Source organism: Micromonospora chersina (assembly GCF_900091475.1).
Taxonomy (GTDB): domain Bacteria; phylum Actinomycetota; class Actinomycetes; order Mycobacteriales; family Micromonosporaceae; genus Micromonospora; species Micromonospora chersina.
Map to the genome: position 1 here is coordinate 4,117,590 of NZ_FMIB01000002.1, position 111,791 is coordinate 4,229,380.

Annotated in this window: 107 protein-coding genes, 2 tRNA genes and 1 riboswitch (2 of these 110 cut by a window edge); of the genes, 50 read left to right on the forward strand and 59 right to left on the reverse strand. The window is 73.4% G+C overall.

The window, feature by feature from the left end; translation table 11 throughout:
* Positions 1–169 carry the beginning of a hypothetical protein gene (locus GA0070603_RS19125; protein ID WP_139131897.1) on the reverse strand. It extends 935 nt beyond the left edge of the window, so only the first 169 of its 1,104 coding nucleotides appear in the window; the start codon lies at positions 167–169; its stop codon lies beyond the left edge, outside the window.
* 32 nt (positions 170–201) lie between these two features.
* Between GA0070603_RS19125 and GA0070603_RS19130 the strand changes: the two genes are divergently transcribed.
* From GA0070603_RS19130 to GA0070603_RS19140, 3 genes are all read left to right on the forward strand, one after another.
* Positions 202–702: a cation:proton antiporter regulatory subunit gene (locus tag GA0070603_RS19130; protein ID WP_091315936.1), complete on the forward strand. Its 501-nt coding sequence runs from the start codon at positions 202–204 to the stop codon at positions 700–702.
* 7 nt (positions 703–709) lie between these two features.
* Complete coding sequence (locus GA0070603_RS19135) at positions 710–1,918, forward strand: cation:proton antiporter (RefSeq protein WP_091315940.1); 1,209 nt, start codon at positions 710–712, stop codon at positions 1,916–1,918.
* 170 nt (positions 1,919–2,088) lie between these two features.
* Entirely contained in the window at positions 2,089–2,517 is a 429-nt protein-coding gene (locus tag GA0070603_RS19140) for a hypothetical protein (protein ID WP_091315943.1), read from the forward strand.
* Between the two features lie 75 nt (positions 2,518–2,592).
* On the opposite strand, the gene GA0070603_RS19145 is transcribed toward GA0070603_RS19140, so the two are convergent.
* The 5 genes from GA0070603_RS19145 to dnaK all read right to left on the reverse strand — a co-directional run bounded on the left by GA0070603_RS19145 (position 2,593) and on the right by dnaK (position 7,398).
* A complete protein-coding gene (locus tag GA0070603_RS19145; RefSeq protein WP_091315946.1) occupies positions 2,593–2,802 on the reverse strand; it encodes a hypothetical protein in 210 nt (69 codons plus the stop codon).
* A gap of 178 nt (positions 2,803–2,980) precedes the next feature.
* Complete coding sequence (locus GA0070603_RS19150) at positions 2,981–3,421, reverse strand: heat shock protein transcriptional repressor HspR (protein ID WP_091315949.1); 441 nt, start codon at positions 3,419–3,421, stop codon at positions 2,981–2,983.
* Positions 3,422–3,452: 31 nt separating this feature from the next.
* Positions 3,453–4,637 (reverse strand): molecular chaperone DnaJ, encoded by a 1,185-nt coding sequence (dnaJ, locus tag GA0070603_RS19155; RefSeq protein ID WP_091315954.1) that lies wholly within the window; start codon positions 4,635–4,637, stop codon positions 3,453–3,455.
* A gap of 79 nt (positions 4,638–4,716) precedes the next feature.
* Positions 4,717–5,493 carry a nucleotide exchange factor GrpE gene (gene grpE / locus GA0070603_RS19160; RefSeq protein WP_091315957.1) on the reverse strand — a complete coding sequence of 259 codons (777 nt, stop codon included), beginning with the start codon at positions 5,491–5,493 and terminating at the stop codon, positions 4,717–4,719.
* A 45-nt stretch (positions 5,494–5,538) separates the two neighbouring features.
* Positions 5,539–7,398, reverse strand: coding sequence for a molecular chaperone DnaK (dnaK, locus tag GA0070603_RS19165; protein ID WP_091315960.1), 1,860 nt, complete (start codon positions 7,396–7,398; stop codon positions 5,539–5,541).
* Between the two features lie 208 nt (positions 7,399–7,606).
* Between dnaK and GA0070603_RS19170 the strand changes: the two genes are divergently transcribed.
* The 9 genes from GA0070603_RS19170 to GA0070603_RS19205 all read left to right on the forward strand — a co-directional run bounded on the left by GA0070603_RS19170 (position 7,607) and on the right by GA0070603_RS19205 (position 20,949).
* Complete coding sequence (locus GA0070603_RS19170; protein ID WP_091315964.1) at positions 7,607–9,442, forward strand: GTPase domain-containing protein; 1,836 nt, start codon at positions 7,607–7,609, stop codon at positions 9,440–9,442.
* Positions 9,443–9,459: 17 nt separating this feature from the next.
* Positions 9,460–11,118 (forward strand): GTPase, encoded by a 1,659-nt coding sequence (locus GA0070603_RS19175; protein ID WP_091322099.1) that lies wholly within the window; start codon positions 9,460–9,462, stop codon positions 11,116–11,118.
* A gap of 67 nt (positions 11,119–11,185) precedes the next feature.
* The gene (locus GA0070603_RS19180; RefSeq protein ID WP_091315967.1) at positions 11,186–12,409 is read left to right on the forward strand and encodes a hypothetical protein; all 1,224 of its coding nucleotides are present in this window, start codon (positions 11,186–11,188) and stop codon (positions 12,407–12,409) included.
* A 30-nt stretch (positions 12,410–12,439) separates the two neighbouring features.
* Positions 12,440–13,069, forward strand: coding sequence for a hypothetical protein (locus tag GA0070603_RS31285; protein WP_139131898.1), 630 nt, complete (start codon positions 12,440–12,442; stop codon positions 13,067–13,069).
* Between the two features lie 614 nt (positions 13,070–13,683).
* The gene (pdhA, locus tag GA0070603_RS19190) at positions 13,684–14,862 is read left to right on the forward strand and encodes a pyruvate dehydrogenase (acetyl-transferring) E1 component subunit alpha (RefSeq protein ID WP_091315973.1); all 1,179 of its coding nucleotides are present in this window, start codon (positions 13,684–13,686) and stop codon (positions 14,860–14,862) included.
* Positions 14,862–15,851 (forward strand): alpha-ketoacid dehydrogenase subunit beta, encoded by a 990-nt coding sequence (locus GA0070603_RS19195; protein ID WP_091315981.1) that lies wholly within the window; start codon positions 14,862–14,864, stop codon positions 15,849–15,851. The genes pdhA and GA0070603_RS19195 overlap by 1 nt, the downstream gene beginning before the upstream one ends.
* A gap of 5 nt (positions 15,852–15,856) precedes the next feature.
* Positions 15,857–17,332, forward strand: coding sequence for a dihydrolipoamide acetyltransferase family protein (locus tag GA0070603_RS19200; protein WP_091315986.1), 1,476 nt, complete (start codon positions 15,857–15,859; stop codon positions 17,330–17,332).
* A gap of 223 nt (positions 17,333–17,555) precedes the next feature.
* On the forward strand, positions 17,556–17,693 hold the full coding sequence (locus GA0070603_RS31540; RefSeq protein ID WP_165823299.1) for a hypothetical protein: 138 nt from the start codon (positions 17,556–17,558) through the stop codon (positions 17,691–17,693).
* 352 nt (positions 17,694–18,045) lie between these two features.
* A complete protein-coding gene (locus GA0070603_RS19205) occupies positions 18,046–20,949 on the forward strand; it encodes an LppU/SCO3897 family protein (protein WP_091315989.1) in 2,904 nt (967 codons plus the stop codon).
* A gap of 66 nt (positions 20,950–21,015) precedes the next feature.
* Here the strand turns inward: GA0070603_RS19205 and GA0070603_RS19210 are convergent, their stop codons facing one another.
* Positions 21,016–21,594 carry a TIGR03086 family metal-binding protein gene (locus GA0070603_RS19210; protein ID WP_091315993.1) on the reverse strand — a complete coding sequence of 193 codons (579 nt, stop codon included), beginning with the start codon at positions 21,592–21,594 and terminating at the stop codon, positions 21,016–21,018.
* Positions 21,595–21,772: 178 nt separating this feature from the next.
* Here GA0070603_RS19210 and GA0070603_RS19215 point away from each other — a divergent pair, with 178 nt between their 5' ends.
* Complete coding sequence (locus GA0070603_RS19215; protein WP_091315997.1) at positions 21,773–23,605, forward strand: NHL domain-containing thioredoxin family protein; 1,833 nt, start codon at positions 21,773–21,775, stop codon at positions 23,603–23,605.
* Between the two features lie 16 nt (positions 23,606–23,621).
* Here the strand turns inward: GA0070603_RS19215 and GA0070603_RS19220 are convergent, their stop codons facing one another.
* From GA0070603_RS19220 to GA0070603_RS19230, 3 genes are read right to left on the reverse strand one after another with little or no spacing between them, the layout of a single operon-like run.
* Positions 23,622–24,371, reverse strand: coding sequence for a LamB/YcsF family protein (locus GA0070603_RS19220; RefSeq protein ID WP_091316000.1), 750 nt, complete (start codon positions 24,369–24,371; stop codon positions 23,622–23,624).
* The gene (locus GA0070603_RS19225; RefSeq protein ID WP_425270512.1) at positions 24,355–25,377 is read right to left on the reverse strand and encodes a 5-oxoprolinase subunit C family protein; all 1,023 of its coding nucleotides are present in this window, start codon (positions 25,375–25,377) and stop codon (positions 24,355–24,357) included. The genes GA0070603_RS19220 and GA0070603_RS19225 overlap by 17 nt, the downstream gene beginning before the upstream one ends.
* Complete coding sequence (locus GA0070603_RS19230; RefSeq protein ID WP_091316005.1) at positions 25,275–25,889, reverse strand: 5-oxoprolinase subunit B family protein; 615 nt, start codon at positions 25,887–25,889, stop codon at positions 25,275–25,277. Before GA0070603_RS19230 ends, GA0070603_RS19225 begins: the two co-directional genes overlap by 103 nt.
* Before the next feature lie 76 nt (positions 25,890–25,965).
* On the opposite strand from GA0070603_RS19230, the gene trhA reads away from it, so the two are divergent.
* On the forward strand, positions 25,966–26,643 hold the full coding sequence (gene trhA / locus GA0070603_RS19235) for a PAQR family membrane homeostasis protein TrhA (RefSeq protein WP_091322101.1): 678 nt from the start codon (positions 25,966–25,968) through the stop codon (positions 26,641–26,643).
* A gap of 64 nt (positions 26,644–26,707) precedes the next feature.
* On the opposite strand, the gene GA0070603_RS19240 is transcribed toward trhA, so the two are convergent.
* Complete coding sequence (locus GA0070603_RS19240) at positions 26,708–26,998, reverse strand: DUF6458 family protein (RefSeq protein ID WP_091316008.1); 291 nt, start codon at positions 26,996–26,998, stop codon at positions 26,708–26,710.
* 116 nt (positions 26,999–27,114) lie between these two features.
* Here GA0070603_RS19240 and GA0070603_RS19245 point away from each other — a divergent pair, with 116 nt between their 5' ends.
* Positions 27,115–27,651 carry a SixA phosphatase family protein gene (locus GA0070603_RS19245; protein ID WP_091316011.1) on the forward strand — a complete coding sequence of 179 codons (537 nt, stop codon included), beginning with the start codon at positions 27,115–27,117 and terminating at the stop codon, positions 27,649–27,651.
* Positions 27,652–27,679: 28 nt separating this feature from the next.
* Here GA0070603_RS19245 and GA0070603_RS19250 read toward each other — a convergent pair whose 3' ends face one another.
* The 4 genes from GA0070603_RS19250 to GA0070603_RS19265 form a co-directional block, all read right to left on the reverse strand.
* Positions 27,680–27,949 (reverse strand): DUF6458 family protein, encoded by a 270-nt coding sequence (locus GA0070603_RS19250; RefSeq protein ID WP_013283345.1) that lies wholly within the window; start codon positions 27,947–27,949, stop codon positions 27,680–27,682.
* Between the two features lie 174 nt (positions 27,950–28,123).
* Positions 28,124–29,980 carry an acyl-CoA dehydrogenase gene (locus tag GA0070603_RS19255; RefSeq protein ID WP_091316014.1) on the reverse strand — a complete coding sequence of 619 codons (1,857 nt, stop codon included), beginning with the start codon at positions 29,978–29,980 and terminating at the stop codon, positions 28,124–28,126.
* Positions 29,981–30,120: 140 nt separating this feature from the next.
* A complete protein-coding gene (locus GA0070603_RS19260) occupies positions 30,121–31,248 on the reverse strand; it encodes a PP2C family protein-serine/threonine phosphatase (RefSeq protein ID WP_091316017.1) in 1,128 nt (375 codons plus the stop codon).
* Between the two features lie 100 nt (positions 31,249–31,348).
* Complete coding sequence (locus tag GA0070603_RS19265; RefSeq protein ID WP_091316018.1) at positions 31,349–31,966, reverse strand: septal ring lytic transglycosylase RlpA family protein; 618 nt, start codon at positions 31,964–31,966, stop codon at positions 31,349–31,351.
* Positions 31,967–32,162: 196 nt separating this feature from the next.
* On the opposite strand from GA0070603_RS19265, the gene GA0070603_RS19270 reads away from it, so the two are divergent.
* From GA0070603_RS19270 to GA0070603_RS19280, 3 genes are all read left to right on the forward strand, one after another.
* Positions 32,163–32,711, forward strand: coding sequence for a phosphoribosyltransferase (locus GA0070603_RS19270; protein WP_208862913.1), 549 nt, complete (start codon positions 32,163–32,165; stop codon positions 32,709–32,711).
* A gap of 40 nt (positions 32,712–32,751) precedes the next feature.
* Complete coding sequence (locus GA0070603_RS19275; protein WP_091316024.1) at positions 32,752–33,771, forward strand: questin oxidase family protein; 1,020 nt, start codon at positions 32,752–32,754, stop codon at positions 33,769–33,771.
* Positions 33,772–33,864: 93 nt separating this feature from the next.
* Complete coding sequence (locus tag GA0070603_RS19280) at positions 33,865–34,299, forward strand: ASCH domain-containing protein (RefSeq protein ID WP_091316028.1); 435 nt, start codon at positions 33,865–33,867, stop codon at positions 34,297–34,299.
* Between the two features lie 3 nt (positions 34,300–34,302).
* On the opposite strand, the gene GA0070603_RS19285 is transcribed toward GA0070603_RS19280, so the two are convergent.
* Positions 34,303–35,181, reverse strand: a complete 879-nt coding sequence (locus tag GA0070603_RS19285) for an LLM class flavin-dependent oxidoreductase (RefSeq protein ID WP_091322103.1) — start codon at positions 35,179–35,181, stop codon at positions 34,303–34,305.
* Between the two features lie 49 nt (positions 35,182–35,230).
* Entirely contained in the window at positions 35,231–36,283 is a 1,053-nt protein-coding gene (locus tag GA0070603_RS19290) for a MerR family transcriptional regulator (protein ID WP_091316032.1), read from the reverse strand.
* Positions 36,284–36,424: 141 nt separating this feature from the next.
* Between GA0070603_RS19290 and GA0070603_RS19295 the strand changes: the two genes are divergently transcribed.
* Positions 36,425–36,745 (forward strand): PadR family transcriptional regulator, encoded by a 321-nt coding sequence (locus GA0070603_RS19295; protein ID WP_091322105.1) that lies wholly within the window; start codon positions 36,425–36,427, stop codon positions 36,743–36,745.
* 38 nt (positions 36,746–36,783) lie between these two features.
* On the forward strand, positions 36,784–37,857 hold the full coding sequence (locus GA0070603_RS19300; RefSeq protein WP_091316034.1) for a hypothetical protein: 1,074 nt from the start codon (positions 36,784–36,786) through the stop codon (positions 37,855–37,857).
* On the opposite strand, the gene GA0070603_RS19305 is transcribed toward GA0070603_RS19300, so the two are convergent.
* Together GA0070603_RS19305 and GA0070603_RS19310 are read right to left on the reverse strand one after the other, a co-directional pair.
* A complete protein-coding gene (locus GA0070603_RS19305) occupies positions 37,844–38,404 on the reverse strand; it encodes an NUDIX hydrolase (protein ID WP_091316037.1) in 561 nt (186 codons plus the stop codon). The two genes, GA0070603_RS19300 and GA0070603_RS19305, sit on opposite strands and share 14 nt — an antisense overlap.
* Positions 38,405–38,435: 31 nt before the next feature.
* Positions 38,436–39,329 (reverse strand): LysR family transcriptional regulator, encoded by an 894-nt coding sequence (locus GA0070603_RS19310; protein ID WP_091316040.1) that lies wholly within the window; start codon positions 39,327–39,329, stop codon positions 38,436–38,438.
* Positions 39,330–39,442: 113 nt separating this feature from the next.
* On the opposite strand from GA0070603_RS19310, the gene GA0070603_RS19315 reads away from it, so the two are divergent.
* The 8 genes from GA0070603_RS19315 to GA0070603_RS19350 all read left to right on the forward strand — a co-directional run bounded on the left by GA0070603_RS19315 (position 39,443) and on the right by GA0070603_RS19350 (position 44,747).
* A complete protein-coding gene (locus GA0070603_RS19315) occupies positions 39,443–39,799 on the forward strand; it encodes a DUF1801 domain-containing protein (protein ID WP_091316044.1) in 357 nt (118 codons plus the stop codon).
* Positions 39,796–40,182 (forward strand): VOC family protein, encoded by a 387-nt coding sequence (locus GA0070603_RS19320; protein WP_091316049.1) that lies wholly within the window; start codon positions 39,796–39,798, stop codon positions 40,180–40,182. The genes GA0070603_RS19315 and GA0070603_RS19320 overlap by 4 nt, the downstream gene beginning before the upstream one ends.
* Before the next feature lie 67 nt (positions 40,183–40,249).
* Positions 40,250–41,248 (forward strand): aldo/keto reductase, encoded by a 999-nt coding sequence (locus tag GA0070603_RS19325; RefSeq protein ID WP_091316052.1) that lies wholly within the window; start codon positions 40,250–40,252, stop codon positions 41,246–41,248.
* Positions 41,248–41,736 carry a GNAT family N-acetyltransferase gene (locus GA0070603_RS19330; protein ID WP_091316055.1) on the forward strand — a complete coding sequence of 163 codons (489 nt, stop codon included), beginning with the start codon at positions 41,248–41,250 and terminating at the stop codon, positions 41,734–41,736. The genes GA0070603_RS19325 and GA0070603_RS19330 overlap by 1 nt, the downstream gene beginning before the upstream one ends.
* Before the next feature lie 69 nt (positions 41,737–41,805).
* Positions 41,806–42,537: a DUF899 family protein gene (locus GA0070603_RS19335; protein WP_091316059.1), complete on the forward strand. Its 732-nt coding sequence runs from the start codon at positions 41,806–41,808 to the stop codon at positions 42,535–42,537.
* 20 nt (positions 42,538–42,557) lie between these two features.
* Positions 42,558–43,334: a DUF4111 domain-containing protein gene (locus tag GA0070603_RS19340; RefSeq protein ID WP_091316063.1), complete on the forward strand. Its 777-nt coding sequence runs from the start codon at positions 42,558–42,560 to the stop codon at positions 43,332–43,334.
* A gap of 91 nt (positions 43,335–43,425) precedes the next feature.
* Positions 43,426–43,806: a VOC family protein gene (locus tag GA0070603_RS19345; RefSeq protein ID WP_091316066.1), complete on the forward strand. Its 381-nt coding sequence runs from the start codon at positions 43,426–43,428 to the stop codon at positions 43,804–43,806.
* A 98-nt stretch (positions 43,807–43,904) separates the two neighbouring features.
* A complete protein-coding gene (locus tag GA0070603_RS19350) occupies positions 43,905–44,747 on the forward strand; it encodes a hypothetical protein (protein WP_091316070.1) in 843 nt (280 codons plus the stop codon).
* A gap of 6 nt (positions 44,748–44,753) precedes the next feature.
* Here GA0070603_RS19350 and GA0070603_RS19355 read toward each other — a convergent pair whose 3' ends face one another.
* Both GA0070603_RS19355 and GA0070603_RS19360 read right to left on the reverse strand, forming a co-directional pair.
* Positions 44,754–45,401, reverse strand: a complete 648-nt coding sequence (locus tag GA0070603_RS19355; RefSeq protein WP_091316073.1) for an MOSC domain-containing protein — start codon at positions 45,399–45,401, stop codon at positions 44,754–44,756.
* 236 nt (positions 45,402–45,637) lie between these two features.
* Positions 45,638–46,156, reverse strand: a complete 519-nt coding sequence (locus GA0070603_RS19360; protein WP_091316076.1) for a WapI family immunity protein — start codon at positions 46,154–46,156, stop codon at positions 45,638–45,640.
* A 559-nt stretch (positions 46,157–46,715) separates the two neighbouring features.
* Here GA0070603_RS19360 and GA0070603_RS31545 point away from each other — a divergent pair.
* Complete coding sequence (locus tag GA0070603_RS31545) at positions 46,716–46,886, forward strand: hypothetical protein (protein ID WP_167544564.1); 171 nt, start codon at positions 46,716–46,718, stop codon at positions 46,884–46,886.
* Positions 46,887–47,116: 230 nt separating this feature from the next.
* On the opposite strand, the gene GA0070603_RS19370 is transcribed toward GA0070603_RS31545, so the two are convergent.
* Positions 47,117–47,190: transfer RNA gene (locus GA0070603_RS19370), tRNA-Gly, on the reverse strand.
* A 241-nt stretch (positions 47,191–47,431) separates the two neighbouring features.
* Here GA0070603_RS19370 and GA0070603_RS19375 point away from each other — a divergent pair.
* Positions 47,432–48,415, forward strand: a complete 984-nt coding sequence (locus GA0070603_RS19375; RefSeq protein ID WP_091316082.1) for a zinc metalloprotease — start codon at positions 47,432–47,434, stop codon at positions 48,413–48,415.
* 69 nt (positions 48,416–48,484) lie between these two features.
* On the opposite strand, the gene GA0070603_RS19380 is transcribed toward GA0070603_RS19375, so the two are convergent.
* A complete protein-coding gene (locus GA0070603_RS19380; protein ID WP_091316085.1) occupies positions 48,485–49,030 on the reverse strand; it encodes a pyridoxamine 5'-phosphate oxidase family protein in 546 nt (181 codons plus the stop codon).
* A gap of 78 nt (positions 49,031–49,108) precedes the next feature.
* On the opposite strand from GA0070603_RS19380, the gene dcd reads away from it, so the two are divergent.
* Positions 49,109–49,687, forward strand: a complete 579-nt coding sequence (gene dcd / locus GA0070603_RS19385; RefSeq protein ID WP_091316093.1) for a dCTP deaminase — start codon at positions 49,109–49,111, stop codon at positions 49,685–49,687.
* A 71-nt stretch (positions 49,688–49,758) separates the two neighbouring features.
* Here the strand turns inward: dcd and GA0070603_RS19390 are convergent, their stop codons facing one another.
* Positions 49,759–50,796 carry a C40 family peptidase gene (locus tag GA0070603_RS19390; RefSeq protein WP_091316096.1) on the reverse strand — a complete coding sequence of 346 codons (1,038 nt, stop codon included), beginning with the start codon at positions 50,794–50,796 and terminating at the stop codon, positions 49,759–49,761.
* Positions 50,797–50,807: 11 nt separating this feature from the next.
* Positions 50,808–50,945, reverse strand: a riboswitch (cyclic di-AMP (ydaO/yuaA leader).
* A gap of 241 nt (positions 50,946–51,186) precedes the next feature.
* Between GA0070603_RS19390 and GA0070603_RS19395 the strand changes: the two genes are divergently transcribed.
* Complete coding sequence (locus tag GA0070603_RS19395) at positions 51,187–53,181, forward strand: N-acetylmuramoyl-L-alanine amidase (RefSeq protein WP_244282558.1); 1,995 nt, start codon at positions 51,187–51,189, stop codon at positions 53,179–53,181.
* A gap of 63 nt (positions 53,182–53,244) precedes the next feature.
* On the opposite strand, the gene GA0070603_RS19400 is transcribed toward GA0070603_RS19395, so the two are convergent.
* From GA0070603_RS19400 to GA0070603_RS19420, 5 genes are all read right to left on the reverse strand, one after another.
* Positions 53,245–54,246, reverse strand: a complete 1,002-nt coding sequence (locus tag GA0070603_RS19400; RefSeq protein ID WP_167544565.1) for a C40 family peptidase — start codon at positions 54,244–54,246, stop codon at positions 53,245–53,247.
* A 179-nt stretch (positions 54,247–54,425) separates the two neighbouring features.
* Complete coding sequence (locus GA0070603_RS19405; protein WP_091316101.1) at positions 54,426–55,430, reverse strand: hemolysin family protein; 1,005 nt, start codon at positions 55,428–55,430, stop codon at positions 54,426–54,428.
* Positions 55,423–56,730, reverse strand: coding sequence for a hemolysin family protein (locus GA0070603_RS19410; protein WP_091322109.1), 1,308 nt, complete (start codon positions 56,728–56,730; stop codon positions 55,423–55,425). The genes GA0070603_RS19405 and GA0070603_RS19410 overlap by 8 nt, the downstream gene beginning before the upstream one ends.
* 139 nt (positions 56,731–56,869) lie before the next feature.
* Positions 56,870–59,068, reverse strand: coding sequence for a (Fe-S)-binding protein (locus GA0070603_RS19415; RefSeq protein WP_091316103.1), 2,199 nt, complete (start codon positions 59,066–59,068; stop codon positions 56,870–56,872).
* A 202-nt stretch (positions 59,069–59,270) separates the two neighbouring features.
* Entirely contained in the window at positions 59,271–59,534 is a 264-nt protein-coding gene (locus GA0070603_RS19420; protein WP_091316105.1) for a cell division protein CrgA, read from the reverse strand.
* 231 nt (positions 59,535–59,765) lie between these two features.
* On the opposite strand from GA0070603_RS19420, the gene GA0070603_RS19425 reads away from it, so the two are divergent.
* From GA0070603_RS19425 to GA0070603_RS19440, 4 genes are read left to right on the forward strand one after another with little or no spacing between them, the layout of a single operon-like run.
* Positions 59,766–60,572: a DUF881 domain-containing protein gene (locus GA0070603_RS19425; RefSeq protein WP_091316107.1), complete on the forward strand. Its 807-nt coding sequence runs from the start codon at positions 59,766–59,768 to the stop codon at positions 60,570–60,572.
* The gene (locus GA0070603_RS32090; protein WP_244282560.1) at positions 60,569–62,317 is read left to right on the forward strand and encodes a class E sortase; all 1,749 of its coding nucleotides are present in this window, start codon (positions 60,569–60,571) and stop codon (positions 62,315–62,317) included. Before GA0070603_RS19425 ends, GA0070603_RS32090 begins: the two co-directional genes overlap by 4 nt.
* 3 nt (positions 62,318–62,320) lie before the next feature.
* On the forward strand, positions 62,321–62,599 hold the full coding sequence (locus GA0070603_RS19435) for a hypothetical protein (RefSeq protein WP_091316110.1): 279 nt from the start codon (positions 62,321–62,323) through the stop codon (positions 62,597–62,599).
* Between the two features lie 4 nt (positions 62,600–62,603).
* Complete coding sequence (locus GA0070603_RS19440; RefSeq protein ID WP_091316113.1) at positions 62,604–63,254, forward strand: aminodeoxychorismate/anthranilate synthase component II; 651 nt, start codon at positions 62,604–62,606, stop codon at positions 63,252–63,254.
* Between the two features lie 65 nt (positions 63,255–63,319).
* Here GA0070603_RS19440 and pknB read toward each other — a convergent pair whose 3' ends face one another.
* The 7 genes from pknB to GA0070603_RS19475 form a co-directional block, all read right to left on the reverse strand.
* Positions 63,320–65,143 (reverse strand): Stk1 family PASTA domain-containing Ser/Thr kinase, encoded by a 1,824-nt coding sequence (gene pknB / locus GA0070603_RS19445; RefSeq protein ID WP_091316116.1) that lies wholly within the window; start codon positions 65,141–65,143, stop codon positions 63,320–63,322.
* Positions 65,140–66,492, reverse strand: a complete 1,353-nt coding sequence (locus GA0070603_RS19450; RefSeq protein WP_091316118.1) for a serine/threonine-protein kinase — start codon at positions 66,490–66,492, stop codon at positions 65,140–65,142. Before GA0070603_RS19450 ends, pknB begins: the two co-directional genes overlap by 4 nt.
* 1 nt (position 66,493) lies before the next feature.
* Positions 66,494–67,996: a peptidoglycan D,D-transpeptidase FtsI family protein gene (locus GA0070603_RS19455; RefSeq protein WP_091316120.1), complete on the reverse strand. Its 1,503-nt coding sequence runs from the start codon at positions 67,994–67,996 to the stop codon at positions 66,494–66,496.
* Positions 67,993–69,423, reverse strand: coding sequence for an FtsW/RodA/SpoVE family cell cycle protein (locus GA0070603_RS19460; RefSeq protein ID WP_208863049.1), 1,431 nt, complete (start codon positions 69,421–69,423; stop codon positions 67,993–67,995). Before GA0070603_RS19460 ends, GA0070603_RS19455 begins: the two co-directional genes overlap by 4 nt.
* A gap of 85 nt (positions 69,424–69,508) precedes the next feature.
* Positions 69,509–70,948, reverse strand: a complete 1,440-nt coding sequence (locus GA0070603_RS19465) for a PP2C family protein-serine/threonine phosphatase (protein ID WP_091316124.1) — start codon at positions 70,946–70,948, stop codon at positions 69,509–69,511.
* A complete protein-coding gene (locus GA0070603_RS19470) occupies positions 70,945–71,430 on the reverse strand; it encodes an FHA domain-containing protein FhaB/FipA (protein ID WP_088996760.1) in 486 nt (161 codons plus the stop codon). Before GA0070603_RS19470 ends, GA0070603_RS19465 begins: the two co-directional genes overlap by 4 nt.
* 6 nt (positions 71,431–71,436) lie before the next feature.
* Positions 71,437–72,225, reverse strand: a complete 789-nt coding sequence (locus tag GA0070603_RS19475) for an FHA domain-containing protein (protein WP_091322113.1) — start codon at positions 72,223–72,225, stop codon at positions 71,437–71,439.
* A gap of 208 nt (positions 72,226–72,433) precedes the next feature.
* Between GA0070603_RS19475 and GA0070603_RS19480 the strand changes: the two genes are divergently transcribed.
* The 3 genes from GA0070603_RS19480 to GA0070603_RS19490 all read left to right on the forward strand — a co-directional run bounded on the left by GA0070603_RS19480 (position 72,434) and on the right by GA0070603_RS19490 (position 74,502).
* A tRNA-Leu gene (locus tag GA0070603_RS19480) sits at positions 72,434–72,519 on the forward strand.
* A gap of 88 nt (positions 72,520–72,607) precedes the next feature.
* Entirely contained in the window at positions 72,608–73,699 is a 1,092-nt protein-coding gene (locus tag GA0070603_RS19485; protein WP_208862914.1) for an NAD-dependent epimerase/dehydratase family protein, read from the forward strand.
* Positions 73,696–74,502 (forward strand): WecB/TagA/CpsF family glycosyltransferase, encoded by an 807-nt coding sequence (locus GA0070603_RS19490; protein ID WP_091316125.1) that lies wholly within the window; start codon positions 73,696–73,698, stop codon positions 74,500–74,502. Before GA0070603_RS19485 ends, GA0070603_RS19490 begins: the two co-directional genes overlap by 4 nt.
* A 65-nt stretch (positions 74,503–74,567) precedes the next feature.
* On the opposite strand, the gene GA0070603_RS32485 is transcribed toward GA0070603_RS19490, so the two are convergent.
* Positions 74,568–76,580, reverse strand: a complete 2,013-nt coding sequence (locus GA0070603_RS32485; RefSeq protein WP_091316126.1) for a S8 family serine peptidase — start codon at positions 76,578–76,580, stop codon at positions 74,568–74,570.
* A gap of 220 nt (positions 76,581–76,800) precedes the next feature.
* On the opposite strand from GA0070603_RS32485, the gene GA0070603_RS19500 reads away from it, so the two are divergent.
* A complete protein-coding gene (locus tag GA0070603_RS19500; protein ID WP_091316129.1) occupies positions 76,801–77,403 on the forward strand; it encodes a hypothetical protein in 603 nt (200 codons plus the stop codon).
* Here GA0070603_RS19500 and GA0070603_RS19505 read toward each other — a convergent pair.
* The 3 genes from GA0070603_RS19505 to GA0070603_RS19515 form a co-directional block, all read right to left on the reverse strand.
* Positions 77,371–77,772, reverse strand: a complete 402-nt coding sequence (locus GA0070603_RS19505) for a hypothetical protein (RefSeq protein ID WP_091316131.1) — start codon at positions 77,770–77,772, stop codon at positions 77,371–77,373. The genes GA0070603_RS19500 and GA0070603_RS19505 overlap by 33 nt on opposite strands.
* 157 nt (positions 77,773–77,929) lie before the next feature.
* Positions 77,930–78,151, reverse strand: coding sequence for a DUF397 domain-containing protein (locus GA0070603_RS19510; protein WP_091316132.1), 222 nt, complete (start codon positions 78,149–78,151; stop codon positions 77,930–77,932).
* Complete coding sequence (locus tag GA0070603_RS19515; RefSeq protein WP_091316135.1) at positions 78,121–79,002, reverse strand: helix-turn-helix domain-containing protein; 882 nt, start codon at positions 79,000–79,002, stop codon at positions 78,121–78,123. The genes GA0070603_RS19510 and GA0070603_RS19515 overlap by 31 nt, the downstream gene beginning before the upstream one ends.
* A 629-nt stretch (positions 79,003–79,631) precedes the next feature.
* Between GA0070603_RS19515 and GA0070603_RS19520 the strand changes: the two genes are divergently transcribed.
* A complete protein-coding gene (locus tag GA0070603_RS19520; RefSeq protein ID WP_091316136.1) occupies positions 79,632–79,919 on the forward strand; it encodes a hypothetical protein in 288 nt (95 codons plus the stop codon).
* Between the two features lie 99 nt (positions 79,920–80,018).
* The gene (locus GA0070603_RS19525) at positions 80,019–80,453 is read left to right on the forward strand and encodes a hypothetical protein (protein ID WP_208862915.1); all 435 of its coding nucleotides are present in this window, start codon (positions 80,019–80,021) and stop codon (positions 80,451–80,453) included.
* Between the two features lie 123 nt (positions 80,454–80,576).
* Here GA0070603_RS19525 and GA0070603_RS19530 read toward each other — a convergent pair whose 3' ends face one another.
* Both GA0070603_RS19530 and GA0070603_RS19535 read right to left on the reverse strand, forming a co-directional pair.
* Positions 80,577–81,515 (reverse strand): PASTA domain-containing protein, encoded by a 939-nt coding sequence (locus GA0070603_RS19530; protein ID WP_091316142.1) that lies wholly within the window; start codon positions 81,513–81,515, stop codon positions 80,577–80,579.
* A 101-nt stretch (positions 81,516–81,616) separates the two neighbouring features.
* Positions 81,617–82,324, reverse strand: coding sequence for a PASTA domain-containing protein (locus tag GA0070603_RS19535; protein ID WP_091316146.1), 708 nt, complete (start codon positions 82,322–82,324; stop codon positions 81,617–81,619).
* Positions 82,325–82,418: 94 nt separating this feature from the next.
* Here GA0070603_RS19535 and GA0070603_RS32655 point away from each other — a divergent pair, with 94 nt between their 5' ends.
* The gene (locus GA0070603_RS32655; protein WP_425270457.1) at positions 82,419–83,873 is read left to right on the forward strand and encodes a hypothetical protein; all 1,455 of its coding nucleotides are present in this window, start codon (positions 82,419–82,421) and stop codon (positions 83,871–83,873) included.
* A 214-nt stretch (positions 83,874–84,087) separates the two neighbouring features.
* On the opposite strand, the gene GA0070603_RS19545 is transcribed toward GA0070603_RS32655, so the two are convergent.
* Both GA0070603_RS19545 and GA0070603_RS19550 read right to left on the reverse strand, forming a co-directional pair.
* A complete protein-coding gene (locus tag GA0070603_RS19545) occupies positions 84,088–85,566 on the reverse strand; it encodes a glutamate-cysteine ligase family protein (RefSeq protein WP_091316149.1) in 1,479 nt (492 codons plus the stop codon).
* Positions 85,567–85,819: 253 nt separating this feature from the next.
* The gene (locus GA0070603_RS19550) at positions 85,820–86,401 is read right to left on the reverse strand and encodes a YceI family protein (protein WP_091316153.1); all 582 of its coding nucleotides are present in this window, start codon (positions 86,399–86,401) and stop codon (positions 85,820–85,822) included.
* A 101-nt stretch (positions 86,402–86,502) separates the two neighbouring features.
* Here GA0070603_RS19550 and GA0070603_RS19555 point away from each other — a divergent pair, with 101 nt between their 5' ends.
* Complete coding sequence (locus tag GA0070603_RS19555; protein ID WP_091316156.1) at positions 86,503–87,006, forward strand: MarR family winged helix-turn-helix transcriptional regulator; 504 nt, start codon at positions 86,503–86,505, stop codon at positions 87,004–87,006.
* A gap of 259 nt (positions 87,007–87,265) precedes the next feature.
* Here GA0070603_RS19555 and GA0070603_RS19560 read toward each other — a convergent pair whose 3' ends face one another.
* The 6 genes from GA0070603_RS19560 to GA0070603_RS19585 form a co-directional block, all read right to left on the reverse strand.
* A complete protein-coding gene (locus tag GA0070603_RS19560; RefSeq protein ID WP_091316159.1) occupies positions 87,266–90,040 on the reverse strand; it encodes an ATP-binding protein in 2,775 nt (924 codons plus the stop codon).
* 124 nt (positions 90,041–90,164) lie between these two features.
* Positions 90,165–91,319 carry an acyl-CoA dehydrogenase family protein gene (locus tag GA0070603_RS19565; RefSeq protein WP_091316161.1) on the reverse strand — a complete coding sequence of 385 codons (1,155 nt, stop codon included), beginning with the start codon at positions 91,317–91,319 and terminating at the stop codon, positions 90,165–90,167.
* 81 nt (positions 91,320–91,400) lie between these two features.
* A complete protein-coding gene (locus tag GA0070603_RS19570) occupies positions 91,401–92,933 on the reverse strand; it encodes an acyl-CoA carboxylase subunit beta (RefSeq protein WP_091322119.1) in 1,533 nt (510 codons plus the stop codon).
* Between the two features lie 204 nt (positions 92,934–93,137).
* The gene (locus GA0070603_RS19575; RefSeq protein WP_091316163.1) at positions 93,138–94,058 is read right to left on the reverse strand and encodes a hydroxymethylglutaryl-CoA lyase; all 921 of its coding nucleotides are present in this window, start codon (positions 94,056–94,058) and stop codon (positions 93,138–93,140) included.
* 150 nt (positions 94,059–94,208) lie between these two features.
* Positions 94,209–95,546: an acetyl-CoA carboxylase biotin carboxylase subunit gene (locus GA0070603_RS19580; protein ID WP_091316181.1), complete on the reverse strand. Its 1,338-nt coding sequence runs from the start codon at positions 95,544–95,546 to the stop codon at positions 94,209–94,211.
* A gap of 96 nt (positions 95,547–95,642) precedes the next feature.
* Positions 95,643–96,269, reverse strand: coding sequence for a TetR/AcrR family transcriptional regulator (locus GA0070603_RS19585; protein WP_091316184.1), 627 nt, complete (start codon positions 96,267–96,269; stop codon positions 95,643–95,645).
* Positions 96,270–96,382: 113 nt separating this feature from the next.
* On the opposite strand from GA0070603_RS19585, the gene GA0070603_RS19590 reads away from it, so the two are divergent.
* Positions 96,383–97,582: an MFS transporter gene (locus GA0070603_RS19590; protein WP_091316186.1), complete on the forward strand. Its 1,200-nt coding sequence runs from the start codon at positions 96,383–96,385 to the stop codon at positions 97,580–97,582.
* A gap of 3 nt (positions 97,583–97,585) precedes the next feature.
* Here GA0070603_RS19590 and GA0070603_RS19595 read toward each other — a convergent pair whose 3' ends face one another.
* The gene (locus GA0070603_RS19595) at positions 97,586–98,740 is read right to left on the reverse strand and encodes an FAD-dependent monooxygenase (RefSeq protein ID WP_091316189.1); all 1,155 of its coding nucleotides are present in this window, start codon (positions 98,738–98,740) and stop codon (positions 97,586–97,588) included.
* A gap of 104 nt (positions 98,741–98,844) precedes the next feature.
* Here GA0070603_RS19595 and GA0070603_RS19600 point away from each other — a divergent pair, with 104 nt between their 5' ends.
* Complete coding sequence (locus GA0070603_RS19600; protein WP_208862916.1) at positions 98,845–99,420, forward strand: TetR/AcrR family transcriptional regulator; 576 nt, start codon at positions 98,845–98,847, stop codon at positions 99,418–99,420.
* Positions 99,421–99,486: 66 nt separating this feature from the next.
* On the opposite strand, the gene GA0070603_RS19605 is transcribed toward GA0070603_RS19600, so the two are convergent.
* The 4 genes from GA0070603_RS19605 to GA0070603_RS19620 form a co-directional block, all read right to left on the reverse strand.
* Positions 99,487–100,389 (reverse strand): sulfurtransferase, encoded by a 903-nt coding sequence (locus GA0070603_RS19605; RefSeq protein ID WP_091316195.1) that lies wholly within the window; start codon positions 100,387–100,389, stop codon positions 99,487–99,489.
* A 134-nt stretch (positions 100,390–100,523) separates the two neighbouring features.
* The gene (locus GA0070603_RS19610; protein ID WP_139131900.1) at positions 100,524–103,454 is read right to left on the reverse strand and encodes an RHS repeat domain-containing protein; all 2,931 of its coding nucleotides are present in this window, start codon (positions 103,452–103,454) and stop codon (positions 100,524–100,526) included.
* Positions 103,455–103,650: 196 nt separating this feature from the next.
* Complete coding sequence (locus GA0070603_RS19615) at positions 103,651–104,097, reverse strand: imidazolonepropionase-like domain-containing protein (protein WP_091316200.1); 447 nt, start codon at positions 104,095–104,097, stop codon at positions 103,651–103,653.
* Positions 104,098–104,099: 2 nt separating this feature from the next.
* Positions 104,100–104,867, reverse strand: a complete 768-nt coding sequence (locus GA0070603_RS19620) for an SGNH/GDSL hydrolase family protein (RefSeq protein WP_091316204.1) — start codon at positions 104,865–104,867, stop codon at positions 104,100–104,102.
* A 236-nt stretch (positions 104,868–105,103) separates the two neighbouring features.
* Here GA0070603_RS19620 and GA0070603_RS19625 point away from each other — a divergent pair, with 236 nt between their 5' ends.
* Together GA0070603_RS19625 and GA0070603_RS19630 are read left to right on the forward strand one after the other, a co-directional pair.
* Positions 105,104–106,645, forward strand: coding sequence for a hypothetical protein (locus tag GA0070603_RS19625; RefSeq protein ID WP_091316206.1), 1,542 nt, complete (start codon positions 105,104–105,106; stop codon positions 106,643–106,645).
* Between the two features lie 22 nt (positions 106,646–106,667).
* The gene (locus GA0070603_RS19630) at positions 106,668–108,170 is read left to right on the forward strand and encodes a PQQ-binding-like beta-propeller repeat protein (protein WP_091316208.1); all 1,503 of its coding nucleotides are present in this window, start codon (positions 106,668–106,670) and stop codon (positions 108,168–108,170) included.
* An 86-nt stretch (positions 108,171–108,256) separates the two neighbouring features.
* Here GA0070603_RS19630 and GA0070603_RS19635 read toward each other — a convergent pair whose 3' ends face one another.
* A complete protein-coding gene (locus tag GA0070603_RS19635) occupies positions 108,257–109,420 on the reverse strand; it encodes a hypothetical protein (RefSeq protein ID WP_091316210.1) in 1,164 nt (387 codons plus the stop codon).
* Positions 109,417–109,947, reverse strand: coding sequence for a SigE family RNA polymerase sigma factor (locus GA0070603_RS19640; protein WP_091316211.1), 531 nt, complete (start codon positions 109,945–109,947; stop codon positions 109,417–109,419). The genes GA0070603_RS19635 and GA0070603_RS19640 overlap by 4 nt, the downstream gene beginning before the upstream one ends.
* A 178-nt stretch (positions 109,948–110,125) precedes the next feature.
* On the opposite strand from GA0070603_RS19640, the gene GA0070603_RS19645 reads away from it, so the two are divergent.
* On the forward strand, positions 110,126–110,320 hold the full coding sequence (locus tag GA0070603_RS19645; RefSeq protein ID WP_091316212.1) for a DUF397 domain-containing protein: 195 nt from the start codon (positions 110,126–110,128) through the stop codon (positions 110,318–110,320).
* Here GA0070603_RS19645 and GA0070603_RS19650 read toward each other — a convergent pair.
* Both GA0070603_RS19650 and GA0070603_RS19655 read right to left on the reverse strand, forming a co-directional pair.
* Positions 110,286–111,071, reverse strand: a complete 786-nt coding sequence (locus GA0070603_RS19650; protein ID WP_091316213.1) for a class I SAM-dependent methyltransferase — start codon at positions 111,069–111,071, stop codon at positions 110,286–110,288. The two genes, GA0070603_RS19645 and GA0070603_RS19650, sit on opposite strands and share 35 nt — an antisense overlap.
* Positions 111,072–111,099: 28 nt before the next feature.
* A complete protein-coding gene (locus tag GA0070603_RS19655) occupies positions 111,100–111,474 on the reverse strand; it encodes a VOC family protein (protein ID WP_091316214.1) in 375 nt (124 codons plus the stop codon).
* 92 nt (positions 111,475–111,566) lie between these two features.
* Here GA0070603_RS19655 and GA0070603_RS19660 point away from each other — a divergent pair, with 92 nt between their 5' ends.
* Positions 111,567–111,791, forward strand: partial view of a proline--tRNA ligase gene (locus GA0070603_RS19660; RefSeq protein ID WP_091316215.1) — the start only. The gene runs 1,545 nt beyond the window's last position; the window shows 225 of its 1,770 coding nt (coding positions 1–225); its start codon is at positions 111,567–111,569; its stop codon lies beyond the right edge, outside the window.

The following is a 111,791-nucleotide window of genomic DNA, read 5'->3' on the forward strand; positions in this document are numbered from 1 at the left end:
GTACCTCGTCGAAGCCGACGGCCCGCGACGGCGCCGGCACGGTCGGCGCCGGCCGCGGGGACGCGGACGACCGGTCGGGCGGCGGCCGGCGGACGTCACCGATCGAACAGGCCGTGAGCGCCGGGACCAGCAGCAGACCGATGCTCGGGAGCACTCTGCGACCGATCATGGTCCCCTCCTCCGCACGGTAGCCTTGCGCGGGTGCGAGTACGTGTCGAACAGACTGCCCTACCGGGGATCGGCGTCCGTCACGATCTGATGACGGAATCCGGCCGCCGGCTCGGCGTGGTCTCCCACCGCAATGGCCGCCGCGACCTGGTCCTGTACGACCCGGACGATCCCGACTCCTGCCAGCACGACATACCGCTTACCGACGACGAGGCGGAGGCGCTCGCCGACATCCTCGGCGCGTCGCTGATGCTCGGCCAGCTCGCCGGGCTGCGCGACCAGGCCGCCGGGCTGCTCACCGAGCAGATCGCCATCCCGGCCGGCTCCCGCTACGTCAACAGGCGGCTCGGCGACACCAAGGCACGGACCCGCACCAGCGCCTCCATCGTGGCGGTGCTGCGACAGGGCGAGGTGATCGTCTCGCCCGACCCCACCTTCCGGTTCGACGCCGGTGACGTGGTCGTCGTGGTCGGCACCCGGCAGGGGCTCGACGGGGTCACCGCGATCCTCGCCGAAGCCGACCCGGACGGCTGAGGCGCGGATGCACGAAACCACAACGCTGCTCGTCGAGGTCGGCGCGCTGCTGCTCCTGCTCGGCCTGCTCGGCCGCCTCAGCCGCCGCTTCGGTGTCTCACCCATCCCCCTCTACCTGCTCGCCGGCCTCGCCTTCGGCCACGGCGGCCTGCTGCCGCTCAACGCCAGCGAGGAGTTCTTCGCCGTCGGCGCGGAGATCGGCGTGATCCTGCTGCTGGTCATGCTCGGCCTGGAATACAGCGCCAACGAACTGGTGGGCAACCTCCGGTCGGCCGCGCCGGCCGGCCTCATCGACGCGGTGCTCAACGCGCTGCCCGGCTTCGCCTTCGCCCTCCTGCTCGGCTGGGGCTGGGTGGCCGCCGTGGTGCTCGCCGGCGTCACCTGGGTCTCCTCGTCCGGTGTGATCGCGAAGGTGCTCGGCGACCTCGGCCGGGTCGGTAACCGGGAGACCCCGGTGATCCTCTCCGTCCTGGTGATCGAGGACCTGGCGATGGCCCTCTACCTGCCGCTGGTCACCGCGCTGCTCGCCGGGGTCGGCCTCGTCAAGGGCGGCGTCGCGCTCGCCGTCGCGGTGCTCACCGTGGTCGTCGTGCTGGCCGTCGCCATCCGGTACGGCCACCTGATCTCCAGCGCGCTCTCGGCGAAGGACCCGGAGGCGCTCCTGCTCGGGGTGCTCGGCCTCACCCTGCTCGTCGCCGGGGTCGCGGCCAAGCTCCAGGTCTCCGCCGCGGTCGGCGCGTTCCTCGTCGGCATCGCCCTGTCCGGGCCGGTGGCGCACCACGCCACCGAACTGCTCTCGCCGCTGCGGGACCTCTTCGCCGCGGTCTTCTTCGTCTTCTTCGGCCTGGTCACCGACCCGCTCGACATGCCGCCGGTGCTGCTGCCGGCGCTGCTGCTGGCCGTGGTCACCATGGGGACGAAGCTGGCCACCGGTTACCTCGCCGCCCGCCGGGCCGGGATCGCAGAGCCCGGTCGCTGGCGGGCCGGCTTCGCGCTCACCCCCCGCGGCGAGTTCTCCATCGTCATCGCCGGGCTGGCCGTCGCCGCCGCGTACCCCGTCGAGCCGCGGCTGGCCGCGCTCGCCACGGCGTACGTGCTGATCACCGTGGTGACCGGGCCGATGTTGGCCCGTCTGCCCGACCTGCCCTGGTTCAAGCTCTGGCTGCGGCGGCGCGCCGCGGCCCGCCGGCCGGTGCCGGCGACGGTGGCCGACTGACCTCGGCCGGGCCGGGTCGACCATACGGTGGACCCGGCCCGGCCAACGGTTGTCGAATTGATTCCGGGAAGGTCTACCGCCACCCCGCGAAACCGCGTTAACGTGTCGCCCCAGCAGCCAGGGACCGCGGGTGGCCGGTGCCCCCGCCAGCGTTAGCGGAAGGTTGGCCGGTGAGCGTGCAGGAAGAGACGTTCCACGGCTTCGCCAACCCCGTCGACCCCTCGCCCGCCGAACTGCGGGCGTGGGCCTACCAGCCGGACTCGGTCCCGCTCACCTCGATGCCACCGGACTGGGACCTGCTGGTCGCCGGGGACCACCTGGTGCAGACGCTCTTCGACCTGGCCATGGACCCGGCCTGCCCGGCCCGCCGGTTCGCCCTGCACTGCCTCTACATCTACGCCGCCGACGGCATCCGGACGAACTTCCGGGCCCACCCGAAGCGCCGCTTCCGCAAGCTCGTCGAGCAGGCCGAGCGGGCCGGCGACGAGCTGATGCGCAACTGGGCGCACAACAGCCGGGTGCTGCTCGCCCGACCGGACCTGTTCGCCTACCGCGACTGGTGCGAGGGCGGCCTGGTGCGGGAGAACCGGCGGCTCTAGTTCTTCCTTCTTCTGCTTGGGGACGGCGAACGGGCCGGGACCCCCCGTGGGTCCCGGCCCGCACGTCGCGGATCGTCAGCCGGTCGATCCGCCCTGCTTCCTGCGTCGCTCGTCGTCCCTGGCCCGGTCGACGCCGTGGTCAACCTGGTCCAGGAAGCGCCCTTCCCGGATCTTGTCGGTGAAACCGCCCCTGGTCACCCGGTCGAACCGTTGCCGGACGTTCTCGGCCACCTCTTCCAGCCGTTCCTCCGCCCGTTCCGCCACCGTCTTCGCCGATTCCGCCATGGCTCCCCCTGCCAGTTCGGAGTCCGAATTGAGGCGCTTGGCCGCATTCACAGGCTACCGAACCGACCCCTGCCGCACCCGAATTTCGCCCAACCACACGCGTCTGCCGGCGGGTCGGCGCAAGCGAAGGCCGGCGCGGCCCAACGGGGCGCGCGCCGGCCTGAGTCGGTGGGTGCGGTCAGCGCTCGGGGGTACGGCGGGGACGCCAGACCACGAGCGCCGTGGAGGTGCGGTTGGTGGGGACGAGGTCGCCGCGGGAGAAGCCACCCAGCGATTCCAGCTCGGCGATCCGGCGGTACGCGGCGTCCAGCTCCGCCTCCAGCCGGGCGACCCGCTGCTGGGCCTCCTCGAGCAACCGCTCCAGGTTGATGATCCGCTTGACCCCGGCCAGGTTGATCCCGTCGTCCTGGCTGAGCCGCTGCACCTCGCGGAGCAGCACCACGTCCCGGACGCTGTACCGGCGACCGCCACCGGCCGCCCGGCCGGCCTGCACCAGGCCCAGCCGGTCGTACTGGCGGAGGGTCTGCGGGTGCATTCCCGCCATCCGCGCCGCCACCGAGATCATCAGCACCTTGGCCTCGTAGGCAGGGTCACCCGAGCCGACGAACTCCTGCGACATCCCCGCTCACCTCCGCTGCCTCGTCACCCGGTCAACTGAATCGACGCACCCGCGCGTCGAGATGTTCCCGCGCCGCCGGCGGGGTCTGCTCCGCGAACGTCTCCAGCGCCGCCCGCGCCTCGTCGGACAGCGTCGCGGGGACCACCACGTCGAGGGTGACCAGCAGGTCACCGGCGCGGCCGTCCTTGCGTACGACGCCCTTGCCCCGGGCGCGCAGCACCCGACCGCCGGGTGTGCCCGGCGGCACCCGCAGGGTCACCGTGCCGTCCAGGGTCGGCACCCGCAGGTCGGTGCCGAGCACCGCCTCCGCGAACGTGATCGGCACGGTCAGGGTCAGGTCGTCCCCGGTGCGCCCGAACAGCTCGTCCGGGCGGACCTTCACGTGCACGAACAGGTCGCCCGCCGGGCCGCCCCGCTCGCCGGGCTCGCCCCGGCCGGCCAGCCGGATGCGCTGGCCGTCGGCCACGCCCGCCGGGAAGCGCACGTTCAGGGTGCGGGTCTTGGTGACCCCGCCGGTGCCCTGGCACTCGGGGCACTTCTCCTCGACGATGGTGCCGACGCCCTGGCAGTTGCGGCACGGCTCGGAGAAGCTGAACGACCCCTGGTTGCGGGTGGTCACCCCGGCGCCGTGGCAGACCGGGCAGGCCACCGGCTGGGTGCCGGGCTTGGCCCCGTTGCCGTGGCAGGTGTCGCAGACACCGGGGGCACGCAGGGTCAGCGGCAGGGTGACGCCGCGGACCGCGTCGGGGAAGTCGAGCGCCACCTCGGTCTCGACGTCCCGACCCCGGGCCGGGCCGCGCGGACGGGTCGCGCCGCCGGCGCCCCCACCCGTGAAGATCGAGCTGAACAGGTCACCCAGGCCGCCGCCACCGAACCGGGCCTCGCCGCCGGCCGCCCCGCCGCCGAACAGGTCGGAGACGTCGAACGGCATGCCGCCGGGCTGGCCCGCGCCGCGGGCGTTGCGCCGGAAGGCGCCCGAGCCGAAGAGGGAGCGCATCTCGTCGTACTCGCGGCGCTTCTTCTCGTCGCCGAGCACGGCGTACGCCTCGGAGACGGCCTTGAACCGCTCCTCGGCCTTCGGGTCCCCGGGGTTGTGGTCCGGGTGCGACTCCCGAGCCAGCTTCCGGTACGACTTCTTGATCTCGTCCGAGGAGGCGGACTTCTCCACGCCCAGCGCGGCGTAGTAGTCCTTCTCGATCCAGTCCTTGGAACTCACCGGTCCACCCCCTTCCACGGGACGTACCCCGGTCGTCCCGCCCGCCCGGTGTGGGCGGGCGGGACGTCACGGGTCGGCACTACTCCGGATCGGCGACCGCGACCAGGGCGGGCCGCAGCAGCCGTTCGCCGAGCTGGTAACCCCGGCGCATGACCTGCACGCAGGTCGGTTCGGTCACGTCGGCGGAGGTCTGGTGCGCCACCGCCTCGTGCCGGGTCGGGTCGAACGGGTCACCCTGCTCGCCGAAGGCGGTCAGGCCGAACTTGGCCAGCGCGGCGGTGAGCTGGTCGGCCACGCTGCCGAAGGGGCCCACCAGGTCGCCGTGCTCGCGGGCCCGGTCCAGGTCGTCCAGGATCGGCAGCAGCGCGGTCAGCACCGTGCCGGTCGCCTGCTCCTGGACCAGGCTGCGGTCCCGGTCGACCCGCTTGCGGTAGTTGGCGTACTCCGCCGACACCCGCTGGACGTCGCGGGTCCGCTCGTCCAGCTCGGCCCGGAGGGACTCCAGCTCGGCCCCGAGCGGGGCGTTCGCCGGGGCGGACTCCTCGCTCGGCTGGGCCGGGGCGTCCACCACCGGCGGGCCGGAGACCGGGGCGTCGGCCTCGCCCTCGATCTCGTCGACCACGACCTCGGCCTCCTCGACCAGCCCCTCGGCGGGCGCGTCGGCCGCGGCGTCGGCGGCCGACGTGTCGGTCACCGCCTGCTCGGTGGTCTCGGTGGTCTCGGTGGTCTTGCCGATCTTGCGCTTGTCACGGATGACGACCCGCGGCTCCTCACCGGCGCCCTTGCCGGCGGTCGCGGAGCCACCCGGCGCCGACCCGGTGGAGCCCGGGTCGGCGGCTCGTGGCTTCTCCGTCATGCGGCTACCTCATCCCTCTGCGAGAAACGTGTCCGGGACCGAACGTCACTTCTTGTCCTCGTCCACGATCTCCGCGTCGACCACGTCGTCGGGGCCGCCGGCCTGGGCGCCACCGGGCGCACCGGCGCCCGCACCCGGCCCGGCCGCGCCCGGGGCGGCCTGCTCGCCCTGCTGCTGCGAGTAGAGCAGCGAGCCGGCCTGCTGGGAGACCTGTGCCAGCTTCTCGTGCGCGGCCTTGATCTTCTCGATGTCCTGGCCGCCGAGGGCGCTGCGCAGCTCGCCGAGCGCCTCGTTGAGCTGGTCACGGTTCTCGGCGGGCAGCTTGTCGCCGCTCTCGGCGAGGAACTTCTCGGTCTGCCACTGGAGCGCCTCGGCCACGTTGCGGGTCTCGGCCTCGTCGCGGCGCCGCTTGTCCTCGTCGGCGTGCTCCTCGGCGTCCCGGCGCATCCGCTCGATGTCGTCCTTCGGCAGCGACGAGCCGCCGGTGATCGTCATCTTCTGTTCCTTGCCGGTGCCCAGGTCCTTGGCGTGCACGTTGACGATGCCGTTGGCGTCGATGTCGAAGGTGACCTCGATCTGCGGCACGCCGCGGGGCGCCGGCGGGAGGCCGGTCAGCTCGAAGGTGCCGAGCTTCTTGTTGTAGGCCGCGATCTCCCGCTCGCCCTGGAACACCTGGATCAGCACCGACGGCTGGTTGTCGTCGGCCGTGGTGAAGACCTCGGAGCGCTTGGTCGGGATGGTGGTGTTGCGCTCGATGAGCTTGGTGAAGATGCCGCCCTTGGTCTCGATGCCCAGGCTCAGCGGGGTCACGTCGAGCAGCAGGACGTCCTTGACCTCACCCTTGAGGACACCGGCCTGGAGGGCGGCGCCGACGGCGACGACCTCGTCCGGGTTGACGCCCTTGTTCGGGTCGCGGCCCGTGAGCTGCTTGACCAGGTCGGTCACGGCCGGCATCCGGGTCGAGCCGCCGACCAGGATGACGTGGTCGACATCGGAGATCTTGATCCCGGCGTCCTTGACGGCCTGCTCGAACGGGCCCTTGCAGCGGTCCAGCAGGTCCTGCGTCATGCGCTGGAACTCGGCGCGGCTCAGCGTCACGTCGAGGTGCAGCGGGCCGGCCGCGCCGGCCGTGATGTACGGCAGGTTGATGTTGCTGGTGGTGGCGGCGGACAGCTCGATCTTGGCCTTCTCGGCCGCCTCCTTGAGCCGCTGCATGGCCATCTTGTCCTGGGACAGGTCGATGCCGTGCTCGCCGCGGAAGGTCTTCACCAGGTGGTCGATGATCCGCTGGTCCCAGTCGTCACCACCGAGGTGGTTGTCACCGCTGGTGGACTTGACCTCGATGACGCCCTCGGCCAGCTCCAGCAGCGAGACGTCGAAGGTGCCGCCACCCAGGTCGAAGACCAGGACGGTCTGCTCCTTGGAGCCCTTGTCGAGGCCGTACGCCAGGGCCGCCGCGGTCGGCTCGTTCACGATCCGCAGCACGTTGAAGCCGGCGATCTCGCCGGCCTCCTTGGTGGCCTGCCGCTGGCCGTCGTTGAAGTAGGCCGGCACGGTGATGACCGCGTCGGTGATCTGCTCACCCAGGTACGCCTCGGCGTCCCGCTTGAGCTTCATCAGCGTGCGGGCCGAGATCTCCTGCGGGGTGTACTTCTTGCCGTCGATGTCGACGGTCCAGTTGGTGCCGATCTCCCGCTTGACCGAGCGGATGGTCCGGTCCGGGTTCGTCACCGCCTGGCGCTTGGCGACCTCACCGACGAGCACCTCGCCGTTGCGGGCGAACGCGACGATCGAGGGGGTCGTCCGCGAGCCCTCCGCGTTGGCGATGACGGTGGGCTCACCGCCCTCGAGAACGCTGACGCAGGAGTTCGTCGTGCCGAGGTCGATGCCGACCGCACGTGCCATGTTCGCTTCCTCGCTTCGTAACGGTGAGCAGGTCAACGGGCCTGCCCGGCGGGTCGCCCGCAGCGACCGCACCACAAGTTGAGTGAACTTGACTCAATAGTGCCACGCGCCCGGCAATCCGCAAGTCGAGGTTGAGCCGACCCGACGCAACCTGACCGTTATTACCGTCCGGTTGTCTTACCTTGCGTCGGTCGGGCACGCTTTAGCGGTGACGACGCACGGCGATCCCGCCACCCATGCCGGCGCGCCCGCCGTCGCAGCCCGCACCGGACCCGACGCCGGTCAGGACCCGCCTGCCGACGCGGGGGGTCTGCCCGCCGCACTCACCGGCCTGCGGGCCGCGATCGGGGCGGCCCGGTTCCCGCTGGCCCTGCCCTCGGCCGAGCCGGCCCGGCGCACCGCCGCCGGCCTCACCGACCAGCTCGACGACTACCTGCTGCCCCGGCTCGCCCGCCTCGACGCCCCGCTGCTGGTCGTGGTCGGCGGCTCGACGGGCGCCGGCAAGTCGACGCTCGTCAACAGTCTGGTCCAGGCGCGGGTCAGCGCCGCCGGCGTCCTGCGCCCGACCACCCGCTCGCCGGTGCTGGTCTGCAACCCGGCCGACGCCGCCTGGTTCCGCCAGGGCGAGCTGCTGCCCGGCCTGACCCGCACCACCGAGCCGAGCGAGCACCCGGGCACCCTCCAGCTGGTCACCGCCCCCGCGCTTCCGGCCGGGCTGGCCTTCCTCGACGCGCCCGACATCGACTCGGTGGTCGACGCCAACCGGGCGCTCGCCGGTCAGTTGCTGGCCGCCGCCGACCTCTGGCTCTTCGTCACCACGGCCGCCCGCTACGCCGACGCCGTCCCGTGGGAGCTGCTGCGCAGCGCCCGGGCCCGGGGCACGGCCGTGGCCATGGTCCTCGACCGGGTGCCCCCGGAGGCCGCCGACGAGATCGCCGCCCACCTGTCGGAGATGCTCGCCGCGCAGGATCTGGGCGCGGCGCCGCTGTTCGTGCTGCCGGAGACCTGGGTGGACGGGCAGGGGCTGCTCCCCGACCGGGTCACCGCCCCGCTGGGCGCCTGGTTCGCCCGGCTCGCCGCCGACGCCGAGGCCCGTTCGGCGGTGGTCCGGCAGACCCTCGACGGCGCGCTGGCCGCCCTGCACCCCACCGTGGACGCGCTGGCCGACGCCGCCGACGAGCAGGTGGCCGCCGCCGACGCGCTCGACGAGCGGGTCCGGGCGGCCTACCGGGGGGCGGAACGGACCGTCGACCAGGGGCTCAAGGACGGCCGGCTGCTGCGCGGCGAGGTGCTGGCCCGCTGGCAGGAGTTCGTCGGCACCGGCGAGTTCTTCCGCAGCCTGGAGGCGCGGATCGGCCGGCTGCGCGACCGGCTGGTCGCCGCGGTCACCGGCCGCCCGGCCCCGGCCGCCGAGCTGCGGAACGCCATCGAGTCGCAGCTCGTCACGCTGCTGCGCGGGGTGGCCGCCGAGGCGGCGGAGAACGCGTACACCGGGTGGAAGGCGCATCCGGCCGGGGCGGCGCTGCTCGAACCGGAGATGGCGCACCCCTCGGCCGACCTGCCCGAGCGCGCCGAGCGGCTGGTCCGCGACTGGCAGCGGGGCGTGCTGGAGCTGGTCCGGGCCGAGGGCGGCGACCGCCGCTTCGTGGCCCGCACCGCCGCGTACGCGGTGAACGCCACCGGCCTGGCCGTCATGATCGCGGTCTTCGCGGCCACCGCCTTCATCCCGACCGGCCTGGAGGTCGCCACCGGCGCCGGCACCACGGTCGCCGCTCAGGCGGTCCTCCAGGCGATCTTCGGCGACCAGGCGGTCCGCAACCTGGCCAGCAAGGCGCGGGTGGACCTGCTGAGCCGGATCGGCGCGCTGCTGACGGAGGAGGCCGACCGGTTCCTCGCCCGCACCGCCGAGGCCCGCCCGGCCGCCGAGACCGGCGACGCGCTGCGCCGGGCCGCCGGCGAGGTGGAGAAGGCCCGGCACCGCGCCGGCCTCTCCGGCACGTCGGGCCCGGTGCTGCCCGCCGCCGACCAGGGCGGGCGCGCGTGAGCAACATCGTCGGCCGGATGCGGGAGGCGTTCCGGGGCGGCCAGCGGGTCGACCCCGACGTCCTGATCGCGCGCCTCCAGGCGCTCCGGCGCTTCCTCGGCGCCGTCGACGGCCAGGTGCCCGACGCCCAGCTGGTCGGCGCGCACACCGTTGTCGAGCGGGCCGGCACCCGGCTCGCCCTCTCCGGCCACCACACCGTGGTCGCGCTGGCCGGGGCGACCGGCAGCGGCAAGTCGAGCCTGTTCAACGCCCTCGCCCGGCTGGACCTCTCCCCGGTGGGCGTGCGCCGGCCGACCACCGGGGTGGCGCACGCCTGCGTCTGGGGCCAGCTGGACGGCGCGTCCCGGCTGCTCGACTGGATCGGGGTGCTGCCCCGGCACCGGTTCGTCCGGGAGAGCCCACTGGACGGCGACGACGAGTCCGCCCTGCACAGCCTCGTCCTGCTGGACCTGCCCGACTTCGACTCGGTGCAGCGGACCCACCGGCTGGAGGTGGACCGGCTGCTCGGCCTTGTCGACCTGGTGGTCTGGGTGGTCGACCCGCAGAAGTACGCCGACCGCGTGATCCACACCAGCTACCTGCGCGAGTTCCACCGGCACCGGGACGTGACGGTGGTGGTGCTCAACCAGGCCGACCGCCTGCCCCCGGCCGAGCTGCCCCGCGTCCTCGGCGACCTGCGCCGGCTGCTCGACGCCGACGGGCTGGAGGGGGTCCCGCTGCTGCCCACCGTGGCCGTGGACCCGGCCGGGCTGGACGGGCTCCGCGCCGAGCTGGAGCGTACGGTCGCCGAACGGCAGGCCGCGCTGCGCCGGCTGGCCGGCGACGTCGACGCCGTGGTGGCCGAACTCGAACCGCTGGTCGGGCCGGAGGCGCCCCGCAGCGGGCCGGGTGACGCCTCCGCGCGGCAGCTCACCACGGCGCTCGCCGGATCGGCCGGGGTGCCGACGGTGGCCGAGGCGGTCGAGGGGGCGTACCGGCACCGGGCGGTCGGCAGCACCGGCTGGCCGCTGGTCCGCGGCTGGCGGAAGCTGCGGCCGGACCCGCTGCGCCGGCTGCACCTGCCCGGCGGGGGCGCCGACGCGCCGGCGGAGAGCCTGGTCGCGGCCACCTCCGTACCCGATGCCACCGCCGCGCAGCGCTCGGCGCTCAACCTGGCCATCCGCGCGGTGGCCGACCGGTCCGCCGCCGACCTGCCGGCGCCCTGGCCGGCCGCGGTGACCGCCGCGGCCCGGTCCCGGCTGGCCGACCTGCCGGACGCGCTGGACCACGCGGTGGCCGCCACCGACCTGGGCATGGACCGCCGGCCGACCTGGTGGCGGGTGGTCGGCGCGCTCCAGTGGCTGGTCACCCTCGCGGCGCTGGCCGGCCTGGCCTGGCTGGTGCTGGGCTACGCGCTGCGCATCCTCGGCCTGCCCGCCCTGGACTACCCCGACCTCGGCGAGGTGCCCTGGCCCACCGCGCTGCTGCTCGGCGGCCTGCTGGCCGGGCTGCTGGTCGCGGCGCTGAGCCGGCCGGTGATCCGGTGGGCGGCGCGGCGCGCCCGGCAGCGGGCGGAGCGGCGGCTGCTCACCTCGGTGGGCAGCGTCGGCGAGAAGTACGTGCTGAACCCGGTCTGGGCGGTGCTGGCCCGCTACGCCGAGGCGCGCGAGGCGCTGCGGGAGGCGGCCCGGGGCTGAGCGCCGGCACGGCGGGCCCGGCGTGCTGACCGGTGTCCCGGCCCGGCGCACGGCGTAGGGTCGGTGCATGGCCACGCCACAGACCCCCTACGAGGCGGTGCTGCACGCCGCTCGCGACGTGACGAGGCTCGACTCCGCCCTGGACGCGGAGATGCTCGGCGCCGCGCTGCTCGGCAGCGTCTACGCCGTTGCCGAGACCGACCGGGAGAACGCCGTCCGCGAGTTCGTGGCCGGCTTCCTCACCGCCACCTCGCGCCGCCGCAGCGCCGCCGCGACCACCATCCGTGCCGTCTTCGCCGCCCTCGTGCCGGACGCCGAGGGAGCCGCCCGGGTCCGCCCGGGCGCGTACGCCCCGGCCTGGGCCGGCCAGCTCGGCCGGGTGCACCTCACCGGCGCCTGGTCGTACGGCGACGTGTACGGCGACCAGACCTCCTACCTGGCCACCTTCGCCTACGACGACGCCGAGGGCGGGCCGGAGCACGCCCTGGTCGCCCTGGTCGACCACAACATCGGGATCACCAAGGACGTGTTCGTCGGCGGCCCGGCCGCCCGGATCGTCGAGCAGGCCCGGGAGATCTGCACCGAGGACGAGTTCACCTGGTTCCGCACCGAGGACCCGGCCCGGATGCGCGCCGAGGTGGGCCGTCACCTGGCGGTCACCGACGACCTCGGGGAGCTGCCCGCCCAGGGCTCGCTGGCCACCGACCGGGCGCTTGTGGGCGCCCGGCTGGCCACGCTTCCCGGCCCGGCCCTGCCGGCGGCGACGGCCGACGTCCCGCCGCTCACCGACGAGGTACGGACCCGGCTGGTCCGGGCCTTCCTCGGCTCGCCGGAGGCCGTCCGGTTCGGCCTGGACCGGGTGGCCGACGGGGAGCTGGCCTCGCTGCACTTCTGCCTGGGCCTGCTGCTGGACCACGCGGCGAGCTTCCCGGACGCCGACCCGATGCGGTGGAGCCCGACGGTGGCCGAGCTGTTCCTCCTCGACTGGGTGCACCGCCGGGCCGTGCTGGACATGGACGACGCGGCCATGCTGCCCCGGGTGCTACGCGGCTGGGCGGCGTACGCGGCCCGCCAGCGGGGGCTGCCGGCGGCGGCGGCCACCCGCACGGACGAGGCGGTCGCGGAGATGGTCCCCGAGTTCGCCCGGCTCTACAGCACCGGCGAGCGGCGCAGCCCGGCCACGGCGGCGGTGGCGCAGCTCATGGCGGACGGCGTCGACCCGGACGATCCGGTCGCGCTGGACGCCTGGATCGAGGCGAACCGCCACCGCCTCACCGACGACCCGGCCTGACCCCTGCGAACCACTGCGGATCAGGCCGCGGTGGCGGTCGGGTCGGCGCTGGCCGACGCCGGGGCGCTCGGGTCCGGGTCGGCGCGCGGGCTGGGCGTCGGCGTGGGCGACTCCTCCGGCGGCGTGCCGGTCGGTGACGGGGTGCCATCCGGCGGCGCCGTCGTCGCGTCCGGCCCGTCGGTCGGCGACGGCGCCAGGGTCGGCTCCGGTGAGCTGCTGGTGGGTTCGGCGGTCGGGCTGGGGCTCGGCTCCGGGGTGGCCGGGCCGGACGGCGAGGGCGACGGCACCGGCGACGGGCGCGGCGAGCCGGCCGGCGTGGTCCGGGTCGCGCGGGGCACCGGCACGGGCGCGGGGGCGGCCGGGCGGGACCGGCGGGAGCCGAGGTCGCTGTCGTCGGGCAGGGCCGGCGCGGCGGGGAGCACCGGCACGGGAGGCACGGTGGTGGCCGCCGGGCCGGGAACGGGCGTCCGGCTGGGCGGCAGGGGGGACTGGTTCCCCTCCGGCAGCGGGATGACCACCGGGCCGACCGAGGGGGTCGGGATGAACGGCGTGCTGCTGTCCGGGAGGGCGCTGTTTCCCACGGTGGCCGATCCGGCGCTGAAGGCCGCGAGGATGGGCATCGAGGCGGTGCCGGCCAGCAGGGCGACGGTGAACAGGTAGCCGCGGCTCGGGCCGCCCAGGCCGTGTGCGCGGTGGGCACCGACCACCCGCCGGTAGCCGGATCGGGGCACCGCCCGGTGCCGGCCGAGGAACGGAGTACCCGGAGGACCCTCTGGCGGCTCGGACACCGGCATTCTCCTCGTACGCGTCGACAGGGCGGAAACCCGGCGCAGGCCAAACGGACAAATGCCGCGCGGGGGTTATCGCCAGCTTGAACCAGTGACGCTCAGTTCACCAGCCACCACAGCGTGTCGACACACAAATTGTCCGTCGATCGAGGACGGCTCACCAGACAAATGCGTCTATGAGTCGCGAACGAGACGGAACGTCACCGGCGGAGGAGGCCATACTGTGGGCCCGCTCACCTCCTCTGCAATCATTCAGGCACGACGGCAACGCAGCCGCTACCTCCGCGCACCCCGCGGCTGGTGCGGTACGGCGCCGGCGCTCCCGGGTCGGGCTCCTGATCGGACCCGGCTCACGCCGCGCGGCAACCCTCACCGGGGCTAGGCGCGGCCGCCAGGGACCGACCCGGCACCAGCCGGGTCGGGCGCACGATGTGCGCGGCACGGGTCACCCCCCGGCGCCGGCGCAGACCAGACAGGGAGAGACGGATGGCAAAGGGCGACCCCGGGGCCGCCACCCGCACCAGGCGGGCCGCACCCCGTACCAAGCGCGCCGCCGCCACAGGCGAACCGGAGCTCGTGCAGCTGCTCACGCCCGAGGGCGAGCGGATCGAGACCGCGCTCGGCCCGGACGGGACCGAGTACCGCGTCGACTTCACCGACGAGGAGTACCGCGGGCTCTACCGCGACCTCGTGCTAGTCCGGAAGCTCGACGCCGAGGCCACGGCGCTCCAGCGCCAGGGCGAGCTGGGCCTCTGGGCCAGCCTGCTGGGCCAGGAGGCGGCGCAGGTCGGCTCCGGCCGGGCGCTGCGTACGCAGGACATGGCCTTCCCGACCTACCGGGAGCACGGCGTCCTCTACTGCCGGGGCATCGACCCGATCATGCCGCTCGGCCTGTTCCGCGGCGTCGACCAGGGCGGCTGGGACCCGAACGAGTTCAAGTTCAACATGTACACGATCGTCATCGGGGCGCAGACCCTGCACGCGACCGGGTACGCCATGGGTGTCGCCATGGACGGCAAGACCGGCAGCGACGACGGCGAGGCGGTGATCGCCTACTTCGGCGACGGCGCCACCAGCCAGGGCGACGTGAACGAGTCGTTCGTCTGGGCCAGCGTCTTCAACGCCCCCCTGGTGTTCTTCTGCCAGAACAACCAGTACGCCATCTCCGAGCCGCTGGAGCGGCAGACCCGCGTCCCGCTCTACCAGCGGGCCGGCGGCTTCGGCTTCCCCGGCGTCCGGGTGGACGGCAACGACGTGCTCGCGTCGTACGCGGTGACCCGGCACGCGCTGGACAACGCGCGGCACGGCCAGGGCCCGAGCCTCATCGAGGCGTACACCTACCGGATGGGCGCGCACACCACCTCCGACGACCCGACCCGCTACCGGATCGCCAGCGAGGTCGAGGCCTGGCAGGCCAAGGACCCGATCGCCCGGATGAAGGCGTTCCTCACCAAGCAGCAGATCGTCGACGAGTCGTTCTTCGCCGAGGTCGACGAGCAGGCCCGCGCCGAGTCGGTGCACCTGCGCGAGCGGGTGCTCGCCATGCCGAACCCGGAGCCGGTGACCATGTTCGACCACGTCTACCCCAACGGGTCCCCGGAGCTCGACGAGCAGCGGGCCCAGTTCTCGAAGTACATGGAGTCGTTCGAGGGGAGCGCCCACTGATGGCCACGGAGACGCTCACCCTCGGCAAGGCCCTCAACGCCGGCCTCCGCAAGGCCCTGGAGAACGACCCCAAGGTCGTCATCATGGGCGAGGACGTCGGCAAGCTCGGCGGTGTCTTCCGGATCACCGACGGCCTCCAGAAGGACTTCGGCGACCAGCGGGTGATCGACACCCCGCTCGCCGAGTCCGGCATCATCGGCACCGCGGTCGGCCTGGCCATCCGCGGCTTCCGGCCGGTCTGCGAGATCCAGTTCGACGGCTTCGTCTACCCCGCGTACGACCAGATCGTGTCGCAGGTGGCGAAGATGCACTACCGCTCCCAGGGCAAGGTACGGATCCCCATGGTCATCCGGATCCCCTACGGCGGTGGCATCGGCGCGGTCGAGCACCACTCGGAGTCGCCCGAGGCGTACTTCGCGCACACCGCCGGCCTGAAGGTCGTGACCTGCGCGAACCCGCAGGACGCGTACTCGATGATCCAGCAGGCCATCGCCTCCGACGACCCGATCGTCTTCCTGGAGCCGAAGCGGCGCTACTGGGAGAAGGGCCCGGTCGAGCTGGACGCCCCGCTGGCCGACGCGTACCCGCTGCACGCCGCCCGGGTCGCCCGTCCGGGCACCGACGCCACGGTGCTGGCGTACGGCCCGATGGTGCGTACCGCCCTGGACGCGGCCACCGCCGCCGCCGAGGACGGCCGGGAGCTGGAGGTCGTCGACCTGCGTACGCTCTCGCCGCTGGACCTGACCGCCGCGTACGAGTCGGTGAAACGCACCGGCCGCTGCGTGGTCGTCCATGAGGCCCCGGGCAACCTGGGCCTCGGGTCGGAGATCGCCGCCCGGATCACCGAGGAGTGCTTCTACTCCCTGGAGTCCCCGGTGCTGCGGGTCACCGGCTTCGACACCCCCTACCCGGCCGCCCGGGTCGAGGAGGAGTACCTGCCCGACCTCGACCGGGTGCTCGACGCCGTCGACCGCACCTTCGGCTGGTGAGCGGCATGTCGCGGATCAAGGAGTTCAACCTCCCCGACCTGGGCGAGGGCCTGACCGAGGGCGAGATCCTCGCCTGGCTGGTCAAGGTGGGCGACGACATCGAGCTGAACCAGCCGATCGTCGAGGTGGAGACCGCCAAGGCGGCGGTCGAGATCCCGGCGAAGTGGGCCGGCCGGGTGCAGGCGATCTTCCACCCGGAGGGCGCCACGGTCGAGGTCGGCAGCCCGATCATCGCGATCGACACCGACCCGAACGCCGGCCCGATCGAGCAGTCGACGACCGGTGCGCCGGCCGCCGACCTCCCCACCCCGTCGGCGGCCTCGCTGGCCGCCGTCGAGGTCGCGCCCGAGGAGGGCATGGTCGAGCCGGGCCTGATCGGTGGCGTGGCGCCGGGCGGGCGTACCGCCGTGCTGGTCGGCTACGGCCCGCGGAACGCGCCGGCCAAGCGCCGCCCGCGCAAGGGCGGCGTCCCGGCCCAGGCCGCGACGGCCCCGGCCGCCCCGGTCCAGGCCGCCCCGGTCCAGCCCGCTCCGGCGCCGGCCCCGGTGGTCCCGGCGCCCGCGCTGAACGGCAACGGCCGGCCGGCCGGCGGCCCGGTGCTGGCCAAGCCGCCGGTCCGCAAGCTCGCCAAGGACCTCGGCGTCGACCTCGCCGCGCTGACCGGGTCGGGCCCGCTGGGCTCGATCACCCGGGAGGACGTACAGCGGGCGGCGTCGGCCCCGGCGGCGGCCGAGCCGCTGACGGTCGCGGCGCCGGTCACGGCCGCCGCGAGCTTCGGCGCCGACCGCGAGCAGCGCATCCCCGTCAAGGGGGTACGCAAGCTCACCGCCGAGAACATGTCGCGCTCGGCGTTCACCGCCCCGCACGTCACGGAGTTCCTGACCGTCGACATGACCCGGGCCATGAAGGCGCTGGACCGGCTCCGCGAGCGGCGCGAGTGGCGGGACGTCCGCGTCTCGCCGCTGCTGCTCGTCGCCAAGGCGGTGCTGCTGGCGGTCAAGCGTCACCCGATGGTCAACTCGACCTGGGCCGGCGACGAGATCGTGGTCAAGGACTACGTGAACCTGGGCATCGCGGCGGCCACCGAGCGCGGCCTGATCGTGCCGAACATCAAGGACGCCGGCCGGCTCTCGCTGCGCGGGCTGGCGGACGCGATGACCGACCTCGTGCAGACGGCCAAGGCGGGGAAGACCTCGCCGGCCGACATGTCGGGCGGCACGCTGACCATCACCAACGTCGGCGTCTTCGGCGTCGACACCGGCACGCCGATCCTGCCTCCGGGCGAGTCCGCGATCCTCGCCTTCGGCGCGGTGCGGGAGCTGCCCTGGGTGCACAAGGGCAAGGTCAAGCCGCGCCTGGTCACCACCCTGGGCCTGTCCTTCGACCACCGGATCATCGACGGTGAGCTCGGCTCGAAGTTCCTCCGCGACGTCGGGGACTTCCTGGCCGACCCGGAGGCGGCGCTGCTCGCCTGGACCTGACGGTCCGACCGCGCCAGGCAGACGGCCGGTGTGCACGGGTGAACACCCGGCACACCGGCCGTTGCCGTTGGGGGAAGAAAGTTCGGCCGAGCGGGGCGGTTGACCTACGATCCTTAGGTCCGTGGTTCAGCTCACCTAATAATCGATGGAATCTGGCGGCGTTCTGGGGTTCAATAGACACATCAAGGGGCTGACAACCGAATAGCCAGGAGGAGAGACCCAGATGAGCATGATCGAGCGAATCCGCAACCGCCGCGACGCCAACCGCCGCGCCCGCGCCATCGAGCACGCGCTGCGTTCCGCCAACTCGCCCGCGGTCCGCGAGGAGCTTCTCGCCATCGCCCAGCGTCACATGAGCTGACGCTCCCCAACGTTCCTCACCTCCTCCAGTTCGAAGACCCGCCCGGGGCGCACCGGGCGGGTCTTCGGCGTCTCACGTCGATTGACACCGGGATTCCACCTCGCCGCACCGCCCGGTACGGTGGGGCTCGGTCGCCAACCGCCCGCCCCCGGACCGATCGCCTCGACAGCAACCGATCGATATCGTCCGGTGACGTTCGGTGACGGCCGGTGCTCCCCCGGGCGCCTCCGGGCGGCCACCGGATACGGTGCGGGGAGCCCGCACGGCCGGTACCTGCCGGCGACGCCGGCAGCCATGCCGACGGTCCCGATCGGCATATCGGCGGCCGACATGTGATGGAGGAGGCGCACCCATGACGTCCGAGGCCCCGCACCGCCCTGGCCAGGAGCCGGGCGAGGTGTCGCCGGGCGCCGGCGGACCGGTGCCGTACGGCGACCGCCCGGCGCAGCAGGACAACGGGTACGGCGCGCCCGACCTCGGCTGGGCGCCGCCCCCGCCGGCCGGTCGGCCCGCGCAGCCGGCCCCCGCCTGGGCCGACGACCAGCCCCCCGCCTGGACCCCGCCGGGCGGCCAGCCCGCCGCCGGCCGGGCCACCGCCCAGGTGCCCCCGCCGGTCGAGCCGGGCGGCTGGGGCGCCCCCGCGCAGCCCGCCTGGGCCGCGCCCGAGCAGTCCGCTCCGGCCTGGGGCGCGCCCGACCAGGGCGCACCCGCCTGGGGCACGCCCGAGCAGGCCGGCCCTCACCGCGCCGCCGAGCAGGGGCCGCCGGCCTGGGGCCAGAACAACCCCGCCGAGTCGAACCCGCCGGCCTGGGCGAACGAGCAGGGCGGGCCCGCCTGGGGTGCCGCCCCGGCCCCGGCCGGTGACCAGCCGGCGTGGGCGCAGGCCGGCGATCCGGGCAACCGCGGCGCCGCCCAGGTGCCCGCGCCCGCCACCGTCCCGAACGAGTCCTGGGCCACCCCGGCCGCGCAGGAAGACCCGAACCGGTCCGGCGGGTGGAGCCCGGCCGGCGGGCAGCAGGACGACGACCGCGCCGGTGGCTGGCGCCCGGCGCAGGAGGACAACTCCGGCGGCTGGGCCGTCGGGGCCGCCGCCCAGCAGCAGCAGGATGACCAGCCCGCCTGGGGCCAGCAGGGCGAGCAGCCCGCCCCCGGCTGGTCGCCGGCCGACCCGCCCGCCCGCGCCGCCGCCAAGGTCTCCGTCCCCGGGGCCGTCCGGCCCGAGGGCACCTGGCCCGGCCAGCAGGATCCGGGCCGCTCCGGCGGCTGGCAGACCGGCCCGCAGGCGCAGGACGACGACCCGGCCCGCTCCGGCGGCTGGCAGGCCGGCCCGGCGGCGCAGGACGACGACCCGGCCCGCTCCGGCGGCTGGCAGGCCGGCCCGGCGGCGCAGGACGACGGCCCCGCCCGCTCCGGCGCCTGGGAGAACGGTCCGGCGCAGCAGGACGAGCCGGCACGGGGCGGCTGGGAGAACGGCCGGGACGACGATCCGGACCGCTCCGGTGGCTGGGCCGCGGGCCGGTCCGCCGGTGCCGCCGAGGCGCCGCAGCCGGCCGCCTGGGGCGCTCCCGAGGAGCAGCGTACGGCCGCCCCGTGGAGCGGCGCCGCGGCGGTGCCGCAGCAGCGCGAGCCGGAGCGGCCGGCCGACGAGCCGGGGCAGCCCGGCTGGGGTTCCGCCGCGCACGCGCCGGCCGAGGCGCCCGCCCGGGCCAGCGCGTCCGTCCCGTCCCCCGACTCGCCGCCCGCCTGGGCCGGCAACCAGGACAACCCGGGGCAGTGGGGGCGCGAGCGCCCGGCCATCCCGGAGGCCGAGCCGTGGTCGCCCGACGAGGCGTGGGGCCGGGCCGCCGAGGCCCAGCCCGAGCAGGCCGCGTCGCCGGCCTGGGAGCCGGCCCGCGCCGAGGGCGGCCCGATCTACCAGCCGGCCCCGGGCCCGGGGATCTCCCCGGCCAACGCCGTGCCGCTGCCGCCGCAGGAGCAGCGGGTGCCGGGCGCCGCCCTGGCCGCCGCGCCGCCCGCCGACTACGCGTCGTTCCCCGGCTCCGAGTCGGGGGACCGGAACCCACGGGCGTACGAGCCGGAGCAGGCCGCCGACGCCGGCTGGGGCACGCCCGGCCCGGCGCACGAGGAGCCGCAGTCGTCGGCCGGGCCGGTGGTCCCCGGGCCGCGTACGTCGCCGGAGGCCGGCGCGGGCGGTGCCGTCTCGGCCAGCGCCTCGGTGCCGATGGCCAGCCGGGTCGCACCCCCGGCCGACCAGCCGCTGCCCTCGGCCGGCGGCTCGGCCCCGCAGCCGCGCGTCTACGGCCGGCCCGCCCGCCCGGAGCCGGAGGAGGCGCCCGGGCAGGACAGCCCCAACGGCTTCCCGGAGCCGGGCCCGCAGTCGCGGATGGACGACCCGGACCGCCAGCACGGCTACGCCGACGCGCCCCCGGTGCACTCGGCCCCGCCGTCGTCGCCCGCCGCCCCGCCGCCGTTCCCGCCCGGCGTGCCGTCCTTCGTGGACCAGCCCGGCAGCAACCGGCCGGTCAACGGGGTGCACCCGCACAACGGCGAGCGCCCCGGCGGCCCGCACGACCCGTTCGGGCCCCCCGGTGGGCAGCGCGACCCGTTCGGCGCCCCCGGCGGACAGCAGGACCCGTTCGGCGGGCCGGGCGGCCAGCAGGATCCGTTCGGCGGGCCGAACGGCCGCCACGACCCGTTCGGTGGGCCGGGAGGCGCTCCCGGGGACCCGTCCGGCGGGCCGGCCGGCGGCCGCGCCTCGGTAGGCGTACCGGGGTCGGGGCCGATGGGCGAGCCGGGTGGCTTCCCGCCCGCGTTCCCGCCGCCGCCGCAGCAGGCCCCGCCGGCCTGGCCGCAGTCGGGCCCGGGTGGCGACCCGGACCAGGGCCGCTTCGAGGCGTTCCGGCCGGACGCCGAGCCGAAGACCGAGGCGCCCACGCCGAAGGTGCGCAACGGCCGGGTGCTGGCCTTGGTGCTCATCGCCGCGGTGCTCATCCTCGCCGTGCCGCTCGGCCTGCTCACCCTGCTCGGCAAGATCGGTGGGGACGACAAGCCGGCGGGCTTCGACCCGGCGGTGGGCTCATGCGTCAAGCAGTCCGGGACGACCGCGGTGCCCGCCACCTGCGGCGAGCAGGGCGCGTTCACTGTGGTGTCGAGGGTGGACAGCAAGGACAAGTGCGCCGACCCGGCGCAGCCCCAGGTGGTCCTCCCCGGTGACGGGGCCAACCGGGTGCTCTGCCTCAAGCCGGCCGGCCAGTAGCAACTCACACGACGGCGGGGCCACGGTGATCCGTGGCCCCGCCGTCGTCGTCTCCGCTGCCCGTCGTCACCTCGTCCACTGGGGATCGCGGCCGAGGTAGCCCAGCAGGGCGGCGACCGGGTCGTCGCCGGGCCGGGCGGGCAGCGCGGCGGCGTACGCGAATCCGCGCAGCGGCTCGACGGTCGCCCGGGCCGCCGGCATCAGCTGGGCGGCCAGCTCGGCGGTGAGCGGCGCCGGTTGCCCGGTGGCCACCGCGACGTCCCAGGCGTGGACCGCGGCGTCCAGCGCGCAGGCGGCGGCGGCGAGCTGCGGGTCCAGGGTCGGTACGGGCGGCAGCGGCGTGCCGACCGGTCCGGCGGACGGGTCGACCCGCGCCCACGCCGCGTCGGCGGCCTCGACGGCGCTCCGCACGACGCCCTGGACGCCCTCCTCGTGACCCCGCGGCGGGTCGAACGGGTTGTACGCCGGCAGGTCGCCCGCGCCGACGGACGCCGCCCAGGCGTGCTGGTCGCCGGCCGCGTGCATGAGCACCTGCCCGACGGTCCACCTGTCGCACGGGGTCGGGTCGTCGAGCCGGTCGGCCGGCACTCCCTCGGCGGTGCGGCGCAGGAGGTCGAGGGCGGTGGTGAGGACGGGGAAGCTCACGAGGCCGGTCCTTTCGTCGAACGGAATGCTTCGTTCCGCTTCACTGTAGCAGAGCGGAATGATCCGTTCCATACTTGTTTCGCGGCGGGGCCGGTCCGCCGGCCCAGCCGGTCGCGGCGTGTCGCTCTTCACCGCCCCATCGGGCCGGCCGTCGCCCGCGGTGCGGCACGATGGGGGCATGAGCGCACGAGTACGGGCACCCGAGCTGCGCGGCCGGGGCTGGCTGAACACCGGCGGCAGGGACGTCACCCTGGCCGACCTCCGCGGCAAGATCGCTCTGTTGGACTTCTGGACCTTCTGCTGCATCAACTGCCTGCACGTGCTCGACGAACTGCGCCCGCTCGAGGAGAAGTACGGCGACGTCCTGGTCGTCATCGGGGTGCACTCGCCGAAGTTCGAGCACGAGAAGGACCCGGTGGCCCTCGCCGCCGCCGTCGAGCGGTACGGCGTGCACCACCCGGTGCTCGACGACCCCGAGATGGACATGTGGCAGCAGTACGCCGCCAAGGCCTGGCCGACCCTGTCGGTGGTCGACCCCGAGGGCTACGTGGTGGCCACCATGGCCGGCGAGGGGCACGCCGAGGGACTCGCCCGGCTGATCGACGACCTGATCGCCACCCACGAGGCGAAGGGCACCCTGCACCGGGGCGAGGGCCCGTACGTGCCGCCGGCCGAGCCGGACACCGCGCTGCGCTTCCCCGGCAAGGCCGTGGTGCTCGACGGCGGCAACCTGCTGGTCTCCGACTCGGCCCGGCACTCCCTTGTCGAGCTGGCCCCGGACGGGGAGACCCTGGTCCGGCGGATCGGCACGGGCGACCGTGGCCACGCCGACGGCCCGGCAGAGGTCGCCACCTTCTCCGAGCCGCAGGGGCTCTGCCTGCTGCCGCCGCACGTGGCCGAGGTGGCCGGCTACGACCTGGTCGTCGCGGACACCGTCAACCACCTGCTGCGCGGCGTGAAGCTGGACACCGGCGAGGTGGTCACGGTCGCCGGCAGCGGACGGCAGTGGCGCTCGACGGTCGACGACCACGCGCACGACGCCCGCGCCGTCGACCTCTCCTCCCCCTGGGACGTGGCCTGGTACGACGACCGGGTCGTGGTCGCCATGGCCGGCATCCACCAGCTCTGGTGGTTCGACCCGACGAAGCGGACCGCCGGCATGTACGCCGGCACCACCGTCGAGGCGCTGCGCGACGGCCCGCTGCCGGATGTCTGGATGGCCCAGCCCTCCGGCCTGTCCGTCTCGGCCGACGGGGCGCGGCTGTGGGTGGCCGACAGCGAGACCAGCGCGATCCGCTTCGTGGAGAACGGCGTGATGGGCACCGCCGTGGGGCAGGGCCTGTTCGACTTCGGCCACGTCGACGGCCCGGCCGACCGGGCACTGCTCCAGCACCCGCTCGGGGTGTGCGCGCTGCCGGACGGCTCGGTGCTGATCGCCGACACCTACAACGGCGCGGTGCGCCGCTTCGACCCGGAGACGAACCAGGTCGCCACGGTGGCCGACGGGCTGGCCGAGCCGAGCGACCTGGTGCTCACCACCGAGGGCGAGGTGCTGGTGGTCGAGTCGGCCGCGCACCGGCTGACCCGGCTGGCACCGGGCGCGCTGACCGCGGCGGGCGCGAACACCGTGGACGGCCCGCGGCACAAGCTGGAGCGCAAGCCCACCGACGTGGCTGCCGGCGAGCTGACCCTCGACGTGATCTTCACGCCGGCACCCGGGCAGAAGCTGGACGAGACGTACGGGCCGTCGACCCGGGTGGTGGTCTCGGCGTCCCCGCCGGAGCTGCTGGTCGAGGGGGCCGGGACGAGCACCGACCTGTCCCGCCGCCTGGTGCTCAGTGGCGACGTGGCGCAGGGGGTGCTCCAGGTGACCGCCCAGGCGGCCACGTGTGACGCCGACGTGGAGCACGCGGCCTGCCACCTGACCCGGCAGGACTGGGGTGTGCCGGTCCGGGTCGTGGCCGGCGGGGCGACGCGCCTGCCGCTGGTGCTGCGCGGCCTGGACGCCTGACGGGCCGGGCCGCCGCTCAGGCGAACGGGGTGGGCGTGACCCCGGCGTCGATGAGCGCGGCCCGGACCAGTTCGGCGCAGCGCACCGCGCCCGGGGTGTCGCCGTGCAGGCAGATCGACTCGACCGGGCAGGGCACCACGCTGCCGTCGACGGCGACCACGGTCCGCTCGGTGGCCATCCGGACCGCCCGGGCGGCCACCTCGTCGGGGTCGCTGACCAGCGCGTTCGGGGCGCTCCGGGGCACCAGCTGCCCGTTGGGCAGGTAGTTCCGGTCGGCGAAGCCCTCGGCGACCACCCGCAGGCCGGCGCCCACGGCCAGCTGCGCGAGCACCGAGCCGGGCGGGCAGAGCACCGGCAGCTCGTGGTCGTACCCGCTGACCGCGGCGACCAGCGCGGCGGCCTGGGCCTCGTCGCAGGCGGCCGCGTGGTAGAGCGCGCCGTGCGGCTTGAGGTAGCGGACCCGGGCGCCGGCCAGCCGGCAGAAGGCGTCCAGCGCGCCGAGCTGGTAGATCGTCTCGTCGCGCAGCGTGGCGAAGTCGTACGCGATGTGCCGCCGGCCGAATCCCGCGAGGTCCCGGTAGCCGACCTGGGCGCCGACGGCGACCCCGCGCCGGACGGCGGCCGCGCAGACCCGGTGCATGGTGGACGCGTCGCCGCCGTGGAAGCCGCAGGCGACGTTGGCGGAGGTGACCAGTCCCAGCAGCGCCTCGTCGTCGCCGAGCCGCCAGATGCCGAATCCCTCACCGAGGTCAGCGTTGAGGTCCATGGAACGTCACCGTAGTCCCTGGGCGGGCCTGCGCGAGCGGGGTCACGTCGTCCGCCACCCCGATGACCGGGTATCCGCCGGTGGTGGGGTGGTCGGCCAGGAAGATCAGCGGCTGGCCGTCGGGCGGCACCTGCACCGCGCCGAGGACGAGGCCCTCGCTGGGCAGCTCGCCGGCCAGCGCGCGGGGCAGGGCCGCGCCGGCCAGTCGCGCGCCGACCCGGTTGCTGGCCGGGCTGACGGCGTACGCGGTGCGCAGCAGCAGGTCGAGCGCGGCGGGGGTGAACCAGTCCTGCCGGGGGCCGGGGCGCAGGGCCAGCCGCAGTCCGGCCGGCACGGCCGGGGCGACGGTGAGGTCCACCGGGGCCGGCGGCCCGGTGGGGGCGCCCACGGGGAGCCGGTCGCCGTCGCGCAGCGGGGACGGTCCGAGGCCGGAGAGGGTGTCGGTGGCCCGGCTGCCGAGCACGGGTTCGACAGCGATCCCGCCGGAGACGGCGAGCCAGCTTCGCACCCCGGCGCGGGCGGGACCGATCCGCAGGATCGCCCCGGCGGGCAGCGACAGCGGCCGCCCCGTGTCCCCGGGCCGGCGCTCGACATGCGTGGGCTCGACGGGCCCGCGCTCGACGGGCGCCGCGTCGGAGGGCGCCGCGTCGGAGGGCCGGCGTTCGACCAGCACGTCTACCGGCGCGCCGGTGAGTGCCACGGTGACGGCCCGGGTGAAGCGCAGCTCGCAGCCGGTCAGGGTGATCTCCAGGCCGGCGGCGTGCTCGGGGTTGCCGACGAGCCGGTTGGCCAGTCGCAGCGCGGCCGGGTCGAGGGCGCCGGACCGGGGCACGCCGAGGTGGGCCCAGCCGGGGCGGCCCTGGTCCTGCACGGTGGTGAGGGCACCGGCCCGGAGCACGTCGATCACTGGCGCACCAGCCGGACGCGGGTGCCGGGGGTGAGCCGGGCCGGTGGGTCGGCGTGCACGTCGAAGAGGACCAGGTCGGTCCGCCCGACCAGCAGCCAGCCGCCGGGCGAGGCGGTCGGGTAGATCCCGGCGTACGGGCCGGCAAGCGCCACCGAGCCGGCCGGCACCCGGGTGCGCGGGGTGGCGAGCCGGGGCACCGCCAGTTCGGCCGGCAACCCGGTGAGGTACGCGAACCCCGGCGCGAACCCGCAGAACGCCACCCGGAACTCGGTCCGGTGCAGCCGCTCCACCACGGCCGGCACGTCGACGCCCCAGTGCTCGGCGACGGCGGGCAGGTCGGCACCGTCGTACACCGTGGGGATCCGGACCTCGGCGGCGCCGGTGGTGGCGGCGGCGGTGCCTTCCGGGGCCCACCCGGCGATCCGCGCGGCGGCGGCCGCGGGGTCGGGCACGCCGTCGACGAGCACGGTGGCCGCCGCCGGGACGATCTCGACGGCGCTCAGATCGCCCGCCGCGCGGCGGCGCCACAGCTCGGCCCGCCACGCCTCGACCTGTTCGGGGCCGTCGCAGTCAAGGAGCAGGGCGTGCGCGCCGACGGGCCGGATCCGCATCCCGTCATCCTCGCGTCAGCGGCCGTGACGGTCCACACTACTTGCAAGTAACCTACGGTGTCGTAACCTAATGGGCGTGACCACCTCCGCACCGCTCCGGCTCAAGCCGGTCGACATCGGGAAGCCCCGGATGCGCGGCTGGCTGCACACCTACGCGTTCTTCGCCGCGCTCGTCTGCGGCATCGTGCTGTGCTCCATCGCCGCCGCCCGTCCCGGGTGGGCGCCGCTGGTGAGCTGCCTGATCTACAGCCTCACCGTGTGCGGCCTCTTCGGCACCAGCGCGCTCTACCACCGCCGGGTCTGGTCTGAGCGGGGCTACCAGATCATGCGCCGGATGGACCATTCGATGATCTTCGTGTTCATCGCCGGCACCTACACGCCGTTCTGCGCCCTGCTGCTGGACACCCGGCACGCCACGATCATGCTCAGCCTGGTGTGGGGCGGCGCGCTGGCCGGGGTGGCGGTCAAGCTGATCTGGCCGCACGCGCCGCGCTGGGTCTCCGCCCCGCTCTACCTGGCGCTCGGCTGGGTCGCGGTGGCGATGCTGCCGGAGATCCTGCACGCCGGCGGGGTCACCGCCCTGGTGCTGCTGAGCGTCGGCGGGGCCATCTACAGCGTCGGCGCGGTCTTCTACGCGCTGCGCCGGCCGAACCCGTGGCCCACCGTCTTCGGCCACCACGAGTTCTTCCACGCCTGCACTCTGGTCGCCGCGATCTGCCACCACATCGCGATCTACTTCGCGCTGTTCGCCTGAGCGCCGCAGGGGAAAGGGCGAGGGCCCCGCGCCGTTGCGGGGCCCCCGACGTTCGCGGTGCGGATCAGGCGGGGTAGCCCGAACCCGGCCGGCGCACCTCGCGGTACTCCTCGCGCACGACCCGGTCGTCCTGCACCGGCACGACCGGCTCGGCCACGACGCGCTCGCGCACCGGGGCGGCCACCACGCGGCGGCGGCTGTTCCAGAAGTAGAGCGTGGTGAGCAGGCCCGCCACACCGGCGAGCATGAGCACCCAACCCACCACGTTCAGGTTCAGCCACCCCAGGTTGGCGTCGATGGCGAACGCGAAGATCGCGCCGAGCGCGATCAGGAAGATGCTGGCACCGATGCCCATGACGTCGCCTCCTTGGCGTCCTGCTGGCGTTTCCTGCCCGCCGCGGCCATGGATGAGGTAGCGGCACACATCGACATACCCAGGCGCTCGGATCGCCAATCAGGCAAGCTGAGCGCATGACCGACGGCACGAACCAGCAGCGGACGTTGGTGCTGTTGCGGCACGCCAAGGCCGAGCAGTCCCCGGCGGACCCGGACGAGGAGCGGCCGCTGACCGCACGCGGGCACGCCGACGCGGCGGCGGCCGGCGCCTGGCTGGCCCGGCACGCGCTGCTTCCCGACGTGGTGCTCTGCTCGACCGCCCGGCGGACCAGGCAGACCTGGCACGGGGTGGCGCTGGGCGCGACCGGGTCCCCGCCGGAGGGGGGTCCGACGGGGCCGGTGCCGGCGGTGCGCTACGAGCCGGCCGCGTACGAGGCGCACCCGGACGGGCTGCTGGACCTGGTCCGGAGGGTCGACCCGGACGCCCGCTACGTGCTGCTGATCGCCCACAATCCCGGCATCTCGCTGCTCTCCGCGCTGCTCGACCCCGAGCGGGCGGATCCGGACGGGCTGCGCACCACGGACCTGGTCGTGCATCGGCCCACCACCCGGTGGGCCGACCTGGCGCCGGGCGGGGCGCCGATCACGGCCCGGCACACCGCACGCGGCTGAGCCCACCCGGGCGGGTGGGCTCGGCCGGTCAGGACGGCGGCGCGGTGGGCGGCGGCGGGTCCGGCGGCGGGGGCATCATGGCGGTCGGGTGGGACAGCCGGTTCTCCTCCACGATGAGCGTGCGTGCGCGCTTGCGCCGGTCCTGCCAGAACCAGAGCGTGGTGAGCAGCACGCCCAGTCCGGCCAGGATGAACACCCAGCCGACCGCGCGCAGGTCGATCCACCAGACGTTGGCCCGGATGGCGAAGGTCATGATCGCGCCGAGCGCGATGAGAAAGATGGCGCTGCCAATGCCCATGTGCGCTGCACTCCCCCGTGCGGTGGCCCTTGGGCGTGCCCTGTCGTGGTCCGCGACGGTTACCCGCCATGCGGCCGGCCTACCGGCCAGGGGCGGAAAACACGGCGGCGGCCGGCGAGCTGTGCGCTCGCCGGCCGCCGGCCGGTCGTCAGGGTCGAATCACCCCCTGGGGGATCAGAACGCCTCCTCCGGGAGGTCCATGATCTCCAGGTCGGCGCCCTCGATGATCCGCCGGTCGGCGCCGATGCGGGGCAGCACCTCGCGGGCGAAGAACCGGGCGGCGGCCACCTTGCCGGTGTAGAACGCCTTGTCGCTGGCGGAGACCTCGCCGCCGAGGGCCTTCAGCGCCACGTCCGCCTGCTTCTGGAGCAGCCAGCCGACCACCAGGTCGCCGATCGCCAGCAGGAACCGGCGGCTGCTCAGGCCGACCTTGTAGAGGGCGCGGGCGTCGCCGCCCTGGGCCTCGGTCAGCCAGCCCATCATCACGCCGAGGATGTTCTGGATCTCGCCGAGCGCCTTGCCGAGCGCCTGCCGCTCCTCCTTGAGCTGGCCGTTGCCGGCCTCGGAGGCGATGAACTCCTGGATCTCGCCGGCGACCGCCATGAGCGCCTTGCCGTTGTCCCGGACGATCTTCCGGAAGATCAGGTCGAGGCTCTGGATCGCGGTCGTGCCCTCGTACAGGGTGTCGATCTTGGCGTCCCGGACGTACTGCTCCAGGGGGTAGTCCTGGAGGAAGCCGGAGCCGCCGAAGGTCTGGAGCGACTCGTGGCCGAGCAGCTCGTACGCCCGCTCCGAGCCGACACCCTTGACCAGCGGGAGGAGCAGGTCGTTGACCCGCTTGGCCAGCTTGGTGGCCTTCTCGTCGCCGGCCGCCTCGGCGACCGCCACCTTGTCCTGCCAGGTGGCCGTGTAGCAGACCAGCGCCCGCAGGCCCTCGGCGTACGACTTCTGCATGAGCAGCGAGCGGCGCACGTCCGGGTGGTGGGTGATCGTCACCCGCGGGGCGGTCTTGTCGGTCTGCTGGACCAGGTCGGCCCCCTGCACCCGGTTCTTGGCGTACTCCAGGGCGTTCAGGTAACCGGTGGAGAGGGTGGCGATCGCCTTGGTGCCGACCATCATCCGGGCGTACTCGATGATCATGAACATCTGCCGGATGCCGTCGTGCTTCTCGCCGAGCAGCCAACCCTTGGCCGGCACGCCGTGCTCGCCGAAGGTCACCTCGCAGGTGTTGGAGACCTTCAGGCCCATCTTGTGCTCGACGTTCGTGGCGAAGACGCCGTTGCGCTCGCCCAGCTCGCCGGTCTCCTCGTCGAAGTGGAACTTCGGCACGACGAAGAGGGACAGGCCCTTGGTGCCCGGGCCGCCGACGCCCTCGACGCCGACCGGGCGGGCCAGCACGTAGTGGACGATGTTGTCGGTCAGGTCGTGCTCGCCCGAGGTGATGAAGCGCTTCACGCCCTCGATGTGCCACGAGCCGTCAGGCTGCTGGATCGCCCGGGTGCGACCGGCGCCCACGTCCGAGCCGGCGTCCGGCTCGGTCAGCACCATGGTCGAGCCCCACTGCTTCTCGATGAAGAGGCGGGCCCACTTCTTCTGCTGCTCGGTGCCCTCGACGTGCAGCACGTGCGCGAAGGACGGGCCGGAGGCGTACATCCAGATCGGGGCGTTGGCGCCGAGCACCAGCTCGGCGAGCGACCACCAGAGGGCGCGCGGGGCGTTGGTGCCGCCGAGGGCCTCCGGCAGGTCCAGCCGCCAGAACTCCGAGTCCATGAACGCCTGGTAGGACTTCTTGAACGACTCCGGCAGCGGCGCGGTGTGCGTCGCCGGGTCGAAGACCGGCGGGTTGCGGTCGCTGTCCGAGTAGCTGGCGGCCAGGTCCTCGCGGGCCAGGCGGTCGACCTCGGAGAGGAAGCTACGGGCGGTGTCGACGTCCAGGTCCGTGTACGGCGCCTGGCCGAACGTCCGGTCCGCCCCGAAGACCTCGAAGAGGTTGAACTCGAGGTCCCGAAGGTTGCTCTTGTAGTGGGTCATGCTCGCTGGCCCCGCTTCCGGACAGGTGTTACCGATCAGTAACTCCAGACTGTATTACTCGCCGGTAGCCAACGACAAGCCGATCTCGGAAGTGACAGCGATTACACACTTCCCGTTCACCCGATGGGCCGACCGCCGGCTCAGCTCTCCGCCGCGCCGACCTCCCAGCTCGGCACGGGCGCCGCGGTGGCGCTGCGCGGCCCGGTGTACTCCATGAGGACCAGCGCGATGTCGTCGTCGAGCCGGCCGTGCACCCACTCGACAAGGGCGGTCTCCAGTGAGGCGAGACCGTCGGCGACGGTGCCGTGGCCGAGCAGCCGCCAGGCCCGGTCGGCGGTCGGGAAGAACTCCCCGTCCCGGCGCGCCTCGCCCAGCCCGTCGGTGAAGAGGAGCAGGCGGTCGCCGGGCTCCAGCCGCTCGACCCGGGGCCGGACCACCGGCATGAAGCCGAGCGGCGGCGCGGGCGCGGGCGGTTCCAGCGGGATCACCGCGCCCCGGCGCAGCAGCAGCGGCGGCGGGTGGCCGCAGTTGACGATGGTGAGTGTGCCGCCCCGCTCCTCGACCAGCGCGGCGGTCACGAAGTCCTCGTCGCCCACGTTGCGGGCCACCGCCCGGTCCAGGTCGGTCACCACGGCGCGCAGGTCGGCCCGCTCGTACGCCACGTGCCGGTAGGAGCCGAGGACGATGCTCGCCAGCCGGACCGCGTCCAGCCCCTTGCCGCGCACGTCACCGATGATCATGCGGACGCCGTACGGGGTGTCCATCGCCTCGTAGAGGTCGCCGCCGATCTCGGCGGTCGCCGTGGAGGAGATGTAGCGGGCGGCCACCGCCAGCGTGCCGACCTGTGGGCCCAGCGGCCGGAGCACCGCCTGCTGGGCGACCGAGGCGAGCCGGGACAGCTCGGCGATCCGCTCGGACTGGCGCTGGCGTACCGCCGCCACGGCGCCGGCGATCGCGGTGGCCAGCGCGATGCCGGCCACGTTGACCGCGGTGACCAGCGACATGGTCTGCTCGGCGAGGGCGAACGCGGCCCCGATCCCGGTGGCGAGCAGGCCCACCCCGAGCACCACCCGCCAGGACGCGAGCGCGGCGGCGAGGAACGGGGCGGCCACCATCAGCGCGACGTAGTGCGCGGGACGGCCGTCGGCCAGTTCCACGGCGGAGACGATCGCGAGCAGCGCGAGGGCCGCGCCGAGACCGGCGCGGGATCCGGGGCTCAGCGGGCCGTGGCCCGACTGGAAGGGTTGCGTGCGTACACCGCACAGCATGCCTGATGGACGTGAACGGGTGAATGAACCTGGCCCGTCGTCCGAGGATGTTCTGCCCGGCCGGATCCCGCCGCCGACCCGATCGCCGCCGGTCACCCGGTCAGCCGAGGACCTCGTACCTGACGGTCAGCTCGCCGAGGTCGGTCGAGGCGATCGCGGCGAAGGCGGCCCGGGACAGGTCGATGCACCGGCCGTCGATGTACGGGCCGCGGTCGTTGATCCGCACCACGACCGACTTGCCGTTGGTCGGGTTGGTCACCCGGACCCTCGTGTTGAAGGGCAGGGTCTTGTGCGCGGCGGTCAGCGCGTCCGGGTTGAACGTCTCGCCGTTGGCCGTCATCTGGCCCTCGTCGTAGAAGGACGCGCCGCAGGAGCCGCTGTCCACGACCTTCGGGGCGGTGGTGGTCTTCTTCGCGGTCGGCTTCGGGCTGGCGGTCCGGGTCTTGCTCCGGGAGGCCGCCTGCGTCCGGGTCGGGGTGGCCTTCGGCGAGGGGCTGAGGCTCGGCGACGCGCTCGGCGAGGCGGAGGGGGACGCCGAGGTGGGGGCGAGGGTGCTGGGCAGGGCCTCGACCGCGGCCGGCCCGGCGGCGGGCTCGGCCGAGGTGAGCTGGACCGCGCCGACGGTGCCGCCGACGGCCAGCACCACGCCGACGGCCGCGGTGGCGGCGATGCCGGCCGGCGAGGAGAACTTGCGGGTACGAAGGTGCCTACCAGCCACCGCCGGTCCTTTCGTCTGCTGAACAAACTGGCTCGGACCGTAACGAGAGAAGCACTTCCGAAGTCAACGTGATCATGGTGCTATGCCCGCATTTACCCCGGTACGTGTAGCCGATCGAACCAGCGCCACTCCACCGAACGGAGGAATCAGCGCTGGCCGAGGGCGGTGCGACAGCGCCTGGCACCGGTGCCCCAGGATGGGGGGCGTGCTGAGCCGACGCCTGGTCGAGCTGTTCCGCTGGGTCGACCCCGGCCCGGGGAGCAGTCACCTCGTCAGTGACCTCTCCGGCTGGTGGCGGGATCCCGAGGTGCTCGCCGGGGTCGGGCCCGCCCTGGCCGGCCTCTTCCCGGCCGCCCGGCCGACCGTGGTGATCGCCCCCGAGGTGACCGGGCTGCTGCTGGGTCCACTGGTCGCGGTGGCCGCCGGCGCGGGGTTCCTGCCGGCGTACAAGGACGGCGGGGAGCGGCGCCGGGTCGGGCCGATGCGCTGGGCCGAGACACCCCCGGACTACCGGGGCCGGCAGCTCCGGATCGGCGTGGACGCCCGCCGGCTGGGCCCCGGCGACCGGGTGCTGCTTGCCGACGACTGGGTGGCCACCGGGGCGCAGCTCGACGCGCTGCACCGCCTGGTCCGGGACAGCGGGGCCGAGTTCGTGGGCACCGCCGCGCTCGTGGCGACCTGTCCGGCGCCGGTCGCCGAGCGGCTCCGGCTGCGCGCACTGCTCACCGGGGAACAGCTGCCCTGAGGGTTGACCTGAAGGGCGCTTCAACTCCGAGGATCGGACCATGGACGACGGCATCCTCGACGAGGCGTACCAACGGCTGCACCGGACCGGCCCGGAGTTCGAAGGCTGGCTCTCGAACCACGGACCGATGGCGGTCGAGGCGCTGGTCCGCCACGGCCACGGCGCCCGGGTGCACCGCTGGCTGGACGACTACCTGCGCCGGCTCGACGAGCTGCCCCGCGGCCTGCGTCCGGTCGACGACTGGCGGGCCGCGCTGGGCGACCCGAAACGGGCCGGCGACTGGCTCGCCCACTTCGACCGGGAGCTGCGCGAGCGACCCTGGCGCGAGGTGCTCGGCGAATGGTGGCCACGGCTGCTGCCGGGCATCGCGGCCGGCGCCACACACGGGGTGATCCGGGTCGGGCACGCGGTGCGGGTGCTGCGCAGCGACGGGGAGAACCCGAAGCGGCTGGCCGAGCTGGGCCAGGCGCTCGGTTACTGGGCCGCGCGCTGGCAGCCGGTGCCCGGCGCCGGCCCGCTCACCGGGCGGTCCGACGTGCCGGCCGCGCTCGCCGCGGTGCCCCGGATCCCGACGCAGACCGGCGGGATCCGGGACCGGCTGGGCCGGCTGCCCGACCTGCCCGGGTGGTCCGGCGCGGTGTCGGCGCTGCGCCCGCCGGTCGACCCGGCCGGAGCCGAGCGGACCCTCACCGAGCTGGTGCACCGGGCCGGGCTCGACTACCTCCGGTTCGGGCACGGCAACCCGGTGATGCTGGTGCACGCGGTGACCGCGCCGACCGCTGTGCTGCGTACCCTGCCGGCCCTGGATCCGGCGCTCTGGGCGCCGAGCGTCGCCGCGGCCTGGTCCGCCACGGCCGCCGTGACCTCGGTGTACGCCCCACCCACGCCGGCCCCCGCACCGGCGGTGAGCGACGGCGGGCCCGCTGAGGTGTTCGCCCGGGCCGCCCGGCACGGCGACGCGCACGTGGTGAAGCTGGCCGACGCGGTGCTGGAGGCGCACGCCGCCACGGGCGACGCCCGGGTGCTGGCCGCCGCCGGCTACGCCGGTCAGCTCATCTGACGAAGTCCTCGACGGCGGAGCAGACCCGGCCCGGTCCCTGGGGGCGGGCGAAATCCCGCGACGGGCCGACGGCCGGCCGTTAGCCTCGGCAGGATGTGGCCCCGCATCGGTGGACTCCGCACCCTCGCCCTCGGCACGCCCGGCGAGCTGCGCACCACCCTCAACACCCTCGTCCTGTCGGGCGTGAAGACCGCCACGGCCGGCCTGCTGACCGACGAGTACGCCGCCGAGAACGAGGAGTTGGAACACGTCGGCGAACGGCTGGTCCTGGTCGACGACGACGACAAGCTGATCGGCGTCGTCGAGGTCACCGGCGTCGAGGTGGTCCGCTTCGCCGACGTGTCCTGGGACTTCGCCCGTGCCGAGGGGGAGGGCGACCGGTCCATCGAGGAGTGGCGCGAGGGGCACCGCCGCTACTGGGCCCGGGTCGGCTTTCCCGTCGACGACGACAGCCAGGTGGTCTGCATCCGGTTCCGGCTGGTCTCCGCAGGGGACGGCGGGATCAGCACCGGCGACCTGGGCACCTGACGGTCAGGCCCGGCGCAGCTCCGGCAGCAGCTCCGCCGCCTCGACCAGCACCGCCTCGTCGCCCGCGTACCAGCTGCTGGCGCGCGGCCAGTGGGTCACCACGTCGGTGAAGCCCAGCCGCGCGGCCCGGGCCACCTGCTCGGCGAAGAAATCCGCGCTGCGCAGCGAGAAGACCGGCGCCGAGTCCAGCGACAGGTAGCGGTCCAAAGTGGCCGGGTCGCGCCCGGCCTGCTCCAGCGTCGCGTCCAGCCGGGCGGACAGCTCCGCCACGGTCGACCACCAGCTCTCCAGGTCGTCGCCGCCCAGCCCGGTGGTCACCCAGCCCTGCCCGAAGCGGGCGACCAGCCGCATCGAGCGGGGCCCGTTCGCGGCGACCACGAACGGCACCCGGGGCTGCTGGACGCAGCCGGGATTGTTCCGCGCGTCGACCGCGGCGAACCACTCGCCCCGCCAGGTCGTGCCGTCCTCCCGCAGGATCAGGTCGAGCAGCTCGGTGAACTCGGCGAACCGGTCGACCCGCTGCCGGGGCGGCAGGGTCTCCCCGCCGAGAACCGCCGAGTCGAAGCCGATGCCGCCCGCGCCCAGGCCGAGCAGCACCCGGCCCCCGGAGACGTCGTCCAGCGCGGTGATCTGCCGGGCGAACGCCGCCGGGTGCCGGAAGTTCGGCGAGGCGACCAGGGTCCCGAGGCGGATCCGGGAGGTCACCGTCGCGGCGGCGGTGAGCGTGGTCATCGAGTCGAACCAGGGGCCGTCGACCAGGTCGCGCCACCCCAGGTGGTCGTAGGTCCAGGCGTGGTCGAAGCCCCACTCGTCCGCCTGCTGCCAGCGCCGCCGGGAGTCCGACCAGCGCTGGTCGGGCAGGATCACGATGCCAATTCGCATGATCGCCAGCGTACGACCCGGGTCGGACACGCCGACCCGGGTCGGGGGACTACGCCGTCACCAGGTCGGCGACCACGCACGCGACGTTGTCGGGCGCGCCGGCCGCGTACGCGAGGTCGACCAGGCGCTCGACGGCGGTCTCCGGGTCGTCCGCCCCGGCGAGCGTGGCGTGCAGCGCCTCGGGGCCGACCACCGCGGCGAGCCCGTCGGAGCAGAGCAGGTAGCGGTCGCCGGGCAGCGCCGTCCGCAGCGCGAGATCGGCCTCGACCTCGCCGGCACCGAGGGCCCGGGCCAGCAGGGCCCGCTGCGGGTGCGCCCCGGCCTCGGCCAGGCTGAGCCTTCCCTGGTCGACGAGCGACTGGACGTAGGTGTGGTCCTGGGTGAGCCGGGACAGCTCGCCGCCGCGCAGCAGGTACGCCCGGGTGTCCCCGACGTGCACGAGGGCCAGCCGGGTGCCGCGCCGCAGGATGGCGGTGAGCGTGGTGACCGGCTGGTGGTCGCCGGCGGCGTGCGCGCGTACCGCCCGGTCGGCCGCGCCCACCGCGTCGGCCAGCGCGGCGAGCAGGTCACCGGCCGGCGCTTCGGCCGGCTCCAGCGGCCGCAACGCGTCCACGGCCGCGGTGCTGGCGGCGGCCCCGCCTGGGCCCCGCATGCCGTCCGCCACGGCGAGCAGCGTCGCGCTGGCGTACGCGGTGTCCTCGTTGGAGTCCCGGACGGCGCCGGTCTCGCAGCGGACGGCGTACCGGAAGGTGGTGTCGGACATGGTGGTGCCCCTCTCGGTGAGCTGGTCGACGAGGAGCGCGACGGCGCGCCCGCGGGCCACCGTGTCGGCGCTGACCTGACGCCACCAGGCGTCGACCGCCTCGGCGGCGGCGTCCGGCGGCAGGCCGCAGACGGCCTGGATCTCGGCCAGCGGCATGCCGGCCCGGCGCAGCGCGGCGATCAGCCGCGCCCGGTCGAGCTGGGCCGGCGCGTAGTACCGGTAGCCCGAGTGCGGGTCGACGGCGGCCGGTGGCAGCAGCCCCAGCTCGTCGTAGAGCCGCAGCGCCTTCGGTGTCAGGCGTGCCGCGCGGGCGAACGCCCCGATGGTCAGCAGCTCCACGGACCCATCCTCCTCGCGCCTGTCGCGTTCCTCGTGCCGGTCGCGGCGACCGGCACGGACCACGCTGGGCCTTGCCGCAGGGGCAGGGTCAAGGCGTTGACGATGTATCGATCACTTACATATGTTGTTGACGTGACCCAGATGCGGGAGCCCACCTTCCTGATTCTCACCGCGCTCGCCGGCGGCCCCCGGCACGGCTACGGGATCATCCAGGAGGTCGCCCAGCTCTCCGCCACGCGCGTCAAACTGCTGCCCGGCACGCTCTACACCGCGCTGGACCGGCTCACCGCGCAGGCCCTCGTCGAGCCCGACCGCGAGGAGGTGGTCGACGGCCGGCTGCGCCGCTACTACCGGCTCACCCCCGCCGGCCTCGACGCCCTCACCACCGAGACCGCCCGGCTGCGCGAGCTCGCCACCGCAGCCGAGACCCGGCTGCGCGCCCTGCGCCCCCGCACCGCCTGACCCGCGTCCCGCCACGCCTGACGACCGCAGGGGAGACCATGTCGCTCACCCACCGCTACCGCCGGTTGCTGCTCGCCTATCCCCGCGCGTACCGGCGGGAGCACGGTGAGGAACTGCTCGGCGTGCTGCTCGACGCCGCGCCCGCCGGGCAGACCCGGCCCACCCTCGGCGAGGCGGTCGACCTGATCCGCGGTGGCCTGCGCTGCCGCCTCGGCCGGCCGGCCAGCAGCACGGTCGGCGTGTGGGCCGTCCTCACCGCGCTGATCTGCGGGCTGTTCTCCGCCGCCCTGGCCAGCCGGGTCGCCTGGGAGACCTCCCGGCCGCAGCCGGACCGGGCCGAGTTCGCCGCGGTCTTCGCCGAGGCGTTCCCCGGCCACCGGCTGGGCGAGGACGTGTCGACCTCCCGCGCGCTGTTCGTCATCTACGGCCAGCCGCTGTCCCGCGCGTCCCTGCGCGACCTGCTGCTCGGCGACGGCGGCGAGTACCAGGAGGGCGGCGCCGGAGGCTCCGCGGTCGGCCCCATGCCGACCTCCGAGGCGGAGACGCTGGCGACCGCGCAGCAGCGCCTTCAGGGCGCCGGCTGGCAGGTGTACGAGCCGACCTCCGAGGTCCTCCAGACCTGCGCCGACCCGCGCTGCGACCCGGCGAGCCAGCCGGTCGAGACCGTCCTGGTGGCGCGCCGGGGCGACACCCTGCTCCGGGCCACCTTCGACGACCCCCGTTCCTTCGGCTCGTACCTCGGCGTGGAGTTGCGGCGGGCCGCGCCACCGGCCGTGCTTCCCGCCGCAGTGCTGGCCGGGCTGGTCGGCGGCGCCCTGGCCTGGCTGGTGTTCGCCTGGGCGAGCCGGCGCACCGAGGACCGGCGGCGGGCGCCCCTGCTGCTGGGGATCACCCTGTTCCTCTGGTGGGGGCCCGTGCTGCTGTCCACCGCGTCGCTGGCCCCGCACCACCTCGACGAGCCGCACCCGAACTGGCACCCGCTCTGGGAGTGGCTCGGCCAGCCGGCCCTCTCGCTGTTCTTCCTGGTCGGCCTGGCCGCCGCGCTGGTCCTGCTGGCCACCGCGCTGACCCCCCGCCGGGACCTGCACCCGCTGAGGGTCAGCCTCGGCTGAGCTTCGCGAGCATCCGGCCGAGGTGCGGCTCGACCGTTCCGGGCAGGGCCGCGGCGACCTCGGCGGGGGTCCACCAGCGGACGCTCCGGAACTCGGCCGGGTCGGGGATGAGCTTCTGGTCGCGGCTGCCGGTCAGCACGTACCAGAGGCTGACGTCGGTGTGCCGCTCCTCCGGCGGGCCGACCGTTTCGGTCACCGTGAGGAAGGCCGGGCGCTCGCCGAGGGCCGGCGCGAAGACGGCCGGCACGCCCAACTCCTCCACCATCTCCCGGCGTACGGTCCGCGCGGGATCCTCGCCGGGCTCGACGTGACCGCCGCTGGGCAGCCACATGCCGGCCTTGCGGTGGTCGACCAGCAGCACCGCCCCGTCCGTCTCGTCCCGGAGCAGGAAGTAGGCCACCAAATGCGGTGAGGGCGTGCGCGGCTTCACCCGGCGGAAGATGTCCACAGTCCCGGCCAGCCAGGCCAGTGCCGTCTCCCGGTGCCGCGCCTCCAGCTCGTCGCCCGGCGTGAGCGCCTTCACCAGCGCCCGGATCTCGTCCCGCACGCCGTCATGCTGCCAGGCCGGTCCGACAGCCTCAGGCCTCCGGGGCGGGGTTGGCGTCGACCGCGGCGCGGACGAACTCGCGTACCCGGGTGGTGGTGTTGCTGGCCAGCCAGACCGGACCGCGACTGATCGGCGGCGCGTCGCGGATCGGCACGTACGCCAGGTCCGGGCGGGCGTGGTAGTGCCGGGTCTGCTCGCCCACCGGCAGCACCCCGCGCCCCATCGCGACCAGGGCCAGCATCTCCGAGAACGAGGTGCCGGCCGGGCCCTGCGGCACGGGCCGCCCCGACGGCGTCCGGTCCGGGGTGCGGTCCCGCTTGAAGGCGGCCGAGGTCACCGCCGGGTACTGCACCACCGGATGGTCGGCCAGCACCTCCAGCGACACCGACTCCGCGCCGGCCAGCGGATGGTCCGCGGCCACCGCGAGCACCCGGCGCTCGTGCAGCAGCGCCGGGCCGTTCGCCATGCCGTCGAAGGGGTACGAGGCGATCAGCACGTCGATCGAGCCGTCCCGCAGGCTCGACCGGGTGGTGGCGAGCGGGGCCTCGTGGACGTGCACCACGCAGTCCGGGTGACGCTCGGTGAACAGGGCGACGGCCCGCAGCAGCACCGGGGCGGTCGACTCACCGACGTACGCCACCCGCAGCTCGCCGGCCAGCCCGCGCCCGGCGTCGACGGCGCGCTGGACGGCGTCCTCGATGCCGGCCACCAGCGGGCGCAGTTCCTCGGCCAGGCGGGCGCCGATCGGGGTGAGCCGGACGACCCGGCTGGTCCGCTCGAAGAGCGGCGCGCCGATCCGGCGTTCCAGCTTCCGCACCACGTGGCTGATCCGCCCGGTGGTCACCCGCAGCCGCTCGGCGGTACGCCCGAAGTGCAGCTCCTCGGCGAGGGTCAGGAACGTCTCGATCTCGTACCGCTCCAGCACCGCCGGCCCCCATCGTTGAATCGTGGTCAACGATCGTAGCCCGATCGCGTCTTGGTCCGGACGGCGCCGCGGACGAGTGTTGAGGGCGTTCCCACCGCACTCTGGAGGACCACATGGATCCCGTCACCACCTATCTGACCGGCCTCGACGCGCCGATGCGCGAGACCGGCGAGAAGCTGCGTTCCGTCATCGAGGCCGCGCTGCCGGAGGCCACCGGCGCGATGTGGCACGGCCACCCGGTCTGGGGGCTCGGCGACCGGCCCGGCAAGACCCCGGTCTGCCTGGTCAAGGCGTACCCCGCGTACGTCACCTTCGGGCTGTGGCGGGGGCAGGACGTCGCGGACGACTCCGGGCGGCTCGTCCCGGGCGCGCGCCGGATGGCCTCGGTGAAGCTGCGCACCGTCGCCGAGATCGACCCGGAGCTGTTCACCCGCTGGCTGCGCGAGGCGTACGCGCTGGAGACCCGGTGAGCGCCGTGCGGGTGACCGGCTTCGACCACCTGGTCCTCGCCGTCACCGACGTCGAACGGTCCCTGAGCTTCTACTGCGACACCCTCGGCCTGGCACCGGTACGCGTCGACCGCTGGCGCGCCGGCGAGGTGCCCTTCCCCTCGGTACGCGTCAACGCCGACACCATCATCGACCTGGTCCGCGGCGAGCCGGGCGGGTCGAACGTCGACCACTTCTGCCTCGTGGTCGAGCCGCTCGACTGGGCGGAGGTGGTGGAGTCGGGAGTGTTCACCGTGCTGACCGGACCGGTGCCACGATTCGGGGCGCGGGGCACTGCCACCTCGATCTACGTACGCGACCCGGACGGCAACACCGTCGAACTGCGCTGGTACCCGGGGTCTTGACTTCGAGCCCGCTCGAAGCCGGAGAGTGGCAACCGGTGACAGCACGAGCGGGAGCGGGGAGCGGATCATGAAGCGCACGTTGGGACGGAGCGGGATCGAGGTCAGCGCGCTGGGCATGGGCTGCTGGGCGATCGGCGGCCCGTACGCCGGTGGCGCCAACCAGTACGGGTGGGGCCGGGTCGACGACGCCGAGTCGACCCGGGCCATCCACCGGGCCCTCGACCTCGGCGTCACCTTCTTCGACACGGCGAGCAGCTACGGCGCCGGGCACAGCGAGGTCGTGCTCGGGCGGGCGCTCGGCGCCGACCGCGACCGGGTGGTGATCGCCACGAAGTGGGGGTTCACCTTCGACGAGCGGACCCGGGAGGCGCTCGGCACGGACAGCAGCGTCGCGTACCTGCGCAACTGCCTGGACGGCTCGCTGCGGCGGCTGGGGACCGACCACGTCGACCTCTACCAGCTCCACCTCGGCGACCTGCCGGTCGCGGAGGCCCTGGACCTGGTCGAGCCACTGGAAGAGCTGGTCGCCGCCGGCAAGATCCGGGCGTACGGCTGGAGCACCGACGACCCGGAACGCGCGGCGGCCTTCGCCGCCGCCGGCCCGCACTGCACCGCGGTGCAGCACGACATGTCGGTGCTGGCCGACCGGCCCGCCATGATCGAACTGTGCGAGCGGGCCGGGCTGGCCAGCATCAACCGGGGGCCGCTCGCCATGGGCCTGCTCAGCGGCAAGTACGCCGACGGCCGCACGGTGGCCCGGGACGACGTGCGGTCGCAGAGCTACGACTGGATGACGTACTTCCGCGACGGGGCGGGGGCACCCGAGTGGCTGGCCCGGGTGGAGGCCCTGCGGGAGGTGTTCGCCACCGGCGGCCGTACGCCCACCCAGGGCGCGCTGGCCTGGCTCTGGGCACGCAGCGCGACCACCGTCCCGATCCCGGGATTTCGTACCGTCGCCCAGGTCGAGCAGAACGCCGGCGCGCTCGCCCTCGGCCCGCTGCGGCCGGACGAGTTCGCCGCCGTCGAGGATCTCCTCGCCGACCTCCGCGTTGCTACGGTCGGCTGATGCCCACACTCGAACGACTCGGCCCTCTTCATGCCCCGGCGTTGCTCCGCTTCGAGCGGGTGAACCGGGAGTACTTCGCCCGGTTCGTGCCGGACCGGGGCGACGACTACTTCGACGAGTTCGCCGACCGGCTCGCGGGCCTGCTGAGGGAGCAGGAGGCCGGCGAGTGCCACTTCCACGTCCTGGTCGACGAGGACGGCACGGTGCTGGGCCGGTTCAACCTGGTCGACGTGGCCGACGGCAGCGCCGAACTGGGCTACCGCGTGGCCGAGCGGGCCACCGGGCGCGGCGTGGCCCGCGAGGGCGTACGTCGAGTCTGCGCCCTGGCCCGCGACGAGTACGGGCTGCGCCGCCTGGTCGCGTCGGCCGCGCTGGCGAACCCGGCGTCCCTGGCGGTCCTCCGGCGGACCGGATTCGTGCCGGTCGAGGAGGTGCTGATCGGCGGCCAGCCCTGCCTGCGGCACGTCCTCGACCTCACTTCCGGGTGACCGATGAGAATCGTCCGGCGGGCAGGTCCATAAGGTGACCGATTCGGACGCCTGAAGGAGACCGCCCCGATGACGACTTCCACCCAGCGCACCGCCCTGCCGCCGATCGTCGACCGGGAGACCTGGCGGCGCGAACGTGACCACCTGCTGGCCCGGGAGAAGGCCCACACCCGCGAGGGCGACGCCATCGCGGCCGCCCGGCGCCGGCTGCCCATGACACCCGTGCCGCCCGTCACCGTGCAGGGCCCCGCCGGGGAGACGCCGCTGCTGGAGGTCTTCGAGGGCCGCCGGATGCTGATGGCCTACTTCCACATGTGGCACGACGGCAAGCCGTACGAGGACCAGTGCGAGGGATGCACCTTCGCGACCTGCCACATGGAGAGGCTGGACTACCTGCACGCCCGGGACGTCACGTACGCGGTGTTCTGCCAGGGCTCCTACGCCGACAGCGCCCCGTTCGCGGAGTTCATGGGCTACCGCTTCCCCTGGTACTCGGCGCGGGACTCCGACCCGGCCCTGGTGGACGGCCGCGGCTTCGGGTTCATCGCCTGCTACCTGCGCGACGACGAGAACCGGATCTACGAGACCTACTGGACCACCGGGCGCGGCGTCGAGGCGTTGACGACCAGCTACCACGCCCTCGACCTCACCGTGTACGGCCGGCAGGAGAAATGGGAGGACTCACCGGAGGGGTGGCCGACGGTCAGCGGGCACCAGTGGCGTCTCGACGGCCGCCCGATCGCGCAGTGGAGCCGCCCGGGTGTCACGGCCGCGACCGGAGCCTCCTGCTGCGGGGATTGATCCCGGCTACCGTCAGCGGGGTGATCGAGGAGCTGACCCGGCGGTACCTGCACGCGGTCGACCGGGCGCTGCCCGGCTATGTGCGGGCGCTCTACGTCGTCGAGTCAGCCGCCCTCGGCGCCTGGCAGCCCGGCGCCAGCGACGTCGACACGGTCATCCTGACCTCGCGCCCACCGACCCGCGACGATCTGGCCCAGCTCGCGCGGATCCACGCCGGCATGCCCCGGTCACCCCACTTCGACGGCGTCTACCTCGAACCCGCCCTGGCCCGGTCCTGGCCGGCGGACGGCCGGGCCGTCCCGTTCGTGGTCGACGGCGAGTTCAGGACCGGCGCGCCCTGCGGCGAGCTGAGCCCCGCCCTCTGGCTCACCCTGCGGCACCACGGCATCCCGGTACGCGGCCCGGCCGTCGACGAGCTGGGAATACGGGTCGACCCGGAGCGGCTCCGCCGGTACAACCTCGACAACCTGCGCGAGTACTGGCAGGCCAGGGCGGCCACCTTCCCGGCGGAACTCGCCGGTGTGTCGCCGGACACCCCCATGGACGGGGGGCTCGTGAGCTGGTTCGTGCTGGGACCCGCGCGGCTGCACCACACGCTGGCCCACGGCGACATCATCTCCAAGGCCGCGGCCGGCGAATATCTCGCGGGCCTGTTCCCCGAGTACGCCGACCTCGCGCGACGGGCCGTCAGCTGGCGTGCGGGCGAAGCGGAGCGGTTCACCGCGACCGACCTGATCGCCGCGGTCGACAGCGTCAACGCGGTCGCCGACGACGCCTGGAGCCGCTTCGGCGACTGAGCCCGGCGAAGAAAAAGCCTTAACACCTGGTCACCCCGCCCGGTACGGTCTCGCACCGGCAGTTCCCACGCTGAGAGTAGGTTTCGCTCAAATGGCATGTCGTATCAGTGAACTCGTGCTCAAGTGCCGCGACCCCGAGGTGCTGGCGCGGTTCTGGTGCGAGGTCCTGGACTTCGTGGAGCTCGATCGCGAAGCGGAAGGCTGCATCGAGATCGGCCCGCGCGAGGGGTTCGGCGGCCCGCAGCCGACGATCTTCCTCATCCGCAACGACGAGCCGAAGAACGGGCCTGCCCGGCTGCACATCGACGTCAACGCCACCGACCGCGATCAGGACGCCGAGCTCGAGCGTCTCCTGGCCGCCGGGGCCAAACTCGTCGACATCGGTCAGCCCGCGGATGCGTCCTGGCACGTCCTCGCTGACCCGGAAGGCAACGAATTCTGCCTGCTCAGGCGCCGCCTCAGCCCGCTCTGACGGCGGTGTAGGCCCGTCACACGAGACTGGTGCCGGTCCCCGGTCGGCTCCCCGTTCGGGGGCTTCGCGCACCGCCGGCTCGTGTCACGATCTCGGCCATGCGTCTGTCGTTCGGCTTGCTCGTCGCATCCGTCGCGGCCGGCCTGCTCTCGGTTGCGGCGGCGCTGCTCGCCATGCCGGCCTCCTCGCTGCAGTTCGGCCTGGCCATGCTGCTCGCACTGCTCGGTCATGTGCTGGCCAGCCGGGGTGGGCGCCGCGTGAGGTGGGCCGTCGCCGCCGGTATCGGGCTTCTTGCCGTGGTGGCGGCGATGAGACTGTTCTGGTATCAGGAGCAGGTCGATGAGACAGGCTGGCTGGCCTACGGGACGGGGGCGAAGGCGGCCCTGTTGGCGCGTTGGCGGGAGTTGATCGACCGGGAGAGGCTCGCCGCGCTGGGTCTGGCGCTCGGGGTTCTCGGGCTCGCGGCCGGTGTGTTGGCCTTACCGGCTCGCGGCAGGCGGCAGGGTGTGGCGACCGCAGTCCTCGCGCTGCTGTTCTTCGCCTGGCTCGGGCTGAGTTTCGCGCGGGAGTTCGGCCGCTATCCGCTGCTCGACCTGCTCGGGACGGTGTGGCCGGCGCTGCTCGCTGCCCTCGTGGCCATGGGGGCACTCGCGCTGTCCGGGTGGCGGGCCGACCGGCGCTGGCTGCTCCCGGTGGGGTTGGTCCTGCTGTCACTCGGAGCGGTCAACGCATACGCGGATCTCGCGGCGGCGTGGTCAGGCTGGTGGGTGATGTCCAGGCCCGCCGACGGCGCCTTCCTGCAGGTGGGGGTGGCGGTGAGCACCTCATCGCAGGACTTCCCTCAGCTGTCGCAGGCCGTTGAGGTCGCGGTCGCGCTCGCCGGTGTGCAACTGGTGGCCGTCGGCGCATTGCGCAGCTCCCGCGAGGCCGGCGCCTCATAGGTGGCCTCAGGGACACCGCCGGCGGACCAGTTCCCTTTCTTCCTCAGGCAGTGCCTCGGCGGCCAGCAGTTGCGGCAACAGTTCCGGCTCGAGGGTCATCGCGCGGAAGACGAGTTCGACGGTCACCTGGTGGGCGGGCCGGTACATGATCTCGACGGGGTCGCTGGCCCGGACCTGGCCGGGCTCGATCACACGCAGGTACGCGCCCGGCAACGCGGCCTCCGTGAACCGCTTGATCCAGCCGTGCTCTTGCAGCCAGCCCTGGAAGGTCGCACAGGGAATCCGTGGGCAGGACACCTCCAGGACGACATCCGGCCCGATCCGCCAGCGTTCGCCGATCAACGCGCGATTGACATCGACGCCAACGGTCGTCAGGTTCTCACCGAAGCCACCGTTCGTGAGCGACCGGTCCAACTCGGCTTCCCAGCGGTCGAGATCCTCGCGGGCGTACGCGTAGACGGCCTGGTCGGGACCGCCGTGGTGCTTCACGTCGTAGACGCGGTCGCCCGCGAGACCGACTTCGCCGGTGCCCTTCGGGCCGGGGGCGGCGACAGCCACCGGGCCGGAAACAGGGCGCTTGTCGATTCCTGTCGCGCTGAGCTTCTTCCATGGATTGGGTCGTGGCTTGCCCACATTGACGGACAGAAGCTTCATGGCAGGCAAGGTAGGACCGGTCGCCCGCCGAAGCGACCCATTTCCCGGCCCCCGCCGGCGGCTGATCCTCAGCGCACCGGGCTCCAAACGGTGCTTGCGACACTGCTCGATGACCATGACGAGGCGGTACGCAAGGGCGCCGACAGCCTGCTCAGCGCGCTCCCCGGTGCTCTCTAGGGCTCAACGCAGCGGATCCGCGGGACTGGCCGCCATCTCGGGCGGAAATTCGGCAACGTCTAGCAAGGTGACCTTGGCGGCGTCCTCGTGGGGAAAGGTTGGATTTCGATCCGCCATCGTTGAGCTGCTGAGAGCAGGTCAGCGGTGCTGACGTCAAGGGTGATGAAGTATGCGTGGTAGTCGGGCCAGTCGTGATGTGGATTCCACGGGGGCATGCTCTCGTGGGAGAAGTGGGCGCGTACGCGGGCCCGGGCCGGGTTGGCATCTTCGAGGCTGAAGGCCAGGTTGGGCTCGATGAAGGAGAGCAGGGCTCGGGCCGGCGGCGCGACGGGCGTCGGTGTCACGTCGCCCGCACCTACGCCGGCCAGCCAGACAGCGAGCATCTCCGCCTCGTCAGTCGTCAAGCAGGGCTGAACGAAGCTCCACTCGCGGCCGTCGGCGATGCGGACACGACAGCTGACGACGAGCCACTCATCCCGATCATCCTCCTCGTCTTCCCGAACGAGGTCAGTGGCGTCGAGTTGGTATCCCTCGGGCCGAAGTTCGAGATATCCGCCGTCACGGGAGATCAGCTTCACCGGAGCAGAGTCTCACGCACTGCGCGGTCAGTCAGCCCGCGGCCTGACCCGCCGCCAGCCAGACCGTGATCAATGGGGTCGAGTCGACGCAGCCCGATCGAATACGGTGGGCGAGTTGGAGGCCGACCCATCGGAGCGATTGTTTGTCCGACGAGCCAGACGCCGAGCCGTACCTCCCCAGCCGGGATCCGATGATCGTGCCCTGGTACCTGACGTGGGCGGAGGTGGATCCGGCCCGACAGCCGTTCGACCCGGACACCGCCCCGGCCGTCATCCGGTCACTGCCGCCCTCCGCCGCCGTCCCCACCCGGCCACCCGGCCGGTCGGGCAGACCGGAGGTGTACAGCTGGGGGCAGCAGCAGGGCACCCGGTGGGCGGATGAGATGAGCTTCGCGATCGTCGGTCACTACGGGCACTGGGCGTCAGGCTGGCGGTGGGGTGTCGGCGAGGCCGACTTCGGCGGCGGTCCCGTCCATGCCTGGTGCTGCCCCACCGACAGCATGGGTGACCCGGAACAGACGCTCAGCGTGGTCACCGAGGCGCTGGTCGAGTGGCGGGGGTGGCTGGAGGAACTGGCCGAACGCTTCGACCGGTTCCGCCGTCACTCGCCGCCGATCCCGCCGACCCGGCCACCTGGGAGCGGGCAGCTTTCCACCTACTCGCCGTGGTGGTCGACCGCACCTGCGCCGACGGCGCCTGGGAGTGGCACTGCCGGCAGGTGTTCGGCTGATTCCTCGGGCTTGCGGGCCTACCGGCCGAGCGGCACAAGCCGCTGCTCGACCGGTCGATCGACGGTCGCTTCGACACCTTCGTCGCCCCGTCGAACCTGCTGATCCAGGACGTCGCCGAACGATTCGGCCGGGCCGTGACCGGGACAGCCGCAGAGCGTGCCGGCGTACGGAGCGATGGCAACGAATGAGGCCCCAGCCAGGAAACCTGTCCTGAGCTGGGGCCTCATGCTGGAGCGGGTGACGGGAATCGAACCCGCACTGTCAGCTTGGGAAGCTGATGTTCTGCCATTGAACTACACCCGCAGGCGGCACCACTGTACCTGAGGCCACCGCCTCCCTGCACCCAGGTACCCCCGCAGCCCGATCACGCGTCGCAACCGGACCGAAACGATCTTGTCATCGTCGACCGCCGGTCAGCAGCGGAAAGTTTCACCACGGCAACATATGGCCGTTCTCAAATCCTTCGATCGGATGTAACGTCTCCCACACGTTTCCGACCCGGCGTGACATACCCCCTGTCATGCCGTTCGAAAGAGGTGGGCCCATGGGACTGCGTCCCAACCTGCTGACCCGGCGTACCGCCGGCGTCGCGTCGACGACCCTCGCGCTGCTGCTCAGCACCGCCGCCGTGGGCGTCGTCCCCGCTGCTTCGGCCTTCTCGGCCGCCCCCGACGCGTCCTGCGTCGGGCCCGCTGACGTCCACTCGGACGCGCGGGTCAAGAAGGGTGGCACGGCCAAGCTGGACCCGAACGAGCTGACCGCCAAGCAGGTCCGTGAGCGCGACGCCGACCTGGCCGCGGCGCTGCGGGAGCGGGCGAACTTCCGCGCCGGCGCCGGGGCCACCACGCTCGCCACGGTGACCATCCCCGTCGTCGTCCACGTCATCCAGCGGGACAGCACCCGGGCCGGCGGCAACATCCCGGACTCGATGGTGACCCAGCAGATCGACGTGTTGAACAAGGCGTACGCCGGTGCCACCGGCGGCGCCCCGACCGCCTTCAGCTTCCAGCTCACCAAGGTGCACCACGTCACCAACGCCGCCTGGTACCCGATCGTGCAGGGTTCCTCGGCCGAGCGCTCGATGAAGACCTCGCTGCGTGAGGGCGGCAAGAACACGCTCAACCTCTACCTGGGCGAGCTGAGCGACGACCTGCTCGGCTGGGCCACCTTCCCGCAGCGCAAGCTGAGCAGCATGGACGGCGTGGTCGCGCTGAGCGAGTCGCTGCCGGGCGGCACGGCGACCAACTACAACCAGGGCGACACCGGCACCCACGAGGTCGGCCACTGGCTGAACCTCTACCACACCTTCCAGGGTGGCTGCTCGGGCTCGGGCGACAGCGTCTCCGACACCCCGGCCGAGGCCTCGCCGGCCTTCGAGTGCCCGACCGGCCGCGACACCTGCACCACCGCCGGCCTGGACCCGATCACCAACTTCATGGACTACACCTACGACTCGTGCATGTACCAGTTCACCCCTGGTCAGGCGAGCCGCATGCTGACCGCGTGGAACGCCTACCGCGCGGCCTGACCGTCCCGCACCACACGCCGGTGCCGGTCCCGTCCTCGGACGGGACCGGCACCGGTTTTCCGTGCGGGTTCAGGCCGCCGGGCGGCGGGTGTCGAAGCCGTGCCGGCCGCGCCGGCCCTCGGGGGCGAGCGGGTCACGCCGAGCCGCGGCGCCGGCCCCCGGGTCGAGCCAGACGCGCACCTCGGGCCGGCCGCCGCCGGGCCGCGTCACCTGGTCGCGCCGGGTCAGCATCGCCACGTCGACGGTGAACTCGAACAGCCGCCAGTCGCCCTGCGGCGCGGCCCGGCCGATCCGGGCCACCCGGGCCACGGTCGCCGGGTCGGTCACGGGGCGGGCCCGGCCGGCCACGTAGGCCTCGTCGTCGCTCTCCTCCGGCGGGAAGGAGTGCAGCGCGAAGCGGCCGTCACGTTCGAGGTCGCGGCGCTTGGGCGAGTCGATGACGAAGCACCAGAGCCCGTCGTCGGTGATGACCGGGGAGACCGGGTGCACCCGCGGGCCGCCGTCGGCGCGGACCGTGGCGAGGTAGCCGAAACCCGGCCCGTACTGCTGCAACAGGAGGCGGATCTCGTCGGCGAGGCGGGGCTCGTCGGCGGCGAATTCGGACCAGGAAGCCATGCGGACATTCTATCGAACAGGTGTACGAAGATGTAGTCCGACACGCAGGTCACCCGTACCGGTCGCTATGGTGTTCCGATGCTGCTCTCCGACCGCGACCTGGTCTCCGAGATCAAGGCGGGCACGCTCGCGCTGGAGCCCTTCGAGCCCACGCTGGTGCAACCGTCCAGCATCGACGTACGTCTGGACCGGCTGTTCCGGGTCTTCAACAACCATCTCTACACGCACATCGACCCGTCCGTGCAACAGGACGACCTCACCTCGATGGTGGAGGTGGCCGAGGGCCAGCCGTTCGTGCTGCACCCGGGCGAGTTCGTGCTCGCCTCCACACTGGAGGTGATCTCGCTCGGCGACCAGCTCGCCGGGCGCCTGGAGGGCAAGTCCAGCCTGGGCCGGCTCGGCCTGCTGACCCACTCCACGGCCGGCTTCATCGACCCGGGCTTCTCCGGCCACGTCACGCTGGAGCTGTCCAACGTGGCGAACCTGCCGATCACGCTCTGGCCGGGCATGAAGATCGGCCAGCTCTGCATCTTCCGGCTCTCCTCGCCGGCCGAGCACCCGTACGGCTCGGCCGTCTACGGCTCCCGCTACCAGGGCCAGCGCGGCCCCACCCCGAGCCGGTCCTGGCAGAACTGGCGCACCTGGCCGACCCGCTGACTCATCGACCGGCTGTTAGGAGGGGTCCCTTCCTATACCGGAGGCGTTAAGAAGGGGCCCCTCCTTGCACATCAGCCCGGGCGACCGTAGCTGTTGATCTGGCCGTCGTCGACGCGCTTCATCGTGATCGGCTTACCGGACTGGGAGGCGTGCACCACCCAGCCGTCACCGACGTACATGGCGACGTGGTGCAGGTCGCTGTAGTAGAAGACGAGGTCGCCGGCACGCAGCTCGCTCCGGCTCACCCGCCTGGTCACGTCGTGCTGCTGCCGCGCGTTGTGCGGCAGCGAGACGCCGGCCTTGGCCCAGGCCGCCATGGTGAGGCCGGAGCAGTCGTAGTGATCCGGGCCGGCGGCGCCCCAGACGTAGATCTTGCCGATCTGGGCACAGGCGAACTTGACCGCGACGCCGGCCGGGCCACCGGGGTAGCCGGCGGGGCAGGGGGCCGGGCGCAGCGGACCGCCACCGCCGCTGCCGTAGACCTTGAGCCGGAGCTTCTGGAGCTTGACGATCTCGGCGTCGATCTGCTTCTTCTTCGCCGCGAGCTGCGCCTCGGTGCGTGCCAGCTCGCCGATCATCTGGTCCAGCGGCTGCTTCTTGGCGGCCAGCTGGTCGCGCAGCTCGGCGACGGTCCGCACCTGCGCCTGCTGGCGGTTCGCGAAGCGGTCGAGCAGTGCGAGGCCGTCCACCAGCTCACTCGGGGAGCGGCTGCCCAGCAGCGCGTTGACGGTGGAGAGGTTGTTGTCGCCCTTGTACGCGTCGGCGGCGAGGCCGCCCACCTGGCCGAGTGCGGCGTCCACCCGGGCCTGGAGCGGGGCGATCTGCTTGGCGAGCGCGTCGGCCTGCTTGCGCTTGGCGGCGAGCTGCTCGCGGGTGGCGTTGACCTGTTCGATGATCGGTTCGAGCTTGTTCCAGTCCTGGTCGATCTGGCGCTCGATCTCGGTGACCGACGGTTCGGCGTGGGCCGCCGTGGCGCCGCCGGTCAGGACGACGGCGGTGCCGGCCAGGGCGGCGAGGACGGTGGTGAAGCGGGACCAGCGGGAACGCGGCGCAGCCGTCGACCGGTCGACCGACCGGCCCGACGGTGGCCGCGGGGCATGGTGTGCCACCGGGCTTCCGTACTCCTTCTTCGTGCCCGCCTACCGAGTTAGCTGACGGGTTCGGGCGGGAAGGGAGCCGCCCTACCGCAGTGGCTGCGGATTCACCCCAGGTACCTGGGTCCCCGGCTCGCCCGGAGGCGACTCGGCGGTGTCGGACCGTCACCACCCGGGTTGGACGGTGAAACTGGCGGCCGACGATTGACCAGAGTAGAGATGACCGTTACCGATCCGCAACCCAAGTCGCCGTGACACTCCGTACCCGAAGGTTTTTTTCACGGCAGATTACCTGTCGGAAAGGTATTGACCTGGGGGGTGTGCGGGGCGAGGGTGAGGACGCAGTGACCCCCATCCCTGTCTGGAGGTTCGATGCACCTCTCACCCCCGCCGTCGGGCAGACGGATGCTGCTGGCAGCCGCCGTCGCGGCGGCCACCGCGCTTGTGGCCACCGGTCCGGTGGCCGCGGAACCGCTCACCCAACCCGCCACCGACCGCCAGGAGCAGTACGCCGCCGCCGCGGCGGAGTACGGCGTGCCGCAGAGCGTCCTGCTCGGCGTCTCGTACCTGGAATCGCGTTGGGACACCCACCCGGGCCAGCCGAGCACCAGCGGCGGCTACGGCCCGATGCATCTCACCGACGCCCAGCACGTCCTCTCGACGCCGGCCAGCGGCCACGTCGACGAGGACGAGGACCCGCGGGGCGACGACTCGCGCCCGCTCACCCTCGACCCGGCCATCGCGTCGGCGCCGGCGGAGGACGTGCTGCCGCAGGCGTCCCTGCAGACGGTCGACGCCGCCGCGGCGCTCACCGGCCTCGCCGAGGAGACGCTGCGCACCGACGCGGCCGCGAACATCCGGGGCGGGGCGGCGCTGCTGGCCTCGTACCAGAAGGACCTGGGTGCGCCGGTCGGCGCCGGCACCGACCCGGCGGCCTGGTACGGCGCGGTGGCCCGCTACTCCGGCGCGGACACCGAGGACGCGGCGGCGGCCTTCGCCGACGAGGTCTACGACCAGCTCGGCCTCGGCGCGACCCGGACCACCGACGACGGCCAGCGGGTGACCCTGGCCGCCACCACTGTGACGCCGGACCAGTCCGGGCTGCACAAGCTGGGGCTGCGCCGCGCCGAGCGGCCGGACGGCCTGGAGTGCCCGGTCCGGCTGGCCTGTGAGTGGATCCCCGCCCCCTACGAGCAGCTCAGCGCGGACCCGGGCGACTACGGCAACCACGACCTCGGGAACCGGCCGGCCCAGCAGAAGATCGAGTACATCGTCATCCACGACACCGAGGGCTACTTCCGCCCGAGTGTCGACCTGGTGAAGCGTGCCGACTACCTGGGCTGGCACTACACGCTGCGCTCGGTGGACGGCTACGTCGCCCAGCACATCAAGGCCAAGGACGTCGGCTGGCACGCCGGCAACTGGTACGTCAACGCCAAGTCCATCGGCCTGGAGCACGAGGGCTTCGCGGGTCACGGCACCTGGTACACCGAGGCGATGTACCGGGCGTCGGCCAAGCTGGTCCGTCACCTGGCCCTGCGCTTCCAGATCCCGCTGGACCGGCAGCACATCATCGGCCACGACAACGTGCCCGGCACCACCGCCGGCACCGTGGCCGGGATGCACTGGGACCCGGGCCCGTACTGGGACTGGTCGCACTACTTCGACCTCATGAAGGCGCCATTCCACTCCACCGGCACGCCGCACACCGGCCTGGTCACCATCGACCCGGACTTCGCCACCAACCAGCCCGCCTTCACCGGTTGCAACCAGCAGCCGCCGGGCGTGCCGAAGCCCACGCCGCCGGCCGCGCCGTGCCCGCTGCGCGGCTCCTCGGCGGTCATCCTCCGTACGGCGCCGAGCGCGACCGCCCCGCTGGTCAACGACCTCGGTCTGCGGCCGAACGGCACGCCGGACACCATGTACATCTCCGACCACGGCGCCCGCGCCTCGGCCGGCCAGACGTACGCCCTCGCGGACATCCAGGGCGACTGGACCGCGATCTGGTACCTCAACCAGAAGGCCTGGTTCTACAACCCGGCCTCCGCGCCGACGGCCAAGTGGGCCAACGGCTTCGTGGTGACGCCCAGGGACGGGAAGACCACCATCCCGGTGTACGGGCGCGCCTACCCCGAGCGGGCGGCCTACCCGGCCGGGGTTCCGTACCAGACCATCTCCCCGCTGCAGTACAGCCTCTCGGCGGGCCAGCGGTACGCGGTCGGCGGGGTCCTGCCGGGCGAGTACTACCGCGCGGTCACCTTCGACGGCTCCGCGCCGGGTGACTGGACGGTGATCCGCGGCGAGAACCGGTACGTGCAGATCCAGTTCGGCCACCGCGTGATGTTCGTGAACCTCGACGACGTCCAGGTCCTGCCCGCCTCGGTCGGCGCGCCCGCCTGACCGACCTGACGACGAAGGCCCCCGGTCCGCGTGGACCGGGGGCCTTCGTGCTGCGCGGGCGGATCAGTACGGCCTGCGGAACCCGGCGACCGGCATGGTGTTGATGCTGGACACCTGGACCGGCTTTCCGGTCCGGGGCGCGTGCACCATGATGTTGTTGCCCAGGTAGAGGCCCATGTGGTGCAGGTCGCTGAAGAAGAAGACCAGGTCCCCTGGTCGGGCCTCGGCTCGGGAGACCGCCCGACCCTCGTTCCACTGGGCGCCGGTGAAGTGGGTGAGCGAGATGCCCGCCGCCTTGTAGGCGTACTGGGTGAGACCGGAGCAGTCGAAGGAGTTCGGGCCGGTGGCGCCCCACACGTACGGGTCGCCGACCTGGGCGCACGCCGTCTTGATCGCGGTGCGAGCGGCGCTGCTCACCACACCGTCGATGGCCGGGCAGCCCGCCGGGCGGATCGAGGTCACCGGCAGCATCGCGGTCAGCCGCTTGATCTCGGCGTTGATCTGCTTCTTCTTCGTCTCCAGGTCCGCCTTCTGCTTCAGCTCGGTCGCGATCAGCGCGTCCAGCTTCTGCTTCTGCTTGTTGTACTTGTCCCGGACGGCGAGAACGCCGGCGATCTGCCGGCGCTGGTCGTCGGCGAGCCGGTCGAGGATGACCAACTGCTCGGCGAGCGTGCCGGGCTTGGTGTTGACAAGCAGCGCGCCGAGGTCCTGGGACGGGCCCTGGATGTAGTAGCGGGCCGCGATGTCACCGACCTTGTTCATGGCCAGCGCCGACTCCAGTTCGAGCGGCACCATCTTCTTCTCGAGGTCGGCCGACTTCTTCTGGTTGACCTTGAGCTGGGCGCGCACCTTGTTGTACTGCTCGATGGTGGGCTCCAGCTGCTCCCACTGCTTGTCGATCTGGGCGTCGATCTCGTCCACCGACGGCGCCGCGTGCGCCGGGGCCGCCAGCAGCCCGGCGCCGACCGCGACGGCGGCGACCACGGTGAGGAGACGGCGTACCACCCGGTGGAACCCGGCGGGGCGGCCGGGGGGCTGGCTCGGGGCGTGACGTTCAGGGGGCATGGTTGCCACCGGCACGGACTCCTTTGCAACCGACCGCCGGGCGCCTCGCGAGAGGGAAGGTCGAGGCAGACGACCCACAGCGGTCGGTGCCCCACATTAGGGAAGGCACCGGGGTGGAATCAAGGCGACCAACGGTTCAATCACGTGTGCGCAACCGCTTGTGTACCAAGGGTATTCGTTCACTTGCCAACGATTGCCGTCAATACGTCGTCGAGCGTCACTACACCGAGGGGCCGGCGGCCGTCGCTCACCAGCACCATGTGCCGGCGCTCGCGCCGCATGGACAGCAGCAGATCGGCAAGCGTACGGTCCGGCGGCACCACGGCCAGCGGCCGGTAGACCTCGGCCGGCACCGGCGCCCGGCGGCCGGCGCCCGCGTAGCCGAGCACGTCCTTCACGTGCACGAAACCGAGCACCCGGCGGGTGGACCGCTGCACCACCGGGAAGCGGGACCGGCCGGTGCGGGTGGCCAGCACCTCCAGCGACGCCGGTGAGACGTCCTCGGCCACCGTCGTCACCGTCGACCAGGGTTGCAGTGCGTCGGCCGCGGTCCGGCTGTGCAGGGCCAGCGCGCCGGTGATCCGCGCGTGCTCCTCGGCGTCCAGCAACCCCTCGGTACGCGCCTGCGAGACCAGGCCGGCCAACTCCTCCGCCGTGAACACGGTCTTCACGGCGTCGGTCGCCTCGACCCGCCACAGCCGCAACACCTGCCGGGCCGACCACTTCATGGCCAGCAGCAGCGGCTTGGTGCCCAGGCAGAAGGCGAGCATGGCGGGGCCGAGCCAGAGCGCCGACGGCTCCGGGCCGGCCAGGGTGATGTTCTTCGGCACCATCTCGCCGACCACCGTGTGCAGGAAGACCACCACGCCGAGGGCGATCACGAACGCCACCGGGTGCACCGCCGACGCGGGCAGGCCGAGCGCCTCGAACGGGGTCTCCAGCAGGTGGGCCAGCGCCGGCTCGGCGATCGCGCCGAGGCCGAGCGAGCAGACCGTGATGCCGAGCTGCGCCCCGGCGATCATCAGCGGGATCTGGTTCATGGCCGACAGGGCCCACCGGGCCCGCTTCGACGTCGCCGCCAGCGGCTCCAGCACCGTCCGGCGGGAGGCGATCAGGGCGAACTCGCTGCCCACGAAGAAGGCGTTGCCGAGCAGCAGCACCAGGGCGACCAGCAGTTCACTCACCGTCGTCGGGCTCCTCCGGGCGGACCACCCGGACCTGCTCGATCCGGTGCCGGTCGACCTCCACGACGGTGAACTCGTAGCCGCTGTCCTCGACCGTCTCGCCCGGCACGGGGATGTGCCCGAGCCGGGCCATCAGGAACCCGGCGAGGGTCTCGTACGGCCCCTCGGGCAGCCGGAAACCCGTCTGCTCGACCAGCTCGTCCTCGCGGAGCACGCCGTCCACCAGAACGGTGCGCTCGCCGCCCGGCACCGTCAGCTCGACCGGGCCGAGGTCGTCCACCGCGTCCGGGTCGAACTCGTCGGCGATCTCCCCGACCAGTTCCTCGACCAGGTCCTCCACGGTCACCACACCGTCCGTGCCGCCGTACTCGTCGACCACGATGGCCAGGTCGGCGCCGGCGTCCTTGAGCGCCGCGAGCACGCCGTCGAGGTCGAGGCTCTCCGGCACGTACACCGGTTCCCGGGCGACCGCCGCGACCGTGGTGGCTGCCCGCCGGGCCAGCGGCACGCCGAGCGCGTCGGGCACCCCGGCCACCCCGGTGACCAGGTCCAGCGTCTCCTCGTAGACCGGGAACCGGGTCCGGCCGGTCTGCCGGGACAGGTCCAGCAGCTCGGCGACGGTCGCGGTGGCGCGCAGCGCGATCACGTCGACCCGGGGGGTCATGGCCTCGGCGGCGCGCTTGTCGCCGAACCGGATGGTGCGCCGCAGCAGCATGGCCGTGTCCGGCGGCAGCGCACCGGCGCGGGCCGAGATGGCCGCCAGCAGGCCCAGCTCCTCCGGGGACCGGGCGCTGGCCAGCTCCTCCTGCGGCTCCACGCCGAGCCGCCGGACCAGCCGGTTCGCCGAGTCGTTCAGCAGCCGGATCAGCCACCCGAAGGTGCGGGAGAAGGTCCGCATCGGCCCGGCGGTGCCGAGCGCCGTGGGCATCGGCCGGGCCAGCGCGAGATTCTTCGGCACCAGCTCGCCGAAGAGCATCGAGATGAGGGTGGCCAGCGCCAGGGCCAGCAGCCCGCTGAACCGTTCGGCGCCGCCGACCGGGCGCAGCAGCGGGGCGAACAGCCGGGCCAGCGCCGGCTCGGCCAGGTAGCCGGTCAGCAGCGCCGTGATGGTGATGCCGAGCTGGGCACCGGAGAGCTGGAAGGACAGTTCGCGCAGCGCCCGGCGGACCGTGACCGCGCCGCCGTCCCCCTCGCCGGCCCGCCTGTCGATCTCCGCGCGGTCGACGGTGACCAGGGCGAACTCGGCCGCGACGAAGAACGCGTTGCCGGCGGTCAGCAGCACGAAGCCGACCAGGGGCAACAGCGTGGAAACCAGCAGGCCGTCGATGAGCGCGATTGTTCCACGGGCCGGCAGCCGGCACGACCCGGCGACCGGCGACGGCGGCGGCACCCGGGTGGGTGCCGCCGCCGTCGTGGTTCAGCTAGTCCGGGGGTACGCCTCAGCCGGCGACCGACTCGGTCTCCTTCTCGCCCGCCGGGGCGTCCGGCTTTACCGAGCGGAGCAGCACGCTCGCCACGTCGACGACCTCGACCTGCTCACCGGCGCCCTTGCCGTTGACCCCGTCGTTGAGCATCGTCGAGCAGAACGGGCAGCCGACCGCGATGGTCTTCGCCCCGGTGGCCATGGCCTCCTCGACCCGGTCCACGTTGATCCGCTTGCCGATCTTCTCCTCCATCCACATCCGGGCGCCGCCGGCACCGCAGCAGAAGGAGCGCTCGCTGTTGCGGGGCATCTCGGTCAGCTCGCCCTGGATCGAGTCGCCGAGCACCTCGCGCGGGGCGGCGAAGACCCGGTTGTGGCGGCCCAGGTAGCAGGGGTCGTGGTAGGTCACACCGCCGTCGACCGGCTGCACCGGGGTGAGCTTGCCGGCGGACACCAGGTGGGCCAGCAACTGGGTGTGGTGGACCACCTCGAACTCACCGCCGAGCTGGCCGTACTCGTTGCCCAGGGTGTTGAAGCAGTGCGGGCAGGTGGCGACGATCTTCCGCTTGCTCTTCTCCCGGCCCTCGAACGCCTCGTTCAGCGTCTCGACGTTCTGCTGGGCGAGCATCTGGAAGACGAACTCGTTGCCGATCCGGCGGGCCGGGTCGCCGGAGCAGGTCTCGCCCTCACCGAGGATGGCGAAGGAGACGCCGGCCTCGTTGAGCAGCGTGGCCACCGCGCGGGTGGTCTTCTTGGCCCGGTCCTCGAACGCACCGGCGCAGCCGACCCAGAACAGGTACTCGAAGTCGTCGACCTCGCCGACCCGCGGCACCTCGAAGCCGAGGCCCTTGGTCCAGTCCTCGCGGGTGTTCTGCGGGGCGCCCCACGGGTTGCCCTTGTTCTCCAGGTTGCGGAGCATGACGCCGGCCTCGGACGGGAAGCTCGACTCGATCAGCACCTGGTAGCGGCGCATGTCGACGATGTGGTCGACGTGCTCGATGTCCACCGGGCACTGCTCGACGCAGGCGCCGCAGGTGGTGCAGGACCAGAGCACGTCCGGGTCGATGACGCCGCCCTCCTCGGCGGTGCCGATCAGCGGCTTCTCCGCCTCCGCGAGGGCGAGCACGTCGACGTGGGCGAGCTGGGCGGCGGTCGCCTTCTCCTCGCCGGTCAGGTCCTTGCCGCCACCGGCCAGCAGGTACGGCGCCTTGGCGTACGCGTGGTCGCGCAGGCTCAGCACGAGCAGCTTCGGCGACAGCGGCTTGCCGGTATTCCAGGCCGGGCACTGCGACTGGCAGCGGCCGCACTCGGTGCAGGTGCTGAAGTCGAGCAGGCCCTTCCAGGTGAACTGCTCGACCTGGGCGACACCGAACTGGTCCTTCTCCGGGTCGGCCTCCTCGAAGTCGAGCGGCTTGCCCTCGCTCATCATCGGCCGCAGCGGGCCGAGACCGGAGCCGGCCGGCTTCTCCGGGTCGCGCTTGAAGAAGATGTTGGGGAACGCCAGGAACCGGTGCCAGGCGACACCCATGGTGACGTTCAGCGAGATCACGATGAGCCAGGTCATCGAGATGGCGATCTTGATGAGGGCGGCGACGCTGACGCCGGCCGTCCACGCCGGGAGCGCGGCGCCGACCGCGTGGCTCAGCGGGGTGGCCCAGACCGGGTACTCGAAGTGGTCGGTGGCGACCTTGAAGCCGCGGATCACGAAGCCGAAGATCAGGACCAGCAGCACGACCCACTCGACGAAGTAGCCCTGCCACATGGTCGAGCCGGTGAACCGGGAGCGGCCGCCCGGGCGGGTCGGCCGGTTGCGCAGCCGGATCCCCATCAGCACCAGGATGCCGGCCAGGCCCAGGATGCCGATCCACTCGGTCGCCAGGCCGAAGATCGTCCAGTGACCGATGATCGGCAGGCCGCCGCCCGGGGTGACCACCTCGAAGTACGCCTCGAGCACCAGCAGCGAGAGCACGATGAAGCCGACCATCACGAACCAGTGGGCCGCCCCGACCACGCTCCACTTCAGCATGCGGGTGTGGCCGGCGGTCTCCACCAGCATCTTCTTCGTGCGGGCGCCCTTGTCGCCGAAGCGCTCCGGCGCGGGCTGCCCGAGCCGGATGACGGCCGTCATCTTCATGACCGCGCGCACCGCAAGCCACACCGCCACGGCGGTGATGGCGGCCGCGAGGATCGTGGTGACGATCTGGACGCTGCCCATCGAGTTGGCCTCCCGGTCTGCTGCTTGTCAGTGCAGCCTACGCGCAAGGTTACCCAGCAGTAACGTGAGTCATCTCGCATCCGGCCACGCCGCCCTGCCGACACCTTAGGCGCAGCGGGCGCCGGGCGCCGGTCAGGGGCGTCCCGGCGTGACGTACGCCCGTGTCGAGGCGGCGGGACCGGTCAGCGCGAGGCGACGCGGGTCAGCGCCAGCGGGAGAGCAGGATCAGCGAGGAGACCATCGCGCCGAAGCCCACGGCGAGGTTCCAGTAGCCCCACGACGCCACCGGGTACGCCTGCTCGGAGAGGTAGTAGACGACCAGCCAGCCGATGCCCACCACGATCAGCGCGACCGCGGTGATCGGCAGCCAGACCGGGCTAGGCTTGCGCGTCGCCGCCGTCGCCGTCGGACGCACGTCCGTCGGCGGGGTGTACACCTTCTTCTTGCGGACCTGAGACTTGGGCACGACGCTCTCCAGAGGGGGGTACGACCTCGTCCGGCCTGACAACCGGGCGCGGGGGCGACGGTCCATGGCCAATAATGTTCGACAGCTAGCGTAGTCCCGACGGACCGTCCAGGCCACGAATGGGGTCAGGCCGGTGCATGGAGTGACCGAAAAGGGCGGGACTTTTCGGGTCGAGCAGGCCGGTCCGCGCCCAGGCGGGCCGGAACAAGACGACGGGAAAGGGAACGCCCGGTGGAGTACACGTCCGGCGCCGCCTCCTGGCAGAAGGTCCTCCGGCGCGCGGTGGTCGGCCTGCTGCCCCGCCGGCCGCGGCAGCGCCGCCCGGGCTGGTCGATCGGCGTGCCCCTGATCGCCGCCGCGGCCGGGCTCCTGTTCACCACCACCGCGAACGCCGCCGGCGGCACCTCCCTGCGCGAGGACCGGCGCCCCCAGCTCACGCAGTTGATCGAGGACCGGCGCGAGCAGGTCGCGGCCAGCGAGGCGAAGGCCGCCCGGCTGCGCGCCGAGGTCGAGGAGCAGACCGGCGAACTGGCCGGCGCCGACGGCCCGATCAAGGCGCAGCGGGACCGGGCCGCCGCCACCCGGCAGGCCGCCGGCTTCACGGCGCTCACCGGCAGCGGCATCACCATCGAACTCAACGACGCGCCCCGGCGGGCCGACCAGACCCTGCCCAAAGGTGCGAGCAACGACGACCTGGTCGTCCACCAGGGCGACGTCCAGGCGGTCGTGAACGCGCTCTGGGCGGGCGGCGCCGAGGCCATGTCAATCATGAATGTCCGCGTGCTCAGCACCAGCGCGGTACGCTGCGTCGGAAACACCCTGCTGCTGCACGGCCGGGTGTACTCCCCTCCTTTCAAGATCGTGGCAATCGGCGACCCCGCCGCGTTCCAGCGGGAACTCGCCGCGTCTGAGGGAGTCCGGTTGTTCAGGGAAGCCGTCGACCACTACCAGCTCGGCTACTCCGAGACCATCTCCACGGTCACCGTGCCGGCGTTCGAGGACTCGACCGCACTCCAGTCGGCGAAGGTGCCCAGGTGACACCGGACGACCCCCGGGAGCGGGACGGGCGCCACCGCGACGCCAGCGACGATCCGACGGCGTTCCTCCCGAAGGTCGACCGGCCGGCGCCCGCGCCACCCCGCCCGCCGCTCGACCTGCCCTGGCCGGACCGGGCCCCCACGACCGCCGACCACCGCCCCTCGGCCGACCGCCGCCCCGCGGCGGAGCCGCGCCCGCCGGCCGACCACCGTCCCCCGGCCGAGCCGCGCCCGCCCGCCGACCATCGCCCACCGGTCGAGCCGCGCCCACCGGTCGGCCCGCGCCCGCCGGCCGAGCCGCCGCCGGCCTGGCCCGGCGACCGGAGCCGCCCACCGGCCCCCGCCGCCCGGCCGGTGTCACCGCCGCCCACCAACGGCCCACCGGCCGGCTGGTCGGGGCGGCCGGGCACCACCCCACCGGCCCGCGCCGCCGGACCGGAGCGGCCGGCCGAGGCCGGACCGCAGGCGCGTCCGCCGGCCGCGCCGCACGGACCCAGCGACAGCCCAGGTGGCCGGCCCGACGGGCACCAACGCGGTCCCGGCCCGGGCGCGCCCGCTCCAGCCCAGGACGGTCGGGCGGACCGGCACCAGCGCGGTCGCGGCCTCGACGGGCCCGGCACCCCCGGGGAGCCCGGGCGCCGGCTCGACGCGCCGACCGAGGCGCGGCCGACGAGCCCCGCTGACGCGCCGACCGCGTTCATCCCCCCGCTCGGCGACCGGCCCGAGCGCCGCCCCACCGCTGGATCGCTGCGACCCGGCGCGCCGGGAGCCGGCGTACCCCGGTCGGGCGGCCCGGCCGACGGCGCCACGGCCCGTCCGGCGGCGACCGGCCCGGAGGACCCGGGAGCGACAGCGGTGATCCCGGCCGTCAGCCGCCCGGCAGCCCCACCGGCGCTGGACTCCACCGCGCTGATGGGTGCGGTGCCCCCGGTCCGCGACACCGGCGACAGCGACGAGCCCGCGACCCCGGCCGAGCCGCCGCGACCCCGCCGGGGCGAGCGGGTGGTGCAGCTCCGGCCGGAGCAGACCGGCGAGGGGTACAAGAGCGTCTACTCCGAGCTGACCCGCCCCACCGTCGGTTCCCGGCTGCGGACGATCGTGCGCGGCACCGGCGAGGTGCTGATCACCTTCGGCCTGGTGGTGCTGCTGTTCGCCGGCTACGAGATCTGGGGCAAGGCGGTGATCGTCGACGCCCACCAGAACGACCTGAGCAGCCAGCTCGCCCAGGAGTGGGGGGCGGACCCGACGGTCGGCCCGACCACCGGGCCGAGCCCCAAGCCGAAGCCGCCGGCCGAGGGGAAGCCGGTCGCGGGGCTCTACATCCCCAAGCTCGACAAGCACTGGGTGGTGGTCGAGGGGGTCACCCCTGACGACATCCGGTACGCCCCGGGCCACTACCCGAAGAGCGCCATGCCGGGCCAGGTGGGCAACTTCGCCGTCGCCGGGCACCGAATCCGGGCCACCTTCTGGCGCCTCGACGAGCTGCGCTCGGGCGACAACATCGTGGTCGAGACCCAGGGCGAGTGGATCATCTACAAGGTCTACCAGCAGCGGATCGTCAAGCCGTACCAGGTCGAGGTCGTCGCGCCGGTGCCGGGCAAGCCGAACGAGCAACCGACCGAGAAGCTGCTCACACTGACCACCTGCAACCCCAAGTTCGACAACTACCAGCGGCTGATCATCCACGCCCGGCTGGACCACGTTCAGGCCAAGTCGGCGGGCCGCCCGGCCGAGCTGGAGGGCTGACGCGTGTACGGATGGATCTGGCGGAAGCTGCCGTTCGGACTGCCCGGGAAGCTGATCGGCTCGGTGCTGCTGGCCGCCGCGACGGTCGCCCTGCTCTGGTTCGTGGTGTTCCCCTGGGCCGAACCCCTGCTCCCCTTCGACGACGTGCAGGTCACCCAGGACTCCGGCGTGCCGGGTGACGACGGCGGCGGGCTCACCGAGCCGAGTGAGCGGCCGTCCGAGGAGGAGATCCCGTACAACACCGAGACGAACAACGCCCCGCCCTCCACCCCGAGCAGGTGACCCCATGCGCGTCCTCGTGATCGACAACTACGACTCGTTCGTCTTCAACCTCGTGCAGTACCTCGGCCAGCTCGGCGTGGACTGCGAGGTGCGGCGCAACGACGAGATCGACGTCGCCGAGGTGGGCCGGGTGGGCGTCGCCGGCGTGCTCCTCTCGCCCGGACCGGGCAGCCCGGACCGCGCCGGCATCTGCCTCGACGTGATCAGGGAGTACGCGGGCAAGCTGCCCCTGTTCGGTGTCTGCCTCGGTCACCAGGCCATCGGCGAGGCGTTCGGCGCGACGGTGACCCGGGCGCCGGAGCTGCTGCACGGCAAGACCTCACAGGTGAGCCACGACGGCGTCGGCGTGCTGGCCGGCCTGCCCGACCCGTTCACCGCCACCCGGTACCACTCGCTCGCCGTGCTGCCCGAGACGCTCCCCGACGAGCTGGAGGTCACCGGCCGGACCGCCTCCGGGGTCGTGATGGCCATGCGGCACCGCACCCTGCCCATCGAGGGCGTCCAGTTCCACCCGGAGTCGGTGCTGACCGAGGGCGGTCACCTCATGCTGGCCAACTGGCTGGCCGTCTGCGGCCACCCCGAGGCGTTGGAGCGGGCCCCGGAGCTGGCCGCCGAGGTCGACGCCCGCCGCCGGGCGGCGTTCGCCGCGGCCTGAGTCGTTCTACGCGAAGTGGCGGTGCCCGACGGGCACCGCCACTTCGTCTGTCTGGAGCTGTCGGGTCAGGGCTGGCTGAACCGGGCCGGCGAGGTCGTGGTCGGGAACGGGAAGCCGCCGCCGCCCCCGGGGGTGGTCGGCGTCGTGCCCGGCGACGGCGTGGTGCCCGGGCTGGCGCTCTCGGTCGGCTCCGGCAGCGGAACGTCGACGTAGATCGTCACCCGCTCGCCCCTAGCCAGGCTCGTGTTGGCCTTGGGCGTCTGCCGACTGACCTTGCCGGCCTTGTCCGGCGTGACCTCGTCGCCGTCCAGCGTCCGCACCTCGTAACCGGAGTTCTTCAGCAGCCGCTCCGCCTCGTCCTTGGAGAGGCCGAGAACGTCCGGCACCTTGGTGATGTTGCCGCGGGAGACCTCCAGGGTCACCTGGCTGCCCTCGGCCACCGAGCTGCCCTCGTCAGGTGTCACCTTGACGACCTGGCCTTCCGGCGCACCGCTGTCGACCGGCTTGCGGTTCGCGACCAGCTTCAGATCGTCGAGGCGGGCCTTGGCGCTGTTGTAGGTGCTGCCCACCAGGCCGGGCGGGATCGTCACCACCGGCTTGCCGCCGCAGATCTGGATCGTCACCGGGCTGTTCTTCGCCACCGACGCCCCGGACTGCGGGTTCTGGGCGGCCACCGTGTTCTTGGTGCAGTCGCTGCTGAGCACCGGCTCGCCGAGCGCCACGCGCAGCCCCGCCCGCTGGAGGTCGGCGGTCGCCACCGCCTGGCTCTTGCCCTGGAGTTGTGGCACGGAGACCTTCTCGGCACCGGTCTGGTTGAGCCAGAGCGCCGTGGCCAGGGCGATGACCGCGAGCACGCCGAGCGCGGCGAAGGTGGCGATCACCCAGGCCGAACTCTTCCGCTTGCGGGCGTCGCCCACCCGGGCCGGCGCCTGCTGACGGGTCTGCGGGCCCATCACCTGGGTCTGCTGGTAGCCGCCGCCGGCCGCGGCCGGCGCCATCGGCATGGTCTCCTCGGCCGGCATGACCGGGGTGGCCAGCACCGGACGGCCCGCGGCGGCGCGGAGCAGGTCGGCCCGCATCTCGCCGGCGCTCTGGTAGCGGTTCAGCGGGTTCTTCGACAGCGCCTTGAGGACGATGGCGTCCACGGCGGGGTTGACGTCCGGGTTGATGGTGCTCGGCGTGGGCGGCTGCTCCCGTACGTGCTGGTAGGCCACGCTGACCGGGCTGTCGCCGACGAACGGCGGGTGCCCGCAGAGCAGCTCGAACAGCACGCAGCCGGCCGCGTAGACGTCGGAGCGGGCGTCGACCGCCTCGCCGCGCGCCTGCTCCGGGGAGAGGTACTGCGCCGTGCCGATGACCGCGCTGGTCTGCGTCATCGTGGTGGCGCCGCTGGCCAGCGCCCGGGCGATGCCGAAGTCCATCACCTTGACCTGGCCGGTCTGGGTGAGCATCACGTTGCCCGGCTTGATGTCCCGGTGGATGATCCCGTGCCGGTGGCTGAACTCCAGGGCCGCGCACATGTCGGCGCAGATCTCCAGCGCCCGGCGCGGCTGGAGCCGGCCCTCGGCGCCGAGCACCTCCTTGAGGGTCCGCCCGTTGACGAACTCCATCACGATGAACGGCAGCGTCTCGCCGGTCGGGGCGGTCTCCTCGCCGGTGTCGTACACGGCGACGATGGCCGGGTGGTTCAGCGACGCGGCGTTCTGCGCCTCCCGGCGGAACCGCATCTGGAAGGTCGCGTCCCGGGCCAGGTCGGCGCGGAGCATCTTGATCGCGACATCCCGACCGAGCCGGAGATCGCGACCACGGTGCACCTCCGCCATGCCGCCGTAGCCGAGCAGCTCGCCGACCTGGTACCTGCCACCGAGCAGGCGGGCCTGCGCTGTCATCGCGTCTCTCGTCCTTCGCTCGTCGTCGTCTCGCCGCCAGCCGGCTGGAGCCGTACCCCACGACGGTACGACGTGGGAAGCGGATAGTCGCCCCCGTGGGCCCGCACCGCGCCGGAGGTCACGCTCACCGGAGCAAGCGTGCCGGGGTCACCGGCCGCCGCGTACTTCCGGTAGTAGTACGAAATCACGCCCGAACAGAGCACGACCAGCACGGCCACCACGATGGCGGCCACCCAGCGTCCCGCCGTGGAGCGCCGGGGAGCCGGCAGCGGGGCGCCGGCCGGTCGCGCGTACCCGAGGGGGTTGTGCTGTCGGGGCGGCGGGACGGCCGCAGCGCCGCGCGGCGCCACCGGCGGGCGCGGCTGCGGGGCCGGCGCCACCACGGTCGGGCGCGGCGCGACCGGCGGGCGGGCCGGCATGGCCGGTGGGCGGGGCTGCGGTCGCGTGGCCGTCGGGACCTGCGCCCGCGCGGCCGGTGCGGCCGGGGAGGCGGGTACGCCGGAGATCGGGTGGCCGCCCCGCGCCTGCTGCGACAGGGCGAGCTTGGCCTGCCGGGCGACGCTGGCCAGGGCGGAGGCGCTGGGCCAGCGGGCCGCCGGGTCCTTCGCCAGGGCGCGCTCGACGATGGCCCGCACCTGCGGCGGGATGTCGGCGGGGAGTGGCCGGGGCGTCTCGCGCACGTGCTTCATGGCGATCTCGAGCGGGTTGTCCCCCTCGAAGGGCCGCCGGCCGGCGAGGCACTGGTAGGCGACCACGCCGAGGGCGTACACGTCGGAGGCGGGGGTGGCGACCGCGCCGGTGGCCTGCTCGGGCGAGATGTAGGAGGCGGTGCCGAGCACCGAGCCGGCGGCGGTGAGCTGGCCGACCAGGTCGGAGCGGGCGATGCCGAAGTCGGTGAGCACCAGCGTGCCGTTGGGCCGGACCAGCAGGTTGCCGGGCTTCACGTCGCGGTGCACGATGCCCTTCTCGTGCGCGGCGTGCAGCGCGTCGGCGGCCTGCGCCAGCAGGGCCATCGTGCGGGCCGGGGTGAGCCGGCCGACGCGGCTGAGGGTGGAGGAGAGCGCGTCGCCCTCCACGTACTCCATCACCAGGAAGGCGATGTGCTGGTCGCTGCCGAAGTCGTAGACGTCGACCACGCCGGGGTGGTTGATGGTGGCCATGGTGCGCGCCTCGCCGCGGAACCGCTCGGCGAAGCCCGGCTCGTCGAGCAGGGCCGGGAGCAGGCTCTTGACCGCTACGGTGCGGCCCAGCACCTGGTCGGTGCCGCGCCAGACGTCACCCATGCCGCCGCTGGCGATGCGCTCGTCGAGGCGGTAGCGGTTGCCGAGCTGCACTCCCGGGCTGAGCATCTCAGCGGCCTTCCGCGATGGCCGCCGCCATGATCCGGCCGGCGATCCGGGCCGCCTCGGCGCTGCCGCCGCTGCCCGCCTGCTCCAGCTCGACGCACACGGCGGACACCGGGGTGCCGTTCTTGTCCAGGGCGAAACCGATGAACCAGCCGTGGTCCGGGGTGTTCGGACCGGACTGGGCGGTGCCGGTCTTGCCGCCGACGGTGTAGCCGTCGATGGCGGCCTTCCGGCCGGTGCCCTCCTTCACCACGTTCACCATCATGTCGCGCAGGTCGCCGGCGACCTGGCCGCTGATCGGCTGGCGCAGCTCACGCGGCTTGGCGGCGTCGTAGACGGTGGTGCGGTCCGGGCCGAGCAGCTGCTTGACCAGGTACGGCCGCATCTGGCTGCCGCCGTTGGCGACCGTGGCGGCGATCAGCGCGCCCTGGAGCGGGGTCATCCGCACGTCGCGCTGGCCGATGGAGGACTGGGCCAGGGCTGCCGGGTCGGTGCCGCCGCCCGGGGCGGTCATCTCGCCGGTGCGGCTGGCCGCCACCGGCAGGCCGCCCTTCTCGCCGGTCTCGCCGACGGAGAGGTCGTCCTGCTCGAAGCCGAACGCGCGGGCCTTCTCCTTGATCTTGTCCGCGCCGAGCCGGACGCCGAGCTGGGCGAAGCCCGTGTTGCAGGACTCGGTCACCGCCTCGCGCAGGGTCACCTGCGATTCCGGGCAGATCGACGGCGCCGCGTTGCGGATCGGCTGGCCCGAGGTGGGCGGCGTGTAGCTCGACCCGGCCGGGATCTGGGTCTGCTGGGTGACGCCGTTCTCCAGCGCCGCGGCGGCCACCACGATCTTGAAGGTGGAGCCGGGCGGCAGGACCTCGCCGAGCGCCCGGTTCGCCAGCGGGCGGTCCTTGTCCTTGTCGAGCTTGTTGTATTCCGCCGTTGCCTCGTTGGTGTCGTGGCTGGCCAGCGGGTTCGGGTCGAAGCTCGGCATGGAGACCAGCGCCTGCACCGCCCCGGTACGCGGGTCGATCGCGATGGCCGCGCCCCGCCTGGCCCCGACCTGGTTGTCGTTGAGCTGCTTGTACGCCGTCTCCTGGGCCCGCTTCGAGAGGGTCAGCAGCACGTTGCCGCCACCGGTCTGGTCACCGGTGAACATGTCCTTGATCCGGTTGGCGATGAGCTGGTCGCTGGTGCCGGCGAGGAAGTCGTTCTCCAGCCGCTCGATGCCGGTGTCGCCCAGGTTGACCGGCTTGTAGCCGAGCACGTGCGCGTACATCGCGCCACCGGGGTAGGTGCGCTGGAACTTCAGCTTGCCGTCGGTCTCCTTGCTGAGCGCGAACGCGGTGCCGCCGACCTCGATGTTGCCGCGCTTGCGCTCGTACTCGGCCACCTGGACCCGGCCGTTGTAGTCGCTGTTGCGGTATTCGTCGGCCTTGTAGGCCTGGATCCAGTTCAGGTTGGCGAAGAGCAGCCCGAACAGGATCATGACGACAACGCCGACGCGGCGCAGGGGTGCGTTCACGGCCGGATCACCTCCGTGGGGGCACCGTGCAGCTGCTCCGGCGGGCCGCCCGAGGGCCGGGCCGCCGGGCCACCCCCGGTCACCGGCCGGCGGGCGCCGTCGGAGACCCGGAGCAGGACCGCGATCAGCAGCCAGTTCGCCATCAGCGAGGAACCGCCGGCGGAGAGGAACGGGGTGGTCTGGCCGGTCAGCGGGATGAGCTTGCTGATCCCGCCGACGATGACGAAGACCTGGAGGCCCAGGGTGAAGGCCAGGCCGCCGGCGAGCAGCTTGCCGAACGAGTCCCGCACCGCGAGCGCGGCCCGCAGCCCCCGCTCGACGATCAGCAGGTAGATCACCAGCAGCGCGGAGAGGCCGAAGAGGCCGATCTCCTCACCGATGCCGGCGAAGATGAAGTCGGTCTGCACCTCGGGCAGCAGGGTGGGCTGGCCGCCACCCGGGCCGGCCCCGAACAGGCCGCCGGTGCCGAGGGTGAGCAGGCCCTGGACGAGCTGGTAGCCCCGGTCGTACGGCTCGGCGAAGGGGTCCAGCCAGATCTGCGCCCGGTCGTAGAAGTTGGCGAACGGGCCACCCACGGTGCTGCCCAGCACGTACGCCAGGTAGGCGCCGCCGAAGAACAGGATGAGGCCGATGAGCAGCCAGCTCACCCGTTCCGTGGCGATGTAGAGCGTCACCACGAACATGCCGAAGTAGAGCAGCGAGGTGCCCAGGTCCTTCTCGAAGACCAGCACCAGGAGGCTGATCATCCAGACCACGAGGACCGGCCCGAGGTCCCGGCCGCGCGGGAAGTCGATGCCGAGCACCCGCCGGCTGGCCAGCGAGAGCACCTCGCGCTTGCGGACCAGGTAGTAGGCGAAGAAGGCGAGCAGGGCGAGCTTGGCGAACTCACCCGGCTGGATCGAGAACCCGCCGAGCCGGATCCACAGCTTCGCGCCGTTGATCTCGGAGAACCGCCCCGGCAGCACCGCGGGGATCATCACCAGCACGATGCCGGCCAGACCCAGGGTGTACGCGTACCGCGACAGCGACCGGTGGTCCCGCATGATCGCCAGCAGCGCGGCGGCGAGCACCACCGCGCCGAGCGTCCAGGCGAGCTGCCGCCCGCCCGTGCCGGCGAAGATGGCCAGGCTCTCCCGCTCCTCGGGAGCGGCCTGGGCCAGGTCGTAGCGGCGCAGGAACCCGACGCCGATGCCGTTGAGCAGGGCGACCGCCGGCAGCAGCGCCGGATCGGCGAACGGCGCCAGCCAGCGGATCACGAGGTGCAGGCCCAGGAAGACGAGCCCCAGCGCGGCGGCCGGGATCCAGAAGTCCGGGGTGACCGTGTCCAGCACGTTCGCCTCGACCGTCGCCGCGTACGCCGCCACGAGCACCATGGCGAGCAGCAGCAGGGACAGCTCGGCGTTACGCCGGGACCGGGCCAGGCGCACGCCGGGCTGCTCGCCCGTCGAGGCGGGCGAGGCTGCCGGTACGGCGGCTGCGGTCACGAATGCGTCCTCGGGGTCGAGCCGGCGCTCACTCCGGCGACCGGCAGCCGGCCGGGTCGACCGGCGGAACCGTGTCGGAGGGGACGGCGTCGGGCGTGGTGGTCGGCGTCGTCGTGGGCCCCGCGGCGGGCGTGGCCGTGGCGCTGGCCGGCGGGACGGCGCTGCCGCTGACCGCCGGGGCCAGCGGGCTGGCGGTCACGGAGGGCGTCGGGCTGGCCGGCCCGGCCGTCGGGCTGGGCGGGCAGAGTGGCTTCAGGTTCGGGTTGGCCGGGTCGTCGCTGGTCAGCTCGGCCAGCCGGCGCTCGGCGTCCGGCTCGCTCTTGGCCTGGATGCCCTGCTTGACCTGCTCCTGGGCGGCCAGGGTGAGGTCGTCGAGCTTGGCCTCGCTGGTGGCGTGCACGTTGGACAGGTCGAGCCCGGCGACCTGGCCCGGGACCCCGCGGAACACGGCGAGCTGCCCGTCGTCGGTGGCGCCGACGTAGTACTGACGCTGGGTGTAGCTCCACCCGCCGAAGACGCCGCCCCCGACGATGACCAGCAGCGCCAGCAGCATCGCCGCGGTACGCAGCGGGTGCCGGCGGCGCCGGTCGGCCTCGTCGTCCCGGGTGTCCACCGGCTCCTCGGGCGCGGGCGCCCGGGGGGCGGACAGCGCCGAGGCGCGTGCCGCCGGGGTGGAGACGTCGGCCGAGGTGGCCATGCCGCGGTCGCGGGCGGCGGCGCCGCCGACGATCGGGGAGGCCTCGACGATGTCCTGGTCGGTGGCGTCCGCGATGATCACCGTGATGTTGTCCGGGCCGCCGCCGCGCAGGGCGAGCTGCACCAGGCGTTCCACGCACTGCTGCGGGTCGGTGTACTCGCGCATGGTGTCGGCGATGGTGTCCGCGCTGACCACGCCGGACAGGCCGTCCGAGCAGATCAGGTAGCGGTCACCGGGGAGCACCTGCCGGACGCTGTACTCCGGGTCGATGTCGCGACCGTCCAGCGCCCTGGTGAGCAGCGAGCGCTGGGGGTGGCTGCTCGCCTCCTCCGCGCTGATCCGGCCCTCGTCGACGAGCATCTGGACGTACGTGTCGTCCTTGGTGATCTGCGCGAACTCGCCGTTGCGCAGGAGATAGGCCCGCGAGTCACCGATGTGGACCATGCCGAGCTTGCTGCCCGAGAAGAGGGTCGCGGTGAGCGTGGTGCCCATGCCCTCAAGCTGCGGGTTGGCGTCCACGGTGTCGCGGAGTTGTTGGTTGGCGGTGCCGACGGCGGAACGCAGCGCGTCGACGAGGGCGTCCCCGGGGACGTCCTCGTCGAGGGGCGCCATGGCACCGATGACGATGTTGCTGGCGACGTCACCGGCGGCCATGCCGCCCATGCCGTCGGCAACGGCAAGAAGCCGCGGCCCGGCGTAGACGGAATCCTGGTTACCGTCTCGGATCAGACCGCGGTCGCTGTGGGCCGCATAGCGCAGGGTCAGAGTCATGGCCGTAATTCGAGGGAAGTGCGGCCGATCCGGATCGGCACGCCGAGGGGGACGGGGGTTGGTCCGGTGACCTTAGCGCGATCCAGGTAGGTGCCGTTAGTCGATCCGAGGTCCTCGACGAACCACTGCCCGTCGCGCGGCACGAGCCGGGCGTGCCGCGCCGACGCGTAGTCGTCGGTGATCACCAGGGTGGAGTCCTCGGCGCGACCGATCGTGATCTGGGCCTCGCCGAGGGTGATCCGGGTGCCGGCCAGCTGACCGGCGGTGACCACCAGCTGGTGCGCCGCCCTGCCCCGCTTCACCTTCGCCGGCTTCGCCGGCTGCCCGGTCGAGGCCCCGACCGCGCGCGGCGCGGCCACCAGACGACCCGACCGGGCCCCCGCGAAGAGGTCCCGGCGGATCACTCCGACCACCGTGAACACGAAGATCCACAGCAGGATGAGGAACCCGAACCGGGCGACGGTGATGACGAGTTCCGGCAACGCGGGTCAGCCGTCCACGCGGAAGGTCAGGGTCGTCGTGCCGAGCTGGATCATGTCGCCCGGGTTGAGGGCGACCGCGGACACGCGCTGGCCGTTGACCATCGTGCCGTTGGTGGAGCCGAGGTCGGTCAGCACGACCTGGCCGCCGTCGAAGTCGAGCCGGGCGTGGCGCCGCGAGATGCCGACGTCGGGCAGGCGCAGGTTGGCCTGGTCGCCGCGGCCGATCACGGTCGAGCCCATCTGGAGCGGGTAGGTGCGGCCGTCGCCGGAGACCAGCCGGACGTTGCGGCCACCGCCGTGCCCCTGCGGCGGGCCGTAGCCGCCACCCTGGTCGTAGGCGGGGTAGGCCGGGCCGGCGTCGTAGCCGCCGGGCGCGGAGACCGGGGCGACCTCGCCGCCGGTGTAGACCTCCGCGGTGACCCGGAACATGCCGGTGTCCAGCCCCTCACCACGCTCGACCTCAACGATCACGTCGCCGTAGACCGTCCAGGCCTGCTCGCCGATGAACTCCGCCTGCGACTGGGCCAGTTCCTGGGCCAGCGCGGCGGCGTACGGCGCCAGCCGACTGTGGTCGTAGGGCGAGAGATCGATCACGTAGCGGTTGGGCACCAACGTGCGCCCACCGGCCAGGATCGCCTTGTGCGCCTCGGCCTCCCGCTGCATGGCGTTGAGGATCTCCACGGGGTGGACCACCCCTTTGAAGACCTTGGCGAAGGCCCCCTCGACCAGGCCTTCCAGACGCTTCTCGAAGCGTTGCAGCACGCTCACCGGCTCCTCCTCGGGTCCCGAGGCAATGATGGTATCCGGACACCGCCTCCGCAGCTCACACGCCGCTCGGCCGGCAGCCGGCGGCCCGTTCGTGACCAGCCCCGCGGACGTGCTAAAGTTTCGCCCGCCACGAACGGTGATCGCTCGTGGCGATGACCGGGAACAGCGTAATATGTCCGGGCACCCGCCGCAGACGGCGGGAGCGGGATGAGATACGGTGTTGCAGGTCAGCCACGGGGAAGTGGCGGAATGGCAGACGCGCACGGTTCAGGTCCGTGTGCCCGAAAGGGCGTGGGGGTTCAACTCCCCCCTTCCCCACCATCACGAGGGCTCCGCGAGCAGCGGGGCCCTCGCGCCGTATCGGGGCGTGCCGGACATCACGCTATGCTCCGATGGTTCCCCTGCCCCGATGGACCAGGAGTGGCGTGTGAGTGTCGCGTTGGTGACCGGCTCGGGCGGTCTGATCGGCTCCGAGGCGGCCCGGCACTTCGCCGGCCTCGGGCTCGACGTGGTCGGCATCGACAACGACATGCGCCGGTACTTCTTCGGTGAGGACGGCTCGACCGCCTGGAGCCTGGACCGCCTCGCCGCCGAGCTGGGCCGTGCCTACACCCACCACGCCGTGGACATCCGGGACCGGGACGGCCTGGAGCAGGTCTTCAAGAAGTACGGCTCGGACATCGCCGTGGTCATCCACAGCGCCGCCCAGCCCAGCCACGACTGGGCCGCCAAGGAGCCGTACACCGACTTCGACGTCAACGCCGGCGGCACCCTCAACGTGCTGGAGAACACCCGGCGGCACGCCATCGACGCCCCGTTCATCCACTGCTCGACCAACAAGGTCTACGGCGACCGCCCGAACACCCTGCCGCTGATCGAGCTGGAGACCCGCTACGAGCTGCCCGAGGACCACCACTGGTACGACGGCATCACCGAGGACATGTCGATCGACGAGTCGCTGCACTCGATCTTCGGCGCCTCCAAGGTGGCCTCCGACGTGATGGTCCAGGAGTACGGCCGGTACTTCGACATGAAGACGGCCTGCTTCCGGGGCGGCACGCTGACCGGCCCGGCGCACTCCGCCGCCGAGCTGCACGGCTTCCTGGCCTACCTGATGCGCTGCGTCATGGAGGGCCGGACCTACAACCTCTTCGGCTACAAGGGGAAGATGGTCCGGGACGCCATCCACTCGCGGGACGTGCTCACCGCGTTCGAGGCGTTCTTCCGCGAGCCGCGCTCCGCGCAGGTCTACAACCTCGGCGGCGGCCGGCACTCGAACACCTCGCACATCGAGGCGTTCCGGATCGCCGAGGACATCACCGGCCGGGTGGCGAAGATCAACTACGTCGAGCAGGCCCGCACCGGCGACCACCAGTGGTACGTGAGCAGCATGGCCCGGTTCGAGGAGCACTACCCGAACTGGAAGATCACCTACGACGTGCCGATGATCCTCCGGGAGATCTACGAGGCGAACGTCGACAAGTGGGTGCCGAAGGCATGACCACCGGCACCAAGCGGAACGTGCTCGGCGTACTCGTCGACGCGACCGACTACGCCCGCGCGACCGAGGCCGTGGTCGCGGCGGCGCACGACCGCCGCCCGCTGGCCCTCACCGCCCTGGCCGTGCACGGCGTGATGACCGGCGTGCTCGACCCGGCGCACAACGCCCGGCTCAACTCCTTCGACGTGGTCACCCCCGACGGCCAGCCGGTGCGTTGGGCGCTGAACCTGCTGCACGGCGCCGGCCTCACCGACCGGGTCTACGGGCCGGAGCTCACCCTCCGGGTGCTCGCCCGCTTCGCCGACGAGGGGCTGCCGGTCTACCTCTACGGCTCCACCGAGGAGACCCTGTCCCGCCTCATCCCGGCCCTGGAGCGGAAGTTCCCGGCGCTGAAGATCGCCGGTGTCGAGCCGTCCAAGTTCCGATCCCTGGAGCCCGGCGAGGACGCCGAGATCGCCGACCGGATCAAGGCCAGCGGCGCCCGGCTCGTCCTGGTCGGGCTGGGCTGCCCCCGGCAGGAGGTCTTCGCGTACGCCATGCGGCCGCTGCTGGACATGCCGCTGATGGCCGTCGGCGCGGCCTTCGACTACCACGCCGGGCTGCTGCGCAACCCGCCGCCGTGGATGCAGCGGGCCGGCCTGGAGTGGTTCTGGCGGCTCGGCCTGGAGCCGAAGCGGCTCTGGCGCCGCTACCTCATCCTCAACCCGGCCTACCTGGCCCGGCTGGCCGCGCAGAAGACCGGCCTGTGGAAGGCCACCCCGCCGCCCCCGGCGACGGAGCGCCCGGCCACCTTCGACGTCTGACGCCCGAAACGACGTCCGGCGGCCACCCGTGAGGGGACCGCCGGACGCCGGTGGGAGAGGTTGGCTCAGGAGACGTTCACCCCCGTGTCGTCGATGACGAACGAGGTCTGCAGCGAGGAGTCCTCGGTGCCGGTGAACTTCAGGGTGACGGTCTGGCCGGCGTACGAGGCCAGGGAGAAGGACTTCTGGCTGTAGCCGCTGGCCTTGTTCAGGTTCGACCAGGTTCCCAGGGTGGCCAGCACGGTGCCGGAGGAGTTGAGCACCTGCACGGTCAGCTTGTCGTACTGGACGCTGCTGGTGGTCTCGGCCGAGTCGATGTGCAGCCAGAACGTGAAGTTGTACGAGGTGCAGCCGGCCGGCAGGCTCACCGACTGCGACAGCGTGTCGGTGTGGGTGCTGCCGTAGCCGTCCAGCCACGCGTTCCAGGTGCCGGTACGCGGCGGCTGGCCGCTGGAGCCGTACTGGCCGATCACACCCGAGGTCGACGACCACACCGTGTTACCCGACTCGAAGCCCGGGTTGCCGAGCTTCTGGCCGGCCCCCGTGCAGCCGCCGGTACCGGTGACGGTCAGTGAGTACGTCGCCGTCTTCGTGCCCGACGCCGCGGTGCCGCTGATCGTCACCGAGTAGGTGCCGGCCGGGGTGCTCGCGGAGGTGGTGACGGTCAGGGTGGACGAGCCGCCGGAGGTCACCGTGGCCGGGTTGAACGAGGCGGTGGCGCCGCTCGGCAGGCCGCTCGCGGCCAGGCTGACCGACTGGGCGGAACCGTTCGTGGTGGCGGTGGCGACCGTGGCGGTCACCGAGCCGCCCGGCGCGGTCGAGCCGGAGGTGGGCGAGACCGAGACGGAGAAGTCGTTTGTCGGCGGCGGTGTCGTGCCGTTGACCACGTAGAGCAGCCGGTTCGGGGTGCCCGTGCCCACGTTTGTCACCACGTTCGGGGTGGCGTCGTTGACCAGGCTGTCCCGCACCTGCTGCGGGGTCCACGAGGGATTGGCCGAGAGCACCAGCGCCGCGGCGCCCGCGACGTGCGGCGACGCCATCGAGGTGCCGCTGATGGTGTTGGTGGCGGTGGTGCCGGTGTACCAGGCGGAAGTGATGTTCACGCCCGGCGCCAGGATGTCGACGCAGGTGCCGTAGTTGGAGAAGCTCGCGGCGGCGTCGTTGTTCTGCGTCGCCCCGACCGTGATCGCCGACGCGACCCGGGCCGGCGAGTAGTTGCAGGCGTTCTGCCGGTTGCCCAGGATGTCGCCGTTGCCGGCCGCCACGGCGTACGTGATGCCGGAGTTGATGGAGTTGGTGACCGCGGTGTCGATGGAGCTGTTGGCGGAGCCGCCGAGGCTCATGTTCGCCACCGCCGGCTTCACGGCGTTCGCGGTGACCCAGTCGATGCCGGACACCACCTGGGCGTTGGTGCCGCTGCCCTGGCAGTTCAGCACCCGGACCCCGACGATCTGGACGCCCTTGGCCACCCCGTACGAGGAGCCGCCCACCGTGCCCGCGACGTGCGTGCCGTGACCGTTGCAGTCGTCGGCGGAGCCGCCGTCCACCGCGTCGAACCCGGAGACGGCCCGGCCTCCGAAGTCGTTGTGCCCGAACAGCAGGCCGGTGTCGATGATGTAGGCGCGCACGTTGCTGGCCGTGTTCGGGTAGGTGTACGAGCTGTTCAGCGGCAGGTTCCGCTGGTCGATCCGGTCCAGGCCCCAGGACGGCGGGTTGCTCTGGGTGCCGGCGATCGAGACCGTGTGGTTCTGTTCCACGTACGCCACGGCCGGGTCGGCCGCGATCCGCGCGGCGGCCTTCGCGCCGACGGTGAGTTCGAAGCCGCGCAGGGCGGCGCGCCACGTGCGGGCGACCGTGCCGCCGTGCCTGGCGGTCAACCGCTGCGCGGTCTCGGTGACCCGGCTCGGGGCGACGGCGTTGTCCTTCAACACCACGATGTAGCTGTCCGCCACTGCGGTGGGGCCACCGGCGGCACGGATCGCGCCGGTGGGTTCGGCGGCCGCGGCGGGTGACGCGGCGGCCGCGAGCATGGTCAGGGCGGTCATTCCGACGAACACGGACCTGCGTGGGAGACCCATCTCCCTACCTCCCTCCGACCGGCACAGGACCGTCCGCCGGGTGAGGCACAGGCGAATCGACGCTGACCGATCATTAAGAGGCTAGGCCAGCAGCGGAAACACTGTGAACATGCCGGATCCGCCATAACGCCGGTGGGATGACCCCTACGGGAGGGCGTACGGGAGGAACCGGGGTGCCGGCCCGGATCCGGCCGGCGTGCGACCGGGCAAGGCTGGAGCCATGGACGAGCGTCTCACCGTGCTGCTCCCCCTCGCCGCCGTCTGGCTGGCCGCCGGCGTGATCGCGGACGGACTGCCCCGGCTGGACCGCGCCCGCGCGCTGCGCCGGCGTACCGGATGGTTGTCCGCCCTGGTGCTCGCCGGCCTGGCGCTGACCGCGGCCGTGCTGGCGGTGGGCCTCCAGAGCGCCGGCACGACGGCGCTCGACCGGGCCGCCGCCGGGCTCACCCTCGCGGTGGCCCCCGCGCTGGTCGTCGCGGTCTGCACGGTACGCCGGATCCGGTGGCTGTGGGCCGGCGCGGGCGCGTTCGCCGCCGCGCCGGACACCCCTGCCCCGCACGGGCTGCGTGCCGCCGCGGCGCACCCGCTGATCGGGATGCCGCTCCAGGTGACCGTGCTGGCGATGCTCGGCGCGGTGCTCCCGGCCACGGGCGTCGACCTGTTCGCGACGCCGGCCGTCGCCGGGCCCGCGACCACCGTCGCGGTGCTCGGCGTGATCGCCGTCGGGGTACGCCACGCCCTGCGGCACAACCGCCTCGCCGAGCGGGCCCTGCCGCCGGCGACCGCCGCGTCAGCGCGTGCGGCTGGTCCCCTGCACGTATAGCAGCTCCAGGATCGCCCGGGTCGCCTCGAACCAGCGGTCCAGCCAGCCGGGCGGGGGCACGCTGCCCTTCGGCGGCAACTCCATGAGCAGCCCGCGCAGCAGCGGGTGGTCCACCAGGGACTCCTGCGGCTCCATGGGCCAGCCGGTCGGCGGGAAGGACGGCTCGGTGAGCGGGTTCGGGTCGAGCGACGGCAGGGAGAGCGGTGGGGCGGGCTGCTCCGGTGCGGGCACGTCCCGGCCGCCCATCTCGGCGTCGCCGGAGCCCACCTCGGTGAGGACGCTGTCCCGGCGTGCCCCGCGGTACTTGCCACCGAACCGCTCGGGCTTGCCCGGACCGTTGGTGAGATTCTCTGAGCCGATCGTCGTCATCCGTCTCGCCTGCCTCGTTCGGTTGCCGATCTGTGCGGTTCAACGAGGCGGAACGGAACTGGCGACGGGTGGCCGTGAGCGGCCCGGGCGCGGACGAAATGGTCCCGCCCGGCGACGTTGCCGAGCGGGACCACGCTTTCTGGGACGGGACGCCGGATCAGCTCCGGCCGAACGTACCGCCCCTGGCGCCGGCGACGAAGGCGTGCCAGTCACCCGGGGCGAAGACCAGGGCAGGGCCCTTCCTGTCCTTCGAGTCCCGGACGCCGACCGCCCCGGTCACGTACGCGACCTCCACGCAGTTGTCACAGTTCGGCCCGCTCTTCGAGCTCTTGAACCACGTCGCCTGCGTCAGGTCCACGGGGAACTCCTTGGTCGCCATTTCCACAACGGCTCCTCTGCCAATTTTGCGATGTGTGCGATGGATTCCTCCGGGCGAATGGCCGCTGCTCGAATGTGATCGAAGATGAAGCTGTACTTCTGTAGTTCGTCGCTCTTCTCCAGGAAGAGCCCACCCGTGGCGTTCTCCGCGTACACGACATCGGGATCACTCGGTTCGGGGAAGCTGAGGATCGTGAAGGTCCCGTCCATGCCGGCGTGCGCGCCCACCTCGAAGGGCAGGACCTGCAACGTCACGTTCGGCAGTTCGGCCACCTCCACCAACCGTCTGAGCTGGCCACGCATCACCGCGTCGCCGCCAACCGGCCGGCTCAGCACCGCCTCATCGAGCACCACCCACAGATCGACCGGATCGTCCTGGGTCAACAACGACTGACGGCCCAGTCGGACACGCACCCGCTGTTCGACCTGTTCGGCGGAGAAGTCCGGCCGAGCGGCCCGGATCATCGCCCCCGCGTACTCCTCGGTCTCCAGCAGGCCCGGCACGACCTGCTGTTCGTACGCCCGGATCGAGCTGGCCGCCGCCTCCAGTCCCACGTACGCCCCGACCAGCACCGTGCTGTACGGATGCCACCAGCCCTTCTGCCGGGCCTCGCGAGCGATCTGCACCAGCTCGTCGCTCTCGGCCCCGACCACCCCGTAGATGCGGAGCATGTCCCGCACGTCCCGGGGGGTCGCGGTGGTGTGGCCGGTCTCGATACGCGAGATCTTGGAGGCCGAACACTCCAACTGCTCGGCGACCGTCTCGATGGTGATGCCGGCAGCTTCGCGCTGCCGTCTAAGTTCCGCCCCCAGGCGTCGACGACGGATGGTCGGGCTGCGCCGTTCGCTCACGACGCCACCCCACGGGTCGATGGACGGGGAATCCCATTCCTCGCGCGCACCCGGCTACCTCCGGTCGGTCGCGCCCGGTCTCACACCCGCCGGGGCGCGACCGGCGTACGGCGGGCGATCGTTCGCGGCAGGGGGTGGTGCCGGTCATCGACCGGCCGCGTCGGGCGAAACCGGCGTCCAGTGTGCCGCCCCGGGACCTGAGGCTTCAAGCGTCCCGTTCACGTGTCGTGCTCGCATATCAGCAAAAGACGACGTGCAACTTGCATGAAGCACGTCGCTGATGCACTCTGTCGGTATGGCACGGGTTACTCACCGTCTTCGCATGATCTCCGGGCGTGGTCGCACCACGGGCCGCGGGACGGCAGGAGGGGAGCCGTCCCGCGCCGAGCGACCTGCCCCGGGGTGAAGACCCCGCCGCTGCACGCCAGCTTGGCTGTGGCGGCGGGAGCGGTAGCCGGGAGCAGCCGGGGTGATGGTCGGGTGGCGGTCCGCCACCGCGGGTACGGCCCGACCAGCACCGACCCACTGATCAGCCGGTCCACGAGGCAGACCCCCCGTCACCGGACCGACCTGTCCCCCCGATCAGCCTCGCCGGCCCGCCCGCCGGCCGATCCTCCCCAGGAGCCCATGTGCTTCCCCGCTCCGGTGACGTACTGCACGTGACTCGCGCGGCGAGTGTCCAGTTCCTCCGACCGATCATGTTCCGGGTGATCCGGGTGCTCGACTGGCCGACCTACGACGGTTGGCTCTGGCTCGACGGCTACGAGTTGAACGCGGCGGGGGACGCGGTCAACCGGCGGTCGATCTTCGTACAGCAGGAGGGGTTGGGGCACGTCCAGGCCGCGCCCGCCCCGCGTCAGCACACCGTCCGAACGGCCCGTCGTCCGGTGGTCCGGACCCCGGTCCGGGTCGGCTGACCTCACGAAACCCGGTCGGGGGGCGTGCCACCGCCATAGAATCGGTACGCCCACCCCGGCAAACGCTCCACCCCGCGCGCACCGGACCCTGAACCTGGGATGGTCATGGTCAATCTGCCCGCCGCGCGGCGGCACCACCGGTCCCGTATCGGCTACGGCCTCGGGCTCCTCCTGTTCCTCGGCGCCGCGACCATGCTCGCGCTCGTGGTCCGCCACCCCGCCTTCTCCGCGACCACGGAGTTGACCGAGCCGGTCCCGGCTCCGGAGATCACCGTGGTCGGGGAGGGCAACCGGCCGGCCACCGAAGCGAACGAGGACCAGCCCGACGGGGCCGACCCACCGGTGGCCGGCGCATCGGGCGACGACGTCGGCCCCTCGGCGGAGGCCGGCGCCGGGGGCGGGGAGTCCTCGCTGGCCGACCGGCCCTCCGCCACCACCGACCTCAGCCGGTCGCTGTTCTACTCGGGGCTGCTCGGCCTCGCCATCTCGCTGGCCGGCCTGGGCCTGGTCGGCACCCGACGCCGCCAGTGGTGAACGCTCAGGCGGGCCCGGAGTGAACGCTCGCCGCGCGGCGGTGGTGGACGGTCGCCGCGCGGCGGTGGTGGATGGTCGCCGCATGGCGGTGGTGGATGGTCGCCGCGCGGCGGTGGTGGACGGTCACGGCGTGGCGGTCACCGTCGGCGCGGGCGTCGAGGCGTCCGTCGTCGGGGCCGCGGCCCGGGCCACCACGACGGTGACCTGGTCTCCCTCGGCGACCGTCTCGCCGGCCTCCGGGTCGGTGTCGATCACCGTCCCGGCGGGCTGGTCCGACGTCCGGTACCGCACCCGGTAGTCCACGCCCAGCCGGTCGAGGGCCGCCCGGGCGGCCGACTCCGGCAGCCCCACGAGCGGCGGCACCGGCACCTCGGCGGCCGCCGTGGTGGTCGGCGGGCTGCTCGGCGGCGAACTGCGCGGCGCGGCCGTGCTCGGGGTGACACTTGTCTGCGGGGCGGTGCTCGGCACCGCCGACGGCGACAGCCCGGGCTCGGCGTTCCGGTCCGCCGCGCGGAGAGCCAGCCAGACGCCCACGCCGATCAGGGCGATCAGCAGCAGCGCGAGGACGCCCAGCAGGATCGGCATCCACCAGCGGCGACCCGCCTGCTCCTCGGTGTACCACTCGGTGCCGGGCTCCGGGTATCCGGCCGGACGCGGTGGCGGAACGCCGGCGCGTCCCGACCACGCGGGGCTGACCGGCTCCGCGCGGGTGGCGTCCATCGGCCGCCGCGTTTCGGCGCCGCCGTCACCGCGAGGCAGCGGGCGGGTGGCATCAGCGGCCGCCGGCATGGCCCGCGTCGCCTCCGCGTCCTCCGCGCCCGCCCCGCCAGCGCCGGCAAGCCCGGCCGGCATAGCCCGGGTGGTGTCGGCGTCGCCACCGCCGGCCGGTTCCCGGGGCATGGCCCGGGTCGCATCGGCGTCCTCACCGCCGTCGTCGGGCTGCGCGGGGCGGTCGGGTGGGACGGCGCGGGTGGCGTCGGGGTCGGCGCCGCTCCGGTCGGGGGGCAGCGCCCGGGTCGCGTCCGGGTCCCCGGCGGGCGGCTCCTGACGGTCGTCGCTCATCGCACGTCCTTTCCCCACCGGGACAGGGCGGCCTGACCCTCGATCGTCCACGGTAACGGTCCGCCGGACCATCGGCAGGCATCAGCGCGCCGGGCGGCCCGTCACGGGGAGGGCAGCGGGCTGGCGGTCGGCGTCGTGGCGGGCTCGTCGCCGCAGGTGAGGGTGACCGGGTCGTTCCACCGGGCCGAACTGCCGCCGGCCGGGTCCTGCGCGGTGACCGGGCCCTGGCGGCTGGTGCGGTAACGGGGATAGAGACCGGCCGCCACCAGGTCGTCGGCCGCGTCGGCGCAGCTCTGGGCCACCAGGTCGGGCACCGGAACAGCGGGCGCCGGGCCGGCGACCCAGAGGGTGACCGTGACGCCGCGCTTCACCGGCGTACCGGGCTCGGGCGAGGTGCGCTCGACCGCACGGCCGGAGCCGCTGCCGAACACCAGCCGCCAGCCCAGCTTGCGAGCCCTCAACTCCCGTCGGGCCTGCTCGAAGTCGGTGCCCACGACCTGCGGCACGGTGAGGCCGGCGGCGGTGGTGGTGCGGGTGCCGGTCGGCCGGTCGTCGGCGGGGCTCGGCAGCGCGGCGGGCGTGGTCGCCTCGACGGAGGGGATGGTGGCGGCCGCGGCGGGTGGTGCGGTGGGCCGGTCGGGTTCCCCGGCCAGCACCCAGCCGCCGCTCGCGCCGATCACCGCCAGCAGGACCGCCGCCAGGCCGCCACCGAGGAGCAGCCGGGTCCGGTCCGCCCCCGGTTCGTCGCCTGCCCCGGGCTGCCGGTCCGGGTAACCCTCGTCCGTCATCACGTCCCCCGCCTCAGTCACCGGCGACGGTATCCGGCGCCACCAAGCCCGTCCGGGCCGAGCCGGCCGCCGCCACCACTCGCCGCGCCGACCCTGGGACGCTACGCTCCCCGGCATGGCCAGACGGGGCTGGGGAGGATCGACCGCCGCCGCGCTCGGCGTCGCCGCCGGTACGGGCGCCGCACAGCTCGGCTTCGGCTACGGGCTCGGCATCATCAACTGGGCGCCGGCCGGCGCCGCCCGGATCGAGGCGGCCTGGGTGGCCAGCCTCGCGTGGGCGACCTGGATCTCCGCGACCTCGGTGATCGCCGGCGCGGTCTGCGCCCAGCGGCTGCGCGGCGCCGACGACGAGGAACCGGCGGGCACGCTGCCCCGGCTCGGCCTGGCGCTCGCCGCCGGGGTGGGCGCGTTGATCACCGTGCTGCTGGTGGCCGTGCCGGCCCGGGCGGCCCGGGTGCCGGCCACGTCCTCGCCGCAGGCCGTGGCCGCCGGGTACGCCGTCGCCGGGCTGGTGCTCGGGGTGCTGCTGGCGACCTGGGCGCTGCACACCAGGGCCGCGGCCGTCAACCTCGTCGCCACCACCGGCTGGCTGTGGCTCCTCGCCGTGGTCTCGGTGCTCGACGGGGTGCTCTCCGGCCGTGGCCTGACCACGGCCCAGCTCGGCATCTGGCAGATCAGCGCGGACAGCGGCCGCTTCTGGATCCGCGACTACTTCTACTGGCCGGGGGCGCTGCTCTCGCTCGGTTCGGCACTGCTCATCGGGATCCTGGCCGCCCGCGGGGCGGTCCGCGCGCCCGAACGACGGGTCGGGGCGGCGGCCTCCGGGGCGGCCGGTCCGCTGCTTGTCGCACTGGCGTACCTGCTCGCCGTGCCGAGGCTCGCCGGGATCGCCGCCGAGCAGGTGTCGGCGCACCTGATCGCCCCGTACGCGGTGATCGCCGGGGTCGGCGGCTCGGCCCTGGTGGCCGCGCTGGCCCAGCGCGCCGACCGCCGCGCCGCCGAGCGGGCCGTCGTGAACCTGCCCCACCAGCGCACCGGTGAACCGGACCAGCTCACCGCCGACGACCCGGCGTCCACCGGCGCCGAACCGGAACCCGCGACGGAACGGCCGAGCCGCCGGTTCTTCGGTCGGCGCTCCTCCACACCGGGCGCCGAGCGTGCGGCCGTACCGGTGCCGGCCACGTCGATCGACCCGGTCGGCGAGCAGGTCACGTCGGTCGGCACGCTCCGCGAGCCGGCGACGGCGGGGCAGCGTGACGCGAGCGGCCGCACCGGATCGTCGCCGGAGGCCAGGGCAGCGGCCGGGGCCACGAGCGCGGACCTGGGCACGGGGCCGGAGCGCACCGCCGCCGGTCGACGCGGCCGGGCCGTGCCACCCCAGCGGAAGCCGGAGCCGAGCTTCCCGGCCGGCACCGGCCCGGCCGGGACGGAAGCGGACCCCGGTCGGCCGGAAACGGCGGATGGCGGGCCGGCGGGACCCGCGACGGCGGGACCGGCGGGCGACAGTGAACCGGGAAGCGGCGCCACCGCGCCGACCACCGGACCGAAGGCCCGCCGCCGCAACCGCTGATCGCCGCCACGGCAACCGCCGCTCACCGGACGGCAACCGTCGCTCGCCGGACGGCAACCGCTGCTCGCCGAGGGCGCCGGCGCGGGCAGGGTGCCGGAGGGTGCCACCTCCCCGGCTGGCCCCCGCGACACCGGCCCGGAAGCCGCGAGGGCCTGGCATGGGTGCGCCGCCCGGAGGCGTCGGGCCTGCTCAGGTCAGCGGGAGCCGGCGGTGGTCAGTCGACGGGCCAGGTGTGCACGGGCTCGTTGCCGCGTTGCAGTTCGGCGTAGCGCTGGACCATGTGGTGCAGTGCCGCGGGCCGGTCCATGCCCCGGTGCCGCTCGGCCGCCCACACCGTCTCGGTCTGCCAGACCGCGCCGTTGCGGCCGGTCCGGCAGCGCTCCTCGATGACCCCGAGCAGGTGGTCCCGCTCGGCCGGGGCGACGCCGAACCGGTCCAGCCCCTGCGCGGCGGTGGGCAGCAGCGTGTCGAGGACGAGCGTGGTGACCGGCACGTCACCGAGCCGGGGCCAGTGCACCACGGCGTCGATGCCGCGGCGGGCGGCGGCGTGGAAGTTCTCCTCGGCGGAGCTGAAGGTGAGCTGGCTCCAGATCGGCCGGTCCGACTCGGCGAGGCCGCGGGCGAGGCCGAAGTAGAAGGCCGCGTTGGCGAGCATGTCCACGACGGTCGGCCCGGCCGGCAGCACCCGGTTCTCCACCCGCAGGTGCGGGCGGCCGTCCATGATGTCGTAGACCGGGCGGTTCCAGCGGTAGACCGTGCCGTTGTGCAGGCGCAGCTCGCCGAGCTGGGGCACCCCGCCGGCGTGCAGCACCTCGACGGGGTCCTCGTCCTCGCAGATCGGCAGCAGCGGCGGGAAGTAGCGGACGTTCTCCTCGAACAGGTCGAAGATCGAGGTGATCCAGCGCTCGCCGAACCACACCCGGGGGCGTACGCCCTGGGCCTTCAGCTCGTCGGGACGGGTGTCGGTGGCCTGCTGGAACAGGGCGATCCGGGTCTCCGCCCAGAGCTGCCGGCCGTAGAGGAACGGCGAGTTGGCGCCGACCGCCACCTGCACACCGGCGATCGCCTGCGAGGCGTTCCAGTAGTCGGCGAAGCTGTCCGGCGCGACCTGGAGGTGGAACTGGAGGCTCGTGCAGGCGGCCTCCGGCGCGATCGAGTCGGTGTGCGTACGCAGCCGCTCGACGCCGCGGATGTCCAGCTCGATGTCCTCGCCCCGGGCGCCGACGATCTGGTCGTTGAGCACGCGGTAGCGCTCGTTGGTGGAGAGGTTGTCGGCGACCAGGTGCCGCTCGGTGAGGGTGGGCAGGATGCCGACCATCACGATCTTGGCGTCGGACTTGGCGGCCCGCTCGTCGGCGCGGCTCAGGCTGCTGCGCAGGTCCTGCGCGTAGTCGGCGAAGCCGGTGCCCTCGATGAGCCGGGGCGAGGCGTTGAGCTCCAGGTTGAACTGGCCCAGCTCGGTCTGGAAGAGGGGATCGGCGATGTCGGCGAGGATCTGGTCGTTGCGCATGGCCGGCTCGGCGGCGGCGTCGACGAGGTTGAGTTCGATCTCCAGCCCGGTCATCGGCCGGTCGGCGTCGAAGCCGAAGTCGTCCAGCATCAGCGCGAACACGTCCAGACAGCGCCGGACCTTCTGCCGGTAGCGGACCCGGTCCTCGCGGGAGAAGGCGCCCTGCTCGACGTCTCTGCCCATGTGTCCTCCCGGCGCCGGCGCCACGGAACCGTACCGTTCCGCAACGCATTGTGAACCATTCACGTTGAGTGCGTAAGTGCGCCCCGGCCGCCGGACCGGAGGCCGGGCGCAGGTCTGCACTCCTACCCAGCCGCCCGCCGCCGCACCGCGCTCAACCTGCGAACAACACGTGACAATTCGCACCGCCCCGCGTACGACGAACGGGCCCGCGCCGTCGGGTGACGGCGCGGGCCCGTGGGGTCGTACGCGGCGATCAGGCCTGGCGGACGGCCTCGCCCTCGATCTCGATCTTGATCTTCTTGCCGACCAGGACGCCACCGGTCTCCAGGGCGACGTTCCAGGTCAGGCCGAAGTCCTCCCGGTCGATCTCGGTGGACGCGGAGAAGCCGAAGATGTCCTGACCGAACGGGCTGCGGCCGACGCCCTCGAACTCGACCTCCAGGTCGACCGGACGGGTCACGCCCTTGATGGTCAGCTCGCCGGAGAGGACGAACTCGTTGCCCTCGCGGGACTTCACGCCGGTGCTGCGGAACTCCAGGGTGGGGAACTGCTCGGCGTCGAGGAACTCCGGGCTGCGCAGGTGCGCGTCACGGTCGGCCTGGGCGGTGTTGATGCTGGCCGCCTGGATGGTGGCGGTCACCGCCGACTGCATCGGGTCCTCGGCCACGGTGATGGTGGCGCTCGCCTCGGCGAACTCACCGCGTACCTTGCTGACCATCATGTGCCGGGCGACGAACCCGACGCGCTTGTGAGCCGCGTCCAGCAGGTAGGTGCCGGCGGTCGGGATGGTGAGACCCTCCCAGTCGCGGGTAACCGCTTCGGTGCTGCTGGTCATGGTGCTGTCCTCCAGGGGAGATTGTTTAGTAGCCCAACGACTGACTGAGCAACTATAGCCGTAGCAATATTCCCTGTGTCAAGGACTGCTAGGATGGCAGCGTGGACGAGAACGTGTTCGACGATCCCCGGATCACCGCCATCGGCCTGCTCTTCGAAGCCAGCGCCGGGCTGTCGGCCCGGTTCGCCGCTCAGTTCGAGGAGCACGGCCTCTCCCCGGTCGAGTTCGAGGTGCTGATGCGGCTCACCCGGTCACCGGGTCACCAGCTGCGGATGACCGACCTCGCGGCGCAGACCTCCCTGTCCACCAGCGGCGTCACCCGCGTGGTCGACCGGATGGAGCGCGACGGCCTGCTCCGCCGCCGGGCCTGCCCCTCCGACCGACGCAGCTCGTACGCCGTGGTCACCGCCGCCGGCCTGAGCCGACTGGACGCCACCCTGCCCGGCCACCTGCGGATCATCGAGGAGTGGTTCACCGGCCAACTCGCCCCGGCCCAGCTGGAGGCGCTCCTGGACGGCCTGCGCCGGGTCCGCGACGCGGTGCACCCCGGGGCGACCGCCGGCAGCAACGAGCCCGCGCCGGCCGGGCAGTCCGCCGGCTGCTGACCCACCGACCCCGCCGCCCGCACCGGTGACCCGCCGGAGCGGGCCGCCGTACCCGTCGGTCACCGGCAGAAAGACCGGCAGAACCATCCGGACACCGGGTCATACTTACCCAATGACCCAGAAATCGCTCAGCCGTGCTGGATAGGCTTCCGGGCAGCGGGGGGCACCGGGGGGTGCCGGCGCGAGCGATGCAGCGAGGGGCAACACCAGGGGGCTTCTTCGCTCGCGCCACCCCCGCGCCTTCGTCTCCTGCCGGGTCTCAGTCCCGCGGGGCAGCGCGCTCCCGGCGGGCCAGCAGCGCGTAGAGCAGTGCCTCCTCGCGAGGCAGCAGCCGGATGCCGGTGGCCCGGCAGACCCGGTCGAGCCGGTCCAGCACCCCCACCTCGCCGGTGCTCGCCGCCAGCCCGACCAGCGCCTCCACCAGGTCCCGCCGCTCCCCACCGCCGGCGAGGTCCGCCTCCGCCGTACCGTCCGGCCGCTCCCCGCCGGTGGCGTGCTCGGCCGCCGCGGTGAACCACTCCGCCGCCAGCTCCCGGTCCCCGCGGTGCAGCGCGAGATGGCCCTCGATCAACGCGCAGATCGCGTCCTCCGGCCGGGCGCTCCGGCCCTCCGGGGACGCATCCAGGTTCTCCACGGCCGGTGGCCGGCGCTGCCCCGGCACCGGGCGTGGCGGCCGCAGCTCGGCCACCATCTCCAGCGCCTCCTCCGCCCGCCCGTCGAGGGCGAGCGCCAGCCCGATCGTGCCGACCACCTGACGCCGCCGCCCCGGGTCGCCCAGCTCGACGAGCGCGCCGGCCACCCGCCGCCCCTGCTCGACCGCGTCGACGTACCGGCCTTCGAGCCGGGTCACCTCGGCCAGGGCGGCGCGGGCCATCAGGCGGAGCCGCTGCTCCCCGCACTGGGCGGCCAGCCGATCGACCGCGGCCAGGCGGCGCCGCGCGCCGGCCAGGTCCGCGGTCCGCACGTCGTGCCAGGTGAGGTGGTACTGGGCCACGGCCATCTCGCGGGCCCGGCCGTGCCGGGTGGCCAGCTCCAACGCCGCCTCGGCCTGCTCCCGGGCCTCGCCCGGAGCGCCGGCGCCGAGCAGCAGCACGCAGAGCATCGACCGGGCCGACAGCTCCCCGGTCACCTCCCCGGCCGCCCGGAACGTGGCCAGCGCCTCCCGGGCCGCCGGCAGCTCCACACCGCCGGCGCCGTGCTCGGCGCCGAGGCGCGCCACCCCGAGCAGCGCCCAGGCCCGCAGCACCGGCGGCGCGTCGGCGGTACGCGGGTCGGCCAGCAGCCGGCGCAGCCACCGGCGCCCGGAGACGTCCCGCCCGCGCAGCCGCCACCAGCGGGGCAGCGCCGCCGCCAGGCGCAGCGCGGTCACCGGCTCGTCGTCGGCGGCGTGCGCCAGGGCGGCGGTGATGTCGCTTGTCGCCTCGTCGAGCAGGTGCACGGCCGCGGGCAGGTCCGCGCCGACCAGATTCGGCGCGGTACGGAGCACCAGCCCGGCGACGACCAGCGCATGCCGGCGGCGGATCCGGGTCAGCTCCCCCTCGACCGCGGCCTGCTCGGTCGCGAAGTCGCGGACCGCGTCCAGCAGGCGGAACCGGAACGGGCCGGCCCCCCGCACGCTGAGCATCCCGAGTTCCCGGAGCCGGTCCAGCAGCGGGACCGCGTCCCGCCGCTCGCCGCCGTCGGCGAGCAGGTCCTCGGCCAGCTCCACGGACCAGCGGTTGCGGAAGGCGGAGAGCCGGCGCAGCGCCGCCCGTTCGGTGGGCGCGAGCAGGTGGTAGCTGGTGGCCACGGCCTCGCGCAGGGTCACCGTGCCGGCGGCGAGGTCGGCGGGCTCCCAGCCGGGGCGTACGCCGGCCAGGTCGAGGACCCGGTCGCCGTAGCGGTCGAGCAGTTCGGTGACGTCGAGGATCCGGCCGCGCGCGGCCATCAGCTCGATGGCCAGCGGCAGCCCGCCGAGGTGGCGCACCAGCGCGGCGAGCGCCGGCAGCTCGGCCCGGGTGGGCGGCTCGTGGCGCACCCGGGCGAGCCGGGCGATGAAGAGGGCCGCCGCCGGCCAGCGGGCCAGCTCCGCCGGATCGGTCGGCTCGGGACCGACCGGCGGCACGTCGAGCGGAGCGACCGGCCGGACCAGTTCGCCGGGGAGCCCCACCGGACGGCGGCCGGTGACCAGCACCCGCAGCGTCGGCGCCGCCGCGACAAGGGCGCGCAGCGCCTCGGCCACCGGCCCGGGCGCCCGCTCCACCGCGTCCACCAGCAGCAGCGCGGGCCGGTCGCCGAGCCGGCAGGAGAGGTCGGCCAACCGGTTCACGCCGAGCACGGCGACCGAGGCGGCGAGCACGTCGGCGGCGTCCGAGCCCTCGCCGACAAGCACGCCGGCCACGCCGGCCGGGTGCGCGGCGGCCGCCGCGTGGGCGACGGTGAGGGCGAGCGCGGTCTTGCCGACCCCGGCCAGCCCGACGAGGCTCACCACCGGATGCTCGGCGAGCAGGGCGCCCAGCTCGGCGACGTCGCGGTCCCGGCCGAGCAGCGGGACCGGCTGGGGCAGCGCGATGGGCGTACCCGAATCGGTGGTGGTGGAGCCGGTGACCGGGAGGTGCCGCGCGGCCGGGCGCGGCGCGGCGGCGGCGGGACCGCTGACCGGAAGGTGGCGCGCGGCCGGACCGGGCACCGTCCCGGCGGCGTCGGGCCCGCCGCCCGACCGGTGGCTCGCCGACTGCGCGGCATCGGGATCGTCCGGCGGCAGGTGGCGCGCGGCCGCGTCGGGCACGGCGGCCGGGGCCGGGCGGGCGGCGGCCACGAACGCCTGCCGGGTCGCGCCGGTCAGGTCGAGGGCGTCGGCGAGCAGGCCGACAGTGGTGCGCTGGGGTCGGGTGGCCCGCCCCCGCTCCAGATCGCGGACGGTCCGCACGCCGACCCCGGCCCGGGCGGCCAACTCGGCCTGGGTGAGGCCGGCGGCGAGCCGGTGCCCGCGCAGCAGGTCGGGCAGCTGGGCACGGCCACCCGGGCTCCGCGAACGATCATGATCGGGAGTCATGGGCACGAAGAGTACGGATCGGGTCGGACGCTCCACAGCCCATCGTCGGCCAGCCGACCGTCCCCTGCGGATATCCGACAGACGGCTGAACCGCCCGGGCCCGAACGGCCCGGGCGGGCGCCGGTCACATGCCGAGGTCGCGGGCGATGATCATGCGCTGCACCTCGCTGGTGCCCTCGCCGATCTCCAGGATCTTGGAGTCCCGCCAGAAGCGGGCCACCGGGTACTCGTTCATGAAGCCGTAGCCGCCGTGGATCTGGGTGGCCTCGCGGGCGTTGTCCACCGCGATGGTGCTGGCGTGCAGCTTGGCGATGGCCGCCTGCCGCTTGAACGGCTCGCCGGCCAGCATCCGGGCGGCCGCGTCGTAGTAGGCCAGCCGGGCGGTGTGCGCCTTCATCTCCATGTCGGCGACCTTGAACTGGATCGCCTGGTACGCGCCGATCGGCCGGCCGAACGCCTGCCGCTCCTTCGCGTATTTGATCGACTCGTCGACGCAGCCCTGCGCGAGGCCGACTGCCAGGGCGGCGATGGCGATCCGCCCCTCGTCGAGGATGCGCAGGAACTGGGCGAAGCCCCGGCCGCGCTCACCGAGCAGGTTCGCCGCCGGCACCCGGCAGTCGTCGAAGGTCAGCTCGTGCGTGTCCGAGGCCGTCCAGCCGACCTTCGAGTAGCCGGGCGCCACGCTGAAACCGGGCGTGCCGGACGGGACGATGATGGTGGACAGCTCCTTGGAGCCGTCCGGCTTCGTGCCGGTGACCGCGGTGACCGTGACCAGTGCGGTGATGTCGGTGCCGGAGTTGGTGATGAACGCCTTCGAGCCGTTGATCACCCACTCGCCGGTCGACTCGTCCAGGACTGCCCGGGTCTGGGTGCCGCCGGCGTCCGACCCGGTGCCCGGCTCGGTCAGCCCGAAGCCCGCGAGCGCCTCGCCGCTGAGCAGCTTCGGCAGCCACTGCGCCTTCTGCTCGTCGGTGCCGAACCGGTAGATCGGCATCGCGCCGAGGGAGACCGCCGCCTCGAGGGTGATGGCCACGCTGGAGTCGACCCGGGCCAGCTCCTCCAGGGCCAGGCAGAGGGCGAAGTAGTCGCCGCCCATGCCGCCGTGCTCCTCGGGGAAGGGGAGACCGAACAGGCCCATCTTGCCCATCTGGCGGATGATCTCGTACGGGAAGGTGTGCTGCTCGTAGTGCTCGGCGATGGCCGGGGCCACCACCTCGCGGGCGAAGTCCCGCACGCTCTCCCGCAGCGCCTCTTGTTCCTCGCTGAGCCGGAAGTCCATCTGATCCTCCTGGTGGGATGCCTGTGTGGACGGCCGCCGGGCGCTTGTGACGCCGGGGTCGGGTGGTGCGGGTCGGGTGGGTCAGACCGGGGTGACGCCGTGCCGGCGCCGGGCGAAGTGCCGCTCCTTGCCACGCGCGGCGGCGAACCGGCGGACCAGCTCGGCGCGCAGCTCGTGCGGCTCGACGATGGCGTCCACCACCAGCTCGCTGGCGAGCCGGACGATGTCGATGTCGCGCTCGTACTCCTCGCGCTTCGCGGCCACGAAGGCGGCCCGCTCGGCCTCGTCCTCGATGGCGGCGATCTTGTTGGCGTAGACGGCGTTGACCGCGGCCTCCGCGCCCATCACGGCGATCTTGGCGGTGGGCAGCGCGATGGTGGCGTCCGGCTCGAAGCCGGGGCCGGCCATCGCGTAGAGGCCGGCGCCGTACGCCTTGCGGACCACCACGCAGATCTTGGGTACGGTCGCCTCGGAGATCGCGGTGATCATCTTGGCGCCGTGCCGGATGATGCCCTGCTTCTCCACGGCGCTGCCGACCATGAACCCGGGCACGTCGGACAGGAACAGCAGCGGCACGTTGAACGCGTCGCAGAGCTGCACGAACCGGGTCGCCTTGTCGGCCGAGTCGACGAAGAGCACGCCGCCCTTGAACATCGAGTTGTTGCCGACCACGCCGACGACCTCGCCGTTCAGCCGGCCGAAGCCGATGGTCAGCTCCTTGGCCCAGAGCGCCTGGATCTCGAAGAAGCTGCCCTCGTCGAGCAGGCCCTTGACGTAGCGGCGCATGTCGAACGCCTGCCGCTCGCTCGCCGGGACCAGCGCGGCCAGGTCGGCCTTCTCCGGCGCGGGCGTCGCCTCGGCGGCCGGCGGGGCCTGGGTCCAGTTGGTCGGCAGGTAGGACAGGTAGCGCCTGACCACGTCGAGCGCCTCGGCCTCGGTCTTGCAGAGGAAGTGCCCCACGCCGGACTCGGCGCAGTGCACCTTGGCCCCACCCATCGCCTCCAGGGTGGTCTTCTCGCCGGTGACCATCTCGACCATGCGGTCGGAGCCGAGGTACATGCTGGCGTTGCCGTCGACCATGGCGACCACGTCGCAGAACGCGGGGATGTAGGCGCCGCCCGCGGCGCTCGGCCCGAACAGGGCGCAGACCTGCGGAATCGAACCCGAGGCGCGGACCTGGTTCCAGAAGATCTTGCCGGCGCCCCGCCGACCGGGGAAGAGGTCGACCTGGTCGGTGATCCGGGCCCCGGCCGAATCGACCAGGTAGACCATGGGCACGCTTGTCGAGTAGGCCCGCTCGATGATCCGGATGATCTTCTCGACGGTGCGGGCGCCCCAGCTGCCGGCCTTCACCGTGGAGTCGTTCGCCATGAGGCAGACCGGGCGGCCGTCGATGGTGGCGGTGCCGGTGACCACGCCGTCGGCGGGCAGCCCCTCGGCCATCGCGTTGGCGTAGAGCCCGTCCTCGACGAAGGACCCCTCGTCCACCAGGTACGCGACCCGCTCGCGGGCGAACAGCTTGCCCTTGGCGGCGTTCGCCGCGTGGTACTTGTCCGCACCGCCGGCCTTGGCGCGCTTGCGCAGCTGCTCCAGAGCCTCACCGTCGAGCGTCACGCCGACTCCCATTGCCACCGGCCGCCTTGTGGGCGCACCGACCGACCTGAACGATCGTTAGGCTATCCCATCCAAACCCGGTCCGGCGACCCCACGCCGGCCTCCCGCGCCGGCCTCCCGCCGACCCCTGCGTTGATCAAGAAGTTCGCGTCCGGATCGGGCCGGATTGAGACGCAAACTTCTTGATCAACTCTGCGGGGGTGGTCAGGAGGGGATCGGGGTCAGGCGGGTGCGCGGGCCGGCGCGGAGGACGCCGGAGGGGAGCTTCTTGCCGACCAGTTCCTCGGCCAGCTCGGCGGCCTCGACCAGCGCGTCCAGGTCGATCCCGGTGTCGATGCCCATGTCGTGCAGCATGTGCACGGCCTCCTCGGTGGCCAGGTTGCCGCTGGCGCCCGGGGCGTACGGGCAGCCGCCGAGGCCGCCGACGCTGGCGTCGAACTCGGTGATCCCCAGCTCCATGGCCGTGAGCATGTTGGCCAGTGCGGTGCCCCGCGTGTTGTGGAAGTGCAGCAGCACCGGCACGTGGGCGTTGCGGTCCCGGACCGCGGTGACGAGTTCGCGGACCCGCCGGGGCGTGCCCATGCCGGTGGTGTCGCCGAACGCCACCCGGTCGGCGCCGTCCCGGACCACCCGGTCGACGATGCCGGCCACGCGCTTCGGGTCGACGTCGCCCTCGTACGGGCAGCCGAAGCTGGTCGCCACGATCACCTCGGCGGTCGCGCCCGCGCCATGCAGCAGGTCGATCAGCTCGGCGATGTCGTCGAGCGACTCCTCCGTGGAGCGGTTGACGTTGCGCCGGTTGTGCGTGTCGCTGGCCGAGACCACCACCTCGATCTCGGTGAAGCCGGCGGCGAGGGCGCGCTGCGCGCCCCGGCTGTTCGGCACCAGCGCGGAGTAGCGCACCCCGTCGGCCTTCGCGGCCCGCTGCCACACCTCGTCGGCGTCGGCCATCTGCGGGATCGCCTTAGGGTGCACGAAGGACACGGCCTCGATCCGCCGCACGCCGGTGCGCGACAGCGCGTCGATCAGCCGCACCTTGGCGTCGGTGGGGATGGGCTCCTCGTTCTGGAGCCCGTCGCGCGGCCCGACCTCCCGGATGGAGACGAAGTCCGGCAGTTCCGCCATAAGGGGTCACCTCGCTGTGACGGTGTTACGTGATGGGTCCTCCCAGCATCCCACCCGGCCGGCCCCCGCCGGTGATCATGAAGTTAGCGGCGCCAAAAGGGACCAGTTCTGCCGCCAACTTCATGATCAACCCCGAGGGGGCGGCGGGCGTCAGCGCATGCGGGAGACGATGCCGGTGTCGTAGTCGCCGGAGAGGAACTCCGGGTTCTCCAGCAGTTCGGCGAAGAAGGGCAGGTTGTTCTTCGGGCCGGCGATCTCGAACTGGGCCACCGCGGCCCTGGCCCGCTCGACCGCCTCGTCCCGGGTGGCGCCGCTGACGATCAGCTTGGCCATCAGGCTGTCGTAGAACGGGGTGACCGTGTTGCCGGCGACGTAGCCCGAATCCACCCGCACCCCGGAACCCGACGGCTCGTTCCAGGTGGTGATGGCGCCCGGGCCGGGCAGGAACCGCTTCGGGTCCTCGGCGTTGACGCGCAGCTCGATGGCGTGCCCGCGCGGCGCGAGCGCGTCCGGGTCGAAGGTCGGGGCCAGGCCGGCGGCCACCCGCAGCTGCTCCTCGACCAGGTCGACGCCGTAGACGTACTCGGTGACCGGGTGCTCGACCTGGAGCCGCGTGTTCATCTCCAGGAAGAAGAACTCGTCGGTGGTGGGGTCGAGCAGGCACTCGACAGTGCCCGCGTTGCGGTAGTTGACCGCCTCGCCCGCCCGGACCGCCGCCGCCAGGAACCGCGCACGCAGCTCGGGCGAGACCGCCGGGGACGGGGACTCCTCGACCAGCTTCTGGTTGCGCCGCTGCACCGAGCACTCACGCTCGCCGAGGGCCACCACCCGGCCGTCGGCCAGGCCGAGGATCTGCACCTCGACGTGGCGTACCCGGGGGAAGTAGCGCTCGATCAGCACCGAGCCGTCGCCGAACATGCGCTCAGCGAACGAGCGGACCTTGTCGTACTCGGTGCGCAGCCCGGCCTCGTCCGTCGCCACGCCCATGCCCATGCCGCCGCCACCGGCCGCTGCCTTGACCATCACCGGGTAGCCGATCTCCGCGGCGGCGGCGACCGCCGCGTCCAGGTCGGCCGCCGGCTCGGTGGTGCCGGGCGCGACCGGCACCCCCGCCGCCGCCATGAGGTTCCGGGCGTTGATCTTGTCGCCCATCGCGCTGATCGCGTCCGCGCCGGGTCCGACCCAGATCAGGCCGCTGGCCTCGACGGTACGGGCGAAGTCCGCGTTCTCGGACAGGAAGCCGTAGCCGGGGTGGATCGCCTGGGCGCCGGTGTCCCGACCGGCGGCGAGGATCGCCTCGACGTTGCGGTAGCTCAGCGCGGGGTTGGCCGGGCCGACACAGACCGCCTCGTCGGCCTCGGTGACGAAGGGAAGCCCGGCGTCGGCCTCCGAGTGCACGGCGATGGCACGGATCCCGAGCTTCTTCGCGGTGCGGACGATGCGGCGCGCGATCTCGCCACGGTTGGCCACCAACAGCGATTCGAACAAGGAAGGGTCCCTTCTTAACGCCTCTTGCATAGCAGGGGCCCCTTCATAACACGCGCACGGCGCGCGTGCTTAACGCACGTTAAGGCGTGCCGGGCGTCAGGCCGGGTCTGTGGGGGCGAGAAGCGCGGCCAGCGTGGCGCCCCGCAGCAGCTCAGCCCGGCGGCGGCGATCCACCTCGCCACCGAGGAACGGGGTGGAGTTCATGAGGCCGAACGCCGCGTGCGCGAGCACCCGCGCCTCGCCGTCCGGCAGCCCCGGGTGCAGCGCGGTCAGCACGGTCACCCACTCCTCGACGTACATCCGCTGGAGCCGGCGGATGCGGCGGCGCGGCTCGTCCGGGAGGCGGTCCAGCTCGTGCAGGTGCAGGGCGATCACCGCGGGGTTGGCCAGCGCGAAGTCGACGTGGAAGTCGATGAGCGACTCCAGCGTGCCGCGCGGGTCGTCGGGGTGGTTGGCGGCCCGCTCCTTGCCACCCGCGAGCAGCCCCTCGCTCACCGGGATCAGCGCGGCGACCAGCATCGCCTCCTTGCCGGCGAAGTGGTGGTAGAGCGCCGGGCCGGTGACCCCGGCGGCCGCGCCGATGTCGTCCATCGACACGCCGTGGTAGCCGCGCGCCGCGAAGAGCCCGACCGCGATCTCCAGGATCTCGTCCCGCCGGGACCGGCGCCGGCCCGCACCCGTCGCGCCGTTCGCCGCGCCCCGCGCCTGCTGTTCCACCGCCACCGGGCCAGCCTAGACCGCGCGCCCAAGCTGGTGGAGTCTCGGTTACCCGTCGGTCGCCTCACATCCCGGGCCGCTTGACCCTCGACCGGGTTCAGGCCGCAGGGTCCGTCGGCATGACCGCTACCGCTACCGCGCTCGGCCGGGACTACCGGCTGCTCTGGTCCGCCGCCGTTTCGTCCCGCTTCGGCGACGCGCTGCGTACGCCGGCCCTGGCCCTGCTGGCCGCCGCGCTCACCCGCGATCCCCGGGCGATCGCCGCGGTGACCGTGGCCGGGCAGCTCCCGCCGCTGCTGTTCGGGCTGCTCGGCGGCGCGTACGCCGACCGGTGGGACCGGCGGCGGACCATGGCGGCGGTGGACGGGGCCCGGGCCGTGGTGGTGGCGGCGCTGGCCGTGCTGGTCGCCACCGGCCGGGCCGGGGTCGCCGTGCTGGCCGCCGCCGCGTTCCTGCTCGCCACCCTGGGCACGCTCTTCGACGCGTCCGCCTTCGCCCTGCTGCCGTCGCTCGTGTCGCCGGGCGCCCTGGCCACCGCCAACGGCCGGCTCCAGGCCGGGACGGCCGTCGCGGGCGGACTCCTCGGCACCCCGCTGGCGGGGGTCCTCTTCGCCCTGGCCGCGTCGCTCCCGCTTGCCGTGGACGCGATCACATTCGCCCTCGCGGCCGCCCTCGTCCTCGCCCTCCGCCCGCTGCCGGCGGCCCCGCCCCGGCCGGCCGGTCGGGGGGTGTGGCGGGAGGCGTGGGCCGGAATGCGGTGGGTGCGCCGGGACCGGGTGCTGTGGGGGATCGCCCTCGCCTCGGCCGGGTCGAACGTGGCGATCAGCGGGGTGATGGCGGTGCTGGTGCTCTACGCGCTCGGGGCCCTGCGGGTGCCGGCGCAGGCGTACGGGTTGTTCGCGGCGGGGGTGGTGGCCGGTGGGCTGCTCGGTGCGCTGGTCGCCGGCCGGGTGGCAGCGCGGTTCGGCACCCTGCCCGCGCTGCGCGCCGTGCTGCTCGGGCAGACCGTGGCGCTGGCCGGGTTCGCCCTGGCCCGCGGCCCGGTGACCGGGGGCGTCGCGCTGGCCGCGTTCGCCGCCGGCACCACGATCTGGAACAGCCTGTGGTCGGCGTACGGGCAGGGGCACGTGCCGGCGGAGCTGCTCGGGCGGGTCGGCGCGGCGCAGCGGGTGGTCGGCCTGGCCGCCGCGCCGGTCGGGGCGGCGCTTGCCGGGTTCGCCGGCGAGGCGTACGGCGTCGGCCCGGTGGTCGGCGCGGCGGCGGGCGTGTTCGCCCTGGTCACCGCCGCCGCGTGGGGAACGTTCCGCAGCACGGCCTGATCCTCAGCGGCCCGTCGGTTCGAAGCCGGCCAGCCGGACGGCGAGCCGCTGCCGGACCGGCGGCAGGACCGAGGCTCCCCGGAGCAGCAGGTCGCGCAGGGGGCGGGTGGCCGGCGGGACGGCGGTGAGCCGGGTGAGACCGGCGGCGAAGCCGAGCACCTCCTCGGCGAGCGGGCGGCGGGCGGCGGCGTACCCGTCGAGGAGCGCGTCGGGGCCTCCGGCCAGCACGGCGGCGAGGGTGTCGCCCAGGGCGACCCCGTCGCGCAGGCCGAGGTTCATCCCCTGCCCGCCGGCCGGGCTGTGCACGTGCGCCGCGTCCCCGGCGAGCAGAACGGGGCCGGACCGGTAGGTGCCGGCGATGCGGTGGTGGATCCGGAACCGGGAACTCCAGCGCACGTCGGTGACCCGGTCCGGCCGCCGGGCCGGCCCCCGCTCGTCGAGCAGGTCCTGGAAATGGCGGGCCTGCGGCTCGCGGGGCGCGTCCGGCACCGAGGCGACCACCCGTACGGTGCCGTCGGGCAGCGGCGCCCAGACCAGCGGCCCCCGCGGGGCGAGGAAGAGGTTGACCTGGTCGCGCGGCAGGGCGCTGTCCACCCGGATGTCGGCGAGCAGGAACGACTCGCCGGGGTCGGTGGGCCCGCCGAAGTCGATGCCGGCCAGCTCGCGGACCGGGCTGCGCATGCCGTCGGCGCCGACGACCCAGCGGGTCCGGACCTTCTCGCCACCCGCGAACGTGGCCGTGGCGCCGCCGCCGTCGAGGTCGAGGCCGGTCAGCTCATACGGCCGGAGCACCCGCCCGCCGAGCGCGGCGAGCCGGTCGGCGAGCACCGCCTCGGTCTCGGCCTGGGAGACCAGCAGCGCGTACGGGTAGCGGGACGGCAACCTGTCGAAGGGGACGGTGAGCAGCACCCGGTCCCGCTCGCGGACGGTGAACCGCCTCGACGGCAGCCCGCGGGCGGCCAGCGGGGCGGCGACGCCGATCCGGTCCAGCACCTCCAGGGTGCCGGCGTGCACCACGGCGGCCCGTGAGGTGACCGGCGGGGTGGCGAGCCGGTCCACCACTGTCGCGGTGACGCCGTGCCCCGCCAGGGTGGCGGCCACGGCCAGGCCGGTCGGCCCGGCACCCACCACGAGGACATCGGTGCGCTCGGGAAGCATCGTCCCACCTCCAGCTATGTCAACAACTGTTTGCCAACACTTGTTGACGACGGTAGGCGCGGCGCGGCTTCTATGTCAACGCTTGTTGGCCTACAGTTGTGGGCATGACCGACACGGCACCCCGCGCCCGCCGCTCGGACGCCACCCGGGCCGCCATCCTGCGCGCCGCCCGGGAGCGGTTCGCCGCCGACGGCTACGAGCGGGCCACCATCCGGGCCATCGCCGCCGAGGCCCGGATCGACCCGTCCATGGTGATGCGCTACTACGGCAGCAAGGAGGGGCTCTTCGCCGCGGCCGCCGAGTTCGACCTGCGCCTGCCGGACCTGACCGCCGTGCCGCCGGACAACCTCGGCGAGACGCTGGTGCGGCACTTCCTCCGCCGCTGGGAGGGCGACGAGACGCTCGCCGCCCTGCTCCGGGCCGCCAGCACCAACCCGGGAGCGGCCGAGCGGATGCGCCTCCTCTTCGCCGACCAGCTCGCCGCGGCCGTGGCCGGCTTCGGCACCGACCCGGCGTCCACCGCCCGCCGGGCCGGCCTCGTGGCCAGCCAGACCCTCGGCCTGGCCTTCACCCGGTACATCGTCCGCCTGCCGCCGGTCGTGGAGATGACGCCGGACGAGCTCGTCGCCTGGGTCGCACCGACCCTCCAGCGCTACCTCACCGGCCGGCCCGAGAGCTGACCCACCCGGCCCGGAAACGGAAAGGTCCCCGCGGGCGACACGCCACGCGGGGACCGGCCGGCCGGGTCAGCCGTTGATGCTGCCCGGCTCGTCGCCCCGCACGACGGGGGCCCGGACCAGGTTGCCCCACTCGGTCCACGAGCCGTCGTAGTTGCGCACCCTCGGGAACCCGAGCAGGTGCTGCAGCACGAACCAGGTGTGGCTGGACCGCTCGCCGATCCGGCAGTACGCCACCACGTCGTCGGACGGGCTCAGGCCGAGCTGGTCCTGATAGATGGCACGCAGCTCGTCGACCGGCTTGAAGGTGCCGTCGTCGTTGGCGGCGGCCTTCCACGGCTTGCTCAGCGCCCCCGGGATGTGCCCGCCGCGCAGCGCGCCCTCCTGCGGGTACGCCGCCATGTGCAGCATCTCGCCCGTGTACTCCCCCGGCGACCGCACGTCGACGAGCGGCCGGCCGGCGGCCACGTGCGCCATCACCTCGTCGCGGAACGCCCGGATCGGCGCGTCGTTCCGCTCCGGCACCGGGTAGTCGGCGCGCGGCCGGGTCACCTTGTCCTTGGACATCTCGCGCCCCTCGGCGACCCACTTCATCCGGCCGCCGTCGAGCAGCCGGACGTCGGCGTGCCCGAAGAGCTTGAACACCCAGAGGGCGTACGCGGCCCACCAGTTGAAGTTGTCGCCGTAGAAGACCACCGTGTCGTCGCGGCCGATGCCCTTGGCGGCGCACAGCTCGGCGAAGCTCTTGGCGTCCAGGTAGTCCCGGCTCACCTGGTCGTTCAGCTCGGTGTGCCAGTCGACCTTCACGGCGCCGGGGATGTGGCCGGTGTCGTAGAGCAGGACGTCCTCGTCGGACTCGACCACCACGAGGCCCTCGTCGCCCAGGTGCTCGGCCAGCCACTCCGTGGTGACCAGGCGCTGCGGGTCGGCGTACGACTGGAAGTGCGGATTCGGATCACTCGGCACAGGCATGAGCCCCAAGGTACGCCGGATCGGCGGGTCGCGACCGGGCATCCCGCATCGGGGTCGCCGGAGGTGGCGGCCCACACACGACCGGCCCACCACCCGGGCGAGGGTGGTGGGCCGGCCGGCTCGGTCGAGGGGCGTCAGCCCTGGACCACGAACCAGTAGTACGCGTAGTCCGAGCGGTTGCCCGCCTTGTCGACCGCGTACACCGAGATCGGGTACCAGCGCGCCTCGGTCGGCGTGAGGGTCACCGAGGCGGTGCCGTCGGCGCCCGCCGGGACGGTCACCTCGGGCCCGTTGTCGAACTGGTAGACGTACGTCTCCACGTCGGGCATGCGCGGGGCGAAGGTGAAGACGCCCGGCACACCCACCCCGCCGGCGGCCTCACCCGACGGGTAGGTCGTCGAGCTGACGGTCGGAGCGGTGCTGACCATGAAGGAGTAGGTGGCCTCCGGCGACAGCTCACCGGCGGCCGAGCGGGCCCGGACCGTCAGCGTGTTCCGGAAGCCCCGGTCCGGGGTGACGGTCAGCTCGGCGGCCGTGCCGTCGGTCACCGCCACGGTCTGCTCCGGCCCGTCGTTGAGCCGGTAGACGAACGCCACGGTGTCCGGCAGCTCGGAGTCGAAGCGGAAGCCACCGGCCACGCCGATCCCGCCCTGCGGGTCGTACTCGTTGTAGAGGTACGAGATGATCGTCGGCTTCGGCTCGCGGACGGTGAAGGCGTACTCGCGCGGCTGGGTCACCGTGCCGTCGCCGGTCTCGCCGCGCACGGTCAGCATCTGCCAGCCGGAGCGCTCGGGCGTCCAGGTGATCGAGGCGGTCCCGTCGGCCGCCGCGTCGATCGTCTTCTCCTCCTCGCCGTAGAAGGCGTAGTGGTACTTCACCACGTCCGGCCGCTGCGGCGTGACGGTGAAGACCCCGGCCACGCCGGGCAGGCCGCTGTTGGTGTCCTTCGGGTACTGCGCCGACGCGACAAGCGGCGCGTCGTTCACCAGGAAGGTGAACGTCCGCTCCGGGGACACGGTGCCGTCCGCGGTGACGCCGCGGGCGACCAGGGTGTGGGTGCCGCCCTGGTCGGGCGTCCAGCTGACCGTGGCGTAGCCGTTGCCGTCGGCGTCGACGCTCTGCTCGGCGCCGCCGTCGAAGCGGTAGCGGAAGGACACCGTCTCGGGCACCTCGGAGCTGAACCGGAACTCGCCGGCCTGGCCCGGCCCGCCGGCCCACCAGTTCGCGTTGTACGGGTCACCGGAGATGCCGGGCAGCAGGTCCCGCACGGTGAAGTACCAGGTCGCCGCCTCGGACTCGGTGCCGTCACGGCTGACGCTCCACACCGCCAGATTGGTCCAGCCGGCCTCCTTCGGCGCCCAGGTCACCGACGCGGTGCCGTCGGCGTTCGCGGCTACCGTGGCCTCCTCGCCGTTGAACTGGTAGCGGTAGCTGACCGTGTCCGGCAGGCGCGGGGTGAAGGTGAAGACGCCGGGCACGCCCTGGCCGCCGCCGAAGCCGTACTCCTCGTAGACCGTGGCCGAGATCCTGGGCTCGGTGAGCAGCGTGAAGCTGCGCGTCGCGGTGGCCGTCACCCCGGCGGCGGTGAGGCTGGTGACGGAGAGCGTCCGGTAGCCGCCCCGGGTGGCGGTGACGGTGATCGAGGCGGTGCCGTCGGCGGCCGCGTCGACGGTCTGCTCCGGGTCGCCGTCGAGGCCGAAGCGGTAGCGCGCCACCCCGTCCATCCGCGGCCGCACCTGGAAGGTCGTCGCCACCCCGACCTCGGTCAGGGTGCCGTCGACGATCGGCGACACGTCGCTGGCGCGGAAGTCGTACGTGGTGGTCGCCGACCGGTTGCCGGCCGCGTCGAGGCTCCACACGCGCAGGTAGTTGATGCCGGCCCGCGGGGTCACCGCGACGGTGGCCGTGCCGCCCGGCCGGTCCGCGGCAACCGACTTGTCGAGCTGGTCGTTCAGCGAGTAGCCGAAGCCGACCGCGTCGGCGGCGCCGTTGGCGCCGAAGGTGAACTCGCCGGCCAGGGCCGGCGGCCAGCCGTCCTGGGGGAAGTCCGTGGAGGTGACCGTCGGCGCCGTGGCGGGACCCTGGAAGTCGGTCCGGAAGTAGCAGACCGGGCTCCACTCGCCGGTGGCCCGGCTGTCCGCCGCGCGCATCTGCCAGGCGTACGTCCGGTCGTGCTGGAACAGGTCGTAGCTGAACCGGCCGACGGCGCGCTGGCCGTCCCAGGCGGTGTCGGTCCGCTCGATCCGGGCGTCCGGCTGGTCGACCGGCCAGAGCGCGACGGTCGCGGTGAGCTGGTCGGTGCCGCCGGAGTCGTTGCGGTCCTTGTCGTGCAGGATCGCCGACAGGCCCAGGTCGCCCCGGCGGACCAGCTGGTACGGCTCGGCCGTGGTGCAGGCCTTGCCGTTGGTCTGCGGATCGGTCGGCACGCCGGGCCGGAAGTTGTGGTCGACGGAGAGGCCGGCCCGGCTGGCGTACCTGCGGGCCAGCGTCGGGTCCGCCTCCACGGCGGCGGGCAGCCGCAGCGACAGGGTCAGCGTCGACAGGCCCTCGGCGAGCGCCTGGCGCAGCCCCTCGGTGGCGTCGAAGCCCACGTAGGGAGCGGGACACCTGGACTGGTCCGGCAGCCTTGTCGTGTCGATGCGGGCCAGGTCGGCCGGCGGCTTCAACCAGCTCGACTTGACCGTGTAGGGCGCGGTGCGCCACAGCTCGATCTCCGGGCGCTTCGCGCAGTCCGGCGCCGCGGTCTCCTTCACGTCGAGCTTGGCGGACTCGATGTCCGCCCCCCGGTAGCGGGAGATGTCGAAGGTGAAGTAGGCGCGTGAGGTGTGCGGGTGGCCCTCGCTGTCCGGCCACGTGCCGACGGGCACCTCACCGGCCCGGTCGATGTTGTTCTTGCTGGGCAGCCTGGAGTCGGTCCACGCCCAGGAGGTGTTGGTCTCGTAGCGCACGTCGTAGGCGGCGGCCGGCGCGGCGGTCGCGACGACCGTGCCGGCACCGACCACCATGGACAGGGCGGCGGCGAGCAGACTTCGGCCACCGGCGCGGGACGGATTTCGTGCAGGCATGAGGGTCATCCCTCATCCACCTTTCCCCGATTTCACCCCGGACACGATCGCCGGGGGCAGCGGATGCTATCCGGCGGGGAAGACATTCGGCGATCCCGATTCCGACGCGGCACCCCACATTGGACGTGCCGGCGTGCAGATTCACCCGTTGGGCCGGTCGGCACGCCGGCCGATCGTCGGTCGGGAGGGTCGCCGGTCAGGCGCGGCGGTGCACCAGCCGGCCGGCCACCACGGTGGCCAGGCAGGTGCCGTCGGCGCCGAAGACGGCCACGTCGGCCCGGCCGCCGACCACCAGTGCCGGCGGGCGGGCGGCGGGCAGCACCGCCACGTCGTTGCGCGCGGCGGCGGCCCGCAGCGCCGGGTCCGTGACATGGTCGGCGAGCACCGCGGCGGCCCCGAGCCGGAACAGGGCGTGCACCCGCTCGCGCGGCGTCGGCGCGGGCGGCAGGGGCCCGTCGTGCACCAGCGCCGGCCCGAGGGTGCCGGCCCACCGCCGCACCCGCACCTCGGGGTACGCCCCGGTCAGCTCCTCCAGCGGCGCGACGGCCTCGACCCGGTCGCCGGTCACCAGGACGGCGTGCCCCGGCCGGGGCTCGTCGTCGAGGGTGAGCCGCAGCAGGGACGCGGCGTGCAGGGTCCGCACCGTCAGTCGGTGATCGGCCCGAGCACCGGTCGCTTGGCGGTGACGAAGTCGCCGGAGGAACGGCCGGTGAGCCGGCGCTTGAGCCACGGGGCCAGGTGCTGGCCGGCCCAGCGCAGGTCGGCCGCCCGGGCGGCCAGCCAGGGGGTGGGGGCCGGGTGCGGCGGCACCATCAGCCACTCCTCGTCACAGCCCACGCCGAGCGCGCTGAGCACCTGCCCGGCGACCCGCCGGTGCCCGGCCGCCGACAGGTGCAGCCGGTCGGTGCTCCAGAGCATCGGGTTGAGGTAGGTGGCGTCGGCGTACAGGTCGACGAGGATGGCGCCGTGCCGCTCGGCGACCTCGCCGACCACCCGGTTGAGCAGGGTCACCCGGGGAGCCACCAGCCGCTGCCCGGGCAGCCGGGCCATCACGTCGGCGAACCGGAACAGCACCACGTCGGCGCCGCTGGAGCGCAGCCGGCCGACCACCGCGTCGAAGCGCGGCACGAAGGAATCCGGGTCGAAGGTGCGGCGCAGCACGTCGTTGCCGCCGGCCGCGAAGCTGATCAGATCGGGCTTCATGGCCAGCGCGGCCGGCACCTGCTCGGCCACGACGTTCGGGAACAGACGGCCCCGGATGGCCAGGTTGGCGTACCCGAAATCCGGGCCGGCCTCGGCGGCGAGCCGGGTGGCGACCAGGTCGGCCCAGCCCCGGTAGGTGCCGTCCGGGTACGCGTCGTCCATCCCCTCGGTGAAGCTGTCGCCCACCGCCACGAAGTTGCGCCAGCGCACTGCGCCTCCCTCTGACCGACCCGCAGAGCTGCGTCGGCCAGTCTCGCACCGACCGGCCGCCCACCGCCCAACCCCCGCGCCGGACGTGGCGGAGGTCATCGGGACAAATGTCCCGCTTGATGGATCCGGGGCAGAAACCGCCCTGCGGATTGTGGATGATGTTGCCCGTCATCCGGTCCGGGGGCGGGAGGCGCCCGCCGCCGCGGCTGCCCACCGACGGCGCGAACGAGGCACGCATGACCCAGGGACATCCGGCCGCCCACCCGGGCGACGGTCAGCCGCACCCGCCGGTCCAGGCGTACCCGGCCGCACCGCCGGGCTTTCCCGCCGCACCCGGCTACCGGCCCCCGGGGGCGTACCCGGTCGGTCCGGGGCAGCCGGGGTTCGGGCCGTACCCGCCGGTCCCGCCGCCGCGGCCGAAGTCCCGGCGCGGCCTCTGGATCGGGATCGGCGCCGGGGTGCTGGTGCTGACCCTCTGCGCCGGCACGGCCGTCGGCGTGGGGGTCGGGCTGAGCGAGCGCGGCGAGGACGCGGCCCCGAAGGCCGCCGCCGCGGCCAACGGGGTGACCGTCACCCAGCAGGAACTGGACGACCTGCTGGCCCGGCACAGCAAGGCCCTCGCCGACAAGGACCTTAAGGCTTACCTGGCCCCGTTCGACCCGGCCCGCAAGGACCTGGTCGCCGGGCAGACCCGGCTCTTCACCAACCTGGGCAAGCTGCCCCTCGCCGTCGGCCGGTACCGCACCGTCGCCCAGCAGGGCCGCACCACCGACAGCTTCGGCCGCGGGGTCAGCTTCCAGCTCGACGTGTCCTTCGTGCACCAGTTCGAGGGGTACGACCTCACCCCGGTCGCCGAGTGGTACCGCTGGACCGTCGTCCGCGAGACCCGGGGCGCACCGCTCAAGGTCACCGCGGTCACCGGGGCGCCCGCCGCGCTGGGCAACTCGAAGACCGTCTACTACCCCGGCCCCTGGGACAAGTGGGGCGACATCCACGTCGAGCGCACCGCGCACACCCTCGTCATCACGGACGCCGCGCTGGCCGCCGAGGCGAAGCGGTACGCGCGGGTCGCCGAGGCGGCGGTGGCCGACGACTTCGCCGCCTGGCAGGCGGGCGGGGTGACCGCCGACATCCCGAAGGGCTTCGTCATCAGCCTCGTCAAGGGGAAGGCGGACCTCGGCTCGCTCTACCGGGTCAACAAGGAGGAGACCACCGAGGCCGGTGTCTCGATCGGCATGGTCTCCACCGAGCGGCAGAACGGTGTCGACATCGGTGGCAGTCGGATCGTCGTCGACGTGGGCGACCGGTCGTTCTTCGCCCCCGGCGACACGAAGGGTCCGCGCGAGATCTTCCGGCACGAGGTGGGCCACTCGCTGGTCGCCAGCCTGGAGGACGCCGACAAGCAGGACTTCTTCGACGGCATCGAGAACTGGATCGTGGAGGGCTTCGCCGAGTACCTGGCCCACCGGGGCGAGCCGCTGCGCGCCAGCGACCGCACCGCCCAGGCCCGGTCACTCGTCCGCTCCGGCGACTGGGACGGGACGCTGCCGAGCAACGTCGACTGGGACTCCCCGGGGCGGGTCAGCTTCCACTACTGGCTCGGACACGCGGCGATGACCCACCTGGCGGAGAAGTACGGCGAGCAGAAGCTGTTCCAGTTCGTGACCGCCCGCTACCGGGGTGCCACCGCCGACCAGGCCAGCCAGCAGGTGCTCGGCATCCCGCTGGCCCAGTTCCAGTCCGGCTGGACGGCGTACGTGCGGGCGCAGGCGCGGTGAACGGGACCCCGAGGAGCGCACGATGACGAACCCGCAGTCCCCCTGGCAGCCGCAGCCCGGGGCGCAGGTCCCGCCGCCGGTCCAGGGCGGGCACCCGGGCTGGCCGCCGGCCCCGCAGGCCGGTCAGCCGGCGTACCCCGTGGCCGGTCAGCCGGCGTACCCGCCGCAGGGTTGGCCGGGGGCGGCGCCGCAGCCGCCGGCGGCCCGTAAGCGGCGCGGGCGTCTCGCGCTGCTGATCGCCGGTGGGCTGGTGGCCGTGCTGGCCGTCGGGGCCGGCACCGCCTGGGGCGTCTCCCGGCTGGTCAGCGGCGGCTCGGGCGACGACGGCGAGCTGGCGACCGCCTGGGTGCTGGACTTCCCCGAGCGGCAGGACACCGGCCTGACCACCTACGACCAGCAGGACATGTTCGGCGCCTGGCTGGCCGGTGACACGGTGGTCCGGGCGCAGGGCGACGGGCTGCTCGCCTACCGGCTCTCCGACGGCGGGCAGGCGTGGGGCGCGCCCGCACCGGAGGGCACCTCGCTCTGCGTCGCCGCGCAGGCGGTGACCGAGGGCCGGGGCGCGGTGGCGGCCGGCTCCGACCGGTCCTGCGACACCGTCGCCGGCTTCGACCTGGCCAGCGGCAAGCTGACCTGGCAGGCGAAGTTCCCGGCGCCGGCCCGCGAGGGCCGGGACGCCCTGGCCGCGCCGGACCTCTCCGTCGCCGGCCAGCAGGTGATCGTCCGCTCCGGCGACACGATGATCGGGTTCTCCCTCGCCGACGGGAAGCAGTTGTGGCGCACCACCGGAGAGAAGCTGCTGCCGGGGCGCGGCTGCGGGTTCAAGGACATGCGGGCCGCCGCCGACCTGGTCGTGGTCACCTACGGCTGCTCGATCGGCGGTGAGGTCGACGGCGTCGACCCGGCGACCGGCAAGGTGCGGTGGCGGCAGCGGCTGCCCGAGACGAAGGTCACCGACGGCGTGCTGAGCGTGCGGCCGCTCATCAGCCTGCCCGGGCTGGGGCACGAGAGCTACACCGTGCGGGACCCGCGGACCGGCCGGCAGACCGGCTCGTTCACCGACCCGGTCGACGGCACCGAACTGTGGGACGTGCCGCCCAACCGGTCCAACGCGATCGACGGCCCGGCCGTCTACCAGTTCCTCGCCGACGACGACACGCTCTACTACCCGACGTTCCCGAAGAACGTGCCGAACTCGGGCCGGTCGGCCAACCAGATCATCGCCATCGACCTGGCCACCGGCAAGCGGCGCTGGGTCTCGTCGGGGCACAGCGCCAGCAAGGTCGAACTGATCCGCCGGGACGAGCAGGGCCTGCTGGCCTGGGAGACCGGCGACCGGCGGAAGCTGCCGCCCCGGCTGGTCCGCATCGACCCCGCCACCGGCACGGTCAGCCCGGTGGCGAAGGGGCCGCTGTCGGCCGGCTTCGAGGGCGAGGAGGCCAAGGTCATGGAGCGGGACGGGGTCGTCGTGATCGTGCCCTGGAAGCACGTCGTGGCCGACCGGGCGATCACCGTGCTGCGCTGAGCCGGGGCGGGCCGGTGGCCCGCCCCGTCCACACACGACGACCGGCCCCCAGCACCAGGTGCTGAGGGCCGGTGGAGGTCCGCGGCTCAGGGGACGTAGGCGAGAAGCCTCATGGCCCGTACCGGAGCGGACTCGGTGACCGTGCCGAGCGGCGTGAAGCTGCTGTCCAGCACGGTGATGCCCGCCGCCCGCTTGACGATGACCTTGTTGTCGACCGTGAACATGATGCTGCGGATGTCACCGCTGCCCGGCAGGTCGACCACCTTGCTCGTGGTGGTGTCGACCACCGCGAAACTGTCGTCGTGGCGGGACGGGTCGGTGCCTTCCCAACCGACAGACACGTAGCGGCCGTCCAGCGAGACGCTTCGGGCCTCCCAGCCACCCCAGTGCGCGGCCTCCTCCTGCGGCGGCGTGTAGGTGTACTCGTAGGTCCGCTCCCCATCGGTAACGAACGGCTTGTAGCTCTTGTCCTCCGTCGACACGGCCATCCACGTCCCGTCCGCGGACCAGACGCGGCTGTCCGCCATGTCGTCAGTTCGGCCAGCCGGCCTCTCCAGGCTCGGGTCACCGTTGATCCGCCTGTTGGCCGCCACGTCGATCAGCACCGGCTCGCGGGTCTTCTTGTGCACCAACAGCTGGCCGCTGTTCTTCCAGACGAGCGGCCTGGTGCCGAGGCAGTTGACGTCGTCCAGGAGCCTGGTCGCACCCGGCTTCCCGATCGTGGCGGCCAGGAGCACACCACTGGTGCCGTTGTCGGTGCTGTTCTGCACCCAGGCCACCCGCTTGCCGTCCGGGGAGATGGTGATGGTGTTCGGCTCGCATCCGTACCTGGCGTACGAAATCTGGTGGACCACCTGGTCGGAGCCGGACCGGACCGCGTGGATCCGCGCCCTGGTGTCCGTCATCTCCAGGTAGTACCGGGTGCCGGGGAGAACGGCCGGCGGTCGTGCCGGGCTTCCTGTGGGCGAGGTGGTCGCCGACCGCTCCGGCGTCGGGGTGACCTCGACCGGAGGCGCGGTGGTGGTCACCGACGGGCCGGCCGGGGCGGGCGCCGGACCCTGGCCGTTGGGGCGGATGGCGAGGGCGGTGCCGGTCGCGGCCGCCAGCACCACGAGGGCGGCGGCCGAGGTGGCGACGGCACGCTGGATGCCGAGCCGGCGGGACGTACGCAGGGCGCGGTCCCGCAGGTCCACCGGGGTGACCTCCTCGGCCAGCCCGGCCAGGTCGAGTCGAAGGCGATCCTGGTTCATCGGGCGCTTCCTTCCGTGACGTAGAGCTGGGCGAGTTCCGGGGCGACGGTGCGCAACTTGGCCAGGGCCTTCGAGGTCTGGCTCTTGACGGTGCCGACGGTGACGCCGAGCAGGTCGGCGGCCTCGGTCTCGGTGCGGTCCTCGAAGAACCGCAGCACCAGCACGGCCCGCTGCTTGGCGGAGAGCTTCGCCAGCGCGGCCCGGAGGGTCAGCCGGAGCGTGGTCTGCTGGGCGTGGTCGGGAGCCGAGTCGCCTCCGCGCGGCTCGGGCAGATCGCCCGGCATCGACTCGGCCACCCGGCGGCGCCGCCACCAGGAGACCTGCAGGTGATACATGATCTTGCGGGTGTACGCCTCGGCGTTGCCGCTGTCGTGCAGCCGGCTCCACGAGCGGTGCGTCCGGGCCAGGGCGGACTGGACGAGGTCCTCGGCCAGGTGCTGGTCACCGGTCAGCAGGTAGGCCGACCGCAGTAAGGCGGGGGTACGGGTTCGCACGAACGAGTCGAACTCATTCAGGAGAGGGTCCACACGAGCCGATCCTTGGGGTCAGGTGGTGCATTCATCGTGACGCCCTCCCAGACGTCACCCCGCCACGCCATGGTTGCCGGCGGGGTCACTGATTTTGAACAATCCCCTTCCGGTACGTCCGCAGCGAGGCACTGTTTCGGCGACCGTCGGTCGAGCTGATGAAGGAAGTGATGACCTCATGGAGCTGATCGGCGCCACGTGGCGCAAGGCCACTCGAAGCGCTCAGAGCGACTGTGTCGAGGTGGCCGACAACCTGCCCGGCGTGGTAGGCGTCCGGGACAGCAAGGACCCCGCCGGCCCGGTCCTCACCTTCACCCCTGACGCCTGGCGCGCCTTCATCACCCACGCCTCCGAGGGCCGCGCGTCGCGGTGATCAGCACGGTGTGCTTGCGTACCCGGTAGGTGCCCTCGGCGTCGATGCGGGCCTGGACAAGATCGCGGACCGCCGCTTCCTGCCCGGCGGTGAGCGGTTGCTCGGCCATGCTGGCGAGGTAGTCGAGGACCGGTGCCACGGTGGGGATCTCCAGGTCGCAGGGGTAGCGCTCGACCGTGACGTCGGTGAAGTACGCCGCCACCCGGGCGGGTGCGGTCTCGGCGGTGACGTCGTTCTGGTGGAAGCCGATCACCAGGTCGGGCTGGCCGATGGCCGGGCCGATCGCGTTCAGTTCGGCGAGGTGGTCGCTGCCGTTGACCGCGGCGGCGAGCCGCCCACCGGGACGGAGCACGCGGGCGAACTCGCGCAGTGCGGCGACAGGTTCCTCCAGGTGGTAGAGCATGTGGTTGGCGATGACGGTGTCGAAGCTGGCGTCGGCGAACGGGAGCCGGGTGGCATCGCACCGCTCGACCCGGGCGCCGGGGACCTCGCGCAGCCGCGCGCACATCGCCGCCGAGAAGTCGGTCAGGGTGAGCCGCAGCCCTCGGCCGCGGTGGTCCACCTGGCTCCACAGCCGGCCCGTGCCGGCGCCCACCTCGAGGACGTCCCCGGTCAGCGGTAGCCGCTCGTCCAGCCAGGCGAACCAGCCCTGCGGGTTCGTGCCGTGGTCATGCAGGGCGATCCGGGCGGTGAGGTTGCCGGTGGTCGTCGCGTACTGGCTGACGGCCCGGGCCGACGGAGTGACGGTCATGACGGGAGCCTAGGCCGCTCGCCGCTGTTCAGAGGTACAGGCAGAACGGGTGGCCGGCCGGGTCGAGGTGGACGCGGACGTCGTCCTGGGGCTGGAAGTCCGCCACCGTGGCGCCCAGGGACACCGCGTACGCCGACGCCGCGTCGAGGTCGTCGACCTTGATGTCGAGGTGCGCCATCATCCGCGGATCTCCCGGGCCGGCCGGCCAGACCGGCCGCACGTACGCCGGCTCGGTCTGGAATGCCAGCCCGGCACCCCCACCAGACGCGGCCAGGACGACCCAGTCCGGCTCGTCCTCGTCGCGGGACCAGCCGAGCAGCCGTTCGTAGAACCCGGCCAGCTCCCGCGCGTCGGGCGCGTCCAGGACTGTCGTCGTCAGCGTCATCCGCGGCCTCTCATCCATGTTCTTCCTCCTACCCCACACGACGGCATCCTCCACCCCGGACAGTGGCGAATCCGATCGCCTGCCGGGTCGGTCCGCCGTACGCTGCGGCAATGCTGCTGCGCATGTCGACCCTGCTGCTCCGGACCCTGCGCGAGGACCCGGCCGACGCCGAGGTGCCGAGCCACCGGCTCCTGCTCCGCGCCGGCTACGTACGCCGCGCCGCACCGGGCGGCTACACCTGGCTGCCGCTGGGCAAGCTGGTGCTGGACCGGGTGACCGAGATCGTCCGCGCCGAGATGGCGGCGATCGGCGACCAGGAGGTGCACTTCCCGGCG

Bases quoted from the DNA above. Each gene is read 5' to 3' on its own strand.
- GA0070603_RS19545 (WP_091316149.1), bottom strand. From the start codon at position 85,566: ATGGGCAGAGACGTCGAGCAGGGCGCCTTCTCCCGCGAGGACCGGGTC.
- GA0070603_RS19150 (WP_091315949.1), bottom strand. From the start codon at position 3,421: ATGTCGCAGGAGTTCGTCGGCTCGGGTGACCCTGCCTACGAGGCCAAG.
- GA0070603_RS19645 (WP_091316212.1), top strand. From the start codon at position 110,126: ATGGAGCTGATCGGCGCCACGTGGCGCAAGGCCACTCGAAGCGCTCAG.
- GA0070603_RS31540 (WP_165823299.1), top strand. From the start codon at position 17,556: ATGAGCATGATCGAGCGAATCCGCAACCGCCGCGACGCCAACCGCCGC.
- GA0070603_RS19355 (WP_091316073.1), bottom strand. From the start codon at position 45,401: ATGAAGCTTCTGTCCGTCAATGTGGGCAAGCCACGACCCAATCCATGG.
- GA0070603_RS19595 (WP_091316189.1), bottom strand. From the start codon at position 98,740: ATGCTTCCCGAGCGCACCGATGTCCTCGTGGTGGGTGCCGGGCCGACC.
- GA0070603_RS19450 (WP_091316118.1), bottom strand. From the start codon at position 66,492: ATGCTCAGCCCGGGAGTGCAGCTCGGCAACCGCTACCGCCTCGACGAG.
- GA0070603_RS19395 (WP_244282558.1), top strand. From the start codon at position 51,187: ATGCTGCTGGCAGCCGCCGTCGCGGCGGCCACCGCGCTTGTGGCCACC.
- GA0070603_RS19145 (WP_091315946.1), bottom strand. From the start codon at position 2,802: ATGGCGGAATCGGCGAAGACGGTGGCGGAACGGGCGGAGGAACGGCTG.
- GA0070603_RS19215 (WP_091315997.1), top strand. From the start codon at position 21,773: ATGAGCGCACGAGTACGGGCACCCGAGCTGCGCGGCCGGGGCTGGCTG.
- GA0070603_RS19490 (WP_091316125.1), top strand. From the start codon at position 73,696: ATGACCACCGGCACCAAGCGGAACGTGCTCGGCGTACTCGTCGACGCG.
- GA0070603_RS19300 (WP_091316034.1), top strand. From the start codon at position 36,784: ATGTCGCTCACCCACCGCTACCGCCGGTTGCTGCTCGCCTATCCCCGC.
- GA0070603_RS19205 (WP_091315989.1), top strand. From the start codon at position 18,046: ATGACGTCCGAGGCCCCGCACCGCCCTGGCCAGGAGCCGGGCGAGGTG.
- GA0070603_RS19275 (WP_091316024.1), top strand. From the start codon at position 32,752: ATGGACGACGGCATCCTCGACGAGGCGTACCAACGGCTGCACCGGACC.
- GA0070603_RS19255 (WP_091316014.1), bottom strand. From the start codon at position 29,980: ATGACCCACTACAAGAGCAACCTTCGGGACCTCGAGTTCAACCTCTTC.
- GA0070603_RS19135 (WP_091315940.1), top strand. From the start codon at position 710: ATGCACGAAACCACAACGCTGCTCGTCGAGGTCGGCGCGCTGCTGCTC.
- GA0070603_RS19500 (WP_091316129.1), top strand. From the start codon at position 76,801: ATGGACGAGCGTCTCACCGTGCTGCTCCCCCTCGCCGCCGTCTGGCTG.
- GA0070603_RS19240 (WP_091316008.1), bottom strand. From the start codon at position 26,998: ATGGGCATCGGTGCCAGCATCTTCCTGATCGCGCTCGGCGCGATCTTC.
- GA0070603_RS19635 (WP_091316210.1), bottom strand. From the start codon at position 109,420: ATGAACCAGGATCGCCTTCGACTCGACCTGGCCGGGCTGGCCGAGGAG.
- GA0070603_RS19180 (WP_091315967.1), top strand. From the start codon at position 11,186: ATGGCCACGCCACAGACCCCCTACGAGGCGGTGCTGCACGCCGCTCGC.
- GA0070603_RS19345 (WP_091316066.1), top strand. From the start codon at position 43,426: ATGGCATGTCGTATCAGTGAACTCGTGCTCAAGTGCCGCGACCCCGAG.
- GA0070603_RS19315 (WP_091316044.1), top strand. From the start codon at position 39,443: ATGGATCCCGTCACCACCTATCTGACCGGCCTCGACGCGCCGATGCGC.
- GA0070603_RS19330 (WP_091316055.1), top strand. From the start codon at position 41,248: ATGCCCACACTCGAACGACTCGGCCCTCTTCATGCCCCGGCGTTGCTC.
- GA0070603_RS19295 (WP_091322105.1), top strand. From the start codon at position 36,425: ATGCGGGAGCCCACCTTCCTGATTCTCACCGCGCTCGCCGGCGGCCCC.
- GA0070603_RS32485 (WP_091316126.1), bottom strand. From the start codon at position 76,580: ATGGGTCTCCCACGCAGGTCCGTGTTCGTCGGAATGACCGCCCTGACC.
- GA0070603_RS19600 (WP_208862916.1), top strand. From the start codon at position 98,845: ATGACCGACACGGCACCCCGCGCCCGCCGCTCGGACGCCACCCGGGCC.
- GA0070603_RS19220 (WP_091316000.1), bottom strand. From the start codon at position 24,371: ATGGACCTCAACGCTGACCTCGGTGAGGGATTCGGCATCTGGCGGCTC.
- GA0070603_RS19175 (WP_091322099.1), top strand. From the start codon at position 9,460: ATGCGGGAGGCGTTCCGGGGCGGCCAGCGGGTCGACCCCGACGTCCTG.
- GA0070603_RS32655 (WP_425270457.1), top strand. From the start codon at position 82,419: ATGGCCAGACGGGGCTGGGGAGGATCGACCGCCGCCGCGCTCGGCGTC.
- GA0070603_RS19650 (WP_091316213.1), bottom strand. From the start codon at position 111,071: ATGACCGTCACTCCGTCGGCCCGGGCCGTCAGCCAGTACGCGACGACC.
- GA0070603_RS19400 (WP_167544565.1), bottom strand. From the start codon at position 54,246: ATGCCCCCTGAACGTCACGCCCCGAGCCAGCCCCCCGGCCGCCCCGCC.
- GA0070603_RS19630 (WP_091316208.1), top strand. From the start codon at position 106,668: ATGACGAACCCGCAGTCCCCCTGGCAGCCGCAGCCCGGGGCGCAGGTC.
- GA0070603_RS19375 (WP_091316082.1), top strand. From the start codon at position 47,432: ATGGGACTGCGTCCCAACCTGCTGACCCGGCGTACCGCCGGCGTCGCG.
- GA0070603_RS19200 (WP_091315986.1), top strand. From the start codon at position 15,857: ATGTCGCGGATCAAGGAGTTCAACCTCCCCGACCTGGGCGAGGGCCTG.
- GA0070603_RS19575 (WP_091316163.1), bottom strand. From the start codon at position 94,058: ATGGCGGAACTGCCGGACTTCGTCTCCATCCGGGAGGTCGGGCCGCGC.
- GA0070603_RS19230 (WP_091316005.1), bottom strand. From the start codon at position 25,889: ATGCGGATCCGGCCCGTCGGCGCGCACGCCCTGCTCCTTGACTGCGAC.
- GA0070603_RS19525 (WP_208862915.1), top strand. From the start codon at position 80,019: ATGGTCATGGTCAATCTGCCCGCCGCGCGGCGGCACCACCGGTCCCGT.
- GA0070603_RS19565 (WP_091316161.1), bottom strand. From the start codon at position 91,319: ATGGACTTCCGGCTCAGCGAGGAACAAGAGGCGCTGCGGGAGAGCGTG.
- GA0070603_RS19195 (WP_091315981.1), top strand. From the start codon at position 14,862: ATGGCCACGGAGACGCTCACCCTCGGCAAGGCCCTCAACGCCGGCCTC.
- GA0070603_RS19440 (WP_091316113.1), top strand. From the start codon at position 62,604: ATGCGCGTCCTCGTGATCGACAACTACGACTCGTTCGTCTTCAACCTC.
- GA0070603_RS19380 (WP_091316085.1), bottom strand. From the start codon at position 49,030: ATGGCTTCCTGGTCCGAATTCGCCGCCGACGAGCCCCGCCTCGCCGAC.
- GA0070603_RS19415 (WP_091316103.1), bottom strand. From the start codon at position 59,068: ATGGGCAGCGTCCAGATCGTCACCACGATCCTCGCGGCCGCCATCACC.
- pdhA (WP_091315973.1), top strand. From the start codon at position 13,684: ATGGCAAAGGGCGACCCCGGGGCCGCCACCCGCACCAGGCGGGCCGCA.
- GA0070603_RS19610 (WP_139131900.1), bottom strand. From the start codon at position 103,454: ATGCCTGCACGAAATCCGTCCCGCGCCGGTGGCCGAAGTCTGCTCGCC.
- GA0070603_RS19560 (WP_091316159.1), bottom strand. From the start codon at position 90,040: ATGACTCCCGATCATGATCGTTCGCGGAGCCCGGGTGGCCGTGCCCAG.
- dcd (WP_091316093.1), top strand. From the start codon at position 49,109: ATGCTGCTCTCCGACCGCGACCTGGTCTCCGAGATCAAGGCGGGCACG.
- GA0070603_RS19625 (WP_091316206.1), top strand. From the start codon at position 105,104: ATGACCCAGGGACATCCGGCCGCCCACCCGGGCGACGGTCAGCCGCAC.
- GA0070603_RS19655 (WP_091316214.1), bottom strand. From the start codon at position 111,474: ATGGATGAGAGGCCGCGGATGACGCTGACGACGACAGTCCTGGACGCG.
- GA0070603_RS19485 (WP_208862914.1), top strand. From the start codon at position 72,608: ATGGACCAGGAGTGGCGTGTGAGTGTCGCGTTGGTGACCGGCTCGGGC.
- pknB (WP_091316116.1), bottom strand. From the start codon at position 65,143: ATGACAGCGCAGGCCCGCCTGCTCGGTGGCAGGTACCAGGTCGGCGAG.
- GA0070603_RS19350 (WP_091316070.1), top strand. From the start codon at position 43,905: ATGCGTCTGTCGTTCGGCTTGCTCGTCGCATCCGTCGCGGCCGGCCTG.
- GA0070603_RS19250 (WP_013283345.1), bottom strand. From the start codon at position 27,949: ATGGGCATTGGCAGCGCCATCTTTCTCATCGCGCTCGGCGCGATCATG.
- grpE (WP_091315957.1), bottom strand. From the start codon at position 5,493: ATGACGGAGAAGCCACGAGCCGCCGACCCGGGCTCCACCGGGTCGGCG.
- GA0070603_RS19270 (WP_208862913.1), top strand. From the start codon at position 32,163: ATGGGGGGCGTGCTGAGCCGACGCCTGGTCGAGCTGTTCCGCTGGGTC.
- GA0070603_RS19510 (WP_091316132.1), bottom strand. From the start codon at position 78,151: ATGGCGACCAAGGAGTTCCCCGTGGACCTGACGCAGGCGACGTGGTTC.
- GA0070603_RS19285 (WP_091322103.1), bottom strand. From the start codon at position 35,181: ATGCGAATTGGCATCGTGATCCTGCCCGACCAGCGCTGGTCGGACTCC.
- GA0070603_RS19280 (WP_091316028.1), top strand. From the start codon at position 33,865: ATGTGGCCCCGCATCGGTGGACTCCGCACCCTCGCCCTCGGCACGCCC.
- GA0070603_RS19605 (WP_091316195.1), bottom strand. From the start codon at position 100,389: ATGCCTGTGCCGAGTGATCCGAATCCGCACTTCCAGTCGTACGCCGAC.
- GA0070603_RS19505 (WP_091316131.1), bottom strand. From the start codon at position 77,772: ATGACGACGATCGGCTCAGAGAATCTCACCAACGGTCCGGGCAAGCCC.
- GA0070603_RS19465 (WP_091316124.1), bottom strand. From the start codon at position 70,948: ATGACTCTGACCCTGCGCTATGCGGCCCACAGCGACCGCGGTCTGATC.
- dnaK (WP_091315960.1), bottom strand. From the start codon at position 7,398: ATGGCACGTGCGGTCGGCATCGACCTCGGCACGACGAACTCCTGCGTC.
- GA0070603_RS19325 (WP_091316052.1), top strand. From the start codon at position 40,250: ATGAAGCGCACGTTGGGACGGAGCGGGATCGAGGTCAGCGCGCTGGGC.
- GA0070603_RS19260 (WP_091316017.1), bottom strand. From the start codon at position 31,248: ATGCTGTGCGGTGTACGCACGCAACCCTTCCAGTCGGGCCACGGCCCG.
- GA0070603_RS19245 (WP_091316011.1), top strand. From the start codon at position 27,115: ATGACCGACGGCACGAACCAGCAGCGGACGTTGGTGCTGTTGCGGCAC.
- GA0070603_RS19530 (WP_091316142.1), bottom strand. From the start codon at position 81,515: ATGAGCGACGACCGTCAGGAGCCGCCCGCCGGGGACCCGGACGCGACC.
- GA0070603_RS19590 (WP_091316186.1), top strand. From the start codon at position 96,383: ATGACCGCTACCGCTACCGCGCTCGGCCGGGACTACCGGCTGCTCTGG.
- GA0070603_RS19335 (WP_091316059.1), top strand. From the start codon at position 41,806: ATGACGACTTCCACCCAGCGCACCGCCCTGCCGCCGATCGTCGACCGG.
- GA0070603_RS19550 (WP_091316153.1), bottom strand. From the start codon at position 86,401: ATGACCAGCAGCACCGAAGCGGTTACCCGCGACTGGGAGGGTCTCACC.